Here is a 115343-nt window from a genome sequence, read left to right as displayed (position 1 = left end):
GATAAAAACGTTGTTTTGAATTTCTATTTTGAAAATTAACAGTAGTTTTTAAATAAGCTGCTTTACTAAATTGTAACGTTAGGTACAGACTACCTAAAAACTGAAATTCTTTTGTATTCCAATTATTACTATTAAGGTAATCTAATGGGTTGACTTGAAGATCTATACCATCTGGATTATCTGGATCATTTGGATCGGCTGCAATTGTTTCATAAATGTTTTTTGTTGGATCAGCCTCTTGTACTCTTCTAATAATATTCCCAACACCAAATCCATCAGCATTTTGGCCCACATTCGTTGACTGTGAATCACTATCAATATAAGAATAGGTCATTCTAGTTCCTACTTTAATAAGATCACTAACAGTAGCATCTAAGTTTAATCTCGTTTGAATACGTTTGAAATCGGTAGATTGAATCATACCCTTACTATCCAAAAAATTTGTCGAAAGTAAATAGCGTAAATCTTTATTCCCGCCACTAAAACTAATATTCGTATTTGCGGTAGTTGAAGGATGTGTTACTGTTTTTAACCAATCTGTAGTTATAAGTTTCCCTGCTTGCGCATCAGCTAATTCTTGTGGATCTACACTTCCTGTTCCGTTATTCAAATTCAATTGGTTTTTAAGAATAATAAATTCATTTGCATCAAGCAAACGGCTTACATGAGGAATGGAACCTAATGAATAATCTCTAGAAACAGAAATTACCCCTTTTCCAATTTTACCGGTCTTAGTAGTTACCAAAACGACTCCATTTGAACCTCTAGATCCATAAATAGCCGTTGCAGATGCATCTTTTAAAATCTCAATCGATTCAATATCATCTGGATTAATTAAAGATAAAGGACTCAAATTATTTCCTCCATTAGTATCTGCTGATAATTCGTCTAAACTAGTATTCTCCATAGGAATACCATCAATAACATACAAAGGTTCACTGTTTGTAATTGTACTAATACCTCTAATAGTAACTGAAGCACCAGCTCCTGGAGCACCAGAATTTGAAGTAACAACTACCCCAGCCGCTCTACCTGCTAAAGCTTGATCTAATGAAATAGTTGCTGTTTTTGTAATATCTTCAGCCTTAATACTAGCAACTGAACCCGTTAAATCACTTTTTTTAACAGTACCATATCCTACAACAACAACTTCATCTAATTCCAGATCTGATGCTTTAAGTTTTATATGCATTACGTTTGCTTGCTTTACAATAACATTTTTAGTTTCCGTTCCTAAATAAGAAACCGTAATAATATCACCCGTACTTGCTGCAATGGAAAAACGTCCATCTAAATCAGTAGTAGTTCCTGTTCCCGTACTTTTGATTTGCAAGGTCGCACCAAAGAGGCCTTCTCCTGATTCGTCTTTTACTGTACCCGTTATAGTCATTTTCTGAGAAAAAGCTGTAACTGATATCATCGTAATTAAAAATAAAATAACTTTTTTCATATTTATATTGGTTGGTTGTTAGTTAATTTTTTATTGATTCACTGTTCTGATTAATGAAGCCGCCGCTTTATCATATCCATGATTTTTGACCCCTTGTTCGTTCCAATGTTGCAATTGTTTGTCATAAAGTTTTCTCATTTCATTTAATTGTAGTTTATATTTAGTTTCGTTAGCTAAGTTTTTCATTTCATAAGGATCATTGATGATATCAAATAATTCTTCGGTAGGATGAATCCCTTTCGTTTCGTCTTTATAGTTCCAATAAATATACTTGTATTGTTTCTCCATTACCGTCAAACAATGAGTGGCTTTTGGCCCCCATACCTGAACAATAGGAAGTGATGTTCTTGATTCAAATTTAGTATTGCTCAACACAGGTCTTAAACTCTTTCCATCATAAACAGTAGGCGTTTTCACACCTGCAAAATCCAGAATTGTAGCTGGTATATCCACATTTGCAGATAAAGAACTGGTTTGAGTACCTCTAAATTTTTTATCCATACGAGGATCAACAATAATCAAAGGAGCGCGGGCACTCTCTTCATAAGGCAACTCTTTAGAACCTAATCCGTGAGAACCAATAAAGTAGCCATTGTCAGATGCAAAAACAATGATGGTGTTGTCATCAATTTTTAATTTTTTTAATTCGGCTAAAATCATTCCTATCGAATAATCCACTCCATAAATCAATTGGTGGTATTTGCGAAGTTCTTCTTGGTACGTTTCTTCTTTATCATACCCCCATTCCGTAAATCGACCGTACTGTCTGCCCATTCTAGATTGTTGAGCAAGGTGTTTTCCTGCTTCTCTACCAAAATTAGGTAACTTTCTAAAGACAGTATTTTTGTAAACCGTGTCAAAAACTGGGTCAGGATTTGCTGGTTTATGAGGTGCTTTAAAGAAAACACTCATACAAAACGGTTGTTTTCCTTTTACAGATTCATTAATAAAATCAATGGTTGCTGCTCCATAGGCTCTAGTAGAATGCGGATATTTATCGGCATATTTAGCTAAAGATTTATTCTCTTTGGTAACATAAGAGGTTTGACCTGGACTACCTACCCAAAAATCAAAATCTTTTTCGGCCGCTTCACCCTCTTTTCCTTCATCAGCACTGGTATCAGAAATTGAGAATCCAAATTTCCCACCAAAACCAACACGATAACCTACCTCTTTCAATAACAAAGGAAAAGAGGTTGACCATTGTTTGGTTCCTAATGCTCCTCGGTCAAAATTACAACCTGTTTTATATTCGTATAAACCAGTCATTACTTGGGCTCTACTAGCCATACAAATAGCAGTCGTATTATAATGCCTTAAAAAAGTCACTCCTCTTTCAGCTAATTGATCCAAATTAGGTGTTTTTGTATCGGGATTGCCAAAATGTTTCATCGAATCATAGGTTTGGTCATCCGTAAAAAAGAAAATGATATTGGGTTTCTTCTCTTCCTTCTTTTGTGCCTCACAAGAATAAATGAGTAATGAAAAAATGCTTAGGACTAAACAGATTGCCTTTCTATTATTGTACATCATGTTTTAATTTTTATTTTTCGTATTCTTTAAATTTTCTTTCAATTACCATTGCTGAGGGACAATCTTCTACTTTCACTTTTAACAGCTTGGCTATTTGTTTTGCCACCTGAATCCCTAGTAATCTGTACCCCTCTGGTAGATAGTGAACGCTTCCTGGTTTATCTTGATACTCTTTTATTATGGGAATTGAAACCTCATGTAAATTGTTAATTGTAATCTCAGGATAGTCTTTCAATACATTCAACGCTACCTTGTTATAATTAGCTTCACTTCCTTCAAATCTTCCTGCTTCTCCTTCAGGCACAACGGTTGTCAAAGCAAATATCAGTTTCGCTTTTGGGTATGTCGTTTTTAGATAGTTGATATTTTCACGAAGTTTTTTCTCATACACTTCAAGCGTAGATACTAATTTTCCATTTACTTTATCCAATTCAACTTTATTTGCCACATATTTCAAATCGTGTAATCCAACATTAAAATGAATTACGTCCCAATCAAAACTCCAACCTCCTTTTAAACTAGGTTGAAACAATGCTTTTCTAAAGGCTTCCATCTTCGGAATAAGGTCGTGACTTGAACCTCCATTTACATGCAATCGATACACATTTGCTTTTCCTTCTAGAGCAGCTCTTACATACTCAGTATATCCTATTGAAATGGAATCTCCATAAAGAAATACATTGGGTAAACTACTAGGCTCTATATATCTAAATTGGTATCTCGTTTCATTCATTTTACTCAAACGATTCCAAGCTTCTTTGCAAATACGACATCCTTCATGACCTGTTGCTCCTAGTAAATCTAGAGGCAGTAAACAAGCCAAACCCAATGCACTTATTGCTTTGATAAAATCTCTTCTGTTTGCGTTTTTCATCAACGATAACTATTTTAATTTTTCTGAAAATTCAATTTTAAGCGCATAGCCATTAACATTGGAATTTTTTTGATCCAATGTCACTTCCAGTCCATTAGTCGTCTGTTTCCATTGCACTGCTGATAGGTTTCCTAATTGACTAACCTTTTTAATTTTACCAGCATTTTCTTTGGTCAAACTTTTAATGACAACAGGAGCAGTTGCATATTCTAAAGCCATAACAAATAAATGGTTTTCTTTTTGTGTAAACCAAAAATCTTGAGGGCTAAACTGAAACTTAAAATCGCCTTTATTAGCTCTATCATGGGTGCCTTTCATTTCTATATTTGTAGGACCTTCATGTGTTATTTTCCATTTTCGGGTATTGTAAATCGCTTCTCCATTTAGTTTTAACCATTTCCCCACTTCTAATAAATTGTTTACGGATTCATCAGGCACATGACCCGTGGCATCTGGGCCAATATTCAACATATAATTCCCTCCTTTGCTCACTATTTCAGTCAGCCAAAACAACAATTCTTTTACTGATTTCCAGTCGTGGTCATACGAATTGTATCCCCACGAATTATTGGTTGTTCCCACCGTTTGCCAAGGTTTTGTAATCTCCAAATGGTTTTGAGGAATAACATTATCTCCCGGAATATCAAAATCACCTAAACCGTTTCCTACTCTTGAGTTGACCAACATTTTAGGTTGTTTGTCATAGGCTATTTTATAAAACTTCAAACTTTGTTCAGGAGTTACAAAATGCCCCATATCGTACCATAAGGTTTTCAAATCAGGGAATTTTGTCAAGATTTCGTTTACTTGAGGATAGGCCTTGTTATTCAAATATTCGGTAAACGTATTGGGACTTGGATCCCACATATTCGCACCTGCTTTACGCTTGGCTTTCTCATTCATTTCAAGCCCTGTTTTCACTAATTCAGTATATCCACAATCATTACCATCCATCCAATCAATATTATGAGAATAGTACAAACCAAAATCAATTCCTTGTTTTTTACAAGCATCATACAATTGTTTCACCACATCTTTTTTATACGGACTTGCATCTACTATGTCGTATTGGCTCACCTTAGAGTCATACATAGCAAAGCCATCATGATGTTTTGACGTAACAACCAAATATTTCATCCCAGCGTCTTTAGCTAGTTTAGCGATAGCATCGGCATCAAATTGTGTGGGGTTGAACTGTGTCGCTAATTGAGCATATTCTGCCCTTGGGATTTCGGCTCCAAATTGTATCCACTCAGCCACCTTAGGTCCTTTTAGCTCCTCCATCTTTTTGCCTTTCCAAATACCTCCCGGAATAGCATACAATCCCCAATGAATAAACATCCCATATTTAGCATCGTTAAATGCTTCCATAGATTGTTTTTTTGAAGTATTCATCTGCTCATACGAAAGCTCTTTCTTAGCGTTACAACTAATTAGTAATGTTGCTAACAAAATTTGGATTGTTTTTTTCATTTTAAATGTTCTTGATTTCCTCAATTGTTTGGGAGTGAAATATTTTTATGGCAAAAGGTCGTTTTATAATTATGATAACTTAGTAAATTTAACTTAAGCTTTTTCCTTTACTTTCTTAACCTTATCTTTTTTTGGCGTTTTACTTTCTTTATTTCGTGCCGCTGTAAAGCAATCTTCATTTGGCTTTTCTGGAAGTGTTTTTTTCCAGTCTCCCACTAAGTTCAACAGTTCAGTTACTTTTTTAGGATTGGTTTCAGCAAGATTATTTTGTTCTTTCCAATCTTTTTTGATATCGTATAACTCATATTTTTTTCCAGTAACATCCACAACCAATTTGTAATCTCCGTCTCTTACTCCTAAAGTTGGCCATGTAAAGAAGAAATTGTCTCCGCCTCTCCATTCCCAAAAAATAGGTTTGGTTCTTTCAAATGATTTTCCTTTCAAAGCAGCCATAATACTTTCACCATCTGGTTTGAAATCCTTTGGCATTTTGATTCCAGCAGCTTCAAAAAAAGTAGGCAATAAATCTACAGCGGTTACCGATGCTGTTTTGTTCTCAACACCCTTTGGAATCACAGCGGGCCATTTGGCTACGAAAGGCACACGAACACCACCTGCGAATAAAGATCTTTTTTGACCTTTCAATCCTCCTGTTTCTCCCACAGAATAATATTTTCCAAGACCAACAGGTCCTTTATCGTCACCATCATCGTCATCCCCTTTCTCTGGTTTATGAATTTTATCTTTCTCTGTACCTGCCCATTCTGGACCATTATCCGTAGAGAAGACTACTAAGGTATTTTCGTCAAGATTTAACTCTTTTAATAATTTCATAATTCTTCCTACAGCCTCATCTCCTTCAGCAATTACGGACGCATACACCTGTTGTTTCTCGTCCAAATTATTAAACTCATCCATGAATTTCTTCAATGGATAATGTGCAGTATGCGCTTCATGTAGCCATAAATTAATAAAGAAAGGTTTGTCTTTATTCTTTTTAATAAAATTCTCGGCATAATCAACACCCACTGAACCTGCTTTAGCGATATTAATTTTTTTGGAACCATTAAAAGTTGCATATTCATCGTATCCGTAAGCTTTTTCATTTGGCATATCAGGAGCTGACCCCAAATGCCATTTGCCAAAATGAGCGGTCACATAACCCGCTTTTTGGAACTCTCTGGGGAATGACATTCCTTTTGGATCCATCCAATCAGGCATCCCTCTTTTTTCGTGAGCTTTCCAACCTTGAAAATGTTGGTGAATACTTTGTCTGGCTGGAAATTGACCTGTCATCACCGCTACTCTACTAGGAGAACACACAGGGCTATCCACTGTAAAGTCGGCGAAATCCATTCCCTCTTTTATCATTTGGTCAATATGTGGTGTTTTAATCCAAGTACTACCATGAGCACTTAAATCAGCATAGCTCCAATCATCAGCAAAAATAAAAATGATGTTAGCCCTTTTATCTTTCGATTGTGCTTTTGATTGTTGTACTATTAAAAAAATAAAACCAATGAGAACTAAAACTAAATTTGATTTTTTCATTTTATTATTTACCTGATTAACCGTTTTAAACTTTTTAACTTTTTATATTGATTTACTGGATATTATTTGTCACTCCCTTTTATCTAATTCAATAAAAAAATGATACTTTACAAATATGCAACCAGAACACCTAAATAGACTTACTCCTAACGTGCATTTTTATTGCTGAATTCAATCAGATTGATATGAGTAACTATATTACTTTATTTACAAGGGGCAACAAGTCGTGTATACTCAAATCAATCATTGCTTTTCCAACATCAAATCATAGCAAATTCTTATATTCCTTTAAAGAAAGCTCAAAAAACAATAAAACTAACTGTTAAGTAAAAAAGGTTTTTACCACATAGTGCTATAGCAATTTATAGTGATTGAAAAGACTTTTGATAGCTGGTTTACTTATCACTTAAACTCACTATGTATAAAATACCCCTATCCATTATTTTTTGATAAATGTTTTTACAACTATATTTTCTTCGTTATTAATCCCTTTTAAAAGATAAATTCCTGTTTTTAAATCTGAAACATCTAAGGTATCCGTTTCAGTAGCATACATTTTCACCACCTGACCACTCATATCTATAATTTGCACTGCATGAATCAACTTATTTATTGTTATAAAACCATCTGTAGGATTTGGAAACAATAGTAAACCTTGCACTTCATTTTTATTAAACTGTGCATTAGCAAGTATAGTTCCATCATAAGTCACTTCTACTGTGATTCCTTGCACCGACCATTTGTTAGTGTCTGATGCATTTCCCACACCAATAGCAAAATCTGTAATATTTTGACTACCAAATATTAAGGCCAAATCCAAAACCTGAGTTTGACTTCCCATTTTACCTGGATTAGCAGTTGTTGTTCCTATTGAAAGTGATACATTATCATTAGTTGATTGTCCGTTTTCAATAGTTATTGCTTTAAAATAAGGACTAAAATCATTTGCTGTAAGTGTTCCTCCATTTGCATTAAAATCAATGATTTTGATGTTTTTTATACTTTGTACCCATTCATTCTCGTTTCCGTTAAAGATATCATCGTTATTGCTATTGAAGCCATCGCCCAAACCCCAAGAAGTCTCCGTTGAAGGACCACCTGAAATTCCAGAAATTACTGCTTTGCCTAAGGGTGGAGTAACTTCAATAGCTAACCTATAAGTTGCTTTTCCATCAGGTGCTGTTTGAACTTCTGAATACATGGTCGTTATTTGATTTATGCCATAATTAGTATTGGCAGCAGCTTTGATTTGGACATCAATTTTAGTGGGTTCAGGCACCACATCTTTTATTACTTTTAGTTTTACGGTTCTGTTATTTCCACCAGAAGCATCACTTACCCGTAAGCTAAATTCATAATTGGTATCCGCTGTTTCTGTTGGAGTACCGCTCAATGTCCATACACCTGGCGATGTTTTAGCTATTGTTAACCAAGACGGAAAACTACCTTGAGCTACAATTGAAGTTATTGCATCTCCTTCTGGATCCCATATATCGGTACCTTCTATCAAATTGAACGAATACAATTTCCCAATATGTGCTTCTGATAAAATAGTATATTGTCTAGACCAATTAGGTGCTCCTGGAGATTGATATTGTTTGAAATAAGTATCCGTTTTGCTCAACTGAGTAAGTGCATAAGGCTGTAGCGTTAGAACAGGAGAATTTTCCAAATTTGTTCGAACTAGAGGCGTTCCCCAAGTGATTGCTCCTCCGTTGATAATCCCTGTAGCATTCCATTCTACAAATTGTTCATCTGTTAAGCATGGAGTATTGCCTGCATTCCATGATGTTGTGCTTTGTTTCGGAAAGAAATGAGCGACCACATTGTTATTCCAATTTCTAGTATCGTCTCTAAAAGCGTAGCCATTATTGGTTTGCATAAACTCCACCACATGATGATTATAATTATACAAAGTAGCATTCTCTACCATATTACCTGCTCCTCCAAAAGGATGTCCAAAGGTATAATCATCAAAATAAGTAGCAGTAGTAAATGGATTTCCTAGCCTTTCGCCAACACTATTATTAAAGGCTACTGCTGCATTAGGATTTCCTGCGTGAACAGCATTAGCAAAAGCCTGATAAATTCTTTGATGCTCTAGATTTTCTGAAGCGGGATCGTCACCGCACTCATTTGCCATAATATTATCGGCAGAATCAAAACACCAAGCATCAATTAAATCGCCATAGCGTTCAGCATATTCTTTAAGAATAAATTCGGCATAACAGAACATATACTTACGTCGGCCAGGACCATTGTGATACGATTTACTATTAATAAAGGCCTGAGCCTCAGCATTTGTATCGCACCACTCCATCCAGCGTGTAGATACATCTGGGAAATCTGGCTGACTAGTTCCTTCAACACGTGCTAATAAATTATAAGAATTCACATAGACCTCTGTTTTTAAACCCGCTGCTCTAAGTGCTTTAAGCCAACTTAAAAAAGGGTCATCAACGGAAGCTCTTGGCACCACCAAGTTTCTAGGTTTCCCATTTGAATCTGTATCCCCTCGCCATAAACTCTCAATGATAGGATGTGGTGCAACATGTGTAGGTGAAAAAATATTGGGACTAGTTAACGGAATTTGGATATAATCAACAGTTCTGATGTCCTTAATTTGTGTTAAAAAGTTATCTATCCTTATCCCTTCAATATTGCCGTTAAAAGTACGTTCGGGTAACCATAGCATACCCAATGCCCCTCGCATCCAAGCTGCCCGCAATCCTTGATTAGGGTCTGGAACTTGAGCATACCCTTGGATTGTTATCAAAAGCATACATACCATACTGAATTGTATAGTATATACAGGTTTCATAAAGCTGATAAATACATTTTTCATGGATATAGTTAGCGGTTGGTTTAATAGGCTTAGAAAAATAAGTTTCTAATAAAGAGACTTCAAATGAAAAACATTTATTCAACTCATTTTACTATTTTAAATATAGTGGTTGGCTATATTTTTATAATACATTAAGAAATTAAGATTAGTTAAGCTCATAAAACTTAATGCTCTTAATTTCTTAATGATTTTTTTTATGCTAAAGCCTAAAAATTATATTATTTAATAATTTTTGCAGTAAACACTTGACCTTCTAGATTGATAGCTTTTAAAATATATGTACCTGATTCCAAACCAGAAACATCTAAACTTGCTGTTTCACCATTAAAAGTTTGTACAGTTCTACCTGTCATGTCAACAATTTCAGCTGATTTTACAGTCATATTCAATGCTACTGTATCCACTGCAGGATTTGGACTCACAATTAATCCACTTTTTGAAACAGTTGCAAAATCATTAACTCCAAGAGTTATAGGAGTAAATGTATAAGCAATTGTTATGCCTCCAATAGCAAATCTATTAGATTGATTATTACCATTATCTATAACTGAAATATTAAAAGAAGTCGCGTTTGGTGTAGCTAAATTAAATGTTGTACCAGCATTATTAACAAAATTACCATCAAATGGAATAGTATACGGACTAGCACTTAATCTTCCAAGTTCTAAAACAGTACCCCCGTTAGCTCCAATTCCTACTTTATCAGAAGCATTGTTTGCAAAAGAAATATCTACAGATTGGAATTTAAGACCCGAAATACTAGATACGTCATAAGAATTAGTACCTCCGTTAAAATCAACCACCTCGATTGAACTTATGGTGGCATTCTCATCACCTATATCATCAAAAGAAGCTCTTACACTAGTATCAGTTGAATTAGTTGGTCCCCAACCATTTGCATCAGCTGAAATTCCAGCTGCAGCACCACCAGAAATTGCAGTTACTGATATTTGTAATTTAAAAGTGGCACCATCTTGTGTTATTTCATCAGTTGTAAATTTTACAACACCAGCAGTATGATCATAACCAGGCCAAGTAGCACTTGCTGCAACAGTTAGAACTTTTGTAGCACTAGTTTGTGCACTCACATTTGTGTATACGAATACACATAAAAACGCTAAAGCTTTAAGCCCGTTTTTTAATCCATTGTTTAAGTAATTGTTTTTCATAATGTAAAAATTGAATGTTAATAAATGTTAATAATTGAATTTAAAATTGCTTTTTGTTTCTTATTGAAACTTGATTTATAGTTTGTATTTCAGGAAGAAGTCCACAGTCTTTTGGGTAATAACTTCTAGTGTTGGTTCAATGTTCCCTCCTGCTTTTCGCCAATTGTGTCCTGCGTTCTTTACGATGAGCATCTCCACATTAGCCTGAATACTATCTGCTTTTTCTTTCATGTGGTAGGCATGTATAACAGGAATAGTAGTATCATTATCAGCAGCCATCATAAATAAAGGCGGACTGTTTTTAGTCAAATAAAACACCGGACTCATCTCTTTGTACATCGCAGCGATTTTATCGGGATTTTTTTCTGTTTTAGTAATTCTGGAACTAAAACGATCAGCTTCTTTAGATGGGTCATTGGTTTCAAAGAATCTTTTTTCAGTAAAATCAGAAGGACCGTACCAGGAAACGCCTGCAATTACTTTATATGGATTGCCAAACAAATTTTTATCTCCTTTAAAATCATTTGGGTTAGCCAGTGTAATCATTTGTGCCAGATGTCCCCCAGCTGAATCACCTAAAACATAGACACGATTAGCATCTAACCCTAATGATTTTTGATTTTTGGATAAGTATCGAACCGCATCCATGGCATCTACCACGCAATCTTTCATCAAAACCGATTTTAGCTTAGTCAAACGGTAATTGATGGATACTACAGCAAAGCCTTGTTCTACTAATGCTAAAAAAGGTTCATTAACTGGTGATCTAGTAATATTTTCCTTGCTGCCAGTAAACCAACCACCTCCATGGGTGTACAGCATAATAGGATATCCTTTAGTATCTGATTTTGTGGATGGATAATAAATATCCAAATACAAATCCTCTTCTTTGGTTGACTTATATTTTACATTCAAATTAATAGTCCCTTTGGTTTTCAAATACGGAATATTATATTTTGAAAATTCTTCTAATGAGATTTTATTATTCTTATCAGTATCGTATGTTCTTAGTTGAGCCCAGGTTTGCACTACCTCTTCTCTTTCAAGCGCACTATTGTTATTGCTATCCAGTTTTGAAAATTCAGTTTTATAATCCACTTTAGTTTCCATTTGTTGCGCTTGTGCCACAAATGCAACTAACGAAAGAAAACTCAAAACCATTTTTCTTGAAATTGCATAGCTCTTGTTATATAACAATATCGTTCTCATTTTTTTTAGAATAAAATATTCAACAATTTGAAATTGCGTGTATGCCTTTTTATTTACATGTTTTTCGAACTTCTTTCTCAAAAGTCATGACTTCTTTTTTGTTTTTACCTACCAGAGTTGCTACTTCACCTAAGTATCCTTTGTTAACTGCTCTCATCTGGCTTTTGACTTCATCACCAGAAATTTCGTTTGCTTTAGCTTTAGTACGAATAGCAGTAATCGCCTCCTCTTTCCCTTTCAGTAGTTCATTTAATTTACTTTTACTGTCTTCAGATAAGTTAAATGTGGAAACTGCATTTTGTAAAAAGCAATCTTTATTAATACTACCTTTTTTCTTTTGTGATTTTGCTGAAAATGCTATTAACATTAAAGCAACTACTGTAATCATTTTTTTCATGTTTTTATTTTTTTTCAACGTTTATATAAAATGCATTAGTTAATTCTCCATTTTCCATTTCAAACCATGCCAATAGTTCGGTTTTTCCTTTTTCAATTGTTAGTTCTAAGTCGGCTGTTTGGAAATTATTATTTACCGCAACACTTGTTTCTTTATCCCCAATTTTAACAAAGGCTTTTTTAAACTTCATTGCTTTTCCTTTACCACGAGACTCATAATTAAGTGTAGCCGGTCTTTCGTCATTGATTTCAGCTCCTAAAGCCACACCACTTTCTTCAGGCCAACGACCTAATTTAATTTTATAACTTCCTGATTTTACAAAATTCACAAAGAATGGTGCTGGTTTCATTGGGTTCCCTTCTCTAATCATTTCCTGATTCCATGGTGGCAAATAATCAATTGTTCTGGCATCATGACAAGTAATTACCTCATGCTCATCTACCCCTAAATCAATAGTAGAATATTTGGTTTCTTTGATAACACTATCCCACCAACTAGCATAAAAAGCATTCATTTTAGTCACACGATCAGGAAAATTTTGAGCCAAGTTTTTAGTTTGCCCTGGGTCATTTTTTGTATCATATAACTCTTTCCCATTAATCAATCGCCATGAACCATCCATCACGCAACTATTTTTTCCTTTTTCAGGCCAAGAAATACGTTGTGTATCCGTAACTAACATTCGTTCTTTTAGCTTGGATTTCCCTGTTAAATACCCACTGATGTCTGTACCATCCATTATTTTATCCGACTTAAATTTGATTTTGGCTAACGAACATAGTGTAGGAAGCATATCTACATGAGCTGTCAATTCAGGCAATGACTTTCCTGAAGTCAATTTCCCATTAGGCCATCTAATGATAAATGGAACTCGGTGTCCACCATCGTATTCACTAGATTTTGTTCCTTTCATTCCCGCATTATAACCATGTACCTGACCCGTCTTTTCATCAACTTTATAACCATTAGATGTTCCGTTATCTGTAGTGAAAATGATAATAGTATTATCGGCAATTTTTAAATCGTCTAATTTTTTTAAGAGTTTTGCAAAATTGTCATCTATATTGGTAATCATTCCATAAAAACGCTTTTGAGATTCTATCAAACTGCTTTCATCTTTATAAAGGTCATAATACTCTTTGGGTACGTTATAGGGTGAATGAGGCGCATTCAAACTCAAATAACATAAAAACGGACTGTCTTTTTTACTCTCAATAAATTTTGTTGCTTCTTGAAACCATACATCGGTACAATATCCCGCCACTTTTTCAGGAGTTCCATTTCTTAAATAGGTATCATCAAAATAATCATTGTTCCAGTAATCAGGTGTTTGACCTACACCTCCACCTCCATGATAAAAAGCTTCTTCAAAACCTCTATCATTTGGACTAAAAGGATGGTTGTCACCTAAATGCCATTTCCCAAACATTCCCGTTTTATACCCATTATTTTTAAACACATCCGCTAGGGTTACTTCCTCTCTATTTAGCATAGAAGCTCCCATAATAGTGTGCCATACTCCATTTCTATTGCAGTTTCTTCCTGTCATCAAACCTGCTCTAGTAGGTGCACAAGTTGTTCCTACATGATAGTTGGTTAAACTCACCCCTTGTTTTGCAAACTGATCTATCGTTGGCGTTTTAATAATGGTATTTCCTGTATGCCCTAAATCCCCATAACCTTGATCATCAGTAATTACTATGATGACATTTGGTTTTTTGTTTTTATTTTGAGAACTCACCGTGGTACTGAAAATCAAAACTGTCAGTAGCGCTATAAGTCCTATAAATTGGTTTGAATTAGTCATTTTTAATGTTTTATTGTTTTTATGATACTAGTTATTTCTGTATTAATGGATTGGCTCAATAAGCACCGATTTCAAACTGGATGTTTCAGGATTCCCTTCCACTAATGAAACGCTAACGGTATGTTTTCCTGGTGTTTTAAATTCTAAAATCCCCATCGGATAGCTCTCATATTTCTCAGTAGCCGCTTGTTGGTTTTGAACCATAACCCCCTCATCAGTAATCGTTTTCCAAACCAAACGTCCCGAGCCAGCATAGTTTAAATGCAAATAATATTTTCCAGGTTCCAAAACATTGACAGTCCAAGTAGCAGTCCCGTTCTTTTTCCATTGGCTAACTTGTGTCGTTCGTTTCCACTCGCCAAATTTTTCCATCCAACGGATTGATTTTTTCTCAGCTGCTTTGACCTCAGCAAATTCTGTTAACAAATCAGAAGCTATGTTTGGGTAAATGGCTTGAGTTGTATCTACTGTCGCTTTCGCTTTTAATTTCACTTCTATAACCGAAACAGGGTTTTCTGGTACTTTATAAGGAACATGGAATACGGTCCAATTGTTTTTTTTCTCAAATTCCAACTCCTTCGCATCATTACCTAAAATTTTAGCAGAAGCAATTTCAGTTTCTAAACCTGGTAAGTATAATTTTCCGTCTTGTGGCCAGTTGAACACTGAAAGGAATAAGGAATTCCCTTGTGTCGTGACATCACCCCAAGCTTGGGCATGACCCCAAGGCGAACTACCCGCACCATAAATCACTTGAGGATACTTTTTAATCCATTTTCCTGCATCCTCTAAAAATTGAGCACCTGTTTCGGGAACCTTTCCTTTTCCATCAGGACCAATATTGAATAAATACGTTCCACCACGACCGATAGTAGAAATCAATCGGCTTAATATTTCTTTAGGCCCTTTGAAATTATTATCATACCAAGCATACGACCATGAATCATTGTTGGTATCACAGCTTTCCCATAAAATATCTAAGTTTTTATGAGGCACTTCCATATCGCCATGACTCACATAATCTCCTAATCCATACCCCACACGGCTACACAACATGGCATTAGGCTGTAATTCCTTTACCAAGTCGGCCAACTCCATCACTAATTCTTTTTTCATCCCTCCAGGAGTGTCAAACCAAATAAAATCGATGTCTCCATAGTTCGAACAAATTTCTTTTATCTGAGGTTTACATTTTTTATAGAAATAATCTTCAAAACTAGCAGAAGTACCATTTGCATTCTTTTTAGGTCCGCCTGCACCACCCGGTGTCGTCCAATCTTGATTATGCGAATAATAAAAACCAAATCCCAGTCCTAAATCGTGACATGCCTGAGACAGTTCTTTCATAGGGTCACGCTTAAATGGAGTGGCTTTTACAATATTAAAAGCATCTGCCTTTGAATCAAACATTGCAAAACCTTCATGATGCTTACTCGTGATGATTATATATTTCATTCCTGCATCCTTTGCTAATTGCGCAATGGCTTTGGCATCAAAATCTGTTGGATTAAAATCTTTAGCGATTTCCATATATTCTTTTGGAGGGATATTGGCAACTCTTGGATTCATAATCCATTCTCCAATACCATAATAGGTTTTCCCTTTCCATTGTCCTGCCAATTTTGAGAACAACCCCCAGTGAATAAACATTCCAAAATTACTTTCATCAAAAAGTTTTGCCTTTCCGTTTTTCAAAGCATCACCAGAAACGGAAGCTTCACCCCACATCTTATCCATACTTTGTTGATTGTCTCCTGTTTCTTGAGAAAAAGCAGGAAGAGCAAAAAGCATTGCTGCTACTAGCGATAGATGTTGTTTTCTTTTTTTAAACATAATTATTATTCTTTTTAAACGAATTAGTTTCTAGTTATACAAAATGGAATATTCAATCTCACTTTTGGGTCTAATTCGTTTTCACTATTTATATCCCATCCTATAACTTCATAATCAAACATAACTCCTATACGTTCAATCGATGAATACAAATATGAATCAACAAAAGCCAAATGCCCTTACTGCTATCGTGCTTTTTTATTGCTGAATTCAATCGGGTTGATTGAAGCAACAACAACTCCTTATTTTAAAGGGGTTAACCCATGTTGATTACTCAAATCAACCATTGATTTTTTAAACAAAATCACTGAAAAGAAATTGCTGTTTTTAGAGAAATACGATTATTACACAAGGAAAGTATTCCATTTTGAAGGGGATTTAATCCTGATAAAATTTTCTGTTTTAAGAATATCAGACCTAAATTACGCATTGGAACACAGCGCTGTCAGCCAACAGGCTGGCTCAACAAATAAAGCGGATTTTCACAGGAACAAGAGCAATGAAAGAAATACTTTTACCCTCAAAATAAAAAGAAACCGAATTATCTGGTTTACTTTTTTACGCAAAAAACCCTGCTAGAGTTTTAAACTCTAGTAGGGTTAGTACATTATTTTCTAGTTAAAACTACAACTTTTTTTTTCGTTGTAGTTTTGTGGTATTTATCAATTTTTGTGGATACGAGTTGGTAAACAAGCCTGCTCCATCGGGGTTAGAATAACATTCTCTACCTATATAAAACAAAAAAGTTGTAGCTTTTTACGACTACAACTTTTTGTTTAAAATGTTTGCTCACTGTTGTGGGCATAGGTAAATACATGCGCTAACGACCGATTACAAACTTGCGCGATCAGGTTCTAACAATAATAATTTTCATTATAAAATATAATAAAAACGCCAAAATTATTAGCCATAGAATTCTTTTATTTTTTTTAATTTCTTCTTCTTCTAAAGTTAAGTTCTCTATGTAAGATCGTTTAATTAGCAAAAAAATAAGAAACATTAAAGGAATCATAAATACTAACACATAAATCAATATCCCAAGAGTCCTTTGTTTTTCGTATGGTAGAATCAAATTACCAAATTTTAAAACTAAAATAATACTTGGTATAATTGACATTAACATAAGAAAATTCACGTAAGCATGAGGTTTACTTTCAATGCCTGATATTCCTTTGGATGAAAGCAATGCTCTTTTGTAAACAATATAACAGATATATCTATAAAAACTTTTTATCATAATTTGTTTTAATTAAGGTTCAAGAACAGACCGCAATCCCTGTCCAACATTGCAATCAACTGATCGGTCAATTAGATTAGCTAAATTTTCTAATATATAAGAAGTTGCCCCCGCTGCCGCAAGAATCCTTTCTTGTGGCTTGTTGTTATTACTAATCAAAATGTTAAAACTATTTAACCGTAGCATAATAAGAAAAATCTTTTATATTTAAACTTTAAACATTTTTTTTTACTACTCTTTAATAAACTTGGATACTATAGTTGAATCTCCAAAAGCTTTTAAAATATAGCCCCCTCTTTCGATTCCTTTGAGATTGATTTGACCTGTAGAGTTGTCAATTTTATAGCTTGCGATTTGCTGACCCGATATAGAATAAATTACCAAATGAGTAAACCTACCTCCCTCTTTTAAATCATAATTCAAAACATCCTTTGCTGGATTTGGATAAAATATTATACTTTTTTCAGTGATTTTATTTACTGATAAATTAGATTCTTTATAAACTTCTACTTCTGCCAATGATAAAGGATTTGTGTTGTTTAACTGGATTTTTACAATTTGTCCCCTCACTCCCCCAACATTAATGGATGTAGTTAAATTCGGGGCTTCAGCAAAGGTTTCCGAATATACTGGAACTCCACTTGCGTTATAGATACTAAGAGTGTAATTAGATAATCTAGTGTAATTAGAGCCCAGTCTATTAAAAAGCTTAATTGTGCCTATAGTTGTTTCATAACCTAAATCAACTTGCCACCATGGATTTACTTCTGTTAAAGTATGTGTTACAGAACCATTACCAAAAGTACCATCCGTATTCCCATCAATCGCTCGGCTGGCAACTGCTCCAAAATCTGTCGATGACTGAGTAGCTGTCCCTATTAGAGCAAGATTAAAATTTGTCCCATCGACAACTGTTAGCATACAGCTACTAACAAAACCACCATCCTCTATAGTAGCCGATATGATTGCGTTACCCACAGCCAGCCCTTTTACTAAACCGTTTGAATCAACACTAGCAATAGTAGGTGCACTACTGCTCCAAATTATATTTTTATTAACTGCATTTGTCGGACTTACTTCCGCGCTAAGCGTTAAAGTTTCATCTTTAATTAAATAAGCATTGTTTTTTGAAATAGCAACCCCAGAAACTTGAATAGCATTAGAGTCCAAAACATTTAGATTTACTGTTCTACTAGTTCCGCCTGAAGCATCGCTTGCTTGCAATTTAAATTCGTAACTCGAATTTGTAGTCTCAGTGGGTGTACCACTTAATTCCCAAACCCCATCGGCTATCTTGGAAATTGATAACCAAGAAGGAAAATTATCTAAAGCAATAAGCGTCATGGCATCTCCTTCTGGATCCCAAAAATCAATACCTTCTCTTAATTTGTGTGAATAAGACTGTCCTGTAAAAGCCTTAGGTAAAATTGTATGCGCTCTTGCCCAGTTGGGTGCTCCTGGATTTTCGTTTGCTGCCAAATAATTGTCCATTCCTTCTAATAAAACATACACCCAATCATAAATAGCTGTTACATCTCTATTATAGGAACCACCCCATGTCATAGAACCACCTGCTTTCATCGCCTCTAGATTCCACTGATTAAAATCATCTTGTTCCCATGCTTGGGTGGCACCATATTTCCATGCCGCTGTGGATAACTTCGAATGAAAATTCCCCACTATTTTATCGTCCCAAGTCCAATTTCCTCCCGAATGTACTGCCCCATCAGTTGCCGTCATGCGACTAATATAATTGTAATTATTAGCAAATTGACCACCTGTTTTACTAGCGTGATCGTTATTTCCTCCAAAAGCGTGACCAAAGGTAAAATCATCAAATCGAGTAGGAATTGCATAAGGAAATGCATTATAATTTACGGTACTTCTACCATTATTAAAAGCTACAGGTATTTCAGGATTACCTGCATGTACCGCATTGGCAAAAGCTTGGTAAATCCTTTGCTCCTCAAATAGACCACTTTTTGCATTATCGCCATTGCTTTCCATCGTATTACCTGAATCAAAAATCCAGGAATCAAAATACTTACCATAACGCAATGCGTAGTCTTTAAGAAAATATTCAGCATAACAAAACATGTATTTTCGCAATGGATAAGTAGCTGTTGCATCTTCGTACTGTTGGGTAGTGGCATTCCATATACCAGTATGATAAGGCTGGCTATTGATAAAAGCCTGAATCTCGGGATTTATATCGCAATAGGCTATCCAACTATCAACAAACGGTTGAAGTGAAGCTTCATTTGTTCCCACAAAATTTTCTGAATTTGTATAGGCTTTCACATTAAATCCAGCTGCTTTAATTTTTAAAATATCGGTCAACATTTTATCATTTTGAGGAGTATCTGAATTTAAATTGCCCCAGGCTGGTGCTACGGCATCTCCTCCTGCGAGCATATCAAACAATTTATGAGGCGCATAATGTTGTGCAGATAGTACAGCTCCATTTGTAAAACTAACTCCAATACGATCTAGTGTTTTAAGATTCTTTATCCTATCATCTAATAAATCAACATCTATCTCAGAATTCCAAGTTCCTTTCAAATGCGCGGCACGTTCACCCGCAGCATATCTTTTTTCTAACGTAATAGATTGAATAGATTTTCCGCCTCCATTATCATCTTGTCCATAAATGGCAACCTGATAACTTTTAGTCAAATCGAATCCATTTACTAAAACTCCTGATGCCTCATAAACATCGTTAATACGATACGACCAATAGCCTCCAATACCAATCTCAATAGTAACTTTAGTAGTTGCCCCTGTTGCAAATTGAGCTCGTGAACCTGACTGATCTAAGGTAAGCCGTGACGTTCCGTTTGTAAAATTTAATCCTCTGGCTGTTATATCGTCATCGGTAGTAAGGTTGACTCCAATACTATAAACTGATGTCTCCGTTTTAAATGGATTGAAACCTGAATAAGTAGCTAAATCAGTCTCATCGCTAATAAGACCAAATGAAAAATTATGTGCAGCAGTTTCATCAATGGATCCCGTGGTATATTCAATTGTCAACTTAAATCCATCGTTCGATTGATAAGCAGCAGCAGAATAAAGCATAGCACGCCGACTATATACTGTACCTCCGTTATTATAAATAAAATCACCACTTGAAACGTCCTTAGTCCAAGTTGCAGCTCCCTCTATTGATTTCACTAAAAAGGGCGCAGATTCATCAAAGTAAACCTGAGAGTAACCTAAATTACTATGTAAAAAGAAGCTACAAGCCAGTAGTATTTGAAATAGTAAAATTGGATTAATTTTCCTTGGTAGTTTTTTAATCATATTTCATTTTTATTTGATTGTTAAGCGTAACTGATTTTCAGTGATTTATAAATACTAAACAGTAATCAATCATTACAAATATGTATTAAATTACCCAAAAACATTTACTCATATCGTGTAATTTTAATGCTGTATTCAATCAAAAAAACTATAAATAAATACATCAATAACTCTTAATCAAATATTTAATTAAATTTAAAAGCAACGGAGGTTTTGCTCAATTTTTGAAGTATAAAAATTTTAAAAAAAACAACCGAAATTGAAAACCAAAATTGGTTGTTTACCATTTTAAGAACAGTGTCCTTATATAAAAAAACACTTTTTATAAAACTAAAAACTTTTTAATCTATACATCTTTGTGAGAATATTACTTCGCTATATCTTCAGCATAAATATTTATATCTCTGTCATTTTGTTGGGATTTACCAGGTGTACTTCTACCAGCGTCCACATAAGACTGTAATAACTTTGTAAGTTCTTTAACTTTTTCAGGGTATTTCGCCTGAAGATTATGTTGTTCCTCTAAATCTGTTGATAAGTTAAATAACTGGACAGCTGGCATGCCGGCAGGCGTTTTTCCTGCTCTTGGATAACTCCACCCACCTGAGCCTGGACATAATGCTAGTTTCCAGTCTCCTTTTCTAATTGCAAAAGATCCGTTTATGGAATGATGAACAATGACTTCCCTATCATGGATAGATGGATCTTTTAGTGTTGGAAGAAAAGAAACCCCATCTACACCCGACGCTTCATCCAATGGTCTGCCTATAATCTCAGAACAAGTACTAATAAAGTCTGTCAAACAAGTAAGTCTATCTGTTTGCGTACCCGCTTTAACAACTGATGGCCAACGAACTATAAAAGGTACACGATGACCGCCTTCATAAATATCTGCTTTATGCCCTCTTAAGTTACCGTTTGGAAAATGTCCTTTTTCTATAAGGTTCGGAATTTTTGCTGATGGTGAACATCCATTGTCAGTTGAGAAAATTACAAGAGTATTTTCGTTCAAACCATGTTTATCAAGTGCTTTAAGAACTTCTCCAACTACCCAATCCGTTTCCATTAGGAAATCGCCGTAATTACCAATTGAAGACTTTCCCTGAAATTTTTCACTGGGAACAATGGGAGTATGAGGTGATGTTAATGGTAAATACAAAAAGAACGGTTTGTCTTTTTGAGCTCTTTCATCAATATACGCTACTGATTTTTCGGCAAAATCACGCAAACAATCTACCGCTTCAAAATCGGTTGTAGCTGCCCCTTTTCTTGGAAATGCCTTTGTTACGGTTGGAATATTAGTGGCATACTCATTTTCAATGTAAACATAAGGTGGCATATCCAAAGAAGCGGTTATTCCAAAAAAATAATCAAATCCATTACTGGTAGGTGTTATAGCAGGCTTGCTGTAGTCTATATTCCATCCATTTCCCACTTGTCCCTCTTTATTTTTATAATCAGTAATTGACTGCCAACCAATACCTAAGTGCCATTTACCAATACAAGCCGTATGATAACCAGCATCTTTTAAAAAACTCGCTACTGTAACTTCATCTTTCTTAATTAAAGGTGCTTCTGTTGGGGTACTAAAAACATGATTAGCAAGTCTGGTTCGCCAATTATAGCGACCTGTTAACACTGAATAACGTGAAGGGGTACAAACTGAAGAAGACGTATGTGCATCTTTAAATTGCATCCCTTCTTTTACCAAACGATCTAAATTTGGCGTTGAAGCTTTTCCATTATTACTAGAAATATCACCTATTCCCATATCATCAGCAAAAATGAAGATGATATTTGGGGTATTTTGAGCATGCATTTTTGAAGCACCTACACAAGTAACTAATAAAAAGCAATAAAGACTTTTTAAATATATATTCATACTATTGTTTTTTATCTTCAACATTTTTTGATTTTATTTTTTAATTAAATGATTTTTTTTACTATTTAAGATTGTAATTATGTGTCACTGATGGCAAAATGAATTGTAAAAAATCTGTCAACAAAATAGCCCTCGCGTTATTTATACTGCTTATGAACAATTATTTATGTCATTCCTTATTCTTCAATTTGCTTAGAACACCGGTTTTTCAAGCGTTATTTTTAAAACTATATCTACAACATTAATATCATCATTTTGAATTGTAAAAGTCGCAATGTTAGCTTTCTGCTTACAATCAACTTTCTTTCCATTGGCTAAATAAGTTGCTGATGCTACTTTAACTGGTAAATTAGGAAGCGAAATCACACCCGTTTTCGGGAGTTCGAGAACATGTAAATACAAAATGTTCCCTTTTTTATTACTAGAAATATCACCCCATTCTGGTCGTGCATCAAAAGGATTTGGACGAGTATCCAGTATCGACTCACTGTTTAATTTCATCCAATCACCAATTACGCCATACAACCGAATCGCTTCTGGGTCTAAAGCTCCATTGCCCATGGGACCGTTGTTCAATAAATAATTTCCACCGGTACAAACGGTATGTACCAAACGGCTAATCATTTCCTTTTCCGTATGATAATATACATTCCCTTTGGTTTTATATCCAAAAGACGAACTTACACAGTCAGGGGATTCAATATATAGCGGCAACTTTTTAGTAGGAACTTCTTTGTCACCAATGGATACATAGTCGAATAAAGGTAAATTCTCAGCTTCTATTCGGCTTTTCCCATTGTGAATGATTCTCGAATTGATAAGACAATTGGGTCTGTATTTCCGAACCATATCTGAAAATAATTTGGCCCGTTCAAAAATCATTTGAGCTGGAGTATCAAACCAAATTAAGTCAATATCATAATTCTTAACCAATTCTTCCACCTGCGGAAGGCTTTTCTCCCTGATATAATTATCAAAATCAGGTTTGAAATCTTTTGGCAGTTCAGGATGCAAATCAAAAATAGTAGCTTTATTGTTCAACAGTGGTGCATTAGGGTTATCCCAATCCTGAGCATGCGAATAATAAACGCCAAATTTTAATCCGTTGCGATGACAGGCTTCACTTAATTCCTTAACCACATCACGTTTGAAAGGAGTCGCATCGACAATATTATACTTACTCACATTCGATTTAAACATGGCAAAACCCTCGTGGTGTTTAGAAGTCAACACTACATAACGCATTCCTGCATTTTTAAACACCTTAACCCATTCTTCCGCATTAAACTCAGACGGATTAAATCGAGAAGCTACCTCATGGTATTCATTAGCTGGAATTTTAGCCGAAACCTGAATCCATTCGCTATACCGATGCTCTGAACCACGTCCTTTGTACTCCCCTTCCAAGGCTGAATAGACCCCAAAATGGATGAAAGCACCGAATTTAGCGTCTTTATACCAATCGTTCAATCGTGTTTCGGAATCAGGTGTTTGTTTTAAATTTTCTGGAAAGCGATATTCAAAACTAACATCTCTTTTTCCTTCTTGTTGCTGATTTTTATCCTTATGCTGAGCCTGTATTGCACTTACTGAAATTAACAAAAAATATAATAGTACTTTTTTCATTGAATTGATTTTTTTATTGTTTTTACAAAAAATTATTTAGCAATCAACTGAATGTCATCCCAAAAACAAGTTCCATTAAAATCAGATGAAGTCAAACATCGCAACTGTACTTTTGAGGCATCACCGCTATTAAAAACTCCTTTAAACTCAACCCATTCACCCGCTTTTGCCGTGGCATCCAATTCAAACTTCGCGTTGGTGTCAAAAGTTCCATTAGTATCAAAAATGGCTTTGCCAATGGTTCCCGCTTCTACTTTAATTTTGACACTCAATTCATAGTTGGTGTTAGGCTTGATTGTTACATTTTGCGTTATTTCTTTCTCGCTTTTGTTACTTTTATATCGCAGTGCATAATAACCATTTGCTGAAGAATCTAAGATTTGCTCATAAGACTTAGCCGATTTAGTCAACCAAAACTTCAATTGCTTTTGCGTCGCTAATTCAAAAGAAGGATTTTTAACCAAATTGGTTACTGCTATTTTCGTAATTTTCATCGAATGAATTGCAGTATTGCATCCAATGGCCTTCAGATCGATACGGTCTTCGTTAAATGACCAAGATTTCCCTTTAAAATTATCTTTTTCAAAACATTCGACATAATACCCTTCTGGAATTTAAACAGAAGCTATTTCATTTGGTACAATTCCCTGCTTTTTTAAATCGGCCTCTTTATAATTCCCTGCATCCAAAGTTCCCATCATCTCATTAAAATTGATGTCTTTATGAAAGGTAGGTAATGTAACTCCTAAAGTTTGCTTGATCATTTGGATGCTACCATCTTCATTAAAATAAACAGGATCAAAACAAATGGAACGATTAGGCCCTATCCCTCCAGATAGATTTCCGTTATGATAAAACAAATACCATTGACCTTTGTACTCCACAATTGAACCATGAGTCGTAATTACATCAGTGCTTCCTAAAAACACGCCCTTTGGTTCCCAAGGTCCCAGTGGATTATCACTCATAGCGTAACGCATTTTATTAAACTTCGGAAAATCATCTGGATACATTAAGTAATATTTCCCTTTACGTTTAAAAACAAACGGTCCTTCTCGAAGACCTTCAAGACCCGTTTGCAATGTCATTTTGCCATCTACTTCCATCAAATTATCTTTGAGTTTGGCAGCATAGGTTTTAGCATCCTTGACCGCATATAAATACGCTTGACCATTCTCATCTATAAAAACACAAGGGTCACAAAAAGCATTTCCTCCTTTGATATAGCCTTGAACTTTAAAGTCCGACGCAGGATTTTTACTGGTAGCAACTCCAATTTCCCATACTTCGTCCTTATTTTTGTGTGGAAAAAAGAAATAGTACAGACCGTTTCTATAGGCACAATCAGGTGCCCACATAAAACCACCTCCTTCACGCCCCCACTCTACTTGGCTGGAATGCAAAATTTCACCATGATCTTTCCACGTAATCATATCATCCGTAGAAAAAACATGATAACCGTCCATGGTTTTATAGCCACTCGCGGGCGCATTATCCGTAGAAGGATAGACATACAATCGACCATCCTGCCACACATGTGCCGATGGATCAGCCGTAAACATATGACTTACAATAGGATTCGAGCGTCTAGGTTGGGCTTTAATAAGGAGGAATGGTGCTACAATTAAAATGGTTAAAAACAGCTTTATCTTCATTTTTTCTTCTTTTTATTTTACTTATTATTATTCGTAACATATTTATTCCAAAAGGAAGGAATGTCATTTGCTTCATTATCCAGCTTGAATATATACCAGTTTTCGACACAATCCGAAAAGTCGATACCGCCCGCAGCGATCCATTTGTTTGTCCAAGAACCTTCCCATTCCTCACAAACTTCATCCGCCAAAGTCCATATTTTTCGGGTTGCTGCATTTGGGTTCTTTTCTGATTTTGCGAGTTCTAGCCATTGGGAATCCTCCGTACGATAGCCTGGAGTACTATTATCAGCCGTATTTCCATCATCTATTTTGACATAAACCGTATTCGATTTTAACCATGCTAATTTAGTTGGAGTCGTGTTCTTTTCATTGTAAACACTGTGTTGGACGATAATTACATTCTTCTGAATAGTCGCTAAAGCCATACTTTCTATTATTACAGCTTGTAATACATCATACGTAAAGTTCGATTGTCCCGCTTCTTGCACAAATACTTTGCCTCCTGATTTCAAAACCTTAAGAACTTTAGTTTTAGCTCGATTAACTGATTCCTTCCAATTGGCATCAGCATTTGTCCAATTGACATTTTCTTTTCCAAATATATGGTTGTAATAGTCAGGAATACCAGCGGTAATAAAAGTATGTTTTTGATCTCCATAAGCACCTATTACTGCAAAATAATTGACTTTGGCAAAATCAGGATGTTTTAGCATGCACGCCAGAGCAGCAGTAGCCATCACGTCATCTTCATCTGGTTTAAGGTCAAAATTGGCCAGTAACAAATCGGTTTTCTTATTAAACGTTTGAGAAATGACTTCTGAAAAGCTTAAAAAAGAAACAAGAATACTAATTGTTAATAAACTTATTTTCATTTGTTTATTTTATTTTTATTGCCCTTAGCAATGATTAATTGCGTTATTTTATAAAGTCATTTTAATTTCCATTTCTTTCTGTTCCCGAACTACTTTAAACTTAACCAAACCCGATTTTATTCCGTTCATCAGCTTTATGAATTGGTTTTCATTTGCCACTTTTCTTCCGTTTACACTCAAAATAAGATCTTCTTCCATAAAACCTATTTGGGCTGCTTGGGAATTTTTAGGTACTTTTTTTAATGCCACTCCACCATCTTCTTTGGCCACTCCATAAGCTGAAAATTCCATCCCTGACAAGCTACTGATACTAGCTCCCATCCATGTTTTCTCTTCTACCTTTTTTTTCGACTTATTCTTTTTCTTCAATTCCTCTGAGACACCTAAGGCAGGTATAATAGGTGTTTTTGCTATCTTTTTAAGACTGGCTTTTTTTACTCCAAATTGATCCATTGGAAAGTTTTTAAAACCTATTTTAAATGCTGGAGATCCTTCTTTTACCCTAAAATCTCCATTAGCTGGATCGATAAACTGAGGATCGGCTACGATGGAATGTTCGTCCCAACCGAATAATTGTGTTAACTCGGCATCAAATAATAAATTACTATCCACTCGCTTCCCAGTAATATTTTGCTTAGGAACATTGACACCTTGATATTTAAACATAAAAATATTTGAAAACACCTCATCTTCACTTTGGTTATACCAAACATGCGGATGAAAAGTATTGTTTACTGTGATATTATTCCAAGCACGTCTTCGATAGCCCTCACGGAGTTTTAAACCTCCTGATAACATTAAATTATTATAAATATCATAGTTCGTCGAGCCATCATCTAAATCAATATCCCAACCATGGTCACAACGCCAACGACTATTACGAATTACCGTTGTTTTGATAGCATCAGCAAAAGGTAATTTTGGATATTTATTGATGTCAAAATTTTTAAGACGCCAATATCTGTCGCGTCCCCAAGAATTAAAAGAACCATGGTCGTGTGTTTCTAATACGGTATTAAACACATCACAACGCTCTATTAAATGGCCTCCAAAAGCACCATCACCAACATTAATTCCGGAACGAGCACAGTCGTAAATCGAACAATCTCTAACGGTAATTTCCATAGCCATTTCAATTTGAACACCCGCTGGTTGGCGTTCCACCGTTCCAATATCATGAATCAAACAGTCTTCTACAACTCCCAAAGCGGGATAATTTTCCGTTTTAGGTCCAGGAGTGGTATCAATTTTTGAAACATCATTGGTTTCTCCATATTCAAACAAAGGATTACGCAAAGCATTGGGATCCCCTACAAAACACACACCACTGGCTCCTGAATGGTGAATGTGATTCCCTTTTATCAAGGTTCGACGATTATACTTATTCACAAAAATGGCGTTTCCACCTACTTGATCGAATTCACAATCTACAATGTGGATATCTTCGGTACCTGTCAACATAAATGCCCCGCCTCTAAAAATAGCCCAATCCGAACGCACCATTGGTTCCTTAGTCTCCATAAAAGTTCTGGCGGCATGTTTTATAACAAAACCTTGTAATCCAATATGCTTTACAGGATTCGCTATGGAACCTTGAAAATCTATCAGTTGTTTTAATCGCACTACTTCAACTTGAGCAGTATTTAAATCGGTATTTTTTTCAGGCTTGTAGTATAAGGTTTGTGTCTTTTCATCATGAAACCACTCTCCTTCTGCATCTAATTCTTCAAAAATATTTTCAACCATACGAAATTCTGGATGCATGCCTAACTGGCGATTGTTTTGCCAACCCCCTTCATAAAGGACTTCTCCTTTGGCATCTTTTCCTGTAATTCTATAATGATATCCTCCCCAACGTTTGGAATGCATCGCATGGATGTACCCTCCTTTAGGATTTTTCCAACCAGCAGCTCTCTCTTTAGAAAAAGCATTAGCTGCGTAGCCTTGATAAGCATCTGTTTTTTTACTAGCATCATAGTTAGGATAACGAGCCATCCGTTGGTTTAATCCATCAATAAATACTTGGTCAATAATCACTCCCTTTGGCGTTTGCGCCTGAAAAATTCCGTCGCGATAGGCTTTCCAACTGAGCTTAAGCTTGGTACCACCGCTCAAAATCGCTTTACCTTCATTTTGGGCCCGATAGGTAATGGGGTGCGCTTTAGAGCCATTATCCTTTGAAGTAAAAACAACCGTTTCTGGGAGATAATAGGCGCCATCAGCAAAATAAACCATAACGGTTTCCTTACCAGCATAAGTGCGTGCTTTGTTTTGAGCGGCTGCAAATGATGCCAAAGGCTTATTTTTACTTCCTATATTAGAATCTGAACCCTTCGTGCTAACATAAATTTCCTGTGTTTGAGCCGTTGCAATTAGAGTTCCGAAAAGGAATAATAAACATTTAAAAGTTTTTTTCATGAAAATAAAATGATTTGATTTATGTTATTAGTTTTGTAATAAACTCAATTAAAATACTTTATCCGAGTCGTATGTTTAGTTAATGTTAGTCTCCTATTTACGGCAACAACCAAATTGTGGTAGCTCCCTCTTTACTCTCTCTTCCATCGGAACGTACTGCTGTGACCTTGAATGTCATTTGACTCGTTTGTTTTAAATCGGAAGCTTTGTAAACAAAACTAGTCTCTTTCACTTTTGAAGCTAGTTGTTCATAGTCTGCTGCGTTACCCACGGCACGATAAACATTGTAAGCAACGGCATCTTTACTTTCGCTCCAAGAAAGCTGAATTTGATTTTCTGCCAAATTACTTTCCATTTTTAATTTTGAGGGTGCCATCACAGGAACATATTCAGGAATGGCATTAATTACATACGTTTGCCCAGCTACGGTTTTGATACTGATATGGTCACTATCCTTAGCTTTAAAATCAACTTTCTTACCTTCGGCTGTTTTAATTATCGCATTAGCAACATTGGGGTACCTAAATGCTAAAGTTCCTCCTGATTTAGACAATACTTCAAACGAATCAGCCTGCCCCTTGGACCACTTTGCCGAAACTTCAAAATTACCACGTGCCAAGAGTCCGCTATAGCTTCCTTCTGCCCACTCTTTTGGCATAGCGGATAATGGTGCTACTACATAGTCTTGACTTTGTAAAAGCATCTCAGCTACACCTGCGGTGGCACCATAATTCGCATCCGCTTGGAACAACGGGTCGCCACGATGATCGTTGAACAAGTTGTGCATGTAGTTTTCTCCCAATAATTCTTTGTAGAAGGAATAAGCCTCTTCTCCATCGTGTACTCGTGCCCACATGGCAATGCGCTCCGCACGCGCCCATCCAATATTGGTTTTATGATCTCGTTTTAACAAACTCACTTTGGCAGCATCGAGCCAAGCTGGTGTATTGTCATTTATCAATTGCCCTGGATATAAGCCTAACAACATAGAAGCATGACGGTGGTTGGGATCCCCCATGTCGTCAAAATAATTCTCTTGTCGGAATTCTTTAATCTGTCCTGATTTTCCAATCTGAATAGGATCTAAAAGCGGTAATTGTTTTTTATAGGTTGCTAATCTGCTATCGGATCTCTTTAATATTTCAGCTGCCTTTACCGTATTATGATGATTCTCATAAAACATCTGTTGGTCAAAAGTAGTACCCACCGTGTTTCGGATTTTTTGTTCTGGACTTGAAGAAGGATTGGCTAATAACACGCCATTGGTATTTGTTACGAATCGAGACACAAAATTAGCCTGCTCATAAAGTACTGGATATACCTTATCTGCTAACAACGACTCATTACGAGTGAAATCGTAATAATCCCAAAATAGCAGTCCAATCCAAGAACCAGTACCAAAACCAGCAACTGGCGATTTGCCAGGAACCGTGTAAGGACTGCTCCAGAATGGTCCTGACCAACCATTATCTCCTTTAGAATCTAGTTGTGTTTTGTTATATTGCTTAATGTATTCCGTGGCGTACAAACGTTGTCTAGGTTCAAAGGTTTTAAAATAATCGACATACGACTCAAATAACTCTGGCAAATTAGCCGAGAAGACAGGTGCATAAGCCATTTGTACATTGGTATCGTGCAAATATTGAGACGACCAAGGAGCTTTCTCATATACATTCCAAATCCCTTGTAAATGTGGTGGAAGCGTCCCTTTTCTGGAAGAGCAAATAAGCATATAACGTCCATACTGAAACGCAAGTTCTTCCAGATATTTACTTGATTTACCTGTAGGATACCCATCAACCAAATCATTGGTAGGCATTGTAGGTTCAGCTGCACCCAGGTCAAAATTTACACGGTTATAAAGCTTCGTATAATCAGCCAAATGATTGGCCAACAATTTCTCATACGGCTTAACCGAAGCCACTTTTAAATAATTTGATACCTTATCATGAGGATCAGGAAAACCGGCTAACTTTTTAGCGGGATCTTCGGTCAAAAAAACTTGAGAATCGAGCTTATAATTAGTTCCAATGGCTATCAAAATGACAGCACTGTTTGCATCAGCAACCGTAATCGTTCCGCTATTTGTTGCTTTCATAGTACCTCCTTGCGGAATGACTTTGAATTGCCCTTCAAACTTTATCTTGTAATAATTCATCATTCCTGAAAGCGTAATGATATCTCCCTTAGCCGAAACAGTGCCTGATTTTCCAACTCCTAAAAAAGGAATCTTAGGGCGAAGTGTAAACGATACTTTTCCTTTTTTAGATGCACTTAAACGAATCGCCATTACTTTATCGGGATAACTGGTAAAGTATTCTCTTGAATATTTCACACCCTCTTCCTCATATTCCACATACGAAACACCTTTATTTAGGTTTAGTTCTTGTTTGTATGCTTTGGTGTTCTTATGATTGAAATCGATATAAACCTCCGCAAAATTGTTCAGACCTCTACGTTTAAGTCCATTATCTTCTCCCCAGTCGTATAGACTATTCTCTGTAATTTGGATTCGTTCGGTGGTGATACCTCCAAAAATATTAACTCCCATATAACCATTTCCCATTGGGATTGAACGATTTACCCAGCCTTTATCATTATCTGGTGTAGGTTTGTCGTACCAAAGACGTAAGGTTTTTGTTGCTCTATCAGTGTTCGTTACATCTTGAGCAACGACAAAAAAAGTGGCATTAAAAATCATCACCATTAGCAAGTGATGCACAAAAGAAATAAGTCTGTATTTTATAATCATTGTATATATTTTACTTTTAAGTTAGTTTATTATTATTTCCATGAAATTTTAGCTTCTCTTGTTTCTGTATTTACCCAAACACTAGCATGTTCAAATTCACGAGTAAACTCCCAAGCATCAGGTTTAATTCTTTTATAGGCTCCTTTTGGCGCTCCCAAAGGCTTTTGCAAGTCAGGATAATCTACCAAAGGCCCTGTATTCAATTTCCATCCCCAACTGTACATAAAATACGAATACGGTTCTGCTCCAATTAAATAACAGGCCTGGGCAAACTCTAACTTTTCTTTGGACAGCTCAGGCATATTCGGTTTGATGTTCCCTCTTCCTGCTCCATCAACACCCAAACGGAAAACGGATATTTTTCCTTCTTTCGCATTTTTTAGCATATCTCCCCACTCCTTAAGCAAACTTTCTTTAGTAAATCGAGTCTCTGAATAGTTTTCAAACATTACAGCATCACAATCAGGATACACAAATCTCGCGTCTTCATTATTAGCGTTATTGCCCAATAGTATTTTTTCTGCGCCTAACTTCTCTTTAAGTGCTTTCATCATTTGCCCCATCGCAATTTCAATTTCGGGTTTGTCATTTCGACGAAACTTACTATTTCCATGCATTTGATCGATAAAGACCCCATCACAACCTGATTCTCTTACTCCTTTGGCAACCGTTTCCACCCACCAGTCACGGAATTCAGGATTTAATAAATCATAACAATAAGCGCCAAAGTGTTCTGCTAACTTTCCTGTTTTTGCATTAGTAATCAAAAACTTTTTTAGTTCAGGGTGTTTACTTAAGCCTTTCTCAGAAAAATCTTTGGTGTACGATGTATAGGTCCAAGCATAGGCAGCGTTAAAATAAAACAGCACTTTAATATTCGGATTTGCTTTTTTAAACGCTTTAGCTTCTGCTTTAGCCCCTAATTCAGCAGCTCCTAATTGTCCTTTTGCATGTGATTTTTCGATACAAATAAAATCAGTGCGAGGTGCAATAAATGCAACTTCGTCAGGTGTTAGCAAACGCCTCAAATCTTGAAACATAAAATACTGCGGCGTTGTTTCCCAACTAAATTTTGGATAAAAATCTTTGGCCACAAATGTACTTCCATCACTATTTTTATATAATGTTTGTGAAACAGCAGCGTTAAATCCTGTGAAAATCACACAGAATAATAGCGTTATCAGAACTTTTTTTTTTTTCATTTTTGTTATTGTTATGGGTGTTTTCCATTTTAATATCCTTTTATCACTTTGCGTACCTTTTTCATGATTTCAATGCACTCAGGATTAAAAAAAGGATGTTCCGTTGTTACATCTGGAGTCATGGCTAAATTGATGGTTATTAGCATTTTGGCTTTGGCTGCATTTTTAAAAATCTCGATATATTGTTCAGCCGAAAATTTTGGTTTGGCTGTAAAAACGCCATTTCCTGTTCTACTTGACCAGCCGTCCATATAAAACCAGCTGACAGGATGTTGTCCTTCTAATTGTCCGCCTTTTTCAAACAAAAAATCAGGTTGGATTTCTGGTATTCTACCTGATCCATCTGATACTACAAGGTCACTAAAAGGGGTTAAATTTGGAAATATATTTTGGCTAAAGCCAATAGGAGCGTGTGGATTTCCCGCTTTGATGGCTTTCGCCAATTGCTCCCAAGGTGCATCATATTGGTACACTTTCCAACCACAATCATCAACATAACCCGCTACGGTAGCCAAATCTGTATACTTTAGTTTCAGGCGAAATAAATTCACCCAAAGCTTTTATTTTAATGTATTGAAACTCAAAACCAGAACATATACAAATATGCAACCACAACAAACAAAAAAGCATGCTCACGTCATGCTTTTTTATTGCTGAATTCAATCAGATTGATTAGAGAAACAAGATTCTCTTATTTTAAAGGGATTTTGTGAGCCTTTTGCTCAAATCGTTCATTATTTTTTTATGAACTCTGAAGGAGAAACACCGTGAATTTTTTTGAATGCCGAAGAGAAATAAGACTTTGATTCAATCCCTATTTCGTACATTATTTCAGCTGCTGTTAATTTTTTGTTTTCTGATAATAATTCCGCAGCCTTTTGAATACGGAAATTTCTAAGATAGACATTGGGAGCTTGTCCTGTGAGTTCTTTTAATTTTCTATAAAAATGAGACGTACTCATACAAATCTCTGCCGCTAATTCTTCGACTCCAAATGCAGAATTGGACATGTTTTTTTCTATCGCTATATTTATTTTTTCCAAAAAATGTTGGTCTTTAACCGAGCTTATTAAAGATTCTTTTGGTAAGAAACTATTTCTGGAATAATATTCTAAAACTCGTTGTTTATTTTCTAATAATTTTTTTACTCTAACCTCAAGATACTTGATTGAAAAAGGTTTTACAATATAATCATCAGCACCCAATTCTAGGCCTTCAATTTTTTTGACATCATCACCAATAGCAGTCAATAAAATAATCGGAATATGACAAAATTCTAAATTGGATTTAATTTCTTCGCATAATTCATATCCATTTAATTTAGGCATCATAACATCACTGATTACTAAATGAGGAGGATTTTCATTTAATTTTTTCAATCCATCTTCACCATCAACAGCCAGCACCACATTATAATCGTTTTTAAAGGCTTCAAACAAAAACGAGCGAATATCTTGTTCGTCATCAACTACTAATATTGTAGGGCGTGATTTATCTAATAACTGATTTTGATGATCTGGAATCTCATCTAACTCGATAGGCAACCAATCAGTAGCAATTTTAAGATACTTATTCATGTCATCCTCTCTAACATACTCCCCTTTATCCGTGATTGGTAGGGTGATTCTAAAAACGGTTTTTTTATCAGGATCACTGGTCACCGTTATGGTTCCTTCCATCAAATCAGTCAAGGATTTACAAAGCGCCAAACCAATTCCTGTTCCATTCCAATCATTTTTTTCATCAACACCACGGTAAAAACGGTCGAATATTTTTTCGATTTTGTCTGGTGGAATACCTAAACTAGTATTGGTCACTTGGATAAAAAGAGATTCTTCAGCACTCGCTTGATTCTTTATAAATCCAGCTTCAATACTTACTTCTCTATTGGAATCAGAATATTTAACCGCATTTGAAAATAAATTCAGAATGATTCTCTCTGTTTTATCAATATCTAAAGAAATAACTTTGTTGGGTTCATCAACTTTATAGTAAAAATTAAGAAGTGTTTTTTGCCCATACTCTTCAAAAGATTCAATTAAAGGATAAATAAAATCACCTAATGTTGTTTTTGAATAATTTAATTCAAGGTTTCCAGTCTCTGCTTTTCGATAAGAAATCAATTGATCTATTAATCGTTGAAGTCTAGAAATATTATTATTAATTATAGAAAAATACTTTTGATTCTCTAATGATTCATTTTTCTCCGCAATTTTTTCTAGTGGTCCAATAATCAATGAAAGCGGAGTTTTAAAATCATGAGATATATTAGTAAAAAATCGCAATCTGGCTTGATTCATTTCCTGAACTCTTGATTTATCTAATTGTTCAAACTTAAGCTCTTGATTTAATTTTTCTAATTGCACTAAATATTTAAAAACGGCATATATTGCACATCCGATTAATAATAACCAGAGGGTTACGCTCCACCATCTTAAATACCAAGGAGCTAAAACCTTTATTGTAAAATCTTCAATATTGGCAGTCCAAACACCATCACCATTTGTTCCTTTATATAGAAACTTATACGTTCCTGGACTTAAATTAGTATAGGTCGCTGTTGTTTTCCCTCCATCAACTTCAATCCAATCTTTATTGACACCTTCTAACTTATAAGCGATTCTATTTTTATTGGGAGTTGCGCTATGCTGTACTATAATATCTAATGATATATTCCTATTATTATGTCCAATTACTAGCTTTTTGGTATCTGAAATGGACTGTTCAAGAATGACATCATTATCAATTTTTTTTCCTGCAACAACGGGCTGGTTATTTATTTTTAACCTAGATATCAGCACTTTGGGAGCAAAACCATTCTTTTTTATTTGTTTTGGGTCAAAAATGGTTAAACCATCAACTCCTCCCATAAGTATGGTTCCGTTTTTAGTTTTTAGAAAAGCCGACTGTCTAAAATTATTACTTAAGATTCCATTGTTAACATCATAAAAATTAAACGTTTCTTTAGCAGGGTTAAAACAGCAAATTCCCATATCCGTACTCAACCACAACTGTCCTTGACTATCTTCTAAGATACCGTATACCGCCTCATCTCGAAGTCCATCTTCTCTATGATAACTTTTTAAAACTTGAGGTTCACCAAAAGAATTTAAATCAATTTTCATTAGCCCTCCCCCAAAAGTTCCTAACCATACTTTTTTATTAGGACTTACATGAATTGAAAAAATATGATTGTGACTTAATTTCAATTGATTGTTTTTTGAACTAGTGGTGAGATGATTTTTCATTATCCACTGTCCTTTTCTGTTTATGATTCTAAAAAGTCCATTAGTAGTAGCAAACCAATAATTCCCTAAACTATCCTTTACAAAATCATTAATCTGACTGTCTTTGATTAAATTATATAAACTACCATTAACTTCAACTGGTAAATTGTTTAAAATAGCAGCCCAAGGATTATTTAACAATAAAACATGTGCTCCTCCTAATATGATTTGATTGGAATCAATTTGTTGAATCACTCTGTTAAACACATTATCAACCGTTTTCCCATTCACTGTTAGGCGTACAGGAACTAATTTATTTGACGCTTCGTCAAATAAATAAAGTCCTTCATTAGTACTAATCCACCAATACCCCTTCAAATCTTGAAAAAGACGTAAAACCCATTGGTTTTTTAGTTTACTCAACTCATTTTGAAGTCTATCAAAACGTATTTGATTGCCCGAATTAAGGTTTAGCTTTTCTTGTGTTCTACAAATACTACTTTCAAAGAACGAAAACCAAATCCTTCCTTTGTTATCTTCTGTAATATCAGTAATCAAATTGCTTGATAGCGATTGATTATCATAGGGATTATGTGCAAAATTTTGAAAGGGTTTTTGATTTTTATCAAATTTATTTAGCCCCCCTTGTGCTGTCCCAATCCAAATTACTCCAAAAGCATCTTCATAAAAACAATTTACCCTGTTACTGGTTAACCCATTTTTATATTTAGAGTCGTATCTAAAAGCAGCAAAAATCTCTTTTTTAGTATCGTATTTAAAAACTCCGTTTTGTTTAGTTCCTATCCATAAATTTTTATCTTTATCGAAATATAACGATATGATTTCGCATTTTCTGTTCCCATTTTCCTGGTTAGTATCTAAGTATTTTGCTAAAGTTATTAACTTATTATTTTCATAAAAAGTTTGATATAATCCTGCAGTAGTCCCTATCCATATAGAATTACCTGCCTTTTTAATTTTTTTTATTTTAGAACTATCTAGATCAAATTTTAATTCTGAAACCTTAACTGAATAATTTGCTTTATCATTAAAAGTTACTTTATAAATTTTAAATGCAGTCGCTACTAATAATTCTGTGCTTGAAAGAAATTCTATGTCTGCAATTGGACTTCCTTTGAATACTATACCTAAATTAATTTCAGCCAGTTTATCAATATCCTCTAAATTATCTGAACCTGAATCGTAAATAGTAAGACCAGAGTCATTACCAACCCAAATGCGTTTTTGACGATCTTCTTTTATAAAAGTTTCTTTTTTTATTGTGTTTTTTACAAACACAAAGTGCTCTTTATCTGTCAAATACACACATAACCCTTCTTTTGTACCTATCCATAATCGTCCACTAGAATCATTTAAAAGATGTGAAACGTAATTATTGGGTAAAGATGCTTTATCTTTATGATTATGGTAATAATAATCAAATGAATATCCATCATACTTAACCAAACCATTGGGAGTGGCTATCCATAAATATCCTTTAGAATCCGAAACAATACTGCTAATAGTGTTTTGATAAAAGCCCTGAATACTATTAAATGACTCTACACGTTGATTACTCTGAAAGAAGTTTTTTTCTTGAGCATCACAAAGACTTATAACAAAAAAAAGGAATAGATAAATTAGTTTTGATTTCATATTCAAAATTATATAAATAAATTACAACCTAAGAGTAAACTATTATAAAACCTATTAAAAGTGAAGTAATTTTGTGTGAAAGGCAGACCAAACTTACATAATTAATTATGTTATAAAAAAAATATTTTAATAAGATTTCTAAATAAACCTATTCTACTTAAATACTCCCGCAATCAATCTAGTTACTTAAATTATACAGTTAAAATAAAATTATTCTACTATCAGAACGTTGTAAAAATTATGATATACATTTTCAGTAAATTATGCATTTATTAAAATCTTAATATCGTTATCACATATCTATAATAATATTGAATCATTTTCTAAAAATAGATAATCTTTATCAAAGTCAATTTTTTACAAGAAAAACACCATACATATTATATATTACTATCCTTATCAATACAAAAAGTTGTTAAAAACTTTACATAAAAAAGTTTTGAAGGTTTTGAGCAACATTATGAGCGATTTGAGGAATACATATTGACGTATAGTTAAATACTTTTGGAATATATAATTCCTAACACAAACTATTCAAAAACTAAAAATGAAATACAATTTAAAACTGCTTTTTTTACTTAGCATTATTTTTACCAATACTAATCAGGCACAAATCAAAAAACTAACCAACAGTCGTCCTAACATTATTTTTGTAATGACCGATGACCAAGGAATGGGCGACTTATCTTGTATGGGAAACAAAGTTGTTAATACCCCTAACATAGATAAATTCTACACTAAATCCACCCGATTTACTGAATACCATGTAAGTCCTACCTGTGCGCCAACACGTGCTGCCATCATGAGCGGACGCCATGAATTTAGAGTAGGTGTGACACATACTATTTTAGAACGGGAGAGAATGGCTTTGGATATTTTTACATTGCCTCAAGCCTTGCAATCAGCAAAATACAAAACAGGAATCTTTGGAAAATGGCATTTAGGAGATGCAGACGAATACCTTCCTCAAAACCGTGGATTTGACGAAGTTTTAATACACGGCTCTGGCGGTATTGGGCAAGTAACTTTAGGTGATTTCCCTCCTAATAAAGATAATGTGTATTTTGACAATGTTTTATTACACAACCAAACCATTGTACAAACCAAAGGTTTTTGTACCGATGTTTTCTTCAATGCAGCACTGGAATGGACTAAAAAACAAATTGATGCTAAGAAATCCTATTTCACCTATATAGCTTTAAATGCTCCGCATGCACCATTGGTGGCACCAGAAGCTTATAAAAAACGCTTTTTAGAATTAGGTTATGATGAAAGTACGGCTGGTAGGTACGGCATGATTGAAAATATCGATGATAATTTTGGGGTATTGATGCAAAAATTAATCGAATGGAAAGCCCTTGACAATACCTTGGTGATTTTTACCACGGATAACGGAGCAACGCACCTATCAGGTACGTTAAATGGTAAAAAAGTGAGTCACTACAATGCCGGTCTAAAAGGAGGTAAAAATTCTCCTTATGAAGGCGGAAATCACGTCCCTTTCTTTTGGTATTGGAAAGGAAAGCTATCAGAAGGTGTAGATATTAATCAACTAACAGCACAAATTGATATTTACCAAACCTTTGTGGACTTAACTGGTGCGCAGTTGCCTAAAAAAATGCAACCGCTTGAAGGACGCTCATTACTACCTTTATTAGAAAACCCTAAAACAAAATGGGATGACCGATTGCTTTTTACCCACTGTGGTCGTTGGGATTCAGGTAAAATTGACGAAGCTAAATACGATAAATTTGCTGTTCGAAATCAAAAATGGAGATTTGTAAACAATGACGAATTATACGATATCGAGAACGATCCAGGTGAAACAAAAAACCTATTTAAATTACATCCTGAGGTTGTCGCTACATTTAAAACACCTTACAGCAATTGGTGGGACGAATCTATACCGTTGATGGTTAATGAAAACCGTTCTAAGATTAAAGAACACCCATTGCATGTTCGTTATAACAAACAATTAGCTGAAAAAGGAATCCCTGAGTGGAATCCGATAACATTTTCTAGTCCTAAGAAATAAAAACAAGCCTAAAATTGCAAGAAATTTTTCGAACTTTCACAAAGAGGTGCTAACTTTAATTTAGATTAAAATCTAAATTATTATCAGCAAAAATCTGCTAAATCTGCGTGCAATATTTTTTCACGCAGATTTCCGCAGATTTTTAAAAGAATTAGATAGAATTAAAAGATTGAAAGGATTAATCTGTGTAAATTCTTTTAATCTGTGGCTAAAATTTTAAAACCACCTTTAAATTAATATAAAAATAACTCAATATTCCATGGAAAAGTCAATTAAAAAAGAAGGCGATTTTCTTAATGACCTCAACTTTCTTAACGAGTATACAGATGTTATCGTTTTAAAACAAGGAAATAGTGCTGTAGCCATTGCCCCTAAATACCAAGCCCGTTTGATGACCAGTACAACTGATTATGATAATGGAACTAGTTTTGGGTGGATTAACCGAAAAGTGATTGAAAAAGGCTTTTTGACAGAAGAAGAGAAAAAAGGAAAAATTGAATCTCAGATTTATATTTTCGGTGGTGAAGAGCGATTTTGGCTCGGGCCAGAAGGAGGACAATATTCCATCTTTTTTAAACCCGAAGATACTTTTGAATTTTCAAACTGGAAGACTCCAGCCGTTATTGATACCGATGCTTTTGAACTAATCTCAAAAACAGAAACCAGTGCGCAATTTAAACACAGTTGCCAATTAACTAATAAAAGTGGAACGGTTTTCCAAATGGGCATCAGCAGAGGCATTAGCATTTTAGAAAAAACAGAAATCGAATCGATTATCAATTCTACTATCGACAAAAAAGTAGAATTTGTAGCCTATCAAACCGACAATCAAATTACTAATATTGGAAATACCCCTTGGGTAGCCGAAACAGGTTTGCCTTCGATTTGGATGTTAGGCATGTACAAACCATCCCCTGACACAACAGTTGTCATCCCGTTTAAAGAAGGTAATGAGGCTGATTTTGGACTAAAAGTAAATGATACTTATTTCGGAAAAGTACCTGCTAATTATTTAAAAGTCGAAGAAGATGTTTTGTTTCTAAAAGGAGACGGAACCCACCGCGCTAAAATAGGAATCAATCCAAAACGTTCCAAAGGAATTGCGGGTAGTTATGACGCTCAAGGAAAAGTTTTGACTTTATTGACGTACAACATACAAGAAGCACCAAATGGCTATGTTAATTCGGCTTGGGAATACCAAGAAGAACCCTATGCTGGTGATGTCATTAATGCTTATAATGATGGTTCGCCAGAACCAGGAGCACCACCTTTAGGACCTTTTTATGAATTAGAATCTTCGTCTCCTGCTGCGGCTTTAAAACCTAACGAAACCATGCAACACATCCAAACTACCTTCCATTTTAAAGGAGAAGAATCTTTACTGGATGCGATTGCACAGGAAACTTTAGGCGTTGGTTTAGATAAAATTAAAAAAAGTTTTATCAGATAAAAAACTTCAACGTATCATAAAAAACCTCTTGTGTCGCGATACACTACACAAGAGGTTTTTCCTAAATTCCTTTTAATTAATTCCCTTTCTTAAGGCGTTCAAGTTGTTTTTTACTCAAACCTTGTCTAAAATATTCTTCAGGAGTATGAAGCACGCGATGTTCCTTCATTTCGGGATCATGAAGGTCTTGACTTAGGTCGCAATCAAAACGTACCAACATCGAATTGAATTTATCATAGCCAGAAACATTGATAAAATGAGCCAATCCCCAAGTGATTCCTCGACCATCTTTGGTATCTGTAAATGCATCAGCGATATAAGGAGCTGCTGCATACGGCATCAATTCCGTAATGGATGCAATTTCAAAATTAACGCCGTCTTTGGCATACTGAATTGTATTGTGTTCGTTTCCGTCTTTATAAACTAAAGCAGCGATTCCTGTTTTAAAAGGAAAAAGAGAGGTTTCGTGTCCCGATGTGATTACAGGATTTAATTTATTTTTTGTAAAAGGGCCCAAAGGATTATCAGCTGTTGCTAGTCCTTGCATTCGAACTAGATTTGGTTTTTCATCAAAATCGGATTTGTAATACAAATAAATTTTGCCGTTGTAAACCAATGGATAGGGGTCGTGGATGGAAAATTGATCCCATTCACCCTTGGCACCATTTGGGATAACTATTTTATTGTAAGGCTTCCAAGGACCGTCAGGAGAATCAGCATAAGAAACTAGAACTGGACAATCGTCACCACGAGTTCCACTTGCTTCCATAAAGCCTTGATAATACATATAATATTTTCCTTTCCACTCTAAAATATCAGCTGTGGTAACGGATCTCCAACCCAATTGTGGTTTTGGGGGACGCGGAATAGCGACACCTTGTTCTTCCCATGTAAAACCGTCTTTGCTGGTGGCATACCATATTTCTGCTAAATCCCAGTCGGCAGAGGGAATCGTATCATTACTTTTTTGAGCACCTTGTGGTGGTGTAGGCGTATGGCGATAGGTGTACCACACATAGTATTTACCATTGGTAAAAATAATTTTAGATGGGTCACGACGAGAAATTGTTCCGTCATGATTATTGTAATCAAAACCTTTTAGTTTGGTGTACTTGAATTGTGAAAAGAGTTCATTGTCTTCAGGTCTGGGTGCAGCATATTTTGTATAAATACGTTCCATAGCGGCACTCATTTCACGTTTGGGTTTCTCTTTTGGTAAAATAAATGGAAAGCCTCCTTGTTTTTGAGATTGAGAATTTACATTATGATTGCTTGCCATTAAGAGCATACCTCCTAAAGCAATCTTTGTAATTATTTTTTTCATTGTAAAAGTATTATTTCTTATTTTTTGTAACCATTCGATACAGGAACGAGTTCCCATACGCTATTCTTAGTAGCGGGTATAAATTTTAGTTTTTCAAGAGCTACTTCAATTCCTACTTGATTGTCTTTTTTAACTAATCTAGTTTTTCTTTCGTTCCCTCCTGGCGCTATTTGAAAAGCCTGTTTATTTTCACCATCCAATTCGTGTAAATAAAAATGTGGCTTTAAGGATTTATTCAAATATGCATTTTTTTGTTCTACAAAAACGGGTTTCAAATTAGGGTTTGTCAACTCTCCCAAGGTGTAGCCTTTTTCTATTTCAAGGTATTGTTTTGTTTTAAGATTCAAAAAAGTATAGGAGTAAGGATATTTAAAACTAATTTTCCATAAATCACTTTGATCGTTTTTTGTATTTGAAGTCAAGACAACTTTTGAATCGTTTTTTTGTGCTACGAGATACTCACCACTGTATTTATTTTTTATTTGATAAACCAACTCTGTATTAAGTAACGATTTAGGTTTTTCATCGACTAGTTTTTTCTGGATTTTAGCAGGTGCAAAACCTTCAATTAGATTGGTATTATCTCCTTTAAGAATCGTATAAGAGAGAATCCCTACTTCTGGATTATCTAAACCTTTGTTGTTTCGAATAGTTAGCTGTTCAATAGGCAACGGAAAAGGAAGTTCATCTCCTGTTCTTTGATAATTAAAATCAAAGGTTTTATCATTTGGATTACTCGCACTGGCCTGAGATAAATCATTGTTTTCAAACTTCAAATTAGTAGGTCCGTTAGACCAAAAAATCCAGAAATATTTTCCTTTAAAAATATTATTCACAATTGAAATATCATAACTAGGTTGCCCTTCTCTATCAATAAAAAAACACCTTGAAGGACTGATAAACTCAAATGTATTATTCGCCACATAAATAGCATTTGAATATTCTTCAATATGAATCATATCTACATCTTTTCGATATCCTAAAAAATGATTATTGGTGATTCTAGCGTTTTTGCATTTTGAAAAAGCGACACCTTGACCGTCAAAAAAACAGCTATCAATCACCATCCCTTTTTGGTCCCAGATTTCAGCATATTCATCATTCCCAGCATCGGCAGATATGCCACGTACATTATAATTCACTTTATCTTTATTAGGTACAAACGTGCATTTTTTAAAAACGGCTTTGGCAGAAGTACTAATAGGATCTTTTCTATTGGTATTAAAACCGCCATTAGAATAATTTAAAAAAGAGACTTGCTCGAAAGTGACCTCCGCTCCATTTTCTGCATATACCTGTGAGCCTCCCCCATCATAAACCACATTTTTGATATGATTATTTACATAAAAACCCAGATTCTTTCCCGTACCATAGCTAGGATGCGCAAAACGAGTAAACACATAAGCGGAACTTCCATCGGATTGCAGTCTTAGGTTTTCAAGCCCCATATCATCCGTTGTGATTCGGACTGCTTTTAAATTTTTAAAAGCGGTCACTACCTCATAAGCGCCAATGGTATGTGGCTGTTTTACTTTTGGGGCTATACCACATAAAACAATCCCCTTATCAATTGTAAATGATTTTCCTTCGAAATCGTATGTTTTACTTTTAAAATAGATAACATCTCCTTTAGTTGCATGATGAATCGCTTCAGTAATATTCTTTACTAAAATGTTCCCTGAAGCAACACCATATTGAGCATCAAAATCAATGGTGTTACTGGCCTTATGTTGAATAGAAAACAATAAGGAAAAAATTAGAAAAAAATGGAATTTCAAAAAAAGTTGTTTCATATTTTTTTAATGTTAATACAATTTACCAATCTTTATTTGTAGAGTAGAATTGCGACATTAAACTCTCGAATATCTTTCAATTATTTTAGAGTCGTTACTACAAATATTGGTTGCAAGATTTAAAATAAAGCTATAATTTACTTTGTTTCCACAACGATTTGTGTACTTTTTAATGATTTTGAATGAGCTGTTAAGCTAATTTTACCCGCTTTTTTAGATGATTTCACAATCGCCAAACACATACCATTAAACGCTTTTCTTTGGTTGCCTTGAAAAGATTCCAAACTGATTTGGTTTCCGTTATCAACACCAATAATTGAACCTTCTCCTTTTACATCAAAAGTCACCAAATTATCAGCCATTGGACAAAAATTCCCGTCTTTATCTTGAATTTTCACTGTAATGTAAGCCAAATCTTGTCCGTCAGCATCAATTTTATTTCTATCAACAGAAAGGCTAATTTTAGCTGGTTTTCCTGCTGTTGTGATGACTTCTTCGTTGACAGCTTTACCATTTTTATACCCTACTACTTTTAAAGTACCGGGCTCATAAGGAACATTCCATGACAATCGGTATTTGGATTGAAAGGTTTTTGGTTCGTACCGAATAAAATCAACTTTAATTTCAGTCAAATCTTTGCCTTTTACTTTTCGCCCTAGTGATTTTCCGTTCAAAAATAATTCGGCTTCATCCACATTCGTATAACAATAAACTGGAATTTCTTTTCCTTCCATTTCTTTCCAATTCCAATGTGGCAAAAGATGAATCATCGGTTTCGTAGTCCAATGACTTTGGTACAAAAAGAATCGGTCTTTAGGGAAACCACACAAATCAACCGCTCCAAAATAGGAACTTTTTGAAGGCCAATGTCCGTTCCAGTAACCATTAGTCGAATTGTCTTTCCCTCCGTAAGGTGTTGGTTCTCCTAAATAATCAAATCCTGTCCAAATAAACTCTCCCATAACGTTTGGATTCAGTTCTTGAAAATGAAATTCAATATCAGGAGGATAAGCCCAAGATGGCCCTATTATATCATAACTTGTAACATGTAATGAAGGATGTGTATCGTATTTTTCTATCGGCAAATGATACACGCCACGGCTACTGGTGCAACTGGAAGTTTCAGAACCATAAAAGGGTAATTCTGGATAATTAGTTCGAATTTCTTTATAGTTACTAGGTTTGTAATTTACTCCAGCAATATCGACTTGCTGCGCAAAATTGTTGTCATATGGATTCGAATAATTATTCATTCCCATAGTGGTTGGTCGCGTTCTATCTACTTCTTTGCAATAATCATTAAGCATTTTAGCCACTCTCCAACCGTTCTTTTTATCTCCTTGTTCTAAAATTTCGTTTCCTGTACTCCACATGATAATCGATGGATGGTTTCGGTCTCTATACAACATATCTTTGATATCTCTTTCTGCCCATTGGTCAAAGAAAACATTATAACCATTAGGTACTTTAGCCATTTTCCAAACATCAAATGATTCATCCAAAACTAACAAACCTAATTCATCACACAAATCCAAAAACCCTCTTGAAGGTGGATTATGACTGGTACGAATAGCATTTACTCCCATCTCCTTCATAATTTGCAATTTGCGTTCATCGGCTCTCTTATACACCGCCGAACCTAAAGCGCCGTTGTCATGATGCAAACACACCCCATTGAAACGAACTTTTTCATTATTCAAGAAAAAACCATCTTTTGTAAAAGCAATAGAACGCAAACCAAAACGTGTTTTAAAGCTATCTACTACTTTTCCGTTTTCAGAAATCGTGGTGACAGCATGGTATAAATGAGGAGTTTGGGTATCCCAACGCTTTGGATTTTTTATGACAGTGTATAAAGCTGAAATCGCTTTGGAATTAGCAGCAATTTTCAAATCTTCATCAACCGTAGCTACTGATTTTCCATCAGGATCAATATATTCTTGTTTTACCTTTACGAGAACTTCCTTATTGGTTTTATTTTCAACGGTGGTTTCATTTTGAATCGTCGCTTTTTCTTTTGTTACCGTGGGAGTCGTAATATAAGTTCCCCACTGTTTCACATGAATAGGCTCATCAATTTTCAACCATACCGAACGGTAAATCCCAGCCCCTGGATACCAACGAGAAGACAAATCTTGAGGTTTTAATCGGACAGCAATGATATTATTTGAACCATCGTATTTTAAAAATGTACTGATATCAAATTCAAACCCAATATATCCATTCGGACGATTACCAACTAATTGTCCGTTGACCCAAACATAGGCATCATACATGGCACCTTCAAACTCAATACGCACTACTTTTCCTTTCGCGTTTTTGTCCATTTTGAATGCCTTACGATACCAGCCTGTTCCGTGAAAAGGTAAACCGCCACAACGTGCATTGTATTTTTCGTCAAAAGGACCTTCGATAGCCCAATCGTGAGGCAAATTGAGATTGCGCCATTTAGAATCATTGAAATTGACTTGCTCGGCACCTTTGGCTTCGGCATTAAAAAATTTCCATGAATCGTTAAAGTTCAAATCTTGTGCTTGAACCGAAGTCCAACAACAAAGTAGTGCCATTATACAGACAGAAAAAAAGGATTGTTTCATCTTGAATTGCTTCAAATAAATTTATGTTGTTTAAATAGAAACAAATCTAATTCAAATACCCACCTTAGGTATTTACAAATGTTTTTATTTGTATCAGATATGAGTTTTTCTTCGAAAAACCACTGTATTTACACTGTTTTATCACCTATACCAAACAGCCTAAAATGTTTCGTTTTCAATAAATCCCTATATAAAAAAAAGCTCAATCACTTAACGACTGAGCCTTTTACCCCTTTTAAACTTCCATTATTAAATTCAAATTTTAAGTTGCAATTAAATCCGAAATATTAATTGGTCCCAAATTATTTTCAACTACTACTAATCAAAATCTTCTCTAAATTTAACAGCCGTTTTTAAATCTTTGATTCTAATATAATCAACCCTTCCACTTCCTTTTGATAAATTTACGATACCTACAATGGCTCCTGTGGGTTGTTGGTAATTTCCTTGGCCTATTATTTCTCCATTGAGAAAAATCAGAACATTTTTATTTTTTACTGTAATTTTTAAAGTATTCCAAGTATCAAGTGTCATTTTAAATTTAGACATATTTTCTGTTGCACCGTCTTTAAGAAAGTCGCCAAACTTTAGGGATGCAAATTGCGAACATCCCTCCTCCATTAAGTTCAGATAATGTGTATTACTTTGACAAACTAGCCTGATAATAAAATCATAACAAGTGATTCCGCCCAAAGACTTTCCGCTTTTAAAACGGGTTTCCAATTCAAAATTATCACCGTCAATTTTAAATTCTTTAAACAGTCTATGCATCAAGTAATAGACTTTAGTCGTATTAAAACCTTTAGTTGATAAATACTGAGGCGAAAAATATAAATTCCCATCTGATTTTTGCAATTGTGGTATTTCTGTATCTAACCAAAATTTTCCCAGTTTAGATTCGGGTACAAAATAGCTGTTCCAATTTTTTGATTCGACCAAAACTTTTCTTTTGCATAAGGTATCCCGTCCGTTTTTTAATTTGATATAATAAAACCCAGGTATTTGATAGGTGAAATTGATAGTAGAATCGGCTTTAGGCAATTTAACCATTTGTTTTCCTAGGTAAGGATGCTCAAAGTTAAAATCAACATACAAACTATCTGAATTCACTTTGCTTAAATCGTAATGAATGGGTACAGTAAAAGGAACTTGTCCTACTGAATCTTTCATAACAAACTGATAACTACTTTTAGTTATAGTATGATTCCCAAACCAATAATGAAACCCAATTGCCGAAAAAATCCCAACCAAAATCACTAATAAATAAAGATTAAAACTAACTTTCTTCTTTATATTTACAGTGGTCGTCTTTTTTTCATCTGGAATAGAATGCAGTGTATTCTTTTTTTGATAAGCTACAAAATCATCCCAATTGGAATATCCTAAAAAAATAGACAAAGCATCTTTTGTTGCTTGTTGCGGATTGTACTGCTCCTTGTATTTGATTTTCCCAAAAAGCCTTTTCAATGTATGGGGACTAATGGATATAGAAGCGCTTTCGGATATCATTTTGGCTAACTTGATATAGTCGGATTCTTTCCATAAAGAAGCATCTTCCCAATCTAGTTTTTTTCCAATTTCTGATAGCCCAATTTTTAAGCATTCCTTATCTGACATAGTAGTATGCAAAATTTTGTATAAGTTTTGCATAGCAAATTAAAGGTTATATTTTGATTACACAACTTAAATTTACCTAGCAGATTAATTTCACTAGCATTTTAATTATTATTTACACTAACCTTTTTATTTTATAAAAAACTATTCTCAATTATGATTAAAAAAACACCTTTCCTACTTATTAGTTTAATCACTTTTAGTCTTTGTTTTCATTTAAATGCACAAGAAAAAATAAGTGCTTCATATAAACGTTTTAGAGAAAGTAAAATACGTTTTGACAAATACAATGAATTCAATACTCAGTTTAAATTTACTCCCGTAAAAGGCATCGGGTATGAAAAAGGGGTTACACGCAGGGATCCTTCAAGTATAATTAAAGCCGATGGATTATATTATGTATGGTACACCAAACCTCAAGCCAAGACGGAATTGGTTGGTCCGCAAAAAGCTGGAGCTGACACTAGAGCTTTTCATTGGGATTTATGTGATATTTGGTATGCTACCTCCAAGGATGGCTATGAATGGGAAGAACAAGGCATCGCAGTACATCGTGGCCCCGAAGGAGCCTACGACCACCGTTCCGTTTTTACGGCTGATATTTTAGTAGCCAATGGAAAATATTATTTGGCCTACCAAGCGGCTGGAAGTCTAAAACAAGCGCGTTGGGCAGGAAGTTATGTAACAGCAGGTGATTTTAATAAAAATGTAATCGGAATGTCATGGGCCGATTCTCCTAATGGACCATGGCATCGCTTGGATAACCCAATCTTGAAAGTAGGTTCAGAAACCGCTTGGGATGGCGAAGTAGTACACGACCCTACTTTTGTCGCTCGAGAAGGAAAATATTTTATGTATTACAAAAGTGCTGGTCGAGTACCATGGAAACCCAATATTTCAAAGGGAGAATTTACCAAAGAATTCGCCGATATGCCCAATGCCATTATTGGAGTTGCTATTGCCAATAAACCCGAAGGTCCTTATATTAAATCAGCTTACAACCCCGTATTAATAGGTGGACACGAATGTATCGTTTGGCCTTATAGAAAAGGAGTTTGCGCCTTTTTGAGCGAAGGTCCAGAAGCTAATAGCATACAGTTTTCGGAAGATGGCATCAACTTTTATCCAGTAAAACATGGTTTAGAAAAACCCGAGGCCGGAGGCGTGTATCGTGAAGGTGGTTTTACGGATACCGACACCCTACCTGGACCAGGAATTACTTGGGGATTATCTCATGTTTTGGGTGAATGGAATTATTTGCGCCGTTTTGACTGTGATTTGAGTTTGCAAAAAGGAGACAGCATCAACAAAGAATATCAAAAAGTATTGGATTACAAAAAACGAAAAGATTACAGTTACGAAAAATAAAACAGAATGGATATTAGCAATTTTAAAGATAAAGTCGCTGTTATAACAGGAGGTTCAGGAATATTATGTTCCGAAATGGCTCTTCACTTAGCAAAATTAGGTTGCAAAGTGGCGGTTATAGGACGCTCCATGGATCAACTTGAAAAAATATCCCATCAAATTCATTCAAACGGTGGGACTTCAGTAGCAATTGTGGCAGATGTTTTAAAAAAAGAGGATTTAATAAAGGCGCATCAAATAGTAAATAAAAAATTAGGTTCTTGTGATATTCTAATAAATGGCGCAGGAGGAAATCATCCTGATGCGACCACTTCCACATCAAAATTCGATTTCAGTCTCAATGATGGACGTGGATTTTTTGATTTAGATGATACAGCAGTTGGAAACGTACTTCATTTAAATTTTATGGGCAGTTTTATTCCCTTACAAATTTTCGGAAAAGACATGTTGGACAAAAAAGGTTGTAGCATTATCAATATTTCATCAATGAGCGCCTATTCACCCATGACCAAAGTCTTCGCCTATAGTGCTGCAAAAGCGGGTATTTCTAATTTTACCCAATGGATGGCTGTACATTTTGCTGAAACAGGAATTAGAGTAAATGCTATTGCTCCCGGATTTTTTTTAACCACACAAAACAAAACATTGTTGACCAATCCCGATGGCAGTTTAACAGAAAGAGGAAACACTATTCTAAGCCAAACTCCTATGAAACGCTTTGGTAAGCCCGAGGATTTACTCAGTACCGTAGAGTGGTTGTGTTCTGAACAATCTTCGTTTGTTACGGGAGTAGTAATACCTGTAGATGGTGGTTTTAATGCATTTAGTGGTGTTTAACATAATAAATTATTTAAAATGCTTCAAAAAACATGGCGCTGGTTTGGTCCAAAAGACACTGTCACTCTAAAAGAAATTAAACAATTTGGTGTAGAAGGCATTGTTACTGCTCTACACCATATTCCGAATGGAGAAATTTGGACAATGGAAGAAATTTTAAAAACAAAATCGGAAATAGAATCCTTTGGCATGCAGTGGTCTGTGGTGGAAAGCTTACCCGTTTCAGAAGGGATAAAAACCGCTAACTATGACCGAGAACGACTAATACAGCATTACAAAATTTCGTTAGAAAACCTTGGTAAATGCGGAATCAATACCGTTTGTTATAACTTTATGCCTGTATTGGATTGGGTTCGAACAGATATTCATTACAAATTTGCTGATGGTGCGGAATCTATGTATTTTAATTATCCCACTTTTGCAGCTTTTGATATCTATATTTTAAAAAGACCTCGGGCGGCAAATGACTATCCTGCTGAAATTATTAAAAAAGCAGAAAACATCATTAACTCATTAAGTCCAGAAGACCAAGAAAAAATTGCGCATTCCATTATTGTCTTAACCCAAGGATTTATTGATGGAGCCGTATCATCTGATGCTGCTAATTATAAAGAATTGTTTTTATCGTTTTTAGATAATTATAAAAATATTGATGCCGCACAACTGCGTAAAAATTTGACTTCCTTTTTAAATGACATCATGCCGACTGCTGATTCTTATGGTATAAAAATGTGTATCCATCCTGATGATCCTCCTTTTTCTGTCTTAGGTCTACCCAGAATTGTCAGCACTCAGGAAGATGTAGAATGGATTTTGAAACAATACGATTCTATCAACAATGGTATTACTTTTTGTTCTGGTTCCCTAGCTGTTAGAAAAGAAAATAATTTTAAAAATATCGTAAAATCAATTGCAGATAGAATTCATTTTGTGCATTTACGCTCTACACAACGGGAAGATAATTATAGTTTTTATGAAGCACATCATTTAGAAGGATGTGTCGATATGTATTCCTTAATAAAAGATTTATTACTAGAACAACAACGACGAAAAAAAGAAGGCCGATTGGATTTTAAAATTCCTTTTAGACCCGATCATGGGATTAAAATTGGAGATGATTTTAATCGAAAGTCAAATCCTGGCTATCCTTTGATTGGTCGACTAAAAGGCTTATCGGAACTTTCGGGAATGATGACAGCAATCGAAAGAAGCTTAAACGAAAATTGAAAATTAATTTTTAAATAAAAATGGTATGGAACCATTAAATAACGACTTATCACAAATGAAAGCAAAAAAGCTATTCACTCTTTTTATTTTACACGCTTTTCTAACTTTACAAGCTCAAATTCCTTTTGTTAAAGAACGAAACCATATTAATCTAACTGAATGGCTTTTCGCAAAAGGAGTTCATTATAATGCCCAAAAAATCAATTTCAACACCTCCGATTGGCAAAAAGTAAGCGTACCTCACACCTACTCCATGGATGCTATAAATGCCATGGGCTATTTTCAAGGGGAAGCTTGGTATCGTACCCAAGTTAGCATTCCGAAATCGATGGCAAACGAACGGGTTTTTATCCGTTTTGAAGCCGTAGGCAAAGAAGCGCAGGTGTATGTCAATGAAAAAAATATTGGAGAACACAAAGGAGGTTATGCCGCTTTTTGTTATGAAATAACCGATTTCATAACTCCAAACACTCCAGTAAACATAGCAGTCAAAGTTAGTAATGCTCCTAATTTCAAAATGATTCCTGTTGATGATAACCTATTCAATCATTATGGCGGAATGTATCGTTCTGTTCAAATTTTTTCTACACCCAAAACCAACATTTCTCCCACTTTTTATGCTTCATCTGGCGTTTTTGTAGCACAAAAAGAAATAAAAAAAGAAGCCGCCACGATCGAAATCCGTACCCATTTATCAACCCAATCGGCAACCAATTCAAAAATCAATTCAAAAATCAATTATAAAATAGTCGATGCCAAAAATCAAATAGTTGCACAAAAAGAACAAATACTTCCTCCTTTCAAAAAAGACAGCCTAGTCACTACCCTTTTCGAAATTAAAAATCCTATTTTATGGAACGGTCGAAAAAATCCGCATTTATATACTGTCCAAATTAGCCTTGAAGCCAATAACAAAACCGACCAAATTCATCAAACGTTTGGACTGAAAACTTTTGAAGTTACCGCCGAAAAAGGAACCCAATTAAACCATCAAGATTACCGCTTATATGGTGTTGCGATGCACCAAGAATGGAAACAAACAGGCCCCGCACTATCTGCTGAACAACACCATAAAGATATGGCTATCATCGATGAAATTGGCGCTACTGCTCTACGCCTTTCACATTATCAGCATGCTGACTTAACCTACCAACTCGCTGATGAAAAAGGAATTTTGGTTTGGACGGAAATTCCTTTTGTACATGATTATAGTGGTCGTGAACAAGAAAATGCCAAAATGCAATTGACGGAATTAATTCTACAAAATTACAACCATCCTTCGATTTTTACTTGGGGACTTTGGAATGAGGTTCGGGCCTACAACAGTAAATCAGAGGCTTGTGTCCAATTAACCGAAGAATTGAACAAACTAGCCCATCAACTCGACCCTACTCGTCCTACAGCTTCTGCAAGCGACCGAGGTATCGAAGGTTTCATGGAAAACATAACTAACCTACAAGCTTGGAATAAATACTATGGTTGGTATTATGGCAAATATGAGGATTTAGGAAAATGGCTAGACGAGTCCCATTCAAAATATCCTACTATTCCATTAGGAATTAGTGAGTATGGCGCTGGGGGCAATATAGCAAACCAAAATAATAGTATTCAAGACAAACCTTTTGGACAAAATTTCCCAGAAATGGACCAAAGCCTGTGTCATGAAATCAGTTGGAAGATTATCAAAGACCGTCCTTTTGTATGGAGTTCTTTTGTGTGGAATATTTTCGATTTCTCAGTAGCGGGTTGGAATCGAGGCGGTATAACAAATCTAAATCACAAAGGATTAGTAACCTATGATCGTACTACAAAAAAAGATGCCTTTTATTTTTACAAAACCAATTGGTCAAAAGAAGCGGTTCTATACATTGCTGAAAGAAGAAATACCATTCGAAAAGAAACAGAGACAACCGTTAAAGTTTATACCAATCAACCCACAGCAACCCTTTGGTTAAATGGCAAAAAAATAGCCACTCAAAAACTAACATCAGATATTAATATCATTGAATTCAAAAATATAAAACTAGCTAAGGGTAACAATCATATCGAATTAAAAGCTGGAAAATTAACAGATGATGTAAACTGGATGTTGGATTAAAACAATCCAAAATGAAATTTACTCACTAATACGTTTTTTTTCAATGAAACAGAATGTAAAAATCCGAAGAATTAAATTAAACTAGATAACTCATGTATAAAATAGTTGCATTATTTTTTTTATTATCTACCAGCATATTTGCTCAAGATGATTTTGATTACCGAATCTTAACGTATTCTCAGGTAGGCTACGATTTAGCTTTACCGAAAATTGCTATGATTCAGCATACCGACTCCACATTTATAAGCAAAAATACTTCATTTACAGTCAAACGAAAAGACAATGACAAACAGATTTATAAAGGTAAAATAGTTCCTCAAGGAAAAAAATGGGATAAATATTGGTGGAAAATTGATTTTTCTGATTGTAAAATTTCGGGTGATTTTTATTTGACCCTACAAGAGAAGAAACAAACGATTTATACCAGCAAGAAAGAGATGCCTATAAAAATTGGCAAAGAACTTTTATGGAATCAAACTTGGTATAAAACAGCCCTTGCTCATTTAAAAATTCGGGATAGTTTAAGTTACCAACCCGAAGGAGGCTGGAAAGATTGCGGAAGTCCGTTACAAGAAGTGAGCAGTCACATCATAATGCTGAATGCATTGTGCGATTTGATAGAATTAACCGCAACCAATCTCACTTCCAAAGAATTAGATGAAACGTATCATCAAATGATAGTAGGGGCAAATTATGTTGTATTATGCCAAGACAAAGCTAAGGAAATTGGTTTTCAAGAAGGTGCAGTTATTCATGAAATGAGAGAAAATTGGAAGGTAGTAACAGGGAATGTTGCTAAAACAGCCATGATATTAGCCCGTATTTCACGTTTGATAAAAAATAAAAATCCGTCATTAGCAGCATCCTATCTTAAACGTTCTATAAGTGCATATGATTGGATTACAGCCTATGGGCCCGTTCTTCATTGGGACAATTCAGACAATTTTGCCATTACCCATGGTGCTCCTTATGGCATGCATAAACCTCCAAAAGAATGGATGACGCGTGATTTAATGATGATGATGTGGGCTTCTGTCGAATTATATAAATGTGGTAAAACGGAATACAAACAGAATGCTATAGATTATGCCAATAAAATTATGGCTCGACAGGTCCCTAAAGAAAAAGCCGAGGAAGGATTGTATGGTCATTTTTACACCTATGATTCTTATGATTTCACTGAAAAAGCGGATATTCATTGCGGTGCTTGGAATGCTAATTACAAAGCCTACAATCAAGGAGGCCATTTTCCGCATTATGTTATACCATTTATTGAAATGAGTAAACTGTGGTCAAATCATGAAGATGCAAAGAAATGGAATAATACCGTTCAAAATTTTGCTTATCATTATTTTATACCCGCTACCAACCAAAATCCTTTTAAAATAATCCCAGCTGGTTATTACAAAGGTATTGGTTTATTAAACTGGAGCGGATGGTATCATGGTCACAATAAAATATTTGGATATGCAGCAGCCTTAGCAATGGAGTTTTACCAATTGTATGGTGATTCAAAATTTATAGCAATAGCTACAGGAAACTTACAATGGATAACAGGATTAAACTCTGGTTTTCATAAAAATAATGCTGATTTTTCTGCTAGTATGATTGTGGGTATTGGTAATCGATATAAAGAAGATTGGGATGCAATGGTAGGAACGATCACAAATGGATTTGAATCTGATGCTCAATTTAGTCTAGAAAAACCCTCCAAAGAAAAAGATTTGCCTGCTGTTTTTGGCGATGAAGGAGGCATACACCATACCGCAGGATGGATTAGCGGTTTAACCCGATTAAAGGCCTATTTGGGTAGTGAAATAATCAAATAACTACATAATTAAAAGGTCTAAAATTTAACTTAAAATCAATAAAGCAGTCTTTTGCAAATACAAATAATGAGCAAGATCTGTTTGGCTATAAATTAAAAACACTAAATCTTGCTATTTTATGCCCTGTATGTTAAACAAATATACAGGGCATTTTTTAATCAAAGTAATTATTTGTTACTAATTGTTTCAAATTAACTTTGTAACACCAAGCATATTTCCATTAAAATCCTAGGAAAAGAGACCTTCTATCTATTTAAATCAAATTTCTGTTTAAACGTATTAAGTGATACAATTAAAGACAGTGACTTAATTTCATACTCTAAATAAGGGGTTTTAGTTAATAATATTTTAATAATCACTTCATCAGTAGAAGTTCTATTATATATAGAGTATTTATATCTTTATTTTTTGTAAAATGAATATCTTTTTCATTATAAAAACAAACGGCTTTAGAACTAACGTAAAGCAATAAACAACCTATTTTATAGTTTATCTGGATTAAACCCTCCAAAAACTAACACAAAACCAGAACATTGCACCTTACTTCGATTGAATTTTGACAGTAGAAGAAAATATCTGAACTTTAATATTTTATTAATAGTGTTTATAGGCCACATTCAAGAATTCAAGAAAAATTTAATCCGTGAAGAAAGTTTTAGTACTTATTTAAGTGAAATTTAAAAAATTAATGTCGTTTTTGAATCATTAAAAAAGATATTATATTTATAATCCTGACTTACATAAATTATCAATTGTATAAAACAAGTATAAAAGAGTTGTAATAATATTATGTAAAAAAAAAACTCAATCACAAAACGATCGAGCCTTTTCCAACTAACTAAACAACCAATATTTAATAATTATTTTGAGTTAAAATTTTATTCGATAAATCAATTTGGGTTTGCGGAATCGGCATGACTTCATTTTTATTTTCTACAAAACCAAGAGGTGCTAGAATAGTTTTAGCTCTTCCTGTACGAATCAAATCTTGAAAACGTAAACCTTCACCGCAAACACTCGAAATAAGAAAATCACACAATAGCTACTAAAACCATTTTAGATATAAAAAACTGCCCGAAAATTATTTCTCGGACAGTCTTATTAAATTTATAGATTTAGGTGAATGAAGGAAACAAGTAGTAACTAAATTATACTCTAATCTCTCATTACTTATTTTCCAACTTCCAAGTTCTTACCCAATCATATTTAGTAGTTAAATCATCAAATGAACCTGAGGTAAAAACATTATCAGCTTCATCTACAGGGTTCCAGTCATATGTTTCGATAGCCATTGTAATATAGCCTTCAAGATCAAAATCTGCTGGAGGATTTTTTATAGAATGTGTAAATTTACCATCTAAATAAAATAAAATTTCAGTAGGTGATTTCCACCAACATCCATAGACAAAAAATCTGGAATTATTTTTCTCAGTCAATATAGTTTTACCAGGTGACTGTAGAGATGTAGCAACATCACAATTCTGTTTGTGTCTCCATGTGTTTGATGCATAAATTTGATCCCAATTCTTTGCCCACGATTCGGTTTTGCTATGAACACGCCCAACACATTCTTGAATGTCCAATTCTAGTTTTCTAAGAGGTCCTGTATTGCAATTTTGTTTAAAAGATATCCAAAACGTAGAAGACATGATTGTCTTGTTTGCCTGCATTCTACATTCATAGTACTGACCCTGTTTCGCAAGTGCTTTTGAGCGTATAATTGCACCTCCATGAGTAAATACAGTATTGTTTACTGTTTTAGGAGACACGAATTTTTTAACGGTAACGTTCAAATTGCCATTGCTCACTGTAACGTTTTCAGATTCAAATAATCCAGGGGCTCTCCCAATCCAATTAAAGCCATCTGTTGCTGGATTTCTGTGCCATTTATTATCATCGAAAGTAGTACCATCAAATTCATCGGACAATTCACTAACCTTAGTCCATTTTTTATCAGATGGTGTTGGGTCACTTCCAATAAAATAAGGTTTATTGTTAGCAGGTGGATTTCTAGTTACAATAACATCAAAGCTACAAGTCGCTAGGTTACCGGCCCCATCTTTTGCTCGAAACGTATTGGTTGTTGTTCCAATAGGAAACATTGCACCAGAGGTCAACCCACTGGTTTGCGTAACCGTTGCACCGACATTGTCAGTAGCAGTTGGGATTGGATAATCTACTTTGGCTTCACTCTCTGTTGAGGCAATAGCAACAGTAATGTTTGCCTGACAATTTATGATGGGTTTTTCAGTGTCCGCAACAGTGTCTTCTGCACCACCACATGAGGTACTTATAAGTATCAAGAATATACTTGAGATGAAAATTAATTTCTTTTGTATCATAAATCTTTTTTTTTTTGTAATAGTCAAATCATTAGGTGTCAAAAATAGCCTTATTTACGCGTAGTGAAGTAAACAGATAGTTCGAAAACTAAAACATATGTTTTTTATTTTTTTTTATTAAACAAACCAATATAAAGTTTAAGTGATTGTATAACGTAGGGCATAATATTTAACGTTATGAGTAATAAATAAATTAATTAAGTATTAAAATCCAGATTTTAATTAAGAAAGAGGAGCAAAATATTATTATATTCTAATTGCAAATAAAATTTATAATTCTAAAATCATTTTTTCAAATTCAAGAAAATGAATAAGAGCGAAATAAAATAATTTCTACATCTCAGTAATAGAATGGAATTGAGATAACTATACTTACAAATGATTAGTAACCTATGTTAAAACTATTATTTATAATACAAACTCACTTAAAAAAAAAAGGCTCAATCACAAAACGATCGAGCCTTTTCCAACTAACTAAACAACCAATATTTAATAATTATTTTGAGTCAAAATTTTATTCGACAAATCTATTTGAGTTTGCGGAATTGGCATGACTTCATTTTTATTTTCTACAAAACCAAGAGGTGCTAAAATAGTTTTAGCTCTTCCTGTACGAATCAAATCTTGAAAACGTAAACCTTCACCGGCCAACTCTACCCTTCTTTCATGATAAATGGCGTTTAATAATGGTTGACCATTCATTGTTAAAAGTAAATCAGGCACAACTGTTGGAAGTGCAGTACCTCTGGCACGTGTTCTCACTTTATTAACATATTGTACAGCTGTAGCTGGATCGTCTTTGTAGATCGCTTCAGCATACATCAAATAAGCATCAGCCAATCGGATTAAACGAACATTTTGATCACTATTGAGTTGCCCACCTACGGTTGGAATGGAGTAACCGCTAAAAGGTTTCCAAGCATATTTTTTATTATAATGTCCTGTGCCATATACTCTCGTATCATCAAAAATGAATGCACTTAACCTAGGATCATTTGATTCATACTCATCAACTAAATTTTGCTTAATTTGCGAGAAACCAAACCCTTGTCCATCTGGTGTTCTTGGCATCATCTGTTTTGGAACAGCTGTCCCTAAAGCACTCGTATTTGAAGAATAATTAATTTCAAAAATAGACTCCTTACTCCATTCACCAAGTGGTTGAAAAATGGTATTTAAAGCAACTAATTCATAAGGCAACTTGAATAATTCCTCACCGTATTGTTTTACTTTATCCATTTTGTTTTGATATAAAGAAACACGCATCATATACCCCAGTGCTGCTCCTTTGTCAGCATGTCCTTGAAAAGAGGATGGCTTAGTAAATCTTGAAGGCAAATCTTGAATCGCTTTTAGTAAGTCTTGCTCAATAAATGCATAGGTATCTGCTTTACTAGCTCTAGGAATATTAGCTTGTTCATAAGGCAGAGCTTTGTCATACAAAGGAATCCCTCCGAAAAAAGTAACTAAGCAAAAATTGTAATAAGCACGTAAAAAATATGCTTCGGCAGCAATTTCTTTCTTTCTATTAGCATCCGTAAAAGTCACTTTATCAATATTATCTAACACTAAATTTGCATATAAAACTCCTCTAAAGTTAATATCCCAACGAAAGTTCAAATAAGAATTATTAGTAGTAAGTGTATATTCTTGCTTTTGTAATAAAAAGGGAATATCGGCTAAACTTAACCCTCCTTTTTCGATATCATCTGTTCCTATGTCCCCCATAAATAAATCGGAAGACCAAACTTGTCCAAAAGAAGTATATTGCTCACGCATAGGGTTATAAGCAGCTGTTAAAGCTTGCTCCATATCAGCAGGTGTTTTATAAAAGTTTTCAACCACTGGCGAACCGAAAGCATCAATTTCTAAATAATCCTTACTACAAGATGCCAATCCTATTACTAAAACAACTGAAAAGTATCGTATCGCTTTTATAAATTTATTATTTATATTTTTCATAATTTTCTATTTAAAAATTCATATTTAGTCCCAAAGAAACCGTTCTCACAGAAGGATACCTTCCTCTATCAATTCCAATATCCAATGGACTATTTTGAGAATTATCAATTCCTACTTCTGGATCAAGACCATTATATTTAGTGAATGTCAACAAGTTTTGAGCAGAAACATAAAATCGCAACTGATCTAAAGCTATTTTATTACTAATGTCTTTAGGTAAAGTATACCCTAATTGAACATTTTTCAATCTCAAATAAGAACCGTCTTTCACATATCGACTCGAAGTTCTAGAGTTGTTTGCTTGACTAGCAAAAGAAGCCCTTGGAATAGAATTAGAAGTTCCCTCACCTGTCCATCTTCCTAAATAATCAACATTAAAGTTTGTAGACAAGTCCCCCATCAAATCATAATCACTGGCATTAAAAATTTTATTCCCTTCACTTCCTTGAAAAAAGGCTGATAAATCAAACTGCTTGTAATCAATGTTAAGATTAATACCATAAGTAAACTTTGGTAATGGAGAACCTATAAACGTTCTATCAGCATCATTAATAATTCCGTCGTCATTTTGATCTTTGTATTTTGCATCTCCTGGTTTTGTTCCTGGTAAATTTGGATAAGTACTAATTTCATTTTGATTTTGAAAAAGACCAATCATTTCTAGTCCATAGAAAGAAGCCAATGGATGTCCTGCTTCGGTACGGCTTACATTAGCAATACCTCCTTGTGCATTACCTGTTTGGAAAACAGTTCCCTCTGTAGCAAGTTGGAGCACTTTATTTTTAATAATCGCAATATTACCTCCTATATTAAATGAAAAATCTTTAATTACTTTTTTATAATTTGCAGTAAATTCAAATCCATCATTTTGAATATTTCCCGCATTCGTAAAAGGAGTATTTCGATATCCTGATGAAGATAAAATTGGAGTTGGCATTAACATATCAGTGGTGTTTTTAATAAAATAATCAGCCGTGAATGTGATTGAATTATTTAAAAATGCTAAATCAAGTCCGATATTTTTAGTAACAGTAGTTTCCCATTTTAAATTAGAATTCCCTGGTGTTAATGGAGTTACACCTACTGTTGTAGTTTCTGTAGGTCCAAAAGGATAATTAGTTCCAATATTTAAAGTATTAAAGATGGCTGAATTTGGGATATCTTGATTCCCCGTTTTCCCCCAACCTAAACGAAACTTGAATTGGTTAATCGCCTCAACATTATAAAATTTTTCATTGTGAATATTCCATGCCAATGCTAAGGAAGGGAAATTTGCCCAACGATTATTAGATCCAAAACGAGATGAACCATCTTTTCTAAATGTCCCAGTTAGCAAATACCTATCATCATAATTATAATTGAATCGACCAAAAAATGACAACAATCTTGATTCAGAAATATCTCCGCTGTTAGTTGCTGAAGAGATAGAACCAGCACTTAAAGTTGGATTGATGACACTCGGCGGAATATCATTTCGAGTGGTATTAACATTATTGAAATTTAATTCTTGAACCTCTTGTCCCAATAATGCACTAATACTATGTTTTTTTGCCAAAGTTACATTGTAATTCAACGTATTAGACAATACGTAAACCCTATTTTCGCTTCTATTTAAAGTATAAGTACTTAGAGCCGAATTAATAATAGAGGATACAAAATAAGCAGGTACAAAATTATCCACTTTGGTATTGTTGATTTGTAAACCCAAATTGGATTTAAATTTTAATCCATTAATAATATCAACATCCAATGAAACATCACCTAAAAAGCTTTCTTTAATAGAAGGAGTATTCACATAAGTAGCAAAAGCAAGTGGATTTGCAACAATGGAATTGTATTTGGATATACCAAAAGTTCCATCAGGATTGTAAATAGGAGATACTGGATCATTCAAATATCCTAAAAATGCTACTCTACTAGTTGAATTTCCAAACTCGGCAACACTTCTAGTTTTTGCTTTCGAATATTGAATATTATGCCCCAATTTAACTTTTGGAAGAATTTGATAAGTATTGTTTACTCTAAAATTAATCCTATTATATGAAGAATTAACTACAATACCTTCTTGATCAATGTATCCAAACGAAACATAAAAAGTTGATTTATCGGAACCACCTGATGCTGAAAGTTGGTGACTTTGTATATTAGCTGATCTATATACTAAATCTTTCCAATTATACGATGGTAATGATGCTGGATTGATTAAGTCTTGATTCAATGGACGCCCATCATTTGCCAATCCTTCATTAAATAAAGTGGCCCATTGCTCAGCATTCATCACTTTTAAATTGTCAATACGCTCTTCAACCCCAGCATATGTAGTATAGGAAATTGTTGTTTTCCCTTTTGTACCACTTTTGGTTGTGATTAATACAACACCATTAGCACCTCTAGAACCATAAATAGCAGTAGCCGAAGCATCTTTAAGTACTTCAATAGATTTAGCATCCTCCATATTAATACTAGAAATATCACTAATAGGAACACCATCTACAATATACAAAGGGTCAGCATTATTTACTGTCCCAAAACCACGAACTCTAACTGTGGGAGTAGAACCTGGTGCCCCAGAACTTTTAGAAACAGTAACACCTGCCATTCTTCCTTGGATTGCTTGAGCAATAGAAGTGTTTTGAGTTTTATTTAATTCTTTGACATCTGCAGAAGCTACAGAACCTGTAACATCCGACTTTTTTATCGTACCATACCCAATGACAACCACTTCGTCTAAGTTAGCTGCATCACTCTGCAGAGATACATTTATAGTCGTTTTACCTGCTATGGCCACTTCGGTAGATTTTAAACCTAGATAAGAAAACACTAATATCTTAGCAGATTCAGGCACTCCTAAAACATAATTTCCATCGATATCAGTTGTAGTCCCGATGGTTGTTCCTTTGACTAGTACATTTGCGCCGGGAATTGGCATGCCATCAGCATCTTTCACTGTTCCCTTGATGGTGATTTGCTGTATGATGTTATCATTACTAGCAACATTGTTTACTTCATTATTTTCTTTTAAAATAATTTGCTTGTTTTTTACTTTGTATGTGATATTTGAATTTAAAAATATTTTATCTAGTATATCTTTAAGTTCTTCATTTTTCACATTAATAGATACTACTCTATCTCCATTGATTTCTTCATTGTTAAATAAAAATTTAAACTTAGTATCTTTTTCAATTTTTTCTAAAAGAGTGGCAATCGTAACATCTTTTAGGTCATAAGTAAGTTTTATGTTTTGAGAATAGGTTTTTGCATTAGTTGAACAAACGGTAATAAGTAGCAATAAAATTGTTAGTTTAAAAGCTAAATTAAATCGAATAAAAAAAGACAAAGTGTGTCTTTGACTAATATTTTTTTTCATAAATTTTTTGGTTTATTTGATAATAGTAAGTAATGATTCATCATTTTCAATCGGTATTTCTCATTGGCAATTCTTTTTTAAGGTTTGTTAATAGTGATTAATTTATCTTTTATTTCAAATTTGAAATTTTTATTCTCTGCAAATGAATTGAGCGCTTCTTCAATCGTTTCTACATCAAATGAAGCAGTAAACAACTCTTGATTAAGCTCTTGGTAATTGTTTTTGATTTTTACATCATAATGACGTTCTAATTTTTTGATAATGTTGCCAAATTTTTGATTTTTGAAAACAATCCGCCCATCAATCCAGCTGGTATAAATATCTGTATCCACCTGTTTCCTTTTTATACCTGCCGTTTTAATCCACCAGTTAGCCCAATCTCCTGGAACCAGGCGTAACACTTCTTTTGAATTAACTAACGAAGAACTAAGACTAACCGAACCTTCTACCAATACTGTCGTAATGGAAGGATCTTCAGGATAGGCAGAGACATTGAATTTCGTACCTAGAACAGTAACATTCATCTGTGCAGTTTCAACAATAAAAGGATGTTTTTTATCTTTAGAGACTTCAAAATAGCCTTCTCCAATAAGATTCACTTTTCGTTTATATCCATTGATGAATTTAATTGGAAATCTAATAACAGAACCTGAATTAAGGTGGACTATGGTACCGTCTGAAAGGGTGATTTCAAACTTTTTACCATAAGGAATAGTCAATGTATTGTAGATTAATTTATCAACGTATTTAATGCCTCTAAAATCTAATTTAGTTTCACTTTTAGCTCCCAATGTCCTACCATTGGCATCTTTAATCCCGTAAATCATATTTGAAGACAAAACCTGAACATTCCCGTTTTCAGATTGCAAGGTTATTTCGTTAGATGGTAGTGTAACTGATTGTTTTGTCAGAACAAAAGTATCTACGACATACCCTAAAACTAATGCTCCAACAAATACGGCAGCATACCTTAAGAAACGTCTAGAGAATAATTGCAATTGATTGCGACGGGTTTCTTTCTCATATTTACGGAGTACTTTTTGCCAAGCTAACTCTGGGTTTACCGATGCAATTTCAGCTATAACTTCTTTTTTGTTTTTTAGCTGTTCCAACTTGGTAAAGAAATCAAGATTCTTTTCAGACTCTTGCAACCAAGTATCAAAGAAACGTGTTTCCTCGGGAGAAAGGTTTTGATGGTGTAGTTTTTTTATAATTACATCGATTATTTCCATAGGTCCTATCTTAAATCTAATGACTAGTATTTAATATAAAGACCCGAAACTTCGATATCGGGTAGTCGTATTTTTTAAAAAAATATTTTTTTTAGCAACAAAAATATAAACCTTTAAAAATCAGTAGTTTTTACCATGAAAATCGTGCGTATTTTTTAAAATATAATATTTTCACCTAAGGATATAGATTACCCCCAGATATTTTTAAGAAGAAACAACAACAAAATACTTATTTCAACCATTTCGATTCGCATTTTCTTATAGGCTGATTTAATATGGTATTTAACGGTGTTGATAGAAATATTCATGGAATCTGCCACAAACTGATATTTTTCTCCTTCGATGGCACATCTAATAAAAATGCTTTTTGAAGGTTGTGGCAACTGCTCTAAGGCTTTATGTAGTAGTGAGGTTTTATCTTCGACAACAGCTGCTTCATCTGTTGAAAAATAATTTAAATCGGCTTCATTTAAAGAAACAAATTTTTGTTGTTTTTTTAATTTTTTCAAACAACTATTCTTAATTGCTATGATGATATAGGATTTTAAATTTAGGATTTCATCCGTTTTATTTCGTACTAAAATTTTAGCACATACGTCTTGAACCACTTCTTCTGCCTCATCTCTATCTTTCAAAAAAGAGAACGATAAAAAACACCATTCTTTATAATGTAATAAAAAAAGTTTCTCTAAATCATTATGAATAGCGTGTTCCATTATACATTATTCTTTTTATCAAAAAAGGTTCAAAGTAGTCCCTTTCTATATTTACATTTAGATTGTTGTATTAGGTCTCAAAAATTGGGTAATTATAAAATTATACCTTACTGACAACTTTATTTGAACATTTGATTTTGCTTGTGATACAAATGTTTTTTTGTATTTAAAATGTTAGAATAAAAGCTTATTCTCTTGGCTTTTGAGGTTATAAAGCATCCAAATTTGTGAATCGAATAATATGTAATCAAACAAATGAATTTCAGATACCACTTGGTTTTAGTTTATAAAAAAATAAAACCATCATTGTTAAAAAAACTGCCCGAAAATTACTTTTCGGACAGTCTCAATAAAATAAATATATAAATAAACAAAATGTTTACCTTTTACATAGCCCCGTTTCCGAATGCTACAAAGATGATTCCTGCCACCATACAAGCTAATCCTGCATAAAGGAAGTTTCTGGCCTTAGCCGAAGCGTTAATCCATTCCTTAGTAACAATTCCACTCATGATAGCGGTAACCACACAAGAGGTATTGAAAATGGCATAACCTACTGTATTTCCACTGTTTCCTAATTTGAAAGCAGCAAAAGCAAACAAGGCCGATGCAGCATAATGAAAAACTGCCATGACCAATATCAAGAAAAAGTTTTTTCCGAAAGCGGGAGTGGTAAAATCGCCCCAAGCTTTCTTAGCCGATAATTGCCAAACAAAATAAGCCGTCATCACGATTCCACCACTGATAAAAATAGGAAACATTACCGCTACAGCTGTAATCCAATCAGCGTTTCCTTGAGCCTGGCAAGCCTCATGTAAATAAGGACGACCCACCGCATTGGCATAGCTAAATCCTGTAGCCAATAAACCTCCCACCACTGCAATTAAAATTCCAGTAGTCATCGAAGCTTTGTCGGTATTGTCATTATCTTTATTTTCTACCTTTTCTCTAATATATCCGGCTTTTCCGTTAGCGAAAATCCCAATGAGTACAATGAATAATCCCGTTAGAATTAAGGTTAATTTGTTTGTTGGCGGTAACCCTTCCACAATAAACGGTAACAAAGAACCTACCAAAATAACGGTTCCAATGAATAACGAAAATCCTAATGAAAGTCCGATGTAATTGATGGCTTTACTCCACATCATTACTCCTATTCCCCATAGGAAACTAGCTAATCCCATTTTGATTAAAATATCTGTTGGCATGTCGCTAAAAATAGTCGAAAACCCGTTAATCAATGTAATAGATGCAATTATAGGCACTACAAACATGGTCAATAAAAAGAACAAACTCCAAGTGTTCTCGTATTTAAAATCCTTCGTAAATTTTTCAGGTAATGCATAGAGTCCTAGCATTAATCCAGCGAATATCGCTAGTAAGATTCCTTCAATCATAATTGTGTATTTTTGGTTGTTAATGTATTGCTAATCATTTGAATTTAAAGACTGTTGTACTTGTAAACTCTTCACCAGCTTTAGTAATGCTGTTTGGCGAATGGCTTATGTTAGGACCGTTGGGATAACGATGTGTTTCACAACAAAACCCACGATATTTTCCATATTGTTCACCATTTTCTCTTTGAATATCGTTAGAAGTATATTTTCCAGTATATAATAACATACAAGGCTCGGTGGTGAACACTTCTAGTTGAAGATCATTCGATTCATTGGCAATCAAAGCCACACGATTCAGTTGTGCTGTAGGATTATCAAAAAGGTAAAAATGTTCAAAACCATCATTCATTGCCTGGTGTACCTCGCCAATTCTTTTTGGTTGTCTTAAATCATCAGCTGCACCTTCCACATTCACAATTTCACCAGTTGCAGCTCCAGTTTCATCTAATTGTAATCTTTGGTTAGAAAATAATTGAACCGAATGATTTTCGACAGTATCTGCAAATTTTGACAAATTGAAATAGGTATGATTCGTTAACGATAAAGGCGTATCCTCTGTAGGTGTAGCGGAATAATCGATACGCAATTCATTAGCATCTGTTAAGGTAAATGTAACCGTTGTATTGACATCGCCAGGAAAACCTTCTTCTAAATTTTCACTCAACAAAGTCATTTTTACTGAGGCAACAGCGTTGGAATCTAAAATTTCAGCATTCCATATTTTTTTATCAAAACCTACTTTACCACCGTGTAAATTATTCTCACCGCAGTTTTTTGCTAAATTGTATTTCTTTCCATTCAATTCAAAACTAGCGTCTTTAATTTGAGAACAATAACGTCCGATGGTTCCTCCAAAGTAAGGGGCGTTAGCAGTATAAGCCTCAGAAAAATACCCGTCAAGAGTATCAAATCCACAAGCTATATTCTCTAGTTTTCCTTCTTTATTAGGAATGAGTATAGAAGTAATGGTAGCTCCATAATTTGTTACTGTTACTTCTGTACCATTGGCATTTTGCAAACGAAACAAATGAATGTCTGTATTGCCTATTTTTCCGAAATTGGATTGGGTTGCCTTCATGGGGTTAATCTTTTTTGGTTAGTTAACATCTTATTTTTGCTCATAAGGAGCTAGTTTTTCCCAGTCAAAAATAACTCCTGTTCCAGGATAATCAGGAGCAACAGCTCTATGGTTTTCTACCACCAATGGACGTGTTGTGTATTGGTCAATAGGGAAACTATGTACTTCTAACCAACCCGAATTAGGCTGTGCCGAAACCAAACTTACGTGTAGTTCTTGCATACCGTGTGAACAAGCGGGTATGTTATGTTTGTCTGCCAATCTAGCAGCTGCTAACCAACCTGTAATTCCGCCACAGTTAGAGGCATCTGGTTGAATAAATGATAATTTGGCTTGGTCAAAAGCATACTCAAATTCGTGAATGGTATGTAAGTTTTCACCCATTGCTAATGGGAATCCTGTTTTGTCAACAATTTCACCATAACCTTTATAATCGTCTGGGATGATTGGTTCTTCAAACCAAGTAATATCGTATTGTTTGAAACCTTCGATGGCACGAATCGCCTTTTCTTTAGACATGGAATAATTAGCATCTACCATAAAAGTCACGTCTGGACCTACAAATTCGCGAACGGCTTTGATGCGCTCTAAATCTTCCTCTAGGTTTTCACGCCCAATTTTGATTTTCACCGCTTTGAAACCTGCATCCATATACCCTTGCATGTTGCGCAAAAGTTTTTCGATAGGAAATTGTAAATCGATTCCTCCACAATACGCTTTACAAGTATTACCTTGTCCGCCAGCCATTTTCCATAAAGGCTGTCCTGCTTTTTTACATTTAATATCCCATAACGCAATATCTATGGTTGAAATAGCAAATGAAGCAATTCCGCCACGACCTACATAATGTACATGCCATTCCATGAAATCATAAATTCCATCAATATCAGTTCCATCTTTACCTACTAAAACCGAAGCAAAGTCGTGTTCTAGCATCGCTTTTATCGCATGACCACCTTTACCACCAGTATACGTATATCCTGTTCCTTCTGAACCATCTTCAAGAGTTATGGTAGTTGTTACCAATTCGAAATGAGAATGATCTCCATGCTTTGCATCGTTTAAAATCTCTGGCAATGGCACTTTAAACAATTGGACTTTTACATTTTTAATTGCTGTATTCATCTTCGTCTATGTATTTTTATTTAATCTGGATTATCTACAGAAATCAACAATACATTTGTTCTTATTCTATTTGAAAATCCATTCACTTATTTTTTGTCATGCTATTTACCGAAAAAGCTCCAGTAACAGTAAAACCCTGTACTGGAGTGCTTTTTACAAAACGATTTCTTTGAAAAAAATCAATAGCAAATGGTATTAACTTAAGCTTTATGTCTAATATAGAAAGTTTTCTTTTCTAAATATTGTTCAAAACCGTATTTACCGTCTTCCCCACCAGAACCAGATAATTTATATCCGTTGTGGAAACCTTGGTGTTGCTCACCATGACCACGGTTTACGTAAATTTCTCCGTATTCTAGTTCATCATTACATTTCATAATGGTGCTCATATCGTTGGTGAAAACCATCGCCGCCAAACCATATTCGCAATCATTAGCATACCCGATTACTTCTTCAAAAGTCTTGAATTTAAGTACAGGTAAAATTGGTCCAAAAGACTCTTCATGAACGATAGTCATCTCTTGCGTAACATTAGTTAAAACAGTTGGTTCAAACCAGTATCCTTTTTCAAATCCAGGACCTGTTGGTTTGTTTCCACCAGTTGCAACAGTTGCCCCTTCTTTGATACTTACAGCAACAAGGTGCTCCATAGCTTTCAACTCAGCAGCATTTACTTTAGGTCCCATATCGGTTTCTTCTAGCATTGGGTCGCCAACTTTAAGTGCTTTTACTTTTGGAATGAATTTTTCCATGAAAACATCATAGATATCTTCGTGTAAATACATACGTTCGTTACATGTACACACTTGACCACAGTTGTCAAAACGAGAATGCAAAGCAGCATCTACTGCAGCATCAATATCTGCATCAGCAAAAACGATAAAAGGCGCTTTTCCTCCTAGTTCTAATTGTACGTGCGTTAGATTTTCTGCTGCATTACGAGCAATATCTTGACCTACAGGCGTAGAACCTGTCATGGTAACCATTTTAGTGATTGGGCTTTTTACCAAAGCATTCCCCATCGCTCTACCAGGACCTGTTAGAATGTTAATTACTCCCGCAGGAATTCCCACTTTATTAGCAATATTTCCTAACTCTAAGGTTGATAAAGGTGTTTCAGATGTTGGTTTAATCACAATACTGTTTCCTGCAATCAAAGCAGGTCCCAACTTACGAGCCGCTAATGCAAAAGGAAAGTTCCAAGCCGTGATAGCAACAATAACCCCACGAGGTACTTTTTGAATCCAAATTTGCTCGTTTGGATTATCAGAAGGAATAATATCTCCTTCAATGCGACGTGCTCCTTCGCAAGCATATTCAATGAATGATGATGCAACGGCAACTTCAAAACGAGCTACTTTTAATAATTTTCCTTGCTCTTTAACAATTAATTGCGCTAAATATTCTGAGTTCGCTTTAATTTCATTAGAGAACTTATATAATAATTCAGCTCTTTCTCTTGCAGGTTTCTTTTTCCATTCTTTTTGTGCTTTGTCAGCAAACGCTAAGGTTTCTAGCGCTTCTTCAGCAGTACCATTTTGTACTCTTGCCACCACTTCTTCTGTAGCTGGGCTTAAAACATCAATTGTTTCACCAGAAGTAGAAGTTTTCCACTCACCATTAATAAATAATTGGTATTCTTTAATTTCTGCCATCTTTACTTTTATTAAATTTTAAACAATTTATCGTCCCATCCATCCACCATCAACAAGCATCGTTGTACCGTGCATGTAAGAAGCTGCTTCTGAACATAAGAAAACTGTTGGACCAGCAAAATCTTCTGGTTTACCCCAACGTCCCGCAGGAATACGTCCTAAAATAGAAGCCGAACGAACAGGGTCGTTACGCAATGCTTCTGTGTTATCCGTATCGATATACCCTGGTGCAATGGCATTTACATTTACACCTTTACCTGCCCATTCGTTAGCAAAAGCCATTGTTAATTGACCAATAGCTCCTTTACTTGCAGCATAACCTGGAACAGTAATACCCCCTTGGAAAGTCAATAATGAAGCTGTGAAAACAATTTTTCCGTTCCCTCTAGCTACCATTTCTTTTCCTATTTCTCTCGTTAGAATGAATTGTGCATTTTGATTTACTTCAACCACTTTGTCCCACATTTCATCTGGATGCTCAGCGGCTGGTGCTCTTAAGATAGTACCCGCATTATTGACCAAAATATCGATTTGTGGAAAATCAGCTTTTACAGCTTCAATAAATGCATACAATGATTTTCTGTCACCAAAGTCACAAGTATATCCTTTAAATTTTCTACCTAAGGCTGTTACTTCTTTTTCAACTGCACTTCCTTCTGTTTCTAATGAAGCACTTACACCAATGATATCAGCACCTGCTTGCGCCAAACCTATAGCCATTGCTTTTCCAATTCCTCTTTTGCATCCTGTTACCAATGCAATTTTTCCTTTTAAACTGAATGTATCTAAAACGCTCATCTTTTTTTGTTTAATTGTTATTATTTATGCTTGGCAATCCATTAATACTTTTAAGCCTTCTGGATTTTTGTCGATATTTTCAAATACTTGTTGGATATTCGTCAACGGCTGTACATCTGTTATCATTTGTTCGAATGGCAACTCATTAGCCGTAATTAATTGAATTGCTTTTTCGTAGTCTTCTTTTTCATAAACACGAGCACCGATTAAGCTTAATTCTTTCCAGAAAAATTTAAATAAATCTACTGGTTTTTTCTCTCCGTGAATAGCAACCATCAAGATTCTTCCTCTAATTCCAGCTACTTCACACATAATGTCTAAGGCAGGTTGTACTCCAGCTACTTCAAAAACTACATCCGCTCTACGGTTATCTGTTTTTGATTTCACATATTCCACTAAATCCACCTCAATTGGGCTTACTGCATCAAAACCAAGTTCTTTAGCTTTAGCAATACGATTAGGATTAACCTCTGAAATAATTACCTGTGCTCCTACTTCTTTTGCAGCCATCGCTACTAACAAACCTATAGGGCCTCCTCCTAAAACAACTGCTGTTTCTCCTTTTACCAATCCACTTCTACGTACATCATGTGTAGCAACTGATAATGGTTCGATTAGTGCAGCTAATTTTAAGTCGGTAGTTTCCTTTAATTTATGTAAGGTAAAAGCAGGTACATTCCAGTACTGTTGCATAGCTCCAGGACTATCAATTCCAATAAATTTTAATTCTTCGCAAATATGATTGAATCCTTTATCAGAAGCTTTTGCCTTGCGGTCATCTAATGGACGAACTACCACTTTGTCTCCAATTGCGTATCCACTAACTCCTTCGCCAACAGCATCAATAACCCCTGACATTTCGTGACCAATCGTTTCAGGAATATTCACACGTTTATCCATCATTCCGTGATAGATGTGCACATCAGTTCCACAAACTCCCACATAGGCCACTTTAATTCTAACTTCACCAGCAGCAGGTTGCGCTACTTCTTTTTCAATAACTGTAAAGGTTTTATTCCCTTCGTAAATGGTTGCTTTCATTATATATTTATTTGTTTCAAATGATAAACTTGTTTCTTATTTGAAACAAATATAATAATAACATTTTATATACAATTAATTAAGAGCCGATTTTTTTCATTAGAAAAACTAGTTTCATATATAAAATAAGGGATGAAAAAAAAGTGTTTTGAATTATCAAAACACTTTTTGTAAGATGTATCGTGTATTAAGACAAATAATTATCGCGCGATATAGCCTAATTTTAGAGATATTTCAAGTGCATATCGAAGGATAATTTTTCCTTTAGCTTCAAATTCTTCATGTGGCAACCTACCATGAGGAGCCGTAATCCACAAACAAGCTACAGGATAACCGTATTCATTAAAAATAGGAGCTCCTATACAATGGATACCTTGAATATCTTCACCATTATCAATAGCATATCCCTTTTGTCTTACCTGAAGTAATTCCTCTTTAAAAGTCTTTTTTGAGATGATGGTATTTTTTGTTAGTTTAGTAAAACTAATACCATCTATTATAGGTTTTGCATCTTCCTCAGGCATAAAAGCTAGAATGGATTTCCCTCCTACCGAACTATGAAGGTGAAAGTGAGTTCCTTGTTCTACATAAAGTTTAACAGGGAAAGAAGACGATACTTGTTCCAAAATAGTTCCTGTTTGTCCTAAAACAACCCCTAACATTACAGATTCTTTAAGTTCATCGCGCAAGGCTCGCATGATATCGATAGAAAGTTCAACGATACTCTGCTCATTCATGGATGAAATCCCTAATGTTAGCAATTTTCTAGAGAGCGTAATTTTTTTGGAGGTTTCGTTTTTTTGCAAATAATTTTTAAATATCAAAGTATTTGTAATACGAAAAGCACTCGACTTGGTAACATCTAAAGTTTGTATAATTTCAGTCAAAGTGAGCCCTTTAGGATGTGTAGCAAGCAACTCAATAATTTGCAATCCTCGCTCAAGGTTGGGAACATTATAATTCGATTTTAGGTCTTCTTTTTCTGGAATCATATAACTCGTAATATTAATTTTGAGACAAAAGTACTGTTATTTATGAAATTTCATAAGATAAATTACAGCGATAAATAATCTAAATAAAAAAGATTATTACATCAGCTAAACAACTGATTATATGCTATTTAAACCTATATTACACATTAGAACACGGATAACACAATTTTTTTTAATAGTTTTTATAACATAAAATCTGCGAAAATCTGCCTAATCAGCGTGAAAAAACTTAATAATATCCAAATTCGGATTTTGGGTTAAAAAAAATCCCCTCTTTTAATTTCGAAGAAAGAAAAGAGGGGGCTTTAAGAAAGGAAATCCTTTTATTTGTGCATGCTTTCCGCCTTTTCAGTTTTGCCGTCAACTGATTTTTCACCAACAGCCACATGAGTTGTTTTTCTTTCAGATGAAAAACGCATAATGCTTTGATAATTCCAGTTGTTATAGATATGAGTTAGTCCCCAACGCAAAGTTTCTGTTGGTTCTTTTTCATTGTCCGCTGTTCTATTTAAACCAATAGCGTGAGGCGCATCTTTAATAGAAGCTTTAATCTCAAAATTGATTCCATCAGGAGACCATTGTAAGGTGTTTTTTTCTGGTCCATCTGTAGTAATTAAAGAAGCAATTCCGCCATTATACGGCCAAACACAGATTTCATGTCCACTGTTACTAATTGGATTATAAGGTGATTTCACATAAGGTCCTAATGGATTATCAGCAATGGCAACACCATGACGGATTTGACGACCTCCAAAAGTCATTTCTTCACCCATTTGTTCTCCTTTGTAGTACAAATAGAATTTTCCTTTATAAGGTAAGATACAAGGGTCGTGTGTTTTATGACTATCAAAGTCACCTTTTTTCTCCACTAAGAAACGGTTGTCTTCTTTACCTTTCCAAACTCCATTTTCAGCAGGAGCTAAAATTGGTGCATCTAATTTAGTCCAAGGTCCGTCTGGCGAAGTTGACCAAGCCATCCCTACTTTTTCTTTTACACGCACATTATAAATTCCTTCTACTGTTTGATAGCACAAATAATATTTGCCATCCCATTTCATGATTTCAACAGTAAAAACGGAACGGTCGTCATAAGAACCTTTTTTCCCTCTAGCGATTGCTACACCTTCTTCTTTCCATGTCCAACCATCTTGAGAAGTAGCATACCAAATATCACATCTGTCCCAAGGAAATACTTTTTTATTTTCCATATCCCCTCCAAAACCTTGTGTAGGACCTGTGCTTTTTGAATACCAAACATAATATTTACCATTCTCTTTAATAATGGCACTTGGATCTCTTCGTACTACACCTTCTTCATAAGCTAAGTCCCCTTTCAGTGGTTTTAAATCACCAAATTCGATGAACCATTCATTTCCTAAGTTTTGATCCCATTGTAAAGCGCGTTTTGTTGCTGCACTTAAATGATCCACATCCATAATACCATATTTGTCTTTATACTTTATGGCTTTGGCTCTTAATTCTTTATCAGCTTTCGATTGGGCTGTCATATTCAAAAACATTCCAGTCGTCAATATGCCTAAAAGGCTCTTTTTAATTAGATTCATTTTGGTTTATTTTAAATTATTATTAGTTAATTGAATTGTGTTACTGCTTAGTTCTTTTGCACTTGCTTTAACAGAACCTGAAACAGCCTCACCTTTCTTAGATTGAACAATTAGTAAGCATCGCCCTTGAGATGGGATAATTTTATTTGATTGTATTTTTTGAACATTATCTACAGCACCATTATCAACACCTAATACTTTTAAATTACCATCGACTGTAAAAGTAATTTCTGGATTTATAGTTTTCACAGGATTATTGTTTGCATCCATGATTTGGGCAACAATGTGCGCTACTTCATAACCGTCAGCTCTCAATTCTTTTTTATCTGTTGTCAACTGTATATGATGCGCTTGCTTAGGTGTGATTCTTTCCGTAATAATCGAACTACCTGATTTAGTTCCCTTAGCGGTTAATTTTCCAGCTTCAAAAGGGACTGCCCATTTATAAATATGGTCTTCAAAATCAATTAATTTTTTCTTCCCTAAAGAACGGTCATTTAAAAACAATTCCACTTCCTCACAATTGGAATATACTTCAACAATTGTTTGAGCTCCTTGATTGTATTCCCAATGTTCATTTACATCATGCCAAACCCACAAAGCATGCTCCCAAGCTCCTTTCTTTTTCTCAACAGGTTCACCAGTTTTATCATCTATTTTATAAGTGGATTTATCAACTGTTTGAGTTGCAATATACAATTCAGGAGCCGCATTCCATAAAGATTTCATCATATGGTAGGATGGTTTTTCGAAACCAGCATAATCTAAAATACCACTTGGCGTTCCTTTTTCAGGCCATTTTTTATTAGATTCTCCCATATAATCAATCCCTGTCCACAAAAAAGTTCCTGAAATAAAAGGACGTTCCATGATGGCTTTCCATTCGTGCCATTGCGCTACGTTTTCAGTCCCCATAATTGGCAAGTTAGGGTAGTTTTTATGCCCGTAGTCATAAACAACTCTTCGGTAGCTATAGCCTATGATATCTAAGGCATCGGCATATCCAGACTCATAACTGGAAGAAGGCAAAATGCAATTAGCAATTACATAGCGAGTGGTATCCATTTCTTTTGTCCATTTGGCCAATTTTTTGGCAGTAACGCCAATATCGTATTTCTCTCTCGGTAATGTTTGGAGTTTTTCTTTAATTTTCTCGATAGAATTTGGTGGAAGTGACCAAAAATAATTCCCACTCCAATCCATATTATTAAAGAAACCTGTTGCCTGTGCATTTCTATCATAGGTCCATTCTATTTCGTTACCAATACTCCACTGAATGATACTCGGATGATTTCTATGAGCTAACATGGTGTTTTTCAAATCACGTTCTGCCCATTCTTGAAAGTGTTCCGTATATCCACGAGTAATAGCATCTACGGATTGCTCTTTCATATTTAGTCTTTTATCTTTTGGATTATCCCATTCGTCAAAAAACTCATCCTGAACCATGATTCCCATTTCATCACAAAGCGAAATAAATTCATCTGAACCAGGATTGTGTGAAATTCTAATAGCATTCACACCTGCTTCTTTTAATTTTTCAAAACGTCTTCTCCAAACGTCTTTAGGAACTGCTGCTCCTACTAAACCCGCATCATGATGCAAACAAACACCTTTGATTTTCATATTCTTACCATTGAGATAAAAACCAGTATTAGCATCAAACTTGATGGTTCTTATTCCAAAAGTAGTGCTGTTTTCATCAATGACTTTCCCATTTTGTTTGATGGTCGTTACAGCAGTGTATAAATTTGGATTATCGATATCCCATAATTTAGGATTATTTACTACTGATTCAATGATGAATTTTTCTTCTTTATGAGCATTTACTTTTCCTGTGATGGATTTTTCAGCAACTTTAACACCTTTATTATCCAAGAAAACAGTGTTCAGTTCAAAGTTCTCCAACTTGTCAAAGTTATTTTTGACTTTGATTTCTAAATGAATGCTACTTTTTTGACTGTCCACTTTTGGAGTCGTAATATAAGTGCCCCAAATTGGGATATGTAAATTGTATTTCGTGATTAAATTTACATTTCTATAAATTCCTGAACCAGTATACCAGCGACTATCAGCATACCTTGTTCGATCAACCTTTACTTTTATTTCATTAGCACCATTGCTTTTTAAGCTGGCACTTAAGTCGTAATAAAATGGAGAATACCCATAAGGATGTGTCCCTAATTTTTTATCATTCAGCCAGATTTCACTATTATTATAAATCCCATCAAAAAGAATGTAGTTTGTATGGTTTTTGCTCGGTTTTAAATTAAAGTTTTTCTTGTACCAGCCCATTCCTCCAGGCAAATACCCTGTAGCCCCTTCTCCTTTAATCGAATCAAAAGAAGCTTCAACACTCCAATCATGGGGTAAATTGACTTTCTTCCAATTTGAGTTTTGGTTGTTCTCAAGTTTAAAATTCCAATTAAAATTAAAATCGGTATTTGCTTGTGATACATTTTGAGCATTTGTAGCTAGTATGACTAGATTCAAAAGACTGAATCTAATTATTCTTTTGACGGATAAGAGTTTTGTTTTATGTTCCACGTTTTTATGATTTTGTATATATAGCTTTTTAATTTTTCATACTTAGAAAAACTAAAAAAGGACTGATTTTATCTTAATATCATATTTAATAGATAATCGCCTCTTATCCTAATTTTATATTTTCTTAAATTTGAATTATTGTTGTAACTATTAAGGCGATGGTCAGATTATTATTTTACTGATGAAGGAATAAATTATCAATATCTAATTTTTACCTAACAAAAGTTATTGATTCTTAATAATATTTACTTTAAAAATTCATAATTATCATCTAAGCAAATATCTTACTATTATAGGATATCGTAATTATTTGCGACTAGACAAGAACTGAACAAATGCATTTTTTGACCATATGTGTTATTATTTTAACTAGACATTAACTACATTAGACTCACTAATTTTAATTACTTCAAAGTTGAGTTTAAATTTTAAAGTATTTTTACCAAAACAAACTACCAAAACAACCAACCAAAAATGAATAAAATATCTTTTTCTAAAATCCTTAAAAACAATTACTTTAAAAAAGCTTGTTCTTATTCTAAAAAGAAAATATCTTTTACTAATCTTTTGTTTTTATATTTTGCTTTATTTTCCATTTGTTCTTATTCTCAATACGATTTTAAAACTAATCCTTATTTAGAAAAAGCAGAACAATTAAAATACATCAACCCTGATAGCTCTATCTCTTATTACAAAAAAAGTATTGCGCTTTATGAAACAGAAAAAGACACTGTTAACATCATCAACAACATAATGGCTTTGTCTTTTTTATATGCTCATATCGTGGATTATGGTAAATCGTATGATGGTTATTGGAGAGCCTTATTGTTAGCCGATAAATCAAAGGACGATGCTTCCAAAGCTAGAATTTATCAAGCATTGGGTTGGCTATACAGCTATTATGACCGAGAAGAAGAAGCTTTACGCTATTTTAATAATTCATTAGAGATAACTAAACGTAATATTAACGGAAATAAAGTAAGAAATTACGAATATCTATCGCAAGATTATTTCTCAATCTTAAATCTTTATCGGGTTAATGGAAATTATGAAAAAGCAAAAACCTATTTAGACAGCTGCTACATAGCTCATAATAAAATAAATAGCGGAAAAAAAAGTCGTTATATTGAAGCTGAAGCTGCCTACCTCGACGCAGTAGACAAAAAATACGATTTGGCATTCTCAAAATTGAAAGATGCAAATGATTATTTTGAAATAAGAGACCCTTCCTATTTAATCATTATCAATTATCTTATAGGTGATGTATATCGAATGAAAGGAGACTTATCTCAAAGCATCCTATATTTTGAAAAATCACTTACTTTTTCTAAAAAATACAAAAGCCATTCCAATTATCGATTGATGACTCATGAAATATTAGCCAAAATTTATGCTGCTACGGGAAATTACAAAAATGCGTATTTACATTCTAATCAAGCTATGGTATTTAACGCCCAAGTTTTTGGAAAGAATAGTAAAAACAGTCAACATCTTTTTGAAATTAATGATAAATACCGCATGCAAAAAGAAAAAGAAAAAGAAATCATTCGACTCCAACGAATTAAAGAACTAGAACATGAAGAAAGTATCGCTTATTTAAAAACCATACTGTATTCTTTGATTGTTATTTCTTTACTATTATACGGAAGATTGTTAATTAAAAATATAAGAAGAAAGCATCAGTCCGAAAAACAAGCTTTGGCTGAAAAGCAAGAAATGGAACTCCAAAAAAGTAAAGAAATCTTAGAACTAAAAAATAAAGAACTTACTTCTTCTGCATTACAATTAATCGAAAAAGACGAATTTATAGAACGATTAAAGGTTAATTTAACCGACAACAAAGAAAATGTTGATGTGCGAACTATTAATAAGATGCTCAAAACCATCCAAGGCACCCCTAGCAGTAACTGGAAAGAATTTGAAGCTCGATTTACAGCGGTTAACCAAAGCTTTTACACCAACCTAAAAGAAAAATATCCGGACTTAGGTCAAACAGACTTAAAGATCTGTGCCTTGATTAAGTTGAATTTTTCAAGTAAGGATATGGCCTCTCTATTAGGCATTTCTTTTGAAAGTGTCCATACTTCCAGATACCGACTTCGCAAAAAATTCAAATTAGAGCGAAATGACAATTTGAATGAGTTTATTGAAAACATTTAATTCAAGTACGTTTTTTTTTATAATAACACAAAACATCGGTTAAAATTACAACCGATGTTTTTTTTTGTTTACAAAAACACCATTTTCATTTTTAAAAAACTTAATAAAATTTAATCTAGCAAATATGATATTGTATTTGTTTCATGGTTTTAGATTCTAACAATACCATTTATTATTATTCAGTAGATAGTTGTGTCTAGTTTTCGCCTCATATCCTATAAATAAAAGGAGTAAGACTTAAAAAAAAAGCAGTTTGTCTAGTTTTAATCGAGTTAGTATTTTACCCCAAATGGTGGTGATTTTGTAATTTAGCACTGTTATAATTTCGTTATATGTAAAAATACAGATAATATAATGCATATTTAATAACAAACTAAAATCAAATTAATCAACTAATTCAAAATTGTTTTATGAAAAAAAAGGATGGATTTTGGAAAAAGACATTTCCAATAATGTTTTTTCTCTTAAGTTTTTGTGTCATGAATGCACAAAAAAGAATAACTGGACAAATAAAGGATGACACTGGATTTCCGTTACCTGGAGTTACCGTTTTAATAACAGGTAGTTCCACTGGTGTGGTTTCTGATATTGACGGGAAATATACTATCGTTGCTAAAGAAACAGATGTATTAAGTTTTTCTTTCATTGGTTTTAAAACCCAAAAGAAAACTGTAGGGACTGCATCTCAAATTAACATCAAGATGATTACTGACGCTAAAGTACTTGATGAAGTTGTAGTAAATGTGGGTTATGGAAAACAGAAGGTAAAAGAAGTAACTGGAGCTGTTGTTCAAGTTAAGTCAGATATTATTGATCGTGCTCCTGTTTCTGATATCAGTGAAGCCATACAAGGTCGTGTAGCTGGTGTAAATGTTCAAGCAGCAAGTGGACGACCTGGAGAATCTGCCAACGTACAAATTCGTGGAGTGGGTTCTTTATTAGGAAAACTAGAACCTTTATATGTTGTGGATGGAGTTCCTTATGAATCTAATCCAAACATCGCTCCTGATCAAGTAGAAACGATGGACATTTTAAAAGATGGAGCTGCTGCGGCAATATATGGAGTAAGAGCATCTAATGGGGTAATATTGATTACTACAAAAAGAGGAAAACAAGGCAATATAGCCGTTGACCTAGCAACCTACACTGGGATTCAGAATATTACTTCAGGTACACCTTTGATGAATACCCAACAACAATTGTTTGCTGATTTTTCAATTGAGCCTGTACTTAATTCAGGAAATCTACCAGGGTATTTTATTACTACACCTGAATTGCTAAACTATGACAGTAATTATGTTAAAGATGTACAAAACAATAACGCAATTATTAGAAATTATAATTTGGGGATTTCTGGAGGAACAAAAGATTTGTCTTTAAATTTTAATACTAGCTATTACAATCAAGATGGTGTCTTAATAAATTCAGGTTTTGATCGATTGAGTTCAAGACTAACAGCACAATTTACTAAAGGCAAATTCAAAGCTTTTGCCACTATTGGTTTGTCTGATGAAAATCGCACCCAAGAACCTTGGGGGTTATATGAATATAGTATTGGTCAAAAACCATGGCAAATTCCTTTAGGAGACTTAGATATTAGCGGTGCAAATGAAGTTAACATTCCAGTAGACAACACCATATATTTTGGCTATTTAGCAAAACAACTACAAAACACGGATGATAGAAAAACTGCAACGACTAACATTGCTTTGAATTTAGAATATGAAATTCTTAAAGGATTAAGCTATAAAATTAGTTTAAGTAAGAATAAATACGACTACAAACGTAAGTTTTTTATCCCAACTTATTTAATCTATGGTTTAGATGGATCACTAAATGCAACAGCTTCTACTGTACAAGCCCAATTGCAAGAAGATTATAATTTCTCTGAAAGAAATGTAATTGAGAATATGTTAAATTACAATTTAAAATTAGGTAAACATAAATTCACCACCACTGCAGTATCTTCTTATGAAGAATTTTATGCTAAACAATTTTCAATTGGAGCCATTGGTTTCCCTACTAATGACACGCAAGAAATAGGCCAAGGACAAGAAGCAAAAGCACCCTCTAGCTTTGTTAATGAGTACACTTTGGCAGGATTGTTAGGAAGATTTCAATACAATTATGACGAACGTTATTTGTTCTCGGCCAGTATTCGTAGAGACGGATCTTCAAAATTTGTAAATAATCGCTATGCTAATTTCCCTTCAGTTTCTGCCGGATGGAATATTACTGAAGAAAAGTTCTTTAAAAATTCAAGCTTAAACAATGCTGTTAAAAGTTTAAAATTAAGAGCTAGTTATGCACAGATTGGAAATCAAGACATCCCTCCTTATTCTGCTTCAACCCAATTAGAAACGGGTGTAAATTATTTATTTGGACCTAGTGAAGTAATTACTTCTGGATTGATTCAAAGACGCTACGCTAATCCTGACTTGAAATGGGAAACAAGTATTTCTAAAAACATCGGTATCGATTTAGCGATGTTTAATAATAAGTTTACACTGAACGCTGATGTGTATAGCAATGATAAACAAGACATGCTTTTGCCATACCAAACACCTCCATCAGCTGGTACTACTCAGCCTAATGCAGAGACTACCTATAATCCTATTTATGTAAACGCTGGAAAAATGACAAATAAAGGTATTGAAATTGCCTCTGCATATAGAAACCAATTTAAAAATGGATTGAAATATGATATTTCGGCTACGTTTACAAAAAACGTGAATGAAATAGTTGATTTAAACGGTATTCAAAGAGGATATCCTAATGGTCGTCCTACTTTGTCTTTGGGTAATGCTATTGATCAAACAACCTTTTTTGCTGTAGGACACGAGGCAGGTTCGTTCTTTTTATTGAATAACTTAGGTGTTATCAAGACAGATGAACAATTAGCCGCATATAAAGCAAAAGTTCCAAGCGTAAACGCTCAAAAAGGGGACATCATGTATGACGATATTGATGGCAATGGAAAGATAGACGAGAATGACCGTGTATATTCAGGCTCTGGTCAACCTGATTTTGAAGCAGGACTAAATGTTGATTTGAAATATAAAAACTGGGATTTGTCTGTACAATCGTACTTGACATATGGAGCAGAGTTATTTAATGGAGCACGCTTCTTTGCCTATGCACAAGGAAGACATTTAGACCAGTTTAGTCAATGGTCTCCTCAAAATCCTACATCAGATATTCCAAGTTTTAGAAAAAGTTCATTAAGTGAAAGTGTAAGAGCAAGATCTGATTATTGGTTAGAAGATGGGACTTACTTTAGATTACGTAATATAACTTTAGGGTATTCATTGCCAAAGGAAATTCTTGATAAATATGGCATTGGTAAACTAAGATTATATTTGACAGGGTTTAATCCATTTACCTTTACTAAATATACCGGTTATGACCCAGAAGTTGGAGGAAATGGAATAAGTACTAGAGGGGTAGATAGTGGAAACTATCCAGTAGCAAGAAGATTTGTTCTAGGTGCCCAAGTTAAATTTTAATAACCCAAAAGTAAAAAACAATGAAACAATTTAATATAAAAACAAAAGCTTTGTCCATTACATTTATGGCATGCTCTTTACTTTCTCTCTCTAGTTGTGATGAGAAAGATTTTCTATCGATTGACAATCCTAACTCAGTAACGGAGGCTACTTTTTGGAAGTCACCTTCACAATTCAATAGTGCCTTAACAACAGTATATGCTGCTATGCAATTTCAAGCTATTAGTGGTGTAGGTATTCATGAGGAAGAATTGAAAGCAGATATTGGAGATACTTACACTTTTTTTTCTCCTTTGGCATACAGACAATTAACCTACACTGACAATTCACCTCAAGTAGTTAATAAATGGAACCAATTGTATATTGGAATTTTTAGAGCTAATCAAGTGATTAATCAAATTAATAAAGTGGACGCATCTACTTTTGCTCCAAAAGAAAAAGAATCTATATTAGCACAAGCACGTTTTTTGAGAGCCTTTTTTTACTTCAAATTAGTGCATACTTATGGAAAAGCAGTCATAAGAACTGAAGTTTCTACAACTGATTTAGATAAACCTACCAGCACCATTCAAGAAGTAAATGATCAGGTTATTATTCCCGATTTAACTTATGCTAAAGAAAACCTACCAACAAGATGGACTGGACTTAATGTGGGTAGAGTAACATGGGGAAGTGCCACTTCATTGCTAGGTAAAGTTTATTTGTATGATAAGAAATGGGCACCTGCAGCAGCGGAATTTAAAGAAGTGATTGATTCTAAAATTTATTCATTAACTCCAAATATTTTAGATAACTTCACAGATCAAAATGAATTTAATTCTGAATCCATTTTAGAAGTTGCCTATAGCTCGACAGCTAATCCTGGAGCTAATGGAGCTAATGTTGATGACACTCCTTTTGCTTCGGGAGCCGAAGCGAACGCAATTGGGGGTCAATATGCCTCTATTAGTTACGGTGGGTTTAATACTGTAGTAGCAAACTATTACTTACATGAATTATTTACTAATGACGAGATTGACACCTCAAACCCAATCAATACAACTAATGTGCAATCTAGAAGATTGACCGCTTCAATTTGTCCTAAGAATTTTGAAGGAACTTATTTCGGCGTTACAAACTCAGACACTAAAGTTCATGCTTATAGAGGTTTAGGATTAACTGCATTGGTGAAAAAAGGGACAAATTGGTATCAAGGAACTTCCGAAATTCCATTGAATCGAAGTGGAATTAATTTCAGACACATTCGCTTAGCAGATGTTTATTTGATGTATGCGGAAGCAGTATTAAATGCTACATCAGATGTCAATGAAGCTATCAAGTATATTGATTTAGTTCGAGCTCGTGCTGGAGTAAAAACATTGACACAATATTTAGCCGCTAATAGTAATACCTTCCCTCAGCTACATATTAGCAAACAAAGGTATACAACTCAGCCGATGGTAGCTCCTACCAAACAAAACATATTGACTCATATCCAAATGGTAGAAAGACCATTAGAATTGTGTTTTGAAGGATTTAGATGGAATGATTTAGTACGCTGGGGACTTGTAAAAGATGTTTTTACAACTTTGGATTCTGATCTCAATTGGAAAAAAAACAATTTAGCCACAATACTTAATAAAGCACCTATATATATAGAAGGTTCAGTAAATTTATTAGCATTATTAGGGATTCAAAATTATAGTTCTGCAGTACATGACTATTTCCCAATTCCAGCTGCTGAATTACAAAGTAATAAAGGTTTATAATCTTATTTCAAAATATTAATTTCTAGAGAATGATGTTTCCCTATTTAAATGAACCTATTCTTTAAGTAAAAACATCATTCCATTGAAAAAATAAAAAATATCAAGTTATGAAAACAAAAATTAAAATAATTATAGCTCTTTGTATTGCTACATTTGGATTACATTCCTGTAATGACATATACGATGCAATCAATTTAAATGAAGCTAACAGTCGTGTAATTGCAACTTCACAAATGAATTTTGCTAACACGATAAGAGTGGGTACTAGTATAACTCTTGGTGATCTATCATCTGGTGTACAATCAAGATTATGGACATTTCCAGAAGGTGTTGCTGATATCGTAGATTCTGATAACGATGTTACAGCTACCACAGCCAATGTAAAAGCAATTTTTAATGTTGTAGGAGTTCATGATGTTAAATTACACCAAGAATTTAAAGACGAGGCATACGACGTAAAATACACTAATAAAATAGGAAAAGTACTCGATACAACAGTAGTAATTACTGTTTTACCTCAAATTAAAGTAACTGTTACGGCTAACTATTTGAATCCTGACGGAACTTTGGGAGCAGCTTTAAATATGGCTAATGGTGCACAAAATCAAATAGAAGCAAGTAGAACAATCCGATATACTTTAACCACGGAAGGCGCTCCTGAAAAGTTTCTTTGGACTATTCCTGGTGGAACACCAGAGACTTCAGCTGAAACATCTAAGACTTTGGATGTAAAATATAAAAAACTAGGTACGTATGGTTTCAGTATTAATGGCTCAACTGCTAGACCAGCAGGTTCTGGAACTACTGAATTTACAGACTTAATTAAAGTCATCCCTTCTACTGACCCTGTTACTTTAGATGGGACACAAGTAATTAATAATACTATTAGATTGAACTTTAGTAGAGAAATGGATCAATCAAGTTTGAAAACTTCAGATTTTGCAGTTAGTGTTACACATCCTACTAAGTCCGTTCCTTCTTACTCCATTTCATCCGTTTCTGTTGATCCTGTTGAAGGGAATATTGTGATTATTAAATTTCCTGTTGGACAAAATTTATATAATGATGATACGGTGAAAATTTCTTACACAAAAGGTTCAATGACCACAGCTGATGGAATTTCAGCCAATTCGTTTGCAAATGTACAAGCTAGTTTTGTAGGTGAAAATCTTCTAGCAAAAGCACCTTCCACCTATGATTATAGTTTTGAAACATCTACCAATGACAATTGGGTCTACCTAGGCTGGGGAGGTGTATGGGCTAAATATACTTTAAATATTTCTGGTACCAAATCACATACAGGAACTAAAAGTGCCTATATTGTAATGGAACCTAACGGAGGTATGATTGTTGGCCATAAAAAAAATGGAGCAAATGTTAGTTTTAATTTAGTTCAAGATAAAACTTATGTTGTTGGAGCTTGGGTGTATGTAGAAAGTTTAGGAGATAAAACAACTACTCCTAATCTAAACTTTTATTTAGACCCAGGATTTAAAGAATTAACAATATTCAATTTTAATTCCTCGTTTTCTGTTGATAAATGGGTTTACAGCTCTGTTCTAATCAAGGCAGGAGCTACTGGTGCTAGTACGTTCTCCATAAGAGGAAATAACCAAGGGAATACCCAATCAATGAAATTCTATCTAGATGATATTACTGTTACTGAAGCAGTACTAAGACCTTAGTTTTTGTTCTGAGTTAGTTTGAAGGGTACTCACATTAAGTTGGAGTGCCCTTTTTTTACTTTTAAAACTATCTTTATTTTTAAAATATAATATTTTAAAAAAAAGTCTGGTATCTTCGAAAATTGAAAAATATGAAAAAAACAAATAATAAAATACTAAAATTTAGTATTGTACTTTTATTCTCTTTAAATTTTCATGCTCAAGTAAATGTAAACCTGAACCTTAACGTTAAGCATAGCGTTGGGAATGTATCTACATTTGAGCGTTGGAAATTCATTACTTCTCATGCAAACCAAACAGAACAAGAATGGGATGGTGACAATGTTATTTCTCATTTAAGAAATGATTTTTTGAATGGGCGTAATATATTTTTAGGAAGAGATACAGGAATTTAAATCAAGTAAAGCAGGATGCTACTAGACCTGGTTACGCAGACCCTGCCGATATTACTTCAAAAGGAACTGCATCTAAAAATAGTTTTGCTTCAAAACCTGCATTACTTCCATACAAAAGCAGAAAAAACTGGGTTATTTGCGCACAGCTACATCCTTTTTGGACAGGGGCTGAACAAAAAGCTACGGCTCAAGGTTGGAAGTTAGCTAATGCAACGGCCACTGGCGAATATATGGTACGCTACCTTAATGCCTTTCATGGAGGAAATGGTCCTAAACTACCTTCTTTTGTGGAAGTAATCAATGAACCTGATTATGATTTATTAGGAGTCCTGTGATCAAAGTGAACAATACAATTATACCAGTTCCTGCGAATTTCAGAGGCTATGATCAAGCACAGAGAGACCGATTCTTTGGTGTTTTAGAAATACCTGTTCCATTTAGCTTATTAAATACTAATAATCAAATCAGCGTACAACTACCCGATACAGGAGGCCATATAAGTTCCGTGGCCTTACAAGTTTTCAATTTTAGTAAAAATATATTATCGGTTAATGATTATACATTCGAAAATGATAAAGTGATAACAGTGTATCCAAATCCAGTTGACGAAGAACTTTCGTTACAATCCACTTCTGAAAATATTTTAAATGCCACTGCACTCATTTATACTGCTTCGGGAAAATTGGTTCAAAAACAAACAATCCCAAACTTGAATTCAAAAATCAACGTAAGCAACTTAACTAAAGGAATCTATTTTATTCAAATTAGTAAAGAAAATAAAAAATTGAAAAGCATTAAATTTTCAAAAAAATAAAACAATTAATTGAAACTATACATTATGAAAACAAATACCTCCCTAACCCTCTTGTCAATTGTTTTGTGTACCATAATATTTGCTTGTAGTAGCGATAGCCCTTCTGAAACTCCAAAACCAGAAGTCATTGAGCCTCCAAAGGAAGTACCTCTATCCTATTTGCCAAGTGCAGGGACAGGAAAAACTTGGAAATTACAATCCAATCTTTCTAGTGAATTTAACTATCCAGAGGGAAAAGCTTCCACTGAGTTTCAAAACGATTGGCAAGATAAATTTTTCAATGGTTGGACTGGCCCGGGAAAGACCCGTTATACTCCTGAACAATCCACTATCGAAAATGGTGAATTAGTATATAAAGCAAAGGTAGTAGGCAGTACCATACAAACGGGGTGCATAACTACTAAAGCCAAAGGTGTCTACCCACTCTATATGGAAGTTCGAGTAAAAATCAGTGAATCAGTATTGGCATCAGCCGTTTGGATGTTAAGTGCCGATTCAACCGAAGAAATTGACAATCTTGAAGCTTTTGGCGAAAAAGCAAACAACTATTTTTCGAAAAGACTGCATTTAAGTCATCACGTTTTTATACGTTCCCCTTTCCAAGACTATCAACCCGAAGGAGAAGCTACTTGGTATACTGATACCAAAACATTTTGGGCTGATGATTTTCATAACTATGGTGTACTATGGGAAGATCCGTGGACACTCTCTTATTATGTAGATGGAAAACTCGTGCGTAAAACTCCAAAAGCAGAAATAGATCCCAGAAATTACACTAACGGCAACGGATTAACCAAACCAATGTATATGATTATTAGTGCTGCTGCTCAGTCATGGAGAGAATCTAACAGTGGTATCAATTTTCTAACCGATCCTTCTGTACTAAGCGAGTCTAGATCCACTATGCGTGTCGATTGGATTCGAGTGTACAAGCCTGAATAATAGCTAATTTACCCTAAAATCAATATTGAGTAGATAGAATCTACAGATTCTTATAAAAAATAACGCTTTTGATGATTTTGTTTAGTTTTTATCTAGTAGTAAACATTAAAATATCAGTGAATATTAGATAGTTTTGACTCAAATTATTAACAAAATCATTAATTAAAAAACAAAAAAAATTATGAAAAGAATTACTTTATTATTAGTATTAATTTGTGCAACAACTTTTGCACAGGATGTTGCTCCAACATTTAGCTGGACAAACCAAGGTTCCTATAAATATAATGGAGAATCCAATGTGACATTCAAGCCAGGTGATGTTGTATCTATCACTTTAAACTATACATTGGGTTCGACAGGTGGTGTTGCTAATACTCTTGATTTTATCCTTTGTGGACTTCAGGACGAGGCTATGGCAAATGTAGATCCAGATACAGGGACTTGGGCAAATGTACCTGCTCCAGGAGCTACATTTGCATATCCTGGAGGTGGCACGGGTGGTGTTGTTACTTTTAATTACACTATTCCTGCAGGAACTGTATTAAATTCTGCAGATGCAAATTTAACTTATAGAATGTTAATTTATTTGGCATATAAAAAAGGGGGAGGAGCAACTACTTATGGAGGACCTAATGCAAATGCAATAAAATTAACAAAAATAAGAAGTGCTGCTGAAATAAGCACACTAGGGACGGCAGATTTCAGCAAACAAAAACTATCATCTTTCTATCCAAATCCTGTAAAAGACATCATCACCATTGGAAGTGATGTAGAAACTAAAACCTATAAAGTATTAAGTTTAACAGGAGCTGTTTTGAAAGAAGTACCTGCAACAGGAACATTAAATGTTTCCGATTTAGCTTCAGGAACTTATATTCTTTCTACTGATGCGGGTAATGCCAAAATCATTAAAGAATAATTCTTTTTTTTTAAAATTTTTAATAGCTCTGTTGGACATCAACAGAGCTATTTTTTTGACTCAAAATTACTGTTACAACAATAATTTAGCTTTCAATAAAAATCCCAGAAATCATATTTCTCGCCAGGAACATTTTCTTTTTTATCACCAAACTCAACAGCTTGTTCTTTCATTTCTTTTCGCATTTGAGCAAGAACTACTCTATTTTTTGGAAAAAAAGACAAATCATGTAGTTCCCAAGGATCATTTTTGATATTGAATAACTGCGTCACTTTGGAACCTGCTTCAAATACACCTTCTTGTTTGGATTCGTCTTTGGCTCTTACATATTCGATGAGTTTATAATCTCCTTTGCGATAGGCTCTCTGAAATTGTCTGTAAGCATGATAGGTTGAAGTGCGTACTTCCTTGACTTCTTTATTCAAAACAGGCAGCAAACTTTTCCCATCTACTGAAGCTGGAATAGGCACTTTTACAAAATCACAAATGGTTGGAAAAATATCGTGTATATAAGACAATGCATCGTAACGCTCCCCTTTGTTTTTAATCAAATTCCCTGAAAAAATTAAAGGCACATGAATACCATCTTCATCATAAATATTTTGTTTCCCTATCAAACCGTGGTTACCTACCGCTAGTCCGCTGTCAGCAGCAAAAACGATTAAGGTATTCTCATACTGACCGCTATCTTTCAACGCTTTAATCACTTTTCCTATTTGGTCATCCAAATGTGTGATAATAGCATAATAATCCGATAATTCTTTTCTAGCTACTTCGGGAGTTCTTGGCCAAGGAGCCAATTCCTCATCCCGCAAAAAGAGATGTCCATTATCAAAAGGATGTTGTGACATATAAGAAGGAGTTAACTGCATATTAGCTTCAGGATACAAATCCTTATATGTTTGAGGTGCTTGACGTGGATCATGTGGAGCATGAAAAGCGAGATACATTAAGAATGGATTTTTACTTTTATAATTCCTGAAAAATCTAGAAGCCTCCTCAGCAAAAACTTCTGAGGTATGTGGACCGTTTTTCTCTGTCCCAATAGGACCTCGCACAGCATTTTTAGCCACAGGTTGCTTTACAACGTTCCCTGATTTATCATAAACTAATAAATAAGCCTCATCAGCACTAAACTTTCCTGCTGCATCCCAATCATAAAAAGGCATTCTGAAATGATCTACTAAATACAAGCCTTTCCCCATAATTTTATCACCAGAATTAAAACTACGCTTGAGTGACTCACCGTCTTGATGCCATTTCCCTATGATATGAGTGTGGTATGCTGCTTTTTGAAATGCCTCTCCCATAGTGGTGTTTTCCTTTGGAATGGTATGTCCTATACCTCCTAATTTAAACAGTTGTTTTCCTGTGAGCAACATGGCTCTACTGGCGATACAAGTAGCGCCAGTAAAAGCCCCCATTAAATAAGTATTAGTAAAAACAACACCGTCTTGGGCTAAAGCATCCATATGGGGTGTTTTAACTTCCATACCTCCTAAGGCATGAACCCCTGTATAGCGATGATCATCGGTATAAATGACCAAAACATTCGGTTGCTTGACTTTCTTTTGTCCAAAAGAAATTAAAAAGCAAGCCAAAAAGCTAAGCAGAAAAAAAGTCTTGATATTTACTGGGCATCTAAACATTATTTACCATTTAATACTTTTTGGTTTTCTTCAGCAATTCTAGCTTTTTGTTTTGGATTTAATCCTTGTTTAAAATTGTCTTCTGGTTTGGTATAAATATGAGTCCTTTTCATATCTGGATCATCTACATCCTGACTCAAATCGCAATCAAAACGAACTAAAATAGCATGATTAGTCGCCCATCCATTTACTGTAGTCAAATGGCTAATTCCCCAAGTAATTCCTCTTCCGTCTTTGGTATCGGTAAAGGCATCTGGAATAAAAGGCCCCGCAGCATCTGGCATTAACTCGGTGATAGAAGCAATGTCAAAATTCACTCCGTCCTTAGCATATTGAATAGTATTATGCTCGTTACCATCACGAATAGTAAACGCTGCGATTCCTTCTTTGAAAGGAAACATCGTCGTTTCATGTCCTGAAGCCAAAACAGGATTCAACGGATTTTTAGTAAATGGTCCAAATGGATTGTCGGCAGTAGCCAAACCTTGCATGCGTACTAAATTTGGTTTCCCGTCAAAATCCGATTTGTAATACAAGTAAATTTTTCCTTTGTAAACCAATGGATAAGGGTCATGAATCGAATATTGATCCCAAGCATCTTTAGGGCCGTTCGGAATTACAATTTGATTCGTAGCTGTCCAAGGCCCGTCAGGTGAATCAGCATACGACATTAAAACAGGACAATCATCTCCACGAGTTCCACTGGCTTCACTGAAACCTTGGTAATACATATAATACTTCCCTTTCCATTTCAAAATATCAGCCGTAGCTACCGAACGGTGACCTAAATTAGGCTTAGGTGGTCTTGGAATAGCCACTCCTTGTTCTTCCCAAGTAAAACCATCTTTACTAGTAGCGTACCAAATTTCAGCCAAATCCCAATCTGCTGATGGAATCGTTTCCGTTGCAAATTTAGCTCCTTTAGGCGAAGTAGGAGTTTGACGATGCGTGTACCACACATAATATTTGCCATTTTCAAAAATCACTTTCGAAGGGTCTCTACGCGTAATCGTTCCATCATGATTGCTGTAGTCCAGTCCCTTTAATTCCGTATATTTAAATTGAGTATATAATTCATTAGCTTCTGGTCTCGGAGCCATATAATTATCATAATTGCGTTGCATGGCTTTACTCAAAGGCATATTGGGCTTTTCATTGGGTAAAACAAATGGAAAACTTTCTTTGGTTGTTTTACACGAAGTCATTCCTAAACCTACAACGGCAAGTAAGCATAAAATGGTTTTGTTGGTTTTCATAATTTTAGTTTAATTTATTTTAGTAGTATTGAAGCTGGTCGTTCGTCAGCTGTTTTTAGTTTAAAATTTAAATTAGATGTTTGCAAATCCTCAATGTGTCTGGCATAAATTCCATAAGCAGGTAAGACTTTAAAAAAACTAAATTCAGGATACGCTTTTTCTTGTTCTTCAACGACTCCTACATCAGAAAGCTTACCTCCACCTGCTAGTGTTATTTTTATATTCTCCAAGCTAACATTCCCTATTTTATGATTGGGAGTTCCCGTTATCAAAATACCAGAGGATGGATTAACTCTTGATTTTTCAGGAGAACGAGTCGTTGCGGTTATATTCTTAAGGCTTACTTTGTTAATAGAACCGACCTCACGTTTGGTTGCTTCCCGATAAGTATTTAATCGTTCACCTAAACGAATAAAAATAGGCATTTCAACCTCGTCCATCACAATGTTTTGAATTGTAACATCATGAATATTAGCTCCATCTACACTCAATATTTTGATTCCACCACCACGAGTATCATATAATTTACAATCACGAATATCAATATTGTAAAAATCCCCCATCGATTCGGTACCCAACTTCAGGGCTCCCCAATGGCTACTAATTATACAATTTCTGACTTTAACATTATATGTTGGTAGAGAACTCGTCGCTTTAATACAAATTGAATCGTCACCTGTATTGATGTTACAATTTTTTATTTCAATATCATGACTGGAATCCAAATCAAACCCATCGTTATTTTTATTGGCATGATTGAACACGGTCAATCCATCGATTTTTATAGTTGATGATTGGTAAAAATGACACGCCCAGGCTGCAGCTTCCCTAATCGTAATATCTCTCAGGGAAATATTTGATGATTTTACAAATCGTAAAAGAAAGGGACGATTGGCTCCAAAATCTTTAACAGAATCACCGATACCTAATTGTACCTTTTTTTTCTTCAATTGTGTTGCTAAGAATGCTTGACCATTTCCATCAATGATTCCTTGCCCCGTTATTCCAATATTTTTCACATTCAGTGCGCCAATCAAGCAGGTTCCCCTAGCCTGTTTAACAGCATCTACAAAGGTGTCGATACTCTGATAATCAAGAGGATTATCGCTCCCTACTAATTTAGCTCCTTTTACCAGGTTTAGAACCACATTATCTTTTAGCAAAATAGTGCCACTAATAAAAATGCCTTTGGGAATTGTAACAACTCCTCCTCCTTGAGCGGCACATTCGTCAATTGCTTTTTGAATATAAATCGTATTAACGGTCAAGCTATCCCCTTTTGCACCGTAACTAGTGATGTAAAAAGGGAGCTTTGTAACAGCATATAGAGCACTATAACCGCTAAAAAAAAATACGACAAGTATTTTGACAGCTTGATTTATCATACCTTTTTGAATAACAACACTTTAATCATTCAATTTCCAAGATCTCACCCAGTTATAGGTTGTCGTGCGTTCTTCCTTAGTCCCATTCATTCCACCATCGTCAGGAACTGGATTCCAATCATAGGTTTCAACTACCATTCTTAAATACATATCGATATCAAAATCTGCAGGTGGTTTCACTTTGGTTACAAATTTACCGTCTAAAAAGAATAAAATTTCGTCTTTAGATTTCCACCAAACGCCATACACATGAAAAGCATCATATACTTTCCCACCAATATCGCCTCCACCTTTGTTAGAACCTTTGGCATAATCACAGCCCTCAGGTATGTTACGACTGTGGGTATTGGAATTCATTTTTTGATCAAAATTTTTCATCCATTCGGCTTTGTTTACAATCTGCCCTACACATTCCTGAATATCCAATTCGGTAGTTCTTTTGTCACAACCTTGCGCTCCTTTGCCTTCATTAATCAACCAAAAAGTGGATGACATAAAGGTTTTATTGGCTTTCATTTCACATTCATAATAGCCATATTTCATTGCATTTCTGGAACCTACATACCCACCTCCGTGTGTATAGGTTTTATTTTGTTTTACCACGGGTTGCGGAAGCATGTTTGTTATAATTTTCAAACTTCCATCGGATACCGTTATATTTTCGGCCATGAACAATCCAGGAGCACGACCTATCCAGCCTTGACCGGAAATTTGCCATTTGTCTTCATCCACTTTTTTTCCGTTAAATTCATCCGACATGTTTTTTACTAATTCCCATTTTTTGCCATCTGGTTTCGGATCTTGCCCTTTTTCAAAAACGGGACTTTTTTGTGCCACAATACTATTTGCGGCTAATACTAAAATAAAAGGTGCAATTTGTTTTATTGTTTTGATGATTTTTTTCATTTTTTTATTGGTGTTATTAATTGTAATCTTATTTGGTTGCTAAATATTCTAATCTTCTGCCTACTGTATAATTTTCACGCACTTTTTTGTCTATTTTTTCCAACTCAAGTTGGAATGGATATTTTTGATAGAAATCTTTTAATAGAACAATGCTATTTAAAATCAACAAGGCTTCCGTTTCTTTTTTAGATTGATAAAGCGCTTCCAGAATAGGTTGGCTTGTGTTTTGATGTGCGACAATTGCCAAAAATTCAGCAGCTCTAACTCTGTTTATGATTTCAGTATCCGATTTCATTAGAGTTGTAATTTGTGCTGTCAACGATTTTGCTTGCTCTCCAAAAGAAGTCGCTACAATTAATCCCCAGTAACGCTCCCATTTGTCTTTTGATTGCAAACATTTTACAATCTTAGGGGCTGCTTTGTCAAAATTTAACACCTCTAAATCAGCAATTTTAAGGTACTTCTTGATGTCTTTTTGATGTTTTTTTCCAAACTCCAACGGATTCTGAATGGCATTATCCAACAAATAAAATTCAGGATACAAGGACAAATCAGGTTGTTTTTCCATCCAAGAATGCAACTTTTTGCGCAAACTCACTAACTGTGACTGATAAGCAGGATCGTTTGCCAAATTTTTAGTTTCAAATGGGTCTTTGTCTAAATCATATAAGGCTTCGGCTGCTTTGGGCTCAAAAAACTGCGATTGCACTGCATTTAATTTTCCAGCCTTGAATAACTCAAACCATTCCTTATACGCCAATTGTTTGTAACGGTACTCATTCATTAACCCATCTACATTGAAAGGTTCAAAATTGCGCACGTACTTCAGGTTTCCTTTTCGAAGACTTCTTACCATATCGTACTTTTCGTCAAAACGATCTGCATAACCGATGGTTTCATCTCTCTTTTCAAGTTCATTTTTCGAAATATTTTTCCCTAAAAAAGGTTTTCCATCCATTGTTTTAGGGACACTAACACCTGCAAGATTCAAAACAGTCGCTCCAAAATCCACAAAACTCACAAAAGAATTGGTTCGTGAACCCGGTTGAAAGGCTGCTAAATCCTGGTATTTCTTTGGCACATAAACAACCAGTGGAATATGTAATCCCGTTTCGGTCAAATAGCCTTTGCTATCAGGCAACACGCCACCATGATCTCCATAGTAGAAAATAATGGTATTCTCTAGTAAATTATCTTTTTTCAATTGGTCTAAAACGGCGCCTACTTCAGTGTCCATTGCCTTGATTTTATCGCGGTAATAGGTGTTTGTATATCTAAACAAATCCGTTTGAGGGTGATTCGGTTGTACAAAAACCTCAGCAGGATTCATCGTAGTTTTGGTCGTATTCATCGTTTCATTAGTAAAATGAATACGGCTTTCGTGAGTGGTTTCGATATTAAAAACGTAAAAGAAAGGTTGCCCTGGCTTTCTGTTTTTATAGGATGCCTTTTTAGACGATTCGTCCCAAACTTCATTGGATTTATAAATATTATAATCTTCCTTAGCATTATTGGCTGTATAATAACCCGCTTTTCTCAAATAAGCGGGAAACATTTCTTGGGTATTGTTCAAGGTCACTTTGCCTTCCGCTCGGTGGTAATGTGTTGCTAATTTTGGTCCATACGTTGACGTAATCAAAGTAGAACGAGCAGCACTACATACCGCAGCATTCGAAAAAGCACAGTCAAAAACAATTCCTTCCTTAGCTAAATTCTCAATGTTGGGCGTGGCAATACCGTGTTCATCAAACAATTTCATATAATGTTTCGAATTGTCCTCAGAAACAATCCAAACAATGTTAGGTTGTTGTGCATACGAGGCAACCGTAGTGATTAGATTGACTAAAAATAGTTTTATTAGTTTATTATTCATTTCTCAATTATTATGTTTTACTTTTTTTCTATTTACAAAAATGGTATCCGTTGAACCATTCAACACATCATCAAAAACAACAGGCTTACGTTCGTCCTTGTTCACAATATTGATATGGAAATTATCAATAGACAAACCATCAACATGGCGGGCAAAAATCCCTGAAGCGGGTAAAGTGCCTACTTTACTGAATTCTGGCCACCAATCGCCCAAGGTTTCTAGCGTAAATTCTTTTATGTTTTTATTCAAAGCTTCTTCCTTTGTTCCACCACCTGAAACAGTCATTTGTATGTTTTTCAACTGAATATCGGCAATATAATGATTTGGCATTCCTGTTATAAAAATGACCGAATTTTTGTCCAACGCTCTATTGTCAACTATTATATTTTCGAAAATAAATCCGTGCATGGCATTCATTGGTGCCATTTCTTTGGGTGCATCTACCCCTGCTCTTTGCTGGCAAAAAGTCATAAAAATAGGGCGTGGCACGTTTTTCATTACAATATTCGAAAAAATCATGTTTTTCATTTCGCCTCCTTCGTTCATTTGGATTTTTAAACCTGAATCTGATATATCATGAAAGGTACAATTATTCACTGTAACCGACTCAAAATCGCCTCTGGAAGCCAAACCAAAACGCATGGCCGCCCATTTACTCGTAAACACACAATTGGTAATCACTATATCTTTACAAGGTTTATCAGGTCTGGAAGTTTGTAAACAAATGGAATCGTCACTGGTGTCAAATGAGGAATTAGAGACTCTCACATTGGTACACCCATCAAAATCCAGTCCATCACCATTGTGATTGACTCTACTGATGATTTTGATTCCGTCCACTACAATTTCGTTGCAATACAACCAAGCCGATGTCCAAGCTGCAGGATTAATTAGCGTAACATCACTTAAATGAATGTCATTACAATTGAGAAAACGAAGCATCATCGGGCGACCGCCTTTTTCTTTGGTAAAATTCTTCGGATGACCATTGGCATCAATTGTGCCTTTTCCTTCAATTGAAAAAGATTTGGCCTCATTCGCAAAAATCAAGCAACGATCCATATGAGGTTCGTTCTTATAGGTGTTTTTATGCGTATCCGTTGCATAATCCGAATAATCAGGACTCCCTAATAAAACTGAACCGTTTTCGAGATAGAGCGTTACAAAATCTTTCAAGTAAATGGTTCCTATAAGCACTTTTTTACCCGATGGAATGATAACTTTCCCGCCGCCTTCTTTGGAACACAAGTCTATTGCTTTTTGAACGGCCTGGGTATCTTTGGTCAATCCATCCCCTTTTGCTCCAAAGTCTAAGACATTATAGTCCTTGGCTTGGATAACAACCGTAAACAGCAGCAATAATAAGAATAGTATCTTTTTCATTGATTAATCTTAATGTCCTGATTTAGGATATAAATCATTGGTATAACGGAGTACTTCGGCTTTGCCTTCTCCTCTAGCGTTCTTAATTTCTATTTTCCATTGCTTTTTTAAGGTTTCTAAAACAGCAGCATATTTATTATCATTGACTAAATTATGTAATTCTTGTGGGTCTTGTTTTAGATGATACAGTTCTTCGTAAACGGGTTTTTCCCCATTTAATGGTGAATCAATATAATCACGGTAAACAGCAATTTCAGGGTCGTGCATATTGTATAGCATTTCGCTTTGACTGATACCTATTTCTTTGGCATACTTAATTTCTTTAGTAGCCGAAAAATTATTATTTTTATAATAGCGAATGTATTTCCATTCCTTATTCTGAACGGCTTCACAGCGAGGATTCCCAAAATGAGTTGACCATAAATTCTCCGTATAAACGTAGTTGCGCACTTCTTCTTTATCCCCTTTAATTAGGTTTGAAATGTCTTTTCCCTGAAAGGTTTTAGGAGCAGGAATTCCTGCCATTGCTAACATTGTTGGGGCAATATCCAAAGTTTGTACCAAGGCATCGCTAGTAATTCCTTTGGCTTTTTTGGGAGCTCTTGGGTCATAGACAATAAAGGGAACATGGGTTGTTTTTTCGTAACAAAGCGCTTTCCCGCCCAAACCATATTCTCCACCAAATAAACCATGATCTGAGGTAAAAATAATCACGGTATTTTTGTCTATTTTAAGATTTTTTAATTTTTTTCTAAGATTGCCTATCATTCTGTCAATTCCTGTCATGGCTTCCATTTCCCGAATCAATCGTTCTTTGATTCCCGCTGGCGTATCTACATAATTATAGCCCACTTGACGGTCTTCGGCATGTAATAAATCTGCTGGTAATTTTGGTGTTTTGATATCCGCTTTGGCAATATAATTTGGTGGCAATGGAATATCCTTATCACGATACAGGGTTTTATAAATTTCATCGTCCTCGGCTTTCATTTTCATCGTCTCTGTACTCGCTCCATGGGGCAAATTGAAGTTGATAGACAACATAAAAGGTTTGTCCGAAGGTCTTGTTTCAAGAAATTTAATAGCTCCTTTAAGTTTTCTTTCGTTAGGGTCTAAAAAATCATTAACTCCTTCGTTGATAATTTCGGGTTGGGTAAAAGCTATAGCATCATTAAAAATAGAATGTCTGTCATTAGGATAAAAACTCAAATGGCCGTGACCTGCATACCAATAATCGAAACTTTTTTCCATCAGTCCACTGTCATAACCTCCTTTACCAATGGGTGCATGATTTTTGCCAATCCATCCCGTATAATAGCCATTGGCACGCATCACCATAGGATAAGATTGTTCCCAAGCTTTGTCAGAGATACTGGTTCCCGAATTAAAATTCACTCCATGTTTGCGTTCGTATTGTCCTAATAAAATAGAAACACGACTAGGAGTACAAATCGCACTAGTGATATGAGCATTGGTAAACAAAATGCCTTCGCCCGCCATTTTATCAATTGCTGGAGTTTGTACAATCGTATTCCCTGTACAACCTAATAATTCATAAGATTGATCATCGGTCAAGACAAAGATAATATTAGGACGAACTTGAGCCGTAATCGTTAGACTATTTAGAAAAAGGAGAATAAGAATGATTATTTTTTTTTCCATTTATCAAAAGTTTTTATTCTTTAAAATTAATCTTTATGAGCTTCTACAGCTCCTCCAATATTATTTTCTTTGTATCCTTCCATCAAAATTTTGAAAGAATGTGCGTAGTCCGAAGGATAGGATTTGGGTGCTTTAATAATCAAGCCTTCGGCATTGCGTTCCCATTCGATTTTTTCATCACTCCCTAACAATTCAATTTTATTGATTTTCGAATTCAAAACTCCTATTTGCGTACTTAAGGATTTGATTACTATTTTATCCTCGGGTTTGTCTAATACAATGGCATAAAATTCTTTATCTGATTTTTTTGTGAATCGAATATCCTTATTAGAATACACAATGGTATGGCTTTCTTCTACCTTATGTCCGCCCTCTGGTAATCGATTAGGGCCTTCACCAAAAATAGTCCAAGGTCTGGTACCATAAATTGCCTCTCCATTGACCGCTAACCATTTTCCCATATCTACCAATAAATTTTCCATCACCACAGGAATGGTACCATCAGGATCAGGGGGTACGTTTAACAACATCACGCCGTTTTTAGAAACAATATCGACCAAAATATCCACCAACTCGTTAGCTGATTTGAATTTTGCGTGTGGTCTATAAAACCAAGCCCCTGGCGAAGTATCAGTTAACCAAGTTGGATTTTTAGGCTGATTGGGTCTGCCGCGTTCATAATCTTTAATAGCGGTATCCAGCGTAAAAGTACTTTCTTTGTAAGCCACTCCTACTTCTTTATTCCATTCCAAACCTTTGTTATAATAGTAAGCCAAAAATTTCAATCTGCATTCTTCGGTCATATTTTCTAACCACCAGTCAAACCAAATCAAATCGGGTTGATACACATCGATATATTCCTTTAATTTAGCCCACCATTCTTTATAAAAACGCTCATCAGGCGTATCAGATTCTAACGAATGTGGGGAAGTGTACAAATCATAATCCTTAGGGTCTATATTGCCATGCGCATGGGCTGGAGCAAAATATTTCCAAGTAAAAGCATGATGAAAGGAAGCCATAAACTTCATTCCTCGGGCTTCAATTTCTTTTTTCAAAGCCGCCGAAGGGTCAATTCCTCCATAGTTCATTGAATTCCAACGCGTGGCTTTACTATTCCACATCGCAAAATTATCATGATGCATGGCCACAGGTCCAGCAAATTTAGCACCCGATTTTTGGAATAAATCCGCCCATTTTTTGGCATCAAAACCAGAAGGTTTAAATTGTTCGATGATGTATTTATAACCAAATTCTTTAGGATCTCCATACTTTTTTTGGTGATGGAGGTAGTTATTGGATGGTTTGCCATTTTTAGTAGGTACTATTTTACCATCAGTGTACATTTGCATCCCGTGCCAACCACTATAAAACTGGTTTGGTTCGGTTCCTTCAAAAGCAGCGGATACTGGCCCCCAATGCGCATAAATTCCAAGTTTTGCATCTTGAAACCATTCCGGAACTTGATTTACAGTAGATACTGATTCCCAACTTTCCTTGTATTTTCCTTTTTTTTGCGAAGTTTCCTTTTGAGCATGTAGAGCTACTGCAACAAAAAGGCTTAACAGACTGAATTTTACTTTTTTCATTTTGATTTTTTTTTAATCCAATGAGGTACGAAATTTTAAAAATGCCTCACCGCTTTTTTGATTAAATCTTGAATTGTTTTATTGTGTCAAACTTTAAAGTACCCTTGTTACAACAATCTATTTTAATTGCATTTTAGATACCTTTTTATTTGTTGACTAAAAGAATCGCAAACAAAAAAAGTAGTACGATTAAAACCGTTTTAGAAAACAATTTCAATCCATCCATTTTATCTTTTTTACAATTCAATTATTTTTTATTGTAAAACTAAAGCAATCTGTTGCCCCTCGAAAATCTACAACACTAAAAAAGCCCCAATAAACCATTTGTTATGTATTATAAAACATTCGGTTTATTAGGGCGCTCCTAATTTTTTTTCCAATAAATAATTCGTGCTCCAAAGCTTTCTCTTAAAATGCAGGCTTCGAACGCTACTGAAATCCCTATTTAAATTCAATTGACAAGAAATCTTATCCTTGTTTTAAATAGCTATTCAGTCACATTTGCTAATGATAAACCGTTTTTAAACAACGAATATTATTCCTAATCGATCAACTCATCATATAATTCCCAAAAGCAATCACGAGAATTCCAAGGCTCATTACTGACAATCCTGAATACAAAAATCGCTTACTTTTATCACCCGCTTGAGACCATTCCCCTGAGAACAACCCTAATATATTGGCCACCATAATACAACCTGTTTGAAAAACTGCAAAACCCACTGAGGTTCCTAATGCGCCTAAACTGTATGCTCCTAAACCATAAATGATTAATGAAGTCACATAGACGATAGCCATTAGCCCAATTAATACAATGTTCTTAGGACTTGATGGAACGGCAAATTTTACCCATGTTTTTCCTTTGCTTAACTGATACGCAAAATAGAAAACCGTTATCACTCCACTTCCTATAAAAGAAGGCAACATAACAGCCAAGCGGGCAATCCAAGGCGAGTTTGCGTATTGATTTTGGGATATGTCGCCTATATGTCCTATACTATCAGCCACATGATAAGACAGATTAAATCCTGCTGCGCAAATTCCGCCAACAACACACATAATAATACCCACTTTCATGTTTTTATTGGAAGTCCCAGCATCCGAAGATTCATTGGCCTCACGCAACAAACCTGCTTTACCGTTTAGAATAATTCCAACCATGATAATCAAAATCCCAAAAACAATAATCATTCCACCTGGCGTAGCTAACTGCTCTATATTTCCCATAAAAAAAGGCAAAACAGAACCGACTAAAGTTCCCACACCAATCAATAACGAAAAACCTAAAGCCATTCCAATTTTCGAAATACTAATTCCCCATAAAAGGTTTCCAATACCCCACAATAAACTTAGGAAAAAGATACTTATGAAAATAGAAGTAGGCACTTGTGCATAGGTATCCATCAAGCCATTAACTAACAGAATTGAAGCCAAAACGGGAACTATAAACATGGCTAACAACCAAAAAACACCCCAAGTATTTTCGACATCATACCCTTTGACATACTTAGACGGAAAGGCGTAAAAACCCAACAGGATAGCTGCAAACAGTACCCATAAAAATCCTATTATCATAATGCTTTAATTAGTGATTAATATTCCAAGTAAATGGTTCTTTTTTGCAAATAATGTTCAATACCGTATATACCGTCTTCTCCTCCCAAACCTGATGTTTTATGTCCTGAGTGGTATCCCTGAATATAGCCAACAATCTGTTTGTTGATAAAAATGGTTCCAACCTGTAGTTGGTCAATTGCTTTTTGGTGAATTTTATAATCGTTGGTGAACAAATAAGCCGACAAACCTTCTTCTCTAGCATTAGAATATGCCATTGCTTCCTCAAATCCAGAAACTTTCATAATCGGTAAAACAGGAGCAAACAATTCATGTTTAGTCGTTGCATCTCCATTTTTAACTTGGGTCAAAACAGTAGGCGCATACCAATTTCCTTTTTCAAAAGCAGCTCCTTCAGGACGTCCACCACCCATAACTAATTCAGCTCCTTCTGCGATATTGTCTTTCACCAATTGATTTACGCGCTCTAAACCAGAAGTACTCACATTTGGCCCCATATTGATGCCTGAAGCAAATGGATCTCCCACCTTAATTTGTGCAACACGCTGGATTAATTTATCGGTAAACTCATCGGCAATTTTATCCGCTACCATGACCATTTCGTTACAAATACAAACCTGTCCACAGTTAGCAAAACGCGAAATTACAGCCGCTTCGACCGCTTTGTCAATGTCCGCATCTTCTAGTACAATAAATGGCGCTTTACCGCCCAATTCCAAGATTAAACCCGTGATATTATTAGCTGCAGCACGATACATGGCTCGACCAGCATTTGTACTTCCTGTCAAACTGATTAACTTCGTAATGGGACTTTCGACTAATAAAGAAGCCGCTGCGGCATTTTGGGTAGAGACCATATTTACAACACCCTTTGGCAAACCTGCATCTTCCACCAAACGGCAAAATTCTGAAGCGGTGACAGGTGTTAACTCATGAGGTTTTATAATAATCGTATTTCCAGTAACCAAAGCTGGGCCTAATTTTCGTCCAATTAAGGCCAACGGATAGTTAAATGCACATAAGGCAACCGTGACACCATAAGGAACTTTGTGAATTTCTAAACGTTCATTAGGATTTTCAGTCGGAAAAATAGCCCCTTGAATACGACGCCCTGCTTCAGCAGAATACGTCATATAGCGAATGGTATCGTCAACTTCCCCTAAGGCTTCGGCATAGGTTTTTCCTTGCTCCATTACTAGCAATTGGGCAAAATGTTCTCGTTCTAGCTTTAAACGATCACAGATAGCATAAATATAATTAGCCCGAGTTTGAGCCGCTAGTAAGCCCCAACTAAATTGTGCTTTTTCAGATGTTTCTAAGGCATATTGCACATCCTCTTTGGTACAAGCGGTGACTGTAGCAAAAACTTCATTGGTTGCAGGGTATTCCACTTTGATACGATCTCTGGTAGTAGAATCTAACCATTCACCGTTAATATAACATCGGTAATGTTTGATTTCTTGATTCATAATAATTGATCTTTGGTTGTTTCGTTACTTAAATTTAGGTTTTCGCTTTTCTACAAAAGCTTCAAACCCTTCTTTTGCATCATGGGTATCATACAAAGACTCCACCGATTGGGTTTCAAAATCTAATGATTCTTGTAAGCTCATTCCCTTATGCAGTTGTACATATTTTTTTATAGCTGTCATGGCTTCTCCAGCTCCTTGCGCTAATTCAGTTACATAGTCTTGAACCTTAGCGTCAAATTCATGGGCTTCAAAAAGCTGATTGAATAATCCATACTGATAGGCTAAATCAGGTGCAATTGAATTACCCGTTACTAAAAGTTCCATAGCTCTACTCGCCCCAATTAAATCAATCATTCGGGGCGTTCCTCCATTTCCAGGCATCAAACCCAGTTTTACCTCAGGCAAACCAATCAAATAATCTCCTTTTGCAGCTAAGCGAATATCACAAGCCATGGCCATTTCCAATCCTCCTCCTAAAACATGACCGCTAATGGCTGCAATCACTATTTTGGAACTGGAAACAATCGCTTCAGAAACTGCACGAGCGGCTTTGACCATTTCAGCATTTTCCGCTGTGGTATTGGTACTAAATATTTTAATATCGGCACCCGCACAGAAAAATTTTTCTGAAGTACTGTTGATTAAAATAACTTTAATCGCATTATCAGCACTCGCCTCACGAATCGCTTGACTTATTAATTGTAAAAAATCGAGATAATAACTATTCGCCTTAGGCCTATTCAAACTAATTGTGGCTATAGCAGCTTCTTTTCGTACTACTAAATAGGTGGATAAATCACTCATAATTATTTGGTTTTATTGTGCTCATTCATTATCGACTCATCTTGTTTATTCCCCTTTATTGGAATACATCAAATGGCAGGTACTCAAAAAGTGCTTTATTGAAACACTTTAAAAGTCGTCCTGCCATAGGTTTGAACAATCGCTAGTAGCCGACCTGACCTAGCTTACATTGTTTTTTTTAATGATTCAATATACAATTGATTTAAGCCGTCTAATACTTTTTTAGTATCTCCTCCCTTCATCATATACTCCCTAATTGGGGCACCTGCATGATCTTGAAAATACATATGTCCATGGTAACGCGGTCTTAAAAAAGCGCGGTCTAGTGTAGGTAAAGTATCTATAAAATAGTTCGACGTAACCGCATTGGTTCTTTCGTCTAACCAAGCACCTCTATGCCCTGGCTGTCCGCCATTATCAAAAAACACCCCTTTTTGAGTTTCTGGAGAGGCCACATACTGCGCATAAGCTAACGTAATTTCTCTATGATTTGAATTGGCAGAAATAGCCAAACCTGTTCCTCCCAAAGTCGTAATTAGTTTGTTCCCTTCGAGACTAACAACGTCATGAAATTTTAAAAAATGCTTCGCATATCCTTGTCTCGAATAGTTTGTATAGCCATAAGCAAAAGGAGAATAGGCATATTTATCCGTAAGCGTCATGGCTTCATATACCTTTATTGGGTTCATGTCGTAACAAGCTGGATCGATATATTTCCCTAATTCCTTTAAAATTTCTAATGCTTTCAAACCAATCGTTTCAGAAACAAAATAGTCTTTTGTTAAGGCTACATCTTCCCCTAGAGTACAGCAAATCATATAAAAACTCATCAACGTATCTTGCGGAATTCCCGGAATGGCAACCAAACCTTCCTTGGCTAAATCCATAACATCTTCCCAAGTTTCAGGAGCTTTTTTTCCTAATTTTTCTAATAAATCGGGGCGACTAGCTGCTACTGGAGTGGCTGCATCGATAGCCAACGCGCTTTGGTATCCATCAAAACAATAGCTCTCATGAGATTTTCCTACCGAATTAGCGGCTTGATCCTCTAAAAATTCCTTTGGTAAATACTCGTTTAACGGAATAATCACTTTGGTTCTTGCCGCAAAACCTGCCCAAGGATGGTCAATAATGAGTAAATCATAACGCTCTGCTAATTTGTTGATAGGCTCATCAGCAAAGGCTTGCAAAGATCTTTTTTCCCATGTAATTTCTACATTAGGATATAATTCATGAAAACGTTGTGCCGTAGCAACTGCTGATGTGAACCCTCTACTGTGGTCCCAAGTAATTCCTTTTAATTGTATCTTTTCTTGTGACATTTTTAGTCGTTTTTTTTTAAATTATCAATTGTATTTTGACTTAAATTATTTTTTGTTTGGTTCAAATCCTGTCGCTCTAGGATTTTGATTTTGGCTTTCATATCTCATACCATCTTCTCCTGTAAATTCTTTGAAATAATGGTAATAAGAACCATAACCGCCATTTTCATTTTCTTCTTTCAAACGGATTTTTTTCCACTCGTTAAAATATTTAGTAGCTTCTTTTTGGTCCCCTATCAAGAAGAAATAATCGTTTTTAGAGATCACTTTCCCAGATTTATCAGTCAATTCCAGATTAACATAGAATTTTGATTTTACTGTTTTCAGTACTTTTTCGTTTATAGGGAAGAACGATTTGGCACTGTTTTGATCAATTTTTGAAACCTCAAAATTTTTGCTAGAAATAACTGCTCCTGAGTCATCTTTCATTTCGAATTTCACTTTACAATCCTTGTACTCTTTGTAAAAATCATTGATAATCCATATGTTCCCCACAAATGGCTCATTAGTATCCCAACGGCGTTTTTTGAATTCAAAATTCACTAACAACGGCTGATACGCTTTTTGAACAAAATAATAAGAGTTTTTAGGCTTTCTGTAATTATCCACAATCGCCCATTTCATATCGGGTCCATAAGTGATGTAGTGACACAATGCAATTCCACTCAAACTCGGTTTGTCACGACGGAAATGTTCAATCCCGTTTTGGAAAATGATTCCCTGTGCATCTTGTGTAGCATTGACAAATTCCTCTAATGAGCTTTTCATTTCACTGCCAAAAACATCCCAGTTTTGCATGCGCAAATGCGTTAAATCAGCCCAGTGGTGTCCCCAACTTAATCCAGGAGGCCACATTTCGTTTTCAGGAATGAACTTTTTCAAACTCTCTACTGAAGGCACAGAAGTAATCGCAAATTCTGGTACAATTGGGAAACCATTGGCATTCGTTTGGTACCAATCTTCGTGTAACCAACGCCCCATTTCGTAAAAATAACGCAAGGCATGCACGGCTTCTTTTGGTTTAAAGCCAGCTTGTTGTCCTACGTGGTCGGTCATTGGTGAATCTGGAACATAAGGCAATTTTACATGTGCTTGTAAAGAATCACCTAAGCGCTCCAAAAATTTTCTACCCATTTTAGGGTCACGGGTACGAAACATCATTTCTTCTCCACCTTCCATCATGATTAATGAAGGATGGTTTCTACGAGCCACAACCACTTTTACCCCCTCATTGAAAATTTGGGATAAATTTTCCTCATCATAAGGAATATTTCCTGTTCCAAGCGGAATAATGTCTTGCCAAACCGTCATTCCCATCTCGTCACAATATTGATAAAACTCAGGAATTTCAGGAGGATGCCATCCAAAAATTCGAATATTATTCATATTCATTTCTTTGGCTAAACGAATCAATTCTTTGTAATCGCTAATTTCTGTACGACCTACAAAAATATTTGGTGGTCCACCCCAACAAGCCGAACGGATGAAATGAAATTTACCATTGATATAAGTCGAACGTGGGAAGGTAACATCCACATCTTTTACAAAACCAGGATTCCATTTTGACGTAACTTCACGAATACCAAAAGTAGTTTCGTTTACATCTTGATTTAGTTTTCCATCTTTAATAGCAATTTTTGCGATATATAAATTTTGGTCCCCTAAATCCCAAGGCCACCAGAGTTTTGCTTCTTTTAAATGAATTTTATGAATTACTTTATGAGTCCCTGGCTGAATGGTCTTTTTAAATACCATTCTCTCCTCCTTCATCTTAAAGTTTTTACCATTAAGCGCCGTTTCAAAGGTGTATTCTTTTGGTTCTTTATTTGTGTTTTCAACTGTGATTTCTAAATTAACATCTGCTGAACCATCTTTATTAATCGTATTATTAGCGTACACATCTTTAAAACGAGCCTTACCTGTACGTATTAGTTTTACTGGTCCAACAATACCTATTGGGGTAATATCTCTCCAATAATCACCAAACCAAGGTGTTTTTTTACCTGCTACAAAAGCATTGACTTGTGGCGGTGTATCTAATTTGACCACCAACATATTTCGTCCTTTCAAGAAATCCCATTTATGAATTCTTAAATACTCATTAACATTAAATGAAAAAGGTGAAAACACTCCTGCGTGCTTGCCTAAATAATGGCCGTTAAGCCAAACTTCACAACTATAGTCAACCCCTTCAAAAACGAGGTCCACCATTTGGTTTTCTACACCTTCGGTTACACTAAATTGTAAGGCATACCACCATTCGTATTGTTGTACCCATTGCGCTTTTACACTGTTTCTTCCAAAATGAGGGTCGTCAATTACCCCTGCTTTCCATAAATCAGTATAAACATCGCCTGGAACTTTGGCGTTGTTCCAAACCAGCGTTTCAATGTCTTCGGATGGTAGTTTGTGAAGTCCTTTTTTCACACCCTCGCCTGGCGCCATCATTTTGAATCGCCATCTCTTCCCGCTCAAATCCAGTATTTGCTGACTTGAATCCTCTAGCGATAAGGTTGTGTTGGGTTGCGCTTGCATAAGTGCCGTACCCATACAAAATAACAGTAGGAAAACAATTGTTTTCGATAATTTGATTTTCATAATTCTCTATTTAATTTATATATAAATATAACATTCATAATTAAAAATAAGCCAAAATTTTTTTATTTCCTTATCGTACGATTAAAATACAATGAAATAAAAAAGATTGTAGGTGATTAAACCTTAAGTGTGTCTTAAAAAAGACCTAGTAATTTATAACTTTTTAGTCTTTTCTATCCTATTTTAGAATAGAAAAGACCAAAAGAATATTAAACAGTGCGTCAAAGAAGTAATTGAATCAGTACTTATTTAGCTACTCTCTTTTTTCAATGTATAGCTTTATAAGAATCCTAAAAAATGTACTGATTACAAATTATGGCTTGATTCTAATAAAAATCATCATCGCCATTGAAAATTTAAAATAATTAGAAAGTACCTATTCCCTACCTATTCTATTTATCGGAACTTTTAGGTTTGAATACGCGAATCCAATCTACTTTCACCGTGTTTTTAGTATCATCAGCCAAATCCGCATCTGATGGAGTTCTACCAGCCGCAACATGCCAATCTTGAGACTCCATATTGATGATAATGTTTAACTCTTTGGTATAACCATTTCCGTTTTGATAGTGATTAGGATCTATAATACTCACTTTCGAAACAGCATTCGCTTTTTGGAGTTCTTCAAAAGAATAGTTTTCAGTTGTACTAAAATTGATAATCTTTTGTTTTCCAGCTTCAACATCTAATTTACCATCCGTCATTGTAGGATAACCGTACTCCCATTTCCCGTTGCGTTTGGTGGCTAAACTTTTATCGTATAATACTCGTACTAGCTCCCCATCAATATAATATTCAAAATGAAATGCACTTTTCCAATAAACACCCACTCTTACATATTCTCTATCCCCGTTGTTCCAACAATAGTCGCCCCAAGCTTCAACGCCCTTTCTTTCATACCATGCGCCTTTATCTCTAGGCTGGTAATCAGTAAATGGTTTTCTAATAAATGAATGATGACTTAGATGAATGGATTTGGCAAAAAAAGCATTTCCGGAACCTTTACCTCCATAACATTCAATAATATCAATTTCTTGGGTTGCATCAGGGCTTAACAACCACACATCCGAAGCCAAAGCAATATTAGCCACACTTACCTTAGATTCTATAAAAACTGGAAACGACACTTTGTCTATGGAACTAATACAACCTGCATTGATACCTCCGTCAGGTTTGTTCATTTTGTCCGCTTTTGAAAAAATCGGATTAAATTCGGTTGCCTTATTTCTTCGGGAAGATTTAATAATCAAATCGTTTCCATCCACTGCCACATGATTGTATTTCCAATAAGTTGTTCCGGGTCCATCCCAATTGCTATAGTAGAAATTAACCCATTTATTTTTTCCAAAATTGGTCTTAGCATTCGTTTCAGAATACTTATAATTAAAATCATCAGAGACATTAGCTTGAAATTCCCAATCTCCTTCTTTTTGCAAATAGCTCGGTAAAGCAAGTGTTCGAATATCTTCATTACTCTTACTTTCCAGATTTAGGCTTTTAGCCTGTTGCTGTGCATTTGATGAAAGAAAAAAAAGCCCCAGCAAAATGGTTTGTGATAGTTTACAATAATTCATTGTTTTTTTTGGAATAATTAATTTGTAACAAAAATAAAGCTAAGCGGTATAATTCAATTCCAAATCAACTAGACAATAACTCAACATTTCCGTATTTCCCCCTTTATTTAATGCTTTTTTTAATTAAAAGCAGTTCAAAATCAAATAGACAGTGATATTCTTATAATTCAAAAAGCTTTTAGCCAATAACAAATTCTTTTTGAGCTAAAATATCTTTTTCAATTACTAGTGTTCTTCTGATTATTCCTTAATCATTCCAATGCTTATCAATCACTTTTTGAATTTCAGGATATTTTTTATCCGTTTCATTCCATTGATTTCGTTGACGTAAGATTTCTTCTTTTAAGGAGGCTATAATCGTTTTGAATTTTGGATTTTTATATTGATTGTTTAGTTCCTCAGGGTCATTTTTTAAATCATAAAATTCCCAAGCCACTGATGTGTTCCATCCAATGCTTTTCATTTCTTTCGACCAATAAAATTTGTCCCATTCGGCTTCTGGTAAATAATGTTTAGAATAATAGAAAATCAATTTGTACTGATTAGTTCGCACCCCAAAATGCGCAGGTACCCAATGATGAATGTTATGCATCCAATAGCGGTAATAGGTAGCCGTTCTCCAGTTTTTCTCTTCTTTGCCTTGTAAGGTATTGATGAAACTCATACCCTGCATATAATCTGGTTTTTTACCTTTGGCCAATTCGATTAAAGTTGGAGCAAAATCAGTATTGTTAATCAATAAATCAGTTGTTCTAGCTGATTTTATCATTTTAGGATAATGCACGATAAACGGCATACGCATCGACTCTTCATACATCCAACGCTTATCAATCATATCGTGTTCGCCCAACATCATTCCTTGATCGGCCGTGTAAACAATCACGGTGTTTTCCCAAAGTCCTTCTTTTTTCAAATAATCAAAAAGGCGACCTAAATTATCATCAACACCTTTGACACAACGCAAATATCTTTTGAGGTATTCTTGATAGGCCAGATGGGTTCCAATAGTCCCTGAAACTGTATCGTTTAGCAACATATTGACATAGTTTCTTCTCAAATGTTTATCAGAAACGGACGAACCTACTACCGCTCTCATTTTGCCGTTTTCGCCCATGGTAGCGGCGGAACCAAAATTAGGTTGGTAATACAAACTAGCCGGTTCTGGAATTTCGACATCGGCTAAATAGTCTTTGTAGCGCGGGGCAAATTCAAACATATCATGCGGTGCTTTGTAGTGATGCATGATAAAAAAGGGCTTGGATTTGTCTCTATTTTTCAAGTAATCTAAAGTGATATCTGTAATCACATCCGAAGAATGCCCTACTGATTTCACTTCGTTTTTAGGCCAAGTTCCTTTTCCTTTTTCAAGAAAGGAAGGATTAAAATATTTTCCTTGACCATCTAATACTTTGTAAAAATCGAAAGCTGAGGGCTCATTTTTGAGATGCCATTTCCCAATCATAGCTGTAACATAGCCTAACTTTTTCATCTCCATCGGCAGGTATTCTTTGGCTGGATCTAATTCGCCATCCAAATCCAATACCCCATTGGTTTGCGAATATTGTCCAGTAATAATACTAGCGCGGCTAGGCGTACAAATGGAATTGGTTGTAAAAGCATTTTTAAACAAAAGCCCCTCATTAGCCAAGGCATCAATATTTGGCGTAGGATTCAAGCGAGCCAATCGTCCTCCATACACTCCAATAGCTTGGGAAGTATGATCGTCAGACATGATGTAAATAATATTCGGTTTGTTTTTTGAAGATTGTCCCAATAGAACTTGGCAAAACAACAGCAAAGTCAACGGGATTTTTACATACAAATTTTTCATTTTTTATCTTTTAAAACCTTTAAATCAAAAAGGCACACCAACAATCAATTGATACTAAGTTGTTTTAGCCACGAATTCACTAATTTTTATTGTAATTAGTGAATTCGTGGCTTTTTTTATTACTCAATTAACTGATATGACTTATATGTTGAAACGCATTGGGTGTAATTATTAAAAACGTCAGTTCGAGTGTTTTTTGTGGAGAGAAACGGAACAAAAAATGTATCGAGAACCGTTTTTGCTGCTATTTTTCTTGTTCTCGATACAAATTTTCTGAAAAAGCTATTCGCATTTTCTGAAAATTTACTCGAACTGACGAAAAAACATCATCAAAAACTAATTACACCCAACGGGTTATGTTAAATTTATTTTTTCGGAGTGATTTTAAATACAAATGCATAGTCCCCTACTTTTTCTTTTGGTAACTGAATATGCAAGCCATCATTTTCCATACGATACTTCATCATTTTTTTATTGGCCAAAAATTCAATGGATTGAATTCCGTTTTTCAAATAAGGCCCCTCTTTCTTAAATGAATGAATAACAAGCTTGTCTCCAGCTGGCCAGTCTAAGACCGTAGCATAAACAATATCCCCTTTGGTTGTAAAGCGAATGTCTTTGGCTGTATTGTCTGCATTTTTGTCTTCACTTAAATGCCCTTCTTTTACTTCAAAATCGCCTTCTCCATAAATATCAAAAGTACGTGTTCCGTAAATAGCCTCCCCATTGGTACGAAGCCAATCGCCCATTTGCAATAAACGTTCTTTTACTGGCTCAGGAATTTCACCATTAGCCTTAGGTGTTATATTTAATAATACGCCTCCATTTTTGCTGACAACATCGACTAAGAAATCAATCAAACGATTGGTGGATTTATAATTCGGATCGGCAATATGCGACCATGATTTCCAGTCGATTGAATCATCTGTTAACCAAGGAAAAGGCTGTTTCTCTTTCATACGAGAACGCTCTAAATCCAAAACGGCAGTCCCTTTAACAAAATCATTAAACTTATAAGTCGAAACGACTTCTTGGTTTCTTTTTTGACCATGGTTGTAGTAATATTGCAAAAATTCTTTGCGGTATTTTTCACCGATAATATCCATTTTATTATCAAACCATACCATGTCAGGGTTGTATTTATTGATAATTTCCTTCAAACGATCCAACCATTCTTTGTTAAATTGTTCGTCAGGATAAGGATAATAAGATGCCGCTCCTAGTTTTTTTCTGTTTGGGTTATCTGGGAAAAGGAAATCTCCTTTTTTCACTTTTGGACCATACAAACCAGCATATTTTGGATCTGAGGCATCCGTTGTTTCATCCCAAGTAGGAAACCAAGCATACAACCATTGGCGGTGGAAAGTAGCGATAAACTTCATGTTTCGTTTACGAATTTCTTTGGATAATTCGCCCATAACATCGCGTTTAGGCCCCATATCTTTGGCATCCCATTTGGTCAAATCACTATCCCACATCGCAAAACCATCGGCATGTTCCGAAACGGGACCAGCAAATTTAGCTCCCGATTTTTCAAATAAATCAGCCCATTCTGCTGCATTAAATTTTTCGGCTTTGAACATTGGAATAAAATCTTTGTAGCCGAATTTATCTAGTGGGCCATAGGTTTTCACGTGATGCGTATAGTACTCACTGTCTTTTCCGTTTCTGGCTTCAGGATTGTCTTTGTGTACATACATCCAATGAGAATACCATTCGTTTTTATACTCAGGTACCGAATAAGGTCCCCAATGGCAATAGATACCAAATTTAGCATCCAAAAACCATTCTGGAGTTTGGTGTTGTTTTAACGACTCCCAATCGGCTTTGTATTCAATTTTCTTTGTCGCAACTTTCTTTTTTGTTGTTTGTTGCTGTGCGTTACAGGAGATTAACGCTAAACTGGCTAATCCTAAAAGGGTATTTTTCATCTGTTATGATTTATATTTTGCTAATAAAATATGGTCACAAACCAAAACCAACTGGTCGTTTTGATTGAATATTTCTACATGTTCTGTGATATGTCCAAGGTCTGGCTTGTTGGATTCTTTCTTTTCACTAATGGTCACCACCACTCGAATGGTATCTCCAATGAAAACCGGTTTTACAAAACGCAAACGGTCATAGCCTTTTGAAAAAGCCTCTGGATTAATTTCGGTGGCAGTCATGCCAATTCCTACTGCAAAAGTCAAGGTACCATGCGCAATACGTTGTTTGAAAGGCTGTGTTTTACACCATTCGGCATCCATATGATGCGGAAAAAAATCGCCTGTATGTCCTGCGTGGACAACAAAATCGGTTTCGGTTATCGTTCTCCCTAAAGTTTCTCGTG

General features: G+C 34.9%; 73 protein-coding genes (2 of these 73 cut by a window edge). 15 read left to right on the top strand and 58 right to left on the bottom strand.

The window, feature by feature from the left end; translation table 11 throughout:
- The 22 genes from SLW70_RS08680 to SLW70_RS08575 form a co-directional block, all read right to left on the bottom strand.
- Nucleotides 1-1450, bottom strand: the 5' end (the start) of a protein-coding gene (locus tag SLW70_RS08680; RefSeq protein ID WP_320891716.1) for a TonB-dependent receptor. It extends 1739 nt beyond the left edge of the window; only the first 1450 of its 3189 coding nucleotides appear in the window; the start codon lies at nt 1448-1450; the stop codon falls past the left edge of the window.
- A gap of 30 nt (nt 1451-1480) precedes the next feature.
- Nucleotides 1481-2983, bottom strand: a complete 1503-nt coding sequence (locus SLW70_RS08675) for a sulfatase (RefSeq protein ID WP_320891715.1) — start codon at nt 2981-2983, stop codon at nt 1481-1483.
- Between the two features lie 10 nt (nt 2984-2993).
- A complete protein-coding gene (locus tag SLW70_RS08670; protein ID WP_320891714.1) occupies nt 2994-3857 on the bottom strand; it encodes an SGNH/GDSL hydrolase family protein in 864 nt (287 codons plus the stop codon).
- 9 nt (nt 3858-3866) lie between these two features.
- On the bottom strand, nt 3867-5330 hold the full coding sequence (locus tag SLW70_RS08665; protein WP_320891713.1) for an alpha-L-fucosidase: 1464 nt from the start codon (nt 5328-5330) through the stop codon (nt 3867-3869).
- Nucleotides 5331-5423: 93 nt separating this feature from the next.
- Complete coding sequence (locus SLW70_RS08660; protein WP_320891712.1) at nt 5424-6881, bottom strand: sulfatase; 1458 nt, start codon at nt 6879-6881, stop codon at nt 5424-5426.
- Nucleotides 6882-7320: 439 nt separating this feature from the next.
- The gene (locus SLW70_RS08655; protein ID WP_320891711.1) at nt 7321-9726 is read right to left on the bottom strand and encodes a T9SS type A sorting domain-containing protein; all 2406 of its coding nucleotides are present in this window, start codon (nt 9724-9726) and stop codon (nt 7321-7323) included.
- A 218-nt stretch (nt 9727-9944) separates the two neighbouring features.
- Nucleotides 9945-10895: a T9SS type A sorting domain-containing protein gene (locus SLW70_RS08650; protein WP_320891710.1), complete on the bottom strand. Its 951-nt coding sequence runs from the start codon at nt 10893-10895 to the stop codon at nt 9945-9947.
- A 75-nt stretch (nt 10896-10970) separates the two neighbouring features.
- The gene (locus SLW70_RS08645; protein ID WP_320891709.1) at nt 10971-12104 is read right to left on the bottom strand and encodes an alpha/beta hydrolase fold domain-containing protein; all 1134 of its coding nucleotides are present in this window, start codon (nt 12102-12104) and stop codon (nt 10971-10973) included.
- A gap of 49 nt (nt 12105-12153) precedes the next feature.
- Nucleotides 12154-12492 (bottom strand): hypothetical protein, encoded by a 339-nt coding sequence (locus SLW70_RS08640; protein ID WP_320891708.1) that lies wholly within the window; start codon nt 12490-12492, stop codon nt 12154-12156.
- 13 nt (nt 12493-12505) lie between these two features.
- Nucleotides 12506-14308, bottom strand: coding sequence for an arylsulfatase (locus tag SLW70_RS08635; protein ID WP_320891707.1), 1803 nt, complete (start codon nt 14306-14308; stop codon nt 12506-12508).
- A 42-nt stretch (nt 14309-14350) separates the two neighbouring features.
- Entirely contained in the window at nt 14351-16141 is a 1791-nt protein-coding gene (locus SLW70_RS08630) for an alpha-L-fucosidase (protein WP_320891706.1), read from the bottom strand.
- A 1468-nt stretch (nt 16142-17609) separates the two neighbouring features.
- Nucleotides 17610-20681, bottom strand: a complete 3072-nt coding sequence (locus SLW70_RS08625) for an Ig-like domain-containing protein (RefSeq protein WP_320891705.1) — start codon at nt 20679-20681, stop codon at nt 17610-17612.
- A gap of 367 nt (nt 20682-21048) precedes the next feature.
- On the bottom strand, nt 21049-22563 hold the full coding sequence (locus tag SLW70_RS08620) for an arylsulfatase (RefSeq protein ID WP_320891704.1): 1515 nt from the start codon (nt 22561-22563) through the stop codon (nt 21049-21051).
- 192 nt (nt 22564-22755) lie between these two features.
- Nucleotides 22756-24189 carry an alpha-L-fucosidase gene (locus tag SLW70_RS08615; protein ID WP_320891703.1) on the bottom strand — a complete coding sequence of 478 codons (1434 nt, stop codon included), beginning with the start codon at nt 24187-24189 and terminating at the stop codon, nt 22756-22758.
- Between the two features lie 32 nt (nt 24190-24221).
- Nucleotides 24222-24683, bottom strand: a complete 462-nt coding sequence (locus SLW70_RS08610) for a carbohydrate binding domain-containing protein (RefSeq protein ID WP_320891702.1) — start codon at nt 24681-24683, stop codon at nt 24222-24224.
- Nucleotides 24684-24803: 120 nt separating this feature from the next.
- Entirely contained in the window at nt 24804-25844 is a 1041-nt protein-coding gene (locus SLW70_RS08605; RefSeq protein WP_320891701.1) for a family 43 glycosylhydrolase, read from the bottom strand.
- A 17-nt stretch (nt 25845-25861) separates the two neighbouring features.
- A complete protein-coding gene (locus SLW70_RS08600) occupies nt 25862-26719 on the bottom strand; it encodes a hypothetical protein (protein ID WP_320891700.1) in 858 nt (285 codons plus the stop codon).
- A 48-nt stretch (nt 26720-26767) separates the two neighbouring features.
- Nucleotides 26768-29137, bottom strand: a complete 2370-nt coding sequence (locus tag SLW70_RS08595) for a right-handed parallel beta-helix repeat-containing protein (protein ID WP_320891699.1) — start codon at nt 29135-29137, stop codon at nt 26768-26770.
- A gap of 97 nt (nt 29138-29234) precedes the next feature.
- Nucleotides 29235-31889: a glycosyl hydrolase family 95 catalytic domain-containing protein gene (locus tag SLW70_RS08590; RefSeq protein ID WP_320891698.1), complete on the bottom strand. Its 2655-nt coding sequence runs from the start codon at nt 31887-31889 to the stop codon at nt 29235-29237.
- 32 nt (nt 31890-31921) lie between these two features.
- Nucleotides 31922-33091, bottom strand: a complete 1170-nt coding sequence (locus tag SLW70_RS08585; protein WP_320891697.1) for a putative glycoside hydrolase — start codon at nt 33089-33091, stop codon at nt 31922-31924.
- A 29-nt stretch (nt 33092-33120) separates the two neighbouring features.
- A complete protein-coding gene (locus tag SLW70_RS08580; protein WP_320891696.1) occupies nt 33121-33642 on the bottom strand; it encodes a hypothetical protein in 522 nt (173 codons plus the stop codon).
- Between the two features lie 183 nt (nt 33643-33825).
- Nucleotides 33826-37974, bottom strand: coding sequence for a two-component regulator propeller domain-containing protein (locus SLW70_RS08575; protein WP_320891695.1), 4149 nt, complete (start codon nt 37972-37974; stop codon nt 33826-33828).
- A gap of 547 nt (nt 37975-38521) precedes the next feature.
- Here SLW70_RS08575 and SLW70_RS08570 point away from each other — a divergent pair.
- Together SLW70_RS08570 and SLW70_RS08565 are read left to right on the top strand one after the other, a co-directional pair.
- Nucleotides 38522-40009, top strand: a complete 1488-nt coding sequence (locus tag SLW70_RS08570) for an arylsulfatase (protein ID WP_320891694.1) — start codon at nt 38522-38524, stop codon at nt 40007-40009.
- Between the two features lie 259 nt (nt 40010-40268).
- A complete protein-coding gene (locus tag SLW70_RS08565; RefSeq protein WP_320891693.1) occupies nt 40269-41459 on the top strand; it encodes a DUF6786 family protein in 1191 nt (396 codons plus the stop codon).
- Nucleotides 41460-41535: 76 nt separating this feature from the next.
- Here SLW70_RS08565 and SLW70_RS08560 read toward each other — a convergent pair whose 3' ends face one another.
- The 4 genes from SLW70_RS08560 to SLW70_RS08545 form a co-directional block, all read right to left on the bottom strand.
- Nucleotides 41536-42747 carry a glycoside hydrolase family 117 protein gene (locus SLW70_RS08560; RefSeq protein WP_414458250.1) on the bottom strand — a complete coding sequence of 404 codons (1212 nt, stop codon included), beginning with the start codon at nt 42745-42747 and terminating at the stop codon, nt 41536-41538.
- 53 nt (nt 42748-42800) lie between these two features.
- On the bottom strand, nt 42801-44576 hold the full coding sequence (locus SLW70_RS08555) for a hypothetical protein (protein ID WP_320891691.1): 1776 nt from the start codon (nt 44574-44576) through the stop codon (nt 42801-42803).
- Between the two features lie 137 nt (nt 44577-44713).
- Entirely contained in the window at nt 44714-47173 is a 2460-nt protein-coding gene (gene galB, locus SLW70_RS08550) for a beta-galactosidase GalB (protein ID WP_320891690.1), read from the bottom strand.
- Nucleotides 47174-47491: 318 nt separating this feature from the next.
- Nucleotides 47492-48823: a hypothetical protein gene (locus tag SLW70_RS08545; RefSeq protein WP_320891689.1), complete on the bottom strand. Its 1332-nt coding sequence runs from the start codon at nt 48821-48823 to the stop codon at nt 47492-47494.
- A gap of 120 nt (nt 48824-48943) precedes the next feature.
- Between SLW70_RS08545 and SLW70_RS08540 the strand changes: the two genes are divergently transcribed.
- The 5 genes from SLW70_RS08540 to SLW70_RS08520 all read left to right on the top strand — a co-directional run bounded on the left by SLW70_RS08540 (nt 48944) and on the right by SLW70_RS08520 (nt 56146).
- On the top strand, nt 48944-50155 hold the full coding sequence (locus SLW70_RS08540; RefSeq protein ID WP_220763698.1) for a glycoside hydrolase family 117 protein: 1212 nt from the start codon (nt 48944-48946) through the stop codon (nt 50153-50155).
- A 6-nt stretch (nt 50156-50161) separates the two neighbouring features.
- Entirely contained in the window at nt 50162-50992 is an 831-nt protein-coding gene (locus tag SLW70_RS08535) for an SDR family oxidoreductase (protein WP_320891688.1), read from the top strand.
- 18 nt (nt 50993-51010) lie between these two features.
- Nucleotides 51011-52219: a mannonate dehydratase gene (gene uxuA / locus SLW70_RS08530; RefSeq protein ID WP_320891687.1), complete on the top strand. Its 1209-nt coding sequence runs from the start codon at nt 51011-51013 to the stop codon at nt 52217-52219.
- Nucleotides 52220-52244: 25 nt separating this feature from the next.
- Nucleotides 52245-54317 carry a glycoside hydrolase family 2 protein gene (locus tag SLW70_RS08525; RefSeq protein WP_320891686.1) on the top strand — a complete coding sequence of 691 codons (2073 nt, stop codon included), beginning with the start codon at nt 52245-52247 and terminating at the stop codon, nt 54315-54317.
- A 92-nt stretch (nt 54318-54409) separates the two neighbouring features.
- A complete protein-coding gene (locus tag SLW70_RS08520) occupies nt 54410-56146 on the top strand; it encodes a glycoside hydrolase family 9 protein (protein ID WP_320891685.1) in 1737 nt (578 codons plus the stop codon).
- Between the two features lie 853 nt (nt 56147-56999).
- On the opposite strand, the gene SLW70_RS08515 is transcribed toward SLW70_RS08520, so the two are convergent.
- The 15 genes from SLW70_RS08515 to SLW70_RS08445 form a co-directional block, all read right to left on the bottom strand.
- Nucleotides 57000-57185 (bottom strand): hypothetical protein, encoded by a 186-nt coding sequence (locus SLW70_RS08515; RefSeq protein WP_320891684.1) that lies wholly within the window; start codon nt 57183-57185, stop codon nt 57000-57002.
- A 127-nt stretch (nt 57186-57312) separates the two neighbouring features.
- On the bottom strand, nt 57313-58488 hold the full coding sequence (locus SLW70_RS08510; protein ID WP_320891683.1) for an HYR domain-containing protein: 1176 nt from the start codon (nt 58486-58488) through the stop codon (nt 57313-57315).
- 489 nt (nt 58489-58977) lie between these two features.
- The gene (locus SLW70_RS08505; protein WP_320891682.1) at nt 58978-60450 is read right to left on the bottom strand and encodes a RagB/SusD family nutrient uptake outer membrane protein; all 1473 of its coding nucleotides are present in this window, start codon (nt 60448-60450) and stop codon (nt 58978-58980) included.
- 10 nt (nt 60451-60460) lie between these two features.
- Nucleotides 60461-63817: a TonB-dependent receptor gene (locus SLW70_RS08500; protein ID WP_320891681.1), complete on the bottom strand. Its 3357-nt coding sequence runs from the start codon at nt 63815-63817 to the stop codon at nt 60461-60463.
- Between the two features lie 77 nt (nt 63818-63894).
- Nucleotides 63895-65049: a FecR family protein gene (locus tag SLW70_RS08495; RefSeq protein WP_320891680.1), complete on the bottom strand. Its 1155-nt coding sequence runs from the start codon at nt 65047-65049 to the stop codon at nt 63895-63897.
- A gap of 188 nt (nt 65050-65237) precedes the next feature.
- A complete protein-coding gene (locus SLW70_RS08490) occupies nt 65238-65765 on the bottom strand; it encodes a sigma-70 family RNA polymerase sigma factor (protein ID WP_320891679.1) in 528 nt (175 codons plus the stop codon).
- Between the two features lie 386 nt (nt 65766-66151).
- A complete protein-coding gene (locus SLW70_RS08485; protein ID WP_320891678.1) occupies nt 66152-67162 on the bottom strand; it encodes an L-rhamnose/proton symporter RhaT in 1011 nt (336 codons plus the stop codon).
- Between the two features lie 34 nt (nt 67163-67196).
- Nucleotides 67197-68240, bottom strand: a complete 1044-nt coding sequence (locus SLW70_RS08480; RefSeq protein WP_320891677.1) for an aldose epimerase family protein — start codon at nt 68238-68240, stop codon at nt 67197-67199.
- Nucleotides 68241-68270: 30 nt separating this feature from the next.
- Complete coding sequence (locus SLW70_RS08475) at nt 68271-69365, bottom strand: mandelate racemase/muconate lactonizing enzyme family protein (RefSeq protein WP_320891676.1); 1095 nt, start codon at nt 69363-69365, stop codon at nt 68271-68273.
- Between the two features lie 200 nt (nt 69366-69565).
- Nucleotides 69566-71020, bottom strand: a complete 1455-nt coding sequence (aldA, locus tag SLW70_RS08470) for an aldehyde dehydrogenase (protein WP_320891675.1) — start codon at nt 71018-71020, stop codon at nt 69566-69568.
- A gap of 27 nt (nt 71021-71047) precedes the next feature.
- On the bottom strand, nt 71048-71818 hold the full coding sequence (locus SLW70_RS08465) for an SDR family NAD(P)-dependent oxidoreductase (RefSeq protein ID WP_220763628.1): 771 nt from the start codon (nt 71816-71818) through the stop codon (nt 71048-71050).
- A 24-nt stretch (nt 71819-71842) separates the two neighbouring features.
- Entirely contained in the window at nt 71843-72859 is a 1017-nt protein-coding gene (locus SLW70_RS08460) for a zinc-dependent alcohol dehydrogenase (protein ID WP_320891674.1), read from the bottom strand.
- A gap of 200 nt (nt 72860-73059) precedes the next feature.
- Nucleotides 73060-73851 (bottom strand): IclR family transcriptional regulator, encoded by a 792-nt coding sequence (locus SLW70_RS08455; protein WP_320891673.1) that lies wholly within the window; start codon nt 73849-73851, stop codon nt 73060-73062.
- A 323-nt stretch (nt 73852-74174) separates the two neighbouring features.
- Complete coding sequence (locus SLW70_RS08450; RefSeq protein WP_414458249.1) at nt 74175-75287, bottom strand: glycoside hydrolase family 117 protein; 1113 nt, start codon at nt 75285-75287, stop codon at nt 74175-74177.
- Between the two features lie 135 nt (nt 75288-75422).
- Complete coding sequence (locus tag SLW70_RS08445; RefSeq protein ID WP_320891672.1) at nt 75423-77963, bottom strand: glycoside hydrolase family 2 TIM barrel-domain containing protein; 2541 nt, start codon at nt 77961-77963, stop codon at nt 75423-75425.
- A 474-nt stretch (nt 77964-78437) separates the two neighbouring features.
- On the opposite strand from SLW70_RS08445, the gene SLW70_RS08440 reads away from it, so the two are divergent.
- The 8 genes from SLW70_RS08440 (at nt 78438) to SLW70_RS08405 (ending at nt 90132) form a co-directional block, all read left to right on the top strand.
- The gene (locus tag SLW70_RS08440; RefSeq protein WP_320891671.1) at nt 78438-80123 is read left to right on the top strand and encodes a hypothetical protein; all 1686 of its coding nucleotides are present in this window, start codon (nt 78438-78440) and stop codon (nt 80121-80123) included.
- A 410-nt stretch (nt 80124-80533) separates the two neighbouring features.
- Nucleotides 80534-83629: a TonB-dependent receptor gene (locus tag SLW70_RS08435; RefSeq protein ID WP_320891670.1), complete on the top strand. Its 3096-nt coding sequence runs from the start codon at nt 80534-80536 to the stop codon at nt 83627-83629.
- A 20-nt stretch (nt 83630-83649) separates the two neighbouring features.
- Nucleotides 83650-85377: a RagB/SusD family nutrient uptake outer membrane protein gene (locus SLW70_RS08430; protein WP_320891669.1), complete on the top strand. Its 1728-nt coding sequence runs from the start codon at nt 83650-83652 to the stop codon at nt 85375-85377.
- A gap of 107 nt (nt 85378-85484) precedes the next feature.
- Entirely contained in the window at nt 85485-87062 is a 1578-nt protein-coding gene (locus SLW70_RS08425) for a hypothetical protein (RefSeq protein WP_320891668.1), read from the top strand.
- Between the two features lie 131 nt (nt 87063-87193).
- The gene (locus SLW70_RS08420) at nt 87194-87457 is read left to right on the top strand and encodes a hypothetical protein (protein ID WP_320891667.1); all 264 of its coding nucleotides are present in this window, start codon (nt 87194-87196) and stop codon (nt 87455-87457) included.
- Nucleotides 87458-87797: 340 nt separating this feature from the next.
- Nucleotides 87798-88271, top strand: a complete 474-nt coding sequence (locus tag SLW70_RS08415) for a T9SS type A sorting domain-containing protein (RefSeq protein WP_320891666.1) — start codon at nt 87798-87800, stop codon at nt 88269-88271.
- Nucleotides 88272-88295: 24 nt separating this feature from the next.
- Nucleotides 88296-89213 carry a family 16 glycosylhydrolase gene (locus SLW70_RS08410; protein ID WP_320891665.1) on the top strand — a complete coding sequence of 306 codons (918 nt, stop codon included), beginning with the start codon at nt 88296-88298 and terminating at the stop codon, nt 89211-89213.
- Between the two features lie 181 nt (nt 89214-89394).
- Nucleotides 89395-90132, top strand: a complete 738-nt coding sequence (locus SLW70_RS08405) for a T9SS type A sorting domain-containing protein (RefSeq protein ID WP_320891664.1) — start codon at nt 89395-89397, stop codon at nt 90130-90132.
- Between the two features lie 92 nt (nt 90133-90224).
- On the opposite strand, the gene SLW70_RS08400 is transcribed toward SLW70_RS08405, so the two are convergent.
- From SLW70_RS08400 to SLW70_RS08320, 17 genes are all read right to left on the bottom strand, one after another.
- Nucleotides 90225-91781, bottom strand: coding sequence for a sulfatase-like hydrolase/transferase (locus tag SLW70_RS08400; protein WP_320891663.1), 1557 nt, complete (start codon nt 91779-91781; stop codon nt 90225-90227).
- Nucleotides 91781-92986, bottom strand: a complete 1206-nt coding sequence (locus SLW70_RS08395) for a glycoside hydrolase family 117 protein (RefSeq protein ID WP_414458248.1) — start codon at nt 92984-92986, stop codon at nt 91781-91783. Before SLW70_RS08395 ends, SLW70_RS08400 begins: the two co-directional genes overlap by 1 nt.
- 65 nt (nt 92987-93051) lie before the next feature.
- The gene (locus tag SLW70_RS08390) at nt 93052-94422 is read right to left on the bottom strand and encodes a glycoside hydrolase family 28 protein (RefSeq protein WP_320891661.1); all 1371 of its coding nucleotides are present in this window, start codon (nt 94420-94422) and stop codon (nt 93052-93054) included.
- A 21-nt stretch (nt 94423-94443) separates the two neighbouring features.
- Nucleotides 94444-95328: a family 16 glycosylhydrolase gene (locus SLW70_RS08385; protein WP_320891660.1), complete on the bottom strand. Its 885-nt coding sequence runs from the start codon at nt 95326-95328 to the stop codon at nt 94444-94446.
- 28 nt (nt 95329-95356) lie between these two features.
- A complete protein-coding gene (locus SLW70_RS08380) occupies nt 95357-97201 on the bottom strand; it encodes a sulfatase (protein WP_320891659.1) in 1845 nt (614 codons plus the stop codon).
- 3 nt (nt 97202-97204) lie between these two features.
- Nucleotides 97205-98584: a glycoside hydrolase family 28 protein gene (locus SLW70_RS08375; RefSeq protein ID WP_320891658.1), complete on the bottom strand. Its 1380-nt coding sequence runs from the start codon at nt 98582-98584 to the stop codon at nt 97205-97207.
- Nucleotides 98585-98593: 9 nt separating this feature from the next.
- Nucleotides 98594-100246 (bottom strand): sulfatase-like hydrolase/transferase, encoded by a 1653-nt coding sequence (locus SLW70_RS08370; protein ID WP_320891657.1) that lies wholly within the window; start codon nt 100244-100246, stop codon nt 98594-98596.
- A 26-nt stretch (nt 100247-100272) separates the two neighbouring features.
- Entirely contained in the window at nt 100273-101835 is a 1563-nt protein-coding gene (locus SLW70_RS08365; RefSeq protein ID WP_320891656.1) for an alpha-L-fucosidase, read from the bottom strand.
- Between the two features lie 549 nt (nt 101836-102384).
- Nucleotides 102385-103410, bottom strand: coding sequence for an L-rhamnose/proton symporter RhaT (locus SLW70_RS08360; RefSeq protein ID WP_320891655.1), 1026 nt, complete (start codon nt 103408-103410; stop codon nt 102385-102387).
- A 17-nt stretch (nt 103411-103427) separates the two neighbouring features.
- A complete protein-coding gene (locus SLW70_RS08355) occupies nt 103428-104879 on the bottom strand; it encodes an aldehyde dehydrogenase family protein (protein WP_320891654.1) in 1452 nt (483 codons plus the stop codon).
- 24 nt (nt 104880-104903) lie between these two features.
- Nucleotides 104904-105686: an enoyl-CoA hydratase/isomerase family protein gene (locus tag SLW70_RS08350; protein WP_320891653.1), complete on the bottom strand. Its 783-nt coding sequence runs from the start codon at nt 105684-105686 to the stop codon at nt 104904-104906.
- A gap of 164 nt (nt 105687-105850) precedes the next feature.
- Complete coding sequence (locus SLW70_RS08345; protein WP_320891652.1) at nt 105851-107008, bottom strand: ABC transporter substrate-binding protein; 1158 nt, start codon at nt 107006-107008, stop codon at nt 105851-105853.
- Between the two features lie 45 nt (nt 107009-107053).
- Entirely contained in the window at nt 107054-109606 is a 2553-nt protein-coding gene (locus tag SLW70_RS08340; RefSeq protein ID WP_320891651.1) for a glycoside hydrolase family 2 protein, read from the bottom strand.
- Nucleotides 109607-109998: 392 nt separating this feature from the next.
- Complete coding sequence (locus SLW70_RS08335; RefSeq protein ID WP_320891650.1) at nt 109999-111180, bottom strand: beta-agarase; 1182 nt, start codon at nt 111178-111180, stop codon at nt 109999-110001.
- Nucleotides 111181-111427: 247 nt separating this feature from the next.
- Nucleotides 111428-113011, bottom strand: a complete 1584-nt coding sequence (locus SLW70_RS08330) for a sulfatase (RefSeq protein WP_320891649.1) — start codon at nt 113009-113011, stop codon at nt 111428-111430.
- Between the two features lie 365 nt (nt 113012-113376).
- Nucleotides 113377-114942: an alpha-L-fucosidase gene (locus SLW70_RS08325; RefSeq protein ID WP_320891648.1), complete on the bottom strand. Its 1566-nt coding sequence runs from the start codon at nt 114940-114942 to the stop codon at nt 113377-113379.
- 3 nt (nt 114943-114945) lie between these two features.
- A protein-coding gene (locus SLW70_RS08320) for a MaoC family dehydratase (RefSeq protein ID WP_320891647.1) crosses the window boundary here: on the bottom strand, nt 114946-115343 show its 3' portion. 46 nt of this gene lie beyond the right edge of the window; 398 of the gene's 444 nt are visible here — the last part of the coding sequence; the start codon falls outside the window, past its right edge; the stop codon is at nt 114946-114948.

Origin of the sequence: Flavobacterium sp. NG2, from assembly GCF_034119845.1 — a bacterium.
Taxonomy (GTDB): Bacteria; Bacteroidota; Bacteroidia; order Flavobacteriales; family Flavobacteriaceae; genus Flavobacterium.
The sequence above is the reverse complement of the archived record's forward strand: the minus strand, read 5'-3'. Positions and strand labels throughout refer to the sequence as shown.

Excerpts from the sequence above, each read along its gene's own strand:
- SLW70_RS08520 (WP_320891685.1), top strand. The coding sequence starts at position 54,410 with ATGTATAAAATAGTTGCATTATTTTTTTTATTATCTACCAGCATATTT.
- SLW70_RS08490 (WP_320891679.1), bottom strand. The coding sequence starts at position 65,765 with ATGGAACACGCTATTCATAATGATTTAGAGAAACTTTTTTTATTACAT.
- SLW70_RS08630 (WP_320891706.1), bottom strand. The coding sequence starts at position 16,141 with ATGTTTAAAAAAAGAAAACAACATCTATCGCTAGTAGCAGCAATGCTT.
- SLW70_RS08540 (WP_220763698.1), top strand. The coding sequence starts at position 48,944 with ATGATTAAAAAAACACCTTTCCTACTTATTAGTTTAATCACTTTTAGT.
- SLW70_RS08340 (WP_320891651.1), bottom strand. The coding sequence starts at position 109,606 with ATGAAAATCAAATTATCGAAAACAATTGTTTTCCTACTGTTATTTTGT.
- SLW70_RS08460 (WP_320891674.1), bottom strand. The coding sequence starts at position 72,859 with ATGAAAGCAACCATTTACGAAGGGAATAAAACCTTTACAGTTATTGAA.
- SLW70_RS08450 (WP_414458249.1), bottom strand. The coding sequence starts at position 75,287 with ATGGATGTGGATCATTTAAGTGCAGCAACAAAACGCGCTTTACAATGG.
- SLW70_RS08670 (WP_320891714.1), bottom strand. The coding sequence starts at position 3,857 with ATGAAAAACGCAAACAGAAGAGATTTTATCAAAGCAATAAGTGCATTG.
- SLW70_RS08645 (WP_320891709.1), bottom strand. The coding sequence starts at position 12,104 with ATGAGAACGATATTGTTATATAACAAGAGCTATGCAATTTCAAGAAAA.
- SLW70_RS08325 (WP_320891648.1), bottom strand. The coding sequence starts at position 114,942 with ATGAAAAATACCCTTTTAGGATTAGCCAGTTTAGCGTTAATCTCCTGT.
- SLW70_RS08620 (WP_320891704.1), bottom strand. The coding sequence starts at position 22,563 with ATGAATATATATTTAAAAAGTCTTTATTGCTTTTTATTAGTTACTTGT.
- SLW70_RS08435 (WP_320891670.1), top strand. The coding sequence starts at position 80,534 with ATGAAAAAAAAGGATGGATTTTGGAAAAAGACATTTCCAATAATGTTT.
- SLW70_RS08570 (WP_320891694.1), top strand. The coding sequence starts at position 38,522 with ATGAAATACAATTTAAAACTGCTTTTTTTACTTAGCATTATTTTTACC.
- SLW70_RS08660 (WP_320891712.1), bottom strand. The coding sequence starts at position 6,881 with ATGAAAAAATCAAATTTAGTTTTAGTTCTCATTGGTTTTATTTTTTTA.
- SLW70_RS08510 (WP_320891683.1), bottom strand. The coding sequence starts at position 58,488 with ATGATACAAAAGAAATTAATTTTCATCTCAAGTATATTCTTGATACTT.
- SLW70_RS08380 (WP_320891659.1), bottom strand. The coding sequence starts at position 97,201 with ATGAATAATAAACTAATAAAACTATTTTTAGTCAATCTAATCACTACG.
- SLW70_RS08545 (WP_320891689.1), bottom strand. The coding sequence starts at position 48,823 with ATGCAAAACTTATACAAAATTTTGCATACTACTATGTCAGATAAGGAA.
- SLW70_RS08590 (WP_320891698.1), bottom strand. The coding sequence starts at position 31,889 with ATGATTATAAAATACAGACTTATTTCTTTTGTGCATCACTTGCTAATG.
- SLW70_RS08480 (WP_320891677.1), bottom strand. The coding sequence starts at position 68,240 with ATGAAGGCAACCCAATCCAATTTCGGAAAAATAGGCAATACAGACATT.
- SLW70_RS08440 (WP_320891671.1), top strand. The coding sequence starts at position 78,438 with ATGAATAAAATATCTTTTTCTAAAATCCTTAAAAACAATTACTTTAAA.
- SLW70_RS08390 (WP_320891661.1), bottom strand. The coding sequence starts at position 94,422 with ATGATAAATCAAGCTGTCAAAATACTTGTCGTATTTTTTTTTAGCGGT.
- aldA (WP_320891675.1), bottom strand. The coding sequence starts at position 71,020 with ATGGCAGAAATTAAAGAATACCAATTATTTATTAATGGTGAGTGGAAA.
- SLW70_RS08495 (WP_320891680.1), bottom strand. The coding sequence starts at position 65,049 with ATGGAAATAATCGATGTAATTATAAAAAAACTACACCATCAAAACCTT.
- SLW70_RS08405 (WP_320891664.1), top strand. The coding sequence starts at position 89,395 with ATGAAAAGAATTACTTTATTATTAGTATTAATTTGTGCAACAACTTTT.
- SLW70_RS08430 (WP_320891669.1), top strand. The coding sequence starts at position 83,650 with ATGAAACAATTTAATATAAAAACAAAAGCTTTGTCCATTACATTTATG.
- SLW70_RS08455 (WP_320891673.1), bottom strand. The coding sequence starts at position 73,851 with ATGATTCCAGAAAAAGAAGACCTAAAATCGAATTATAATGTTCCCAAC.
- SLW70_RS08345 (WP_320891652.1), bottom strand. The coding sequence starts at position 107,008 with ATGTCACAAGAAAAGATACAATTAAAAGGAATTACTTGGGACCACAGT.
- SLW70_RS08355 (WP_320891654.1), bottom strand. The coding sequence starts at position 104,879 with ATGAATCAAGAAATCAAACATTACCGATGTTATATTAACGGTGAATGG.
- SLW70_RS08655 (WP_320891711.1), bottom strand. The coding sequence starts at position 9,726 with ATGAAAAATGTATTTATCAGCTTTATGAAACCTGTATATACTATACAA.
- SLW70_RS08335 (WP_320891650.1), bottom strand. The coding sequence starts at position 111,180 with ATGAATTATTGTAAACTATCACAAACCATTTTGCTGGGGCTTTTTTTT.
- SLW70_RS08385 (WP_320891660.1), bottom strand. The coding sequence starts at position 95,328 with ATGAAAAAAATCATCAAAACAATAAAACAAATTGCACCTTTTATTTTA.
- SLW70_RS08365 (WP_320891656.1), bottom strand. The coding sequence starts at position 101,835 with ATGAAAAAAGTAAAATTCAGTCTGTTAAGCCTTTTTGTTGCAGTAGCT.
- SLW70_RS08535 (WP_320891688.1), top strand. The coding sequence starts at position 50,162 with ATGGATATTAGCAATTTTAAAGATAAAGTCGCTGTTATAACAGGAGGT.
- SLW70_RS08420 (WP_320891667.1), top strand. The coding sequence starts at position 87,194 with ATGAAAAAAACAAATAATAAAATACTAAAATTTAGTATTGTACTTTTA.
- SLW70_RS08395 (WP_414458248.1), bottom strand. The coding sequence starts at position 92,986 with ATGACTTCGTGTAAAACAACCAAAGAAAGTTTTCCATTTGTTTTACCC.
- SLW70_RS08410 (WP_320891665.1), top strand. The coding sequence starts at position 88,296 with ATGAAAACAAATACCTCCCTAACCCTCTTGTCAATTGTTTTGTGTACC.
- SLW70_RS08350 (WP_320891653.1), bottom strand. The coding sequence starts at position 105,686 with ATGAGTGATTTATCCACCTATTTAGTAGTACGAAAAGAAGCTGCTATA.
- SLW70_RS08610 (WP_320891702.1), bottom strand. The coding sequence starts at position 24,683 with ATGAAAATTACGAAAATAGCAGTAACCAATTTGGTTAAAAATCCTTCT.
- SLW70_RS08605 (WP_320891701.1), bottom strand. The coding sequence starts at position 25,844 with ATGAAGATAAAGCTGTTTTTAACCATTTTAATTGTAGCACCATTCCTC.
- SLW70_RS08565 (WP_320891693.1), top strand. The coding sequence starts at position 40,269 with ATGGAAAAGTCAATTAAAAAAGAAGGCGATTTTCTTAATGACCTCAAC.
- SLW70_RS08585 (WP_320891697.1), bottom strand. The coding sequence starts at position 33,091 with ATGAAAAAAAAAAAAGTTCTGATAACGCTATTATTCTGTGTGATTTTC.
- SLW70_RS08370 (WP_320891657.1), bottom strand. The coding sequence starts at position 100,246 with ATGGAAAAAAAAATAATCATTCTTATTCTCCTTTTTCTAAATAGTCTA.
- SLW70_RS08650 (WP_320891710.1), bottom strand. The coding sequence starts at position 10,895 with ATGAAAAACAATTACTTAAACAATGGATTAAAAAACGGGCTTAAAGCT.
- SLW70_RS08475 (WP_320891676.1), bottom strand. The coding sequence starts at position 69,365 with ATGAATACAGCAATTAAAAATGTAAAAGTCCAATTGTTTAAAGTGCCA.
- SLW70_RS08465 (WP_220763628.1), bottom strand. The coding sequence starts at position 71,818 with ATGAGCGTTTTAGATACATTCAGTTTAAAAGGAAAAATTGCATTGGTA.
- SLW70_RS08425 (WP_320891668.1), top strand. The coding sequence starts at position 85,485 with ATGAAAACAAAAATTAAAATAATTATAGCTCTTTGTATTGCTACATTT.
- SLW70_RS08615 (WP_320891703.1), bottom strand. The coding sequence starts at position 24,189 with ATGAAAAAAGTACTATTATATTTTTTGTTAATTTCAGTAAGTGCAATA.
- SLW70_RS08500 (WP_320891681.1), bottom strand. The coding sequence starts at position 63,817 with ATGAAAAAAAATATTAGTCAAAGACACACTTTGTCTTTTTTTATTCGA.
- SLW70_RS08600 (WP_320891700.1), bottom strand. The coding sequence starts at position 26,719 with ATGAAAATAAGTTTATTAACAATTAGTATTCTTGTTTCTTTTTTAAGC.
- SLW70_RS08625 (WP_320891705.1), bottom strand. The coding sequence starts at position 20,681 with ATGATTAAAAAACTACCAAGGAAAATTAATCCAATTTTACTATTTCAA.
- SLW70_RS08555 (WP_320891691.1), bottom strand. The coding sequence starts at position 44,576 with ATGAAACAACTTTTTTTGAAATTCCATTTTTTTCTAATTTTTTCCTTA.
- SLW70_RS08485 (WP_320891678.1), bottom strand. The coding sequence starts at position 67,162 with ATGATTGAAGGAATCTTACTAGCGATATTCGCTGGATTAATGCTAGGA.
- SLW70_RS08375 (WP_320891658.1), bottom strand. The coding sequence starts at position 98,584 with ATGAAAAAGATACTATTCTTATTATTGCTGCTGTTTACGGTTGTTATC.
- SLW70_RS08400 (WP_320891663.1), bottom strand. The coding sequence starts at position 91,781 with ATGTTTAGATGCCCAGTAAATATCAAGACTTTTTTTCTGCTTAGCTTT.
- SLW70_RS08575 (WP_320891695.1), bottom strand. The coding sequence starts at position 37,974 with ATGAAATCAAAACTAATTTATCTATTCCTTTTTTTTGTTATAAGTCTT.
- SLW70_RS08595 (WP_320891699.1), bottom strand. The coding sequence starts at position 29,137 with ATGAAAAAAACTTTTAAATGTTTATTATTCCTTTTCGGAACTCTAATT.
- SLW70_RS08360 (WP_320891655.1), bottom strand. The coding sequence starts at position 103,410 with ATGATAATAGGATTTTTATGGGTACTGTTTGCAGCTATCCTGTTGGGT.
- SLW70_RS08635 (WP_320891707.1), bottom strand. The coding sequence starts at position 14,308 with ATGACTAATTCAAACCAATTTATAGGACTTATAGCGCTACTGACAGTT.
- galB (WP_320891690.1), bottom strand. The coding sequence starts at position 47,173 with ATGAAACAATCCTTTTTTTCTGTCTGTATAATGGCACTACTTTGTTGT.
- SLW70_RS08640 (WP_320891708.1), bottom strand. The coding sequence starts at position 12,492 with ATGATTACAGTAGTTGCTTTAATGTTAATAGCATTTTCAGCAAAATCA.
- SLW70_RS08675 (WP_320891715.1), bottom strand. The coding sequence starts at position 2,983 with ATGATGTACAATAATAGAAAGGCAATCTGTTTAGTCCTAAGCATTTTT.
- SLW70_RS08560 (WP_414458250.1), bottom strand. The coding sequence starts at position 42,747 with ATGCTCTTAATGGCAAGCAATCATAATGTAAATTCTCAATCTCAAAAA.
- SLW70_RS08665 (WP_320891713.1), bottom strand. The coding sequence starts at position 5,330 with ATGAAAAAAACAATCCAAATTTTGTTAGCAACATTACTAATTAGTTGT.
- SLW70_RS08505 (WP_320891682.1), bottom strand. The coding sequence starts at position 60,450 with ATGAAAAATATAAATAATAAATTTATAAAAGCGATACGATACTTTTCA.
- SLW70_RS08525 (WP_320891686.1), top strand. The coding sequence starts at position 52,245 with ATGGAACCATTAAATAACGACTTATCACAAATGAAAGCAAAAAAGCTA.
- uxuA (WP_320891687.1), top strand. The coding sequence starts at position 51,011 with ATGCTTCAAAAAACATGGCGCTGGTTTGGTCCAAAAGACACTGTCACT.
- SLW70_RS08330 (WP_320891649.1), bottom strand. The coding sequence starts at position 113,011 with ATGAAAAATTTGTATGTAAAAATCCCGTTGACTTTGCTGTTGTTTTGC.